Below are 115,343 nucleotides of genomic sequence, written 5' to 3'. Positions count from 1 at the left end.
AGGTTGCAACATGCCTTTCAGTGCAGAACTCTTCCTTCTTGCTCCTTTGGCTAACACAGTAATCTTTCCAACATTTTCGACAAACAGATCGGCTAATACACTGCTTTCACTATAAGAACGAGTATGTAGTATAAATGCTCTTTGCCAACTTTCCATCGAAAAGACCTGTTAATTATATCACTGTTTTTTAATTAATAATTATATCTGACCAAAATTTAAATAATTCCATGAAATTTTCACCTGAAATTTAACTAAAGATCCGATATAATCAATACAAACAATAGGATTATAGGATAAATAAAAGACGAACTATGGAACTTTTTTCAGTAATTTTACTTCTAGTGTTAATTGTATCACTTTCTGGTGTCGTTGTTAAAATGTTGCCAATTCAAATTCCGCTACCACTAATGCAAATATTATTAGGTTGCATTTTGGCTGCCTTTGGTGTTTATGTAAAATTTGACCCAGAATTATTTCTTGTTTTATTCATTCCACCATTACTATTTGCTGATGGCCGTAAAACATCAGTAAAAGATTTTGTATACAATGTTAGGGAAATTGTAGGGCTAGCACTAGTTTTGGTTGTAATTACTATCGTCGCTGTCGGTTATTTACTTTATTGGATGTTACCGCAAGGAATTGAGTTAGCTGCAACATTTGCATTAGCGGCAGTTTTATCACCAACTGATGCCGTAGCATTAAGTGGTATTGTCGGTAAAGGGCGCATTGAAAAAGAAAAAATGGAAATCATTGAAGGTGAAGCGTTAATGAATGATGCTTCGGGCTTGGTATCGTTAAAATTTGCTATTGCTATTGCTGTTGGTGATGCGGTATTTAGCATCTTTGATGTTAGCGTGAAATTTTTTACTGTTGCTATTGGTGGATTGGCTATTGGTGTTTTATTTACTTGGTTATACGCACGTATTTTACGTAAAATAAATAAGCTGACTCATAATGATCCTGCAATTCAAATTGTATTATTATTCTTACTGCCATTTGCCGCTTATATTATGGCAGAAGAATGCCATTGTTCTGGCATTTTAGCAGCAGTAAGTGCTGGCATGACAGTTAACCACTCTGGTATGATGCGAAATGCTCCTTTAACTGCACGTTTACAATCAGATAGCACATGGTCAATGTTAACCTTTGTATTTAATGGATTTGTATTTGTTTTATTAGGTATTCAGTTACCAAGCATTTTGAATAATACTTTTGCCGAAAATCAAATTGATAAATCAATTGAGGTATGGCAATTATGTTTAATTGTTTTATTTGTTTTTGCTGTATTGATGGGAACTCGATTTGCTTGGTTATGGGGTATGAAACATATGCCGACTATGCCATTTGGAAACAAACGCCCACTTGCATTTAGAGCATACTCAACGAGAGATCTTTTGATTTCGACATTTGCAGGCGTTCGAGGAGCCATTACCCTAGCAGGTGTATTATCTATTCCAATGACAATTAGTGGTCGTTATCAACTTGTTTTTATTGCAACAGGTATCATTTTAATTTCATTGATCGTAGCAGTAATAATATTACCTATCTTGTTACGAGGTAGTGTAATTTTAGACAATTCTGAACAACAAAATGAAATTTTAACAGTCAAAGGTCAAATGGCCGAAGAAGCAATTATCAGTCTTGAAAAAATGCAAAATAATTTATTGCAAGAAACATCTGAAGCTGGTTTAGATCAAGAAATTATTCATGAAATTGGTTCTCGTGTTATTGGTTCGTTAAGACGTCGAACAGGTCTTAAAGATTTAGAGCAAAAAGCGCTTGAGGCAGAAAACTTAGAGAGGCGTATGCGTCTCGTTGCAATTGGTGCAGAGCGCACAGCTTTGCTACAAATGAAAATTCGTAATGAGGTGAGTGAAGAAACATTTGAACATCTGAATACTGATTTAGATATTTATGAAAAAATGATTTCTGGAGATGCATAAATGATTGAAGCGAAAAGCCAAATTTTAAACAAAATTCACTCACAGTTTGTTAATAAAGCGCCCCATGTTTTGGGGCTTACCTTACGATGCATACCTTTTAATGTTAAAAAGCAAGCCATAGAACAATTATTACAACTACAATTTGAGCATGCTCTTGAAGATGGTGAGCTCGACTTTTTAGAAAATCGATGGCTTAAAATTCAAGTGACTGATCTAGAGCTTATTTGGTTTGTAAGTCTCATTGATAATAAACTTGTGGTAAGTCGAGAAGAAATTGCTGACGTGAGTTTTATTGGCAATGCTAATGATTTAATTATGATAGCCACCCGACGACAAGATCCCGATACTCTATTTTTTCAACGTCGTTTGATTGTTGAAGGTGATACTGAGTTAGGACTTTATGTTAAAAACCTAATGGACTCAATCGAATTAGATACTATGCCAAAGTTATTAAGACTAACACTTCAAAAATTAGCAGCTATTATCGAAAGTGCTCCTACCAATTAAGTTAAAAATAAACAAAATAATGCCTTGTCAAAATTTAACTTTCTAGCAAGGCCTTATAAGAACAGCACTTGTGACAAGTTAATTTTCATAACACTTTGTTACCCTCCTTTGAAAAATTAAAATGCAAACCTAATTTTGTGGTATTCTTATGTTTATTCAGCAATATTAATTGGTTTAAGCCTTCTAAGTAAAGCTTAACTGATACTGGTTTTAGTTTTATATAATCTAACGCCATTTTATTTTCTTACATTAAAAAACAATCAAATAATTGAATGTAACAAAAACAAATACGAGTAAAACTACGCAATGAAATACTGCTCTGAACAACTAACTTTTTACTTTCACGATTATGAAACTTTTGGAACTCATCCTGCATTAGATCGCCCAGCCCAATTTGCTGGAGTTCGAACTGATGAAGATTTTAATATCATTGAAGAGCCCTTAGTTATATATTGCTGTCAAGCTCAAGACTATCTGCCAAATCCAGAGGCTGTATTAATCACCGGAATTACACCTCAAGAAGCAAATCAAAAAGGGATTTGTGAAGCAGAATTTACTCGCCTAATTCATCAAGCATTTAGTGAGTCTAATACTTGTATTCTGGGCTATAATAATATTCGTTTTGATGATGAAGTAACTCGCAATATTTTATATCGTAATTTTTATGATCCTTATGCTTATTGTTGGCAAAACGGCAATTCAAGATGGGATCTGCTGGATGTAGTTCGAGCTTGTTATGCGCTAAGACCAGAAGGAATTAATTGGCCAATAAATGATGAAGGTCTACCAAGCTTTCGTTTACAACATTTGACAGAAGCGAACAACATTAAGCATGAACAAGCTCATGATGCGATGTCGGATGTTTATGCAACTATTGCAATGGCTAAATTAATAAAAGAAAAACAACCTAAACTGTTCAATTATTTTTTCTCATTACGTAAAAAGAATAAAGTAGCTGAGCTTATTGATGTGGTGAATATGACGCCACTGGTTCACGTATCAGGCATGTTAGGTAGCCATCGAGGTAATCTATCTTTAGTTGCGCCTATAATTTGGCATCCAGTACAAAATCATTCCGCTGTTATTTGTGATTTAACAGGAGATATTGATCTCTTAATCAATCTATCCGTTGAGGAAATAAAAGAAAAACTGTACACCAAAACTGAAGATCTACAATTGGGTGAGTCGCGAGTGCCTTTAAAATTGGTTCATACCAATAAATGTCCTATTCTTGCACCATTAAAAACCTTATTATCTGAAAATGCTAAAAGATTTAATATTGATATAGAACAATGCTTAATCAACCAGCAAAAGCTATTACAAAATCACAAATTATTACAAAATAAAATGCAGGCACTATTCAATATCGATGACAACAGTTCTGTTAATGCTATTCGTTCAGATGTTGACACTCAAATTTATGGAAAATTTTTTAATAACCAAGATAAATTACGCTGTGAAATAATTCGAACCACGCCAGTCCATTTATTAGATAGTTTATCATTAACGTTTGATGATCCTCGTTTAGCAACGTTATTTTTTAGATATAAAGCGCGAAATTACCCGCAAACTTTAACAGAACATGAGCTGATTATTTGGCAGGATTATTGTCGTGACAAGTTTAATACCCAAAAAATCGAAGATTATTTATTGACATTAGAACAACTTGCAGAAAATTATATTCACCAGCAAGAAAAACTCGCTATAATTAAACAACTTTATCATTATTGCTATTATTTAGTTGGTAATTAATTTTGTCGGGGGTATTATATAAACAAATAAAATTATGTCGCGTAACCACAGGCATAATGATCATAATTTAAAATTAAGACTAATAGCATTTATGTTATGAAACATTTTCTAGCTAAGCACGCCACTATCAAACATCGACTATATTCTTTGTATTATACACTATTTAGTTATAGTCGAGGATTAGTCATATTAACTCTCTGCCTATGGGTAGGAAAGATTATTTCTAAAATATTACCTATAATGATTCCCGGCAGTATTATTGGTTTGTTGATTCTATTTTTATTGCTTACATTTCAGCTAATTCCCACCTGTTGGATCAAAAATAGTTGCAATCTTTTCATGCGTTACATGACATTACTTTTCATTCCTGCTGCAATGGGAATTATGGATAATTATTCACTTTTAATGCAAAATTGGGTACCGATTATATTTGGCTGTGTAGGTAGCTCTCTTATCATATTAATTTTAAGTGCTTTTTTAACGGAATACTGTCATAAAGTAGCCCCAAATAATTCAATGATATCACCACAAGATGAGGAAAATCAGCCATGATATGGATGCTACCATTAACGATTTGTGTTTTTCTCATTATTCGAAGAATGTCATTTAAAATAAAAAATCCACTATTTAATCCTTTAGTGATTTCTGTCATAGTATTAATTCCACTTTTGCTAATAACCAATACAAGCTATATACAATACGTTAGTAACGTGCGCATCATTAATGATTTATTACCTTATTCAGTTGTAGCTCTAGCCTATCCTTTATATGAGCTTATTCCACAAATTAAAGCGCGGTGGAAATCAATAATGATTATTACTTTTACCGCATCACTTGCATCTATGATAACTGGAGTGTGCATTGTTTTTTGGTTAGGTGGAAATGCTGAAATTGCTGCTTCTGTATTACCTAAATCTGTTACTACTGCCATTGCCGTAACTGTTGCGAGTAATCAAGGTGGAATCCCATCTATAGCTGCATTATGCGTAATATTCGTTGGCATATTGGGTGGCATTTTTGGGCATCAGATATTGAATTTAATAAAAATAAAATCAGCACCAGCCAGAGGCTTATCAATCGGTGCAGTTTCACATGCGGTTGGCACAGCTCGTTGCATTGAAGTAGATTACAATGAAGGGGCATATAGCTCTTTATCTTTAGTATTATGTGGTATTATAACATCATTGACAGCGCCTTTTTTATTTCCAATAATGGTGTTTATTTTTAACTGGTTTTAGCATGAAATTAAAAAGGCTTCTTGCTTGTTTTTCTAGTTTTGTCCTATTATCAATGGTTGCAATTGTCAGTTTAGATTTTTGGATCAGCTATAAAACGGCCCCTTATATTTATCATGATGAAAATAAACTTCCCTATCGAGCCATTGGTGTTGTACTTGGCACATCCAAATATGTTCGAGGAGGTGGTTTAAATGATTTTTACCGTAATCGTATTGATGGAGCAATTGATCTTTATTGGCAAAACAAAATCGATTATCTATTATTAAGTGGTGATAACGCCCTTGTGAGTTATAACGAACCAATCACTATGAAGAAGGATTTGATAAAAGCTGGTATTCCTAGTGATTCCATTGTTTTAGATTATGCAGGCTTTAGAACATTTGATTCAGTGGTTCGTGCGAATAAAGTATTTATTGCAAATGATTTTACTATTATCACTCAAGAGTTTCATTGTGAGCGAGCTATTTTTATTGCTCTTGCACAAGATATACAAGCACAGTGTTTTGCTGTACCCTCTCCTAAAAGTATGAAATTAATCCGTATCCGTGAAATGTTTGCTCGTGTTAGTGCTTTTATTGATCTTTATGTTCTAAAAAAAGAGCCTAAATACCTTGGCCCTGTGATCCCTATTCTAACTAATGCCCAATAAGCATCCTTAATTATAAAAATCTTGTCAAAAAATTCCAGGTAACAAAGTGTTTAAGTATAAAAACATAGCAAAAAAAGCGATAGTCTAATAAATTAGATTGCATTTTTATGCAAAAAAAAGTAATATTTAATCAAATTTAGAGTCAAATAAAACGTATAACTAACAATGAATATTGAATTAAACCATATTAACTGTTTTTATGGTAAACATCAGGCCTTAAATGATATTTCACTCTGCTATCCGCTTGGAGAAACCATTGTATTACTTGGCCAAAGTGGAGCAGGTAAAAGCTCTTTATTAAAAGTATTTAATTTACTTGAAATACCAACGTCAGGGCAGATGACTATTGCTAACGCGCATTTTGATTTTTCTGAAAAAATCAGTGAGTCAACAATTCGACTTCTTCGCAAAAATGTAGGCATGGTTTTTCAAAATTATAACTTATGGCCACATTTAACTGTGTTAGAAAATTTGATCGAAGCACCTTGCCATGTATTAAAGCTATCTAAAAAAGAAGCTAGTGACAAAGCAATAGCTATTTTAAAAAGGCTGCAAATTGATGATATGGCCGAGCGTTACCCTCTTCACCTTTCAGGCGGACAACAGCAACGTGTGGCTATAGCAAGAGCATTAATGATGGAACCACAAATATTATTATTTGACGAACCAACGGCAGCATTAGATCCAGCTATCACATCACAAGTTGCTGAAATTATTAATGAGCTTTCTCAAACAGGTATTACACAAATTATCGTTACACATGAAGTCGATTTTGCACGCAAAGTTGCTTCACAAGTCATTTATATGGAACAAGGTAAAATTATTGAGCAAGGACAACTTGAATGCTTTGCTCATCCTAAATCCGAAGAGTTTAAAGCTTATTTATCACATTAATGAAAATAAAATTAGGTGGATATATGAAAAAAACGTTACTAGCCATTTGTCTTGCAGGAACAGCGTTTGCAGCTCAAGCAGCAGACACTTTAACAATCGGCACAGAAGCAACTTATGCGCCTTTTGAATTTACTAATGAAAAAAATGAAATCATTGGTTTTGATATTGATGTGATAAATAAAATTTGTGATGAAATAAAAGTCTCTTGCAAAATTGTCAATCAATCATTTGATGGCTTAATTCCTAGTTTAAAAACTCGTCGAATTGATGCCGCTATAGCTGGAATCGATATTACGCCCGAACGTAAAAAGCAAGTTGATTTTACTAAAATTTATTATGACGATAGTTCAATCCAATTTGTTACATTGAAAGATACATTAACTAGCCTTGATCAACTAAAAGGTAAACGTGTTGGTTACCAAAAAGGAACGACCTATCCTAAATATTTAAGCGATAAATATCCAGATATGAAAGCGATTAGTTATGATAGTTATCAGTACGCTATTTTAGATTTAAAAGCGAAAAGAATTGATGCGATAGTGTCAAGCTCAATTGTAGCTAGTGAATGGCTAGGAAAAGAGGCAGATATAGTTTCTTTAAGCGATAAAATCACTGATCACGACTATTTTGGTGAAGGTTTAGGCATTGCTATCCGCAAAGGTAATGAAAAATTACTTAACCAATTTGATCAAGCAATAGATAAACTAAAAGCAAGTGGAGAGTTAGATGCTATCTACAAAAAATGGTTTAATAAATAAACGTTATTTTTAGAGAAATCTTACAATGGTCACCTCGCCGCAGTATCTTGCGGCGAATTTATTTTTTAATTTAATTTTGGTTTTTCTATGCTTGATTTTTTTGTAAATGAAATGATATGGATTTCATCCTCAATGGATGGATATATTTTGCCGCTTATACAAGCGACAGGTATCACGTTATCATTAGCCTTTGTATCATTAATCATTGGAATTATTTTCGCTTTAATTTTCTCAATATTAGAATCTGTTCCATTCAAACCCGTTGCATGGACAATGTCCTTATTCAATTTAACAATTCGTGCACTGCCCGAATTATTAATTGTAGTAGCCATTTATAACGGATTACCATTATTATTAATATTATTAAATGATGGCTTTACTATTGATTTTCATTTTACCTCGTTGACGATACAATTAGACATTCAAAATTTTAATATTAGTCCTTTTTTATGTGGTGTTGCTGCACTTTCACTTCTATATGCTGTTTATGCCTCTCAAACTTTACGCGGTGCATTTAAAGCAATTTCTAATGGACAAAAACAAGCAGCTCAAGTACTTGGATTAAGTAAATTACGCACGTTCTTTCGCATTATCATGCCGCAAATGTGGCGTCATGCTTTACCAGGATTAAGTAATCAGTGGTTAATTTTGTTAAAAGACACTGCACTAGTTTCAGCAATCGCAATAGATGATTTAATGATGCAAACTAAAACCATTATTGCGCGAACCAACCAACCATTTGTATGGTATTTCGTTGCTATGATTATTTATCTAATCATCTCAATTTTTAGCCAAAAGGTTATATCGCGCATTGAAAAACGCTCAACCTATTTTGAACAACCTACATCAGCAAAAAGTTAGTAAGGTCGCATTATGTCTGATAATTTTATTCATTACCTTAAAATCATAGCCCAAGGTCTACCTGATACATTAAGCTTAGGCATTTTAGGTATTTTATCTGCTGGAGTTATTGCCGCTTGCCTATCATGTTTATTATCATTAAATCACTTTCTATTAAATAAAGTTATACGCACATATATTATTATATTTACTGGTACACCTTTACTGGTGCAACTACTACTAATTTATTATGGACCATCACAATTTAGAGATGTTTTAGTCAAAGTACCGACATTTTATAACATTATTTCTTCGCCTTGGTTTTGTGCTTACTTGGCATTAACACTTAACAGTGCAGCCTATACAACCCAAATTTTTTATGGTTCGTTAAAAGCCTTACCTAAAGGACAATGGCAAGCTTGCGAAGCACTTGGTATGAATAAAAGACAAACATTAAAAGTTGTTTTGCCTTATGCATTAAAACGAGCTCTTTCTACTTATTCAAATGAAGTTATATTTGTAGTTAAAGGCACTGCATTAGCTTCAATGATTCCTGTCATGGATGTGATGGGTTATAGCAATGAATTGAATGCAGATTATTATGATTTCACTATTTTTATAGCGGCTGGACTAGTATACCTCTTGATAAATGGTTTACTTAGCACCATTATGAGACATATAGAGAAAAAAGCCCTCACATTTGAAAACTAATATGAGCCAATTTGATTCAACATCCTTTTTAAAAACAGTCCCACATAAACCGGGAATTTATCAGATGTTTAACGATAAACAGACGATTATTTATGTGGGAAAGGCCAAAGATCTTAATAATCGCTTAAAAAGCTACTTCAATAATAGTAAAAAAACATTAAAGACAGATATGCTAGTTAGCCATATCCATCACGTTGAATTTACAATTACCAATACCGAAACCGAAGCTTTACTGCTTGAACAAACTTATATTAAAAAGCATCAACCTCGATACAATGTGCTTTTGAAAGATGACAAAAGTTATCCTTTCATAAAATTAAGCAAAGAACAACATCCACAGCTGTCTCTTTATCGTGGTGCCGTGAATCGAAAAAAAGATGAATTTTTTGGTCCTTATCCAAATGGTTATGCCGTTAAACAAATATTAGCCTTGTTACAAAAAACATTTCCAATAAGACAATGTTTAAATTCAACCTATCGCAATCGAACACGCCCCTGTCTACAATATCAAATTAAACGTTGCTTAGGACCTTGCGTACCAGGTTTAGTTAGTGATGAAGATTATCAACAGCAAGTTAATTATGTAAGGTTATTTTTATCAGGACAATCAGAACAGATATTACAAAAAATTACTGAAGACATGCAAAAGGCTAGTAATGAACTTAATTTCGAAAAAGCCGCCGTACTACGCGATCAGTTACAGGCAATAAAGCATATCAATGAGAAACAAGCAATATATAACAATAACGATAATCTTGATGTGATCGGTTTCCATTATGAATTAGGCCTAGCTTGTATATATGTCCTGTTTATTCGCAATGGGCAGACATTTGGGCATCGTTCTTATTTTCCTAAAGTACCATCAAATACCGAACTAGAAGAAGTTATTGAAACCTTTTTGGGACAGTTTTATTTGCAAGGCAATCAGAATAGAAATATTCCTAAAAAGATTCTACTTAACTTTTCATTGTCTGATAAACAACCAATGGAAGAAACACTGTCACTGATTGCTGAGCATCAAGTTAAGCTGGTTGATGAACCTAAAGGCGATAATCTTAAATTACTCAATATTGCAACCGTGAATGCCCAAACTGAGGTTAAGAACAAACTACTAGCAAACTCAACAATTAATCAACGTTATGAGGCATTAAAAGCCTTTCTAGGTATTGATAAAATTCATCGAATGGAATGTTTTGATATCAGCCATTTTATGGGTAAAAATACCATTGCATCTTGTGTTGTTTTTGATGATAAGGGACCCGTTAAATCTGAATTTCGACGCTACAATATTGCTGGTATTACACCCGGTGATGATTATGCAGCAATGGAACAAGTATTAACGCGCCGTTACAGTAAAAAAGATCTGCCTAACGAAAAAGTTCCTGATATCATTTTTATCGACGGTGGTAAAGGACAACTTAACCAAGCACTGAAAGTATTTGAACAATTAGATGTAAATTGGGATAAAAATCACCCAATTTTAATTGGGGTCGCAAAAGGTGCTGAACGCAAGGAAGGATTAGAAACACTATTTTTTGAAGCTCATGGCACCGGATATTATCTTGATGATCATTCCCCTGCTCTATTACTCATTCAGCAAATTAGAAATGCATCACACGATCATGCTATTGCTGGTCAACGTAAAAAAGGGACAAAACAGCTCACCGATAGCGCCTTAGAACATATTGAAGGCATTGGCACCAAAAGACGTCAAGCGCTACTTAAACATTTTGGTGGATTAAGAGGGGTAAAAAATGCCAGTATTGACGAAATAGCTCAAGTACAAGGTATATCAAAACCATTAGCTGAAAAAATTTATCTAAATTTACAGCAATAACCCATTGAAAAAATAACATATTTCAGGCAACATAACCATTAAGAAAGTACTGTTTTTTATTAATCACTAATGCATTGATTAATAAACCAAAAAAGAGCTTGTATCACATGAAAATTAATTTTCCAACATTCTTAACACTATTTCGAGTTATTTTAATCCCTTTTTTTGTGTTAGCGTTTTATTTATTCCCTATTGAATGGTCTGGTTTTTTTTCTGCATTGATTTTTTTAATTGCAGCCGTAACTGATGTATTAGATGGTTATCTTGCTCGTCGCTTAGGTCAAACAACTAAGTTTGGTGCATTTCTAGATCCAGTTGCCGACAAAATCATGGTAACAATTGCGCTAGTTTTAATCACTCAATATTACCAAACATGGTGGATCTCTGTCCCTGCAATTATTATCGTTTCGCGCGAAATTATAATATCGGCTTTACGTGAATGGATGGCAGAAATCGGTAAACGCAAAAATGTAGCCGTTTCATCAATTGGTAAGATCAAGACTATAGTGCAAATGACGGCGTTAACAGGGCTACTTTGGCGTCCTTGTGATCTTGTTATTTACGCAGGTCTGGCTGCGTTATTTATTGCAACAGTATTAACGCTATTATCAATGTTACAATATTTATGGATAGCACATAGCGATTTATTAGAAGAATAACTTTTAGTTAATGTTTATCTAAACATCTTTTATATGAGTAGTTTTGTTCAAAAGATTCGTATAAACAAAATTACTCATCTCCTTTCAAATTAAAAATAACTGCATTTAAAGTGATAATTAGTCAAACATTGAGCAATTAAACCAGTAATTAAAAATTTTTATTGACTGAAATGATAAGATCGGTAAAATGCACTGCATTCAAACGCAGTTACCTTTAGGTAATCAGTTTTGAGCCCGGGTGGTGAAATCGGTAGACACAAGGGATTTAAAATCCCTCGGCCTTTTTGGCCGTGCGAGTTCAAGTCTCGCCCCGGGCACCATTTAAAACCTCTTTCATGCGGGAATAGCTCAGTTGGTAGAGCACGACCTTGCCAAGGTCGGGGTCGCGAGTTCGAACCTCGTTTCCCGCTCCAATTTATATTTTAGTATATAAAAACCGCTATCAGTTTCCCCTCTACAATAAATTAACCTCATTGACTTCTCCCTAAAATCAATACCTTTCCTGACCTATTTCTTTATAAGAAATAAGGTAATATTTTATCCTAACGGTAGGATGTATTTGCTCTGTGATTGTCTTGGCAATTAAAGAAAGTCGCTTACAAGAAGCGTGTAATAAGTCATAAAATGCCCTCGATTAAGTCAAATAAAACGAGGGCATCAATACCTAGTTTTTATTTATTAAGCAATACCAGGAATGGTGAAATCCATAATAAGTAATAAAGTTGGTAAAATAAAGATAGATAGAACCGTTGATGCAAAGAAAATGCTTGATGCTTGTTCTTGCTCAACATTCCAATTATAAGCCAAAATAACTGCTGTTGATGCCGTTGGCATGGCTAATAGGAAGACCATCTCTTCAGCCTCCATACCTATAAGACCAAATAAATACACTTCAATAAGCGCAACAATTGGCGTAATGAAGCTTTTTAAAACCACATTAATCATTAATGGTTTAGATAATTTTAATTTAACCCCATGAATACCAACACCGACCGCAATAATCGAAATAAAGTTACTGGCACTTGACATAATATCAAAGGTGTTAAACACAAAATGAGGTAACCATTGGGTTCCATCGGTGACACTAACAATGAGTCCTAAAATCACGGCCAAAAACATCGGTTTCATGAGCGAGTTTTTTTACCGCATTAAAGATCATATCGCCGGTGACTTTACCGTCAGATAATTTAGTATCACAGAGTTCTAATAAAAAGATTGTCATTAGAATCTATGATAATGCAACAACAAAATTAGTAAGCGCGACTGAAATGGTAGAGGCTGCCCCAAGCATCAACGTTAAAAAAGGCCCCCCATCCCGTCCATAATTGAAAAACAGCAAAGCATTGCATTCATTGCTGTTGACTTTAACTCTTTATGCAAAATGTATTTATTGGTTAAAAAACAAATTATCCATAAAAATGACATAGTACAGAAAAAGGTAATCATCCAAATACCATTAAATATTTGTGATGGTTTGGCATGAGACGTATGCACAAAAAGCAATGCAGGAAAAACAAAGTTTGATACAAGTCCTGATAATAATTTTTTAGAATCTTTTGAAAAGCTCCCTTGTTGTACGCATAACCAACCAAGAAAAATTAATAAAAAAACCGGAAGACAAGAACTAACAACTTACCCAACTGCTGACCAGATTAAATTCATTTTTTAAAACTCCTAAAATAATATTACTTGGAATACAAATTCGGCAATGGGTCGGTAACTTTGGACTAGATTTTTATTTATGAAATCAGGCGTTATATTACTGGATTTAAAAGCTAAAAATAGTTATTCCCAACCTGACTTTTTCATTACTGAACTAGCACATTTATTGCAGCGTAAAAGTGACATGCTGGTAAAGAAAATTGATTCAATTAATCAAAAAATGGGAAAAAACACAATTCAGTTAGGTGGAATCCAAAAATCAGCACCATGGCAAGTAAAGCGAGAGTTACTAAGCCAGCGATATACCACTCGTTGGGATGAATTGCCATTGGGTAAATAGCTGATTTACTTTACCGATTATAAAAACTAAATCCAGTTCAACAAAATTATCAGCTTGAGCAACAAATATTGCATATATTTAATAGTACTAATTTTGCCATAAAATATGAGATATTATGATCCCATATTCACAATTGAGCTACGAAATCGCCTTAAAGCGATTAAAAAGAACACGGTACCAATTGCTAATAACCATGCAAACGAAGTCCAAACCACACTTAAGCCAGCACCTCGATACAATATTGCCTGCCCTAATTCAACAAAATGCGTAGTTGGAGCAAACATCATAATATTTTGCACAATTTCTGGCATACTTTCGCGCGGAGTACTCCCCCCAGATAGCATTTGTAGTGGTAATAAAATTAAAATAAGTAACATTGCGAATTGCGCAGTGGATTTGGCTACTGTTGCCATAAAGATACCAAGTGACGTTGTCACAAAAAGATGTAATGCTGCACCTATCAAAAATAAGGTTACCGAACCTACAATTGGTACATTTAGCCAACTATGAACAACAAGTAACAACGCTACCCAAGTTGATATTAATACCACAAGCCCCATTGACCATACTTTGGATATCATAATTTCAAAAGGAGTAACAGGCATGGCAAGAAGATGGTCAATCGTACCATGTTCGCGTTCTTTCATTAAAGCGGCACCCGTTAATATAATAGATAATGTTGTCACAATATTGATAATTTCCATGACCGAACCAAACCAAGATCGCGTTAAGTTAGGATTAAAGGCAGTATGCACTTGTATATTAACGGGCAAATTTGTTACCTTATTGTAACGGTTGACATATTCAGTCACTTCACCAGTAATAATTTGCGTTATATAACCATTTCCGACAAACGCTTGCCCCATTCGGGTTGCATCAATATTGAGTTGAATTTCTGGACTTTGATTATTTAGCACATCACGCTGAAAATTAGGCGGAATATTTAAAGCAAACGTATAATTATCCGTATCCATACCACGATCGACATCATCCATTGAATATAATTTAACAGGAGAATTAAACATTGGCGGATAAAAGGCTGTAATAATTTGTCTTGATAAGGGGGAGTTATCTTCGTCAACAACGGCAATAGAGGCATGATGTAACGAGTCAGAAGTAGCTGTTGCGGCAATGTAAATATCAAAGGTAAAGCAATAGGCAATTAATAGCAACATGATAGGATCACGCAATAACCCCCATAATTCTTTAATTCCTAAGCGATAAATATTAATTAAACTTTGCATAATATCTATCCTTCTTGTTTTTTAAGAAGAAAAATACTGGCACCCAACACAATAGGGATTGTGACCAATAAAGCAAATATTGAATTATGTAGATCGATAAAACCAAGCGCTTTATTAAACACACCACGAGCAATAATTAGCATATGCGTTGTTGGATATACTTCTCCAATATAGCGACCGCCACCTTCTAAAGATGCGACAGGGTTGAGCAATCCCGAAAATTGAATTGCTGGTAGCATTGTACCAACACAAGTTAAAAAGATAACGGCAATTTGGCTACGGGTGACCGTCGAAGCCAACAGACCGAAACCCGTTGAAATAATACAATAAGCAAATGCAGCTAAGCACAAAGTAAACAAGCTTCCTTTTACAGGCACACCAAAAATGGTGATTGCCATAAATAACAATAATAAAAAGCTAAACATAGAAATAATGATATAAGGTACTTGTTTGCCTAGCAAAAATTCAGCTTTAGATACTGGTGTTACATATAAATTGATAATCGATCCCATCTCTTTTTCACGCACGACCGACAAAGCCGCTAACATTGATGGAATCATTAATAATAAAATAGGTATTACCGCCGGCACCATGGAAGGTAAGCTTTTGATATCAGGATTATAGCGGTATCTTGTTTCTATATTTGCCAAGCTAGTTGAGGATTTTCCGGTTACTTCTTTTACTTTTTCACTTAACCAAGCAAGATGCATGCCTTGCACATAGCCTTTGATTGTTTCGGCACGTAGTGGCATTGCCCCATCAATCCAAATGGCAATATCAACGGGATCGCCTCGTTGTATGTCACGGCCAAAATTTGGTGGAATTTCAATCGCTAAAGCAATGTCATTACTGCGTAACCGCGCATCCATATCGTTATAATCAGTGATAGGTGTCCTTTCAATAAAATAACGTTTAGAGCCTGACAAATTTAGAGTATAATTTTGGCTGATCATACTTTGATCGCGATCAAGCACCGCAAAGCGGAGATCTTCAACATCCATCGTAATGCCATATCCCATAACCAACATTAAAATTGCTGAGCCTAATAACGCTAATAATGCTCGCAAAGGATCGCGAGATAATTCAAGAGTCTCACGCCATAGACAACCTATCATACGGGTAAGGCTAAATCCTTGACGGTGATGATTTGGTAATGTTTTTGTTGCTTGATTGCGTATTTCTTTTGGTGATTCAATAGAGTGTTCTTCTGTATTGCTATCATCGGCCCCTGCATCAACAAGATAGTTAATAAAGGCCTCTTCTAGTGTTTTAGCATTTTTGGAGCTGATAATGTTATCTGGTGTATCGCTTGCTAATACTTTACCCGCATGCATTAATGAAATTCTATCGCATCTTGCGGCCTCATTCATAAAGTGAGTTGTGATAAACACCGTTACTTTATCTTTTCTAGAAAGTTCGATAATTAAACGCCAAAAATCATCGCGAGCAATGGGGTCAACGCCTGATGTTGGCTCATCAAGGATAAGAATTTGCGGATTATGCACAACAGCAACTGACAATGAAAGCCGTTGCTTTACCCCTAAAGGTAAACTATCGGGCAGATTTTCTGCGTCTTGTTCTAAACCAAAACGTTTCAGTAATTCTTCAACACGAGCAGGTATTTTACTTTCTTCAATACCAAACAGACGCGCATGTAGAACTAAATTTTGTTTGACTGTTAACTCACTATATAAAGAAAATGCTTGAGACATATAGCCTAAATGACGTCTAACATTAATATCACTAGCATCAACTTGCTTACCAAATAACCATGCCTCACCTGACGAAATCGGTAATAAACCGGTTAACATTTTCATGGTGGTGGATTTACCACAGCCATTTGAGCCTAAAAAGCCAAATATTTCACCTTGTCTAATTGAAAAATTAACATGATCAACTGCAATAAAATTACCAAATTGTTTTGTTAAATCTTTTGCTTCTATCGCTATTTGCAAATCTTTATTAAGATCTAAGGGTGGAATTTCGACAGTTTGATAACCTTGTCTAGCGCTTTCTGGCATGAGCTGAATAAATGCATCATCTAAATTATCTTTTCCTGTCTTAGCTAGTAAGGATTTTGGTGTACCAGTTTCAAGAATTTTACCGCCATACATCGCAACCAACCAATCAAAGTTTTGGGCTTCATCCATATAGGCGGTTGCCACAATCACACTCATTTGCGGTCTTTGTTTACGAATTTTGTTAATTAACTGCCAAAATTGGGCTCTGGAAAGTGGATCGACTCCCGTTGTGGGCTCATCAAGAATTAACAAGTCCGGATCATGAATTAGCGCAGAACATAAGCTAACCTTTTGCTTCATACCACCAGATAACCGCCCTGCTGGTCTTGATAAAAATGGATACAATCCAGTACTACGCGTTAATTCATCAATACGGCGACGACGCTCAGCCGCATCATTACCAAACAAACGAGCAAAAAATTGCAAATTTTCTTCAACGGATAAAGTAGGATAAAGGTTTTTACCTAACCCTTGAGGCATATATGCAATGCGTGTACAAACATTTTTACGGTGCGACTTATCTTTCATATCACCATCTAAAACATACACTAAGCCTTCTTGAATAACATGCGCACCAGCAATCAGCGATAATAAGCTCGATTTACCCACGCCATCAGGCCCAATAAAACCCACCATGCATCGCGGTGGAATGGCTAAATTAATATTATTGAGCGCACAATTTTTTTTATAATGCAGTGTGACATTGCTTACTTTTACCACTGCATCATCAATGGATTTAGCTTCGTTTAATAAAACTAAATTCTTATTGTCTGAATCTGACATTTACTATCTCCAATTATTCGGTTGGACATTTTGCAATATCAGATAAGCCAGCTGGCCATGGCATGTTAGGATCAAGTTTAACCCAAGCCACACCTGGTAAACCTGTTTTAACTTGAGTAATATAACATTTTAATAATTCAGGGCTTAATTGTGCTTTAACTCTAAACATTAATTTTTGACGTTCATCTTTTGTTTCAACGGTTTTGGGCGTAAATTGGGCAACGCTTGAAACAAACGAAATTTTAGCTAAAATCGCTTTATCAGGTAGTGCGTCTAAAATGAGCCTGACTTCATCACCAATAGCCACCTTACCCGCGACAGTTTCAGGTAAAAAGAAAGTTAAATAAACATCATACAGATTAACTAGATTTAGTACTTTACCGCCCGACGGTAAAACTTCGCCTAACTGAGCAATGCGATATTGAATACGGCCATCAACAGGCGCAATTAAAGTACTATCATCAATATCAGCTTGAATTTGTCTTATATTAGCACTAGCAACATTAATAGCTGCTTTAGCGCTATCAACACCTGCCTGAGCCACGGCAATTGCAGAATCAGCCGCTGTAACTTGAGATTTTGCTGAATCTAACGCAGCTTTAGCGCTATTAAATTTAGCGGTATCATCATCGAATTGTTGAATAGATATTGCGCCTTTATGATAAAGAGCGGTAGTTCGTTGTAAATGTTTAGATGCAATATCTAAATCGCTTTCTCGTTGACTCACACCGGCTTGAGCAGCAACTTTATCGCTCATTTTTAATTCAACTTGAGCTTGAGCGCTGATCTCATTACTGATTGCTTGCCCATATTGCGCCTGTGCTTCGTTTAATTGTGCCTGTAAAGTGTCAGTTTGCATAATGACTAGCGACTGACCAGCTTTAACAAAATCGCCTTCATCAACGTTAATTTTTTCAATTCTGCCAGCTAATTTAGTCGAAATATTGATCTCGGTCGCTTCAATGCGCCCATTGCCACTAATAAAACCTTTACCATAGCCTTCTGTTTTTAATTGTTGCCATAAAATAAACATGACGGCAACAATAACAACTGCAATAACAACCGATTTCCTGCTTATATTTTTCATATAACACCTTATTGTTTTAAAAGATTCATAATAAATCTTAACGAAATAACAACTCGTTATAGGCTAATTGATTGTATTGATTAAATAGTATCAAATGTTTATGAAAAATAAAATCTGTTCATAAAATAAACGCAATAAAAGCTAAAAATTTTAATTTAAGCAGGATGTTTTTATATTTTATTTATAGATTTGAAATTAATCACATCACTATATTATGCAATAAAGCTGGCATGCCCATTGCAAATTGATAAGCTATTTATGATAACAGACTTATTATTTTGTATTTTCAAATAATTTCTTAACAATATAAGGATGCAAAATAGCAACGGGTAACATATATAATTTTCCCCAGATATTGTGATTTTTAACTGATGCAATTAGCTATACTGTATTTTTATTTATGTCATTGCCTTTATCTATAACCCGAATACAAACACATACATCTAAATGGCAATCTTTTACAACTAAGTTTTCGAATTCAATATTTTGCATGCAATAGTATTTATCTCGATAAACTCAACCCAACTATATTTATCTTTATAATTGAGCTGATATTGTTTATCTACACAACAAATATCTAGCCTTGTTTCATAAATGGTACATAATTTTGTTTGATGGTCATAATAACGACATACCCCATTACCACTATCCAGAAATTGTGTTTCTTGCGAGCGATTAACATTGCAACAACAAGCTCCACATTGATAACAAGGAAATGGAGGCAAATTGCTCATAGTGATTTTATCCATGAATACACTGATTCTAAATTGCCAGCTTCAAATGGTAATTTAATGCCGCGGCGTTTTACTTCTTCTTTTAACAGAAAGCTGCGTTCTAGTTCATTATTGGTTGTGGTAAGATGCAATGTAAACGACGCTAATTGTTGTGTATCCATATTGAACTCTAGCCTTGCCAATTCTTTTAAATAATTATCTAATTCAGCATTTACAGCTCTAAAAAAATCGAGTGTTCTTTCGTATTTATCCTTAAATTTATCTAAAAATGCCCAAATCTTTTGAGGAAGAGCCCCTCTATCTAGATAGTGGTTAAAATACCAGTAGCTAGTGCGCTACAAAATGCAGATAACTCAGTGCCAAATGGAAAAGCAAATAATTGTGAACAGATACTATAAATAGCAGTACCACAAACAACGGAAATTCCAGCACTAATAATTTTACTTACTTCTTTAACTAATTGACCTAAAGGCAATGAATTAGGGTTGAAAAAGATTAATTTTATAGCTACCGTTATATGCCCCCACATTTCCCCCGAATCATTTTTCCAAGCATTTTTTGCGTAGTGAAAAATATATTAGTAACAGTAGTGGTTACACTCGATAATGCACCATTAAGAGCGACATCTTTAGCAAACTTACTGCTAGTATAATAGGCTATATTGACAGTTCTCTCGTATTTAGCCCGTGCTTTTTTGTCTATTTCAAGCATTTTATTAAAGTTTGCTTTTTCTTTATTTTCTAACTTTTCTAATGATTTTTTTTCTTGATCTGTTAACGATTTTTTCTGTGACTGTTTTAGCAGAACAGTTTAGTATTTCAGCTAAATCTGATTGATAATGCGGTTTATTATCTGATAGCAAAATGTGATACATTTTCAACAGTTTTTGTCCGGCACTAACATTTGAATCTTTCTTCCTACCCATCATCTATTTCCCTATTATAACCCTTTCCCAAAATAGAAACATTGCGTTATTTTTAATCAGTTAATTCTTATAAAGTAATATAATTTTTCGTAAATATAGTATTAACTAAATTCACAAATAGAACTTTATGCTTTATCTGAACAAAAATCCGATGGCTTTTACACCCACGCGTTATATTTTAATTATGCGTTAAATTATCAAATTGTTTTTCCAATCTACGGAACAAGAAATAAAAAAGAATTATTATTTTTATTTAATTATTAATGAATAGAGGAACATTGTCATATCGATATTTTCGATCAATCAATGCTTATTGATCGTTTATTTAGATCAATGATTACGCTATCACGTTCAGTTTTGTGATCGATTTGGGTCAATTGGAATTGATTTTGGTAGAATCAGTTAACAGCTAAATATTGTAGAATCCTGCCTTGATGAGATTTTGGACATAAAAAAACCAGCTTTTAGCTGGTGCTTTTTTTGGGAATTGGTGCCAGTGGTCGGACTCGAACCGACACGCTTTTAAGGGCGGCGGATTTTGAATCCGCTGCGTCTACCAATTTCGCCACACTGGCATTACACGTGTAAATAAGTAAACGTTAAGCATTATACTTAGCTTTGTAATATCTGCAACAAGTATTATCGCAAAGTGCTTTATATGCCTAAAAAACAAGCTACCATCTAGATTTCCATGCGGGTAATTTTTTAAGGATGATATAAGCTGTTTGCTTAGCTATTGCCTTATCAATATTGTGATTTTTAGCATATTGTAATGTGACTTCATGCCATTTTTCGTCAAATGTTTTCATTGTGCCATCTTTATGAGCACAATGTTTACAATAGCTTTTAGACATATCAAGCAATGGATAATCAGCAATAACCGTCATTGGCATGCCGCAAGCAATACACATTTTCATATTCTAAATTCCAATAAAATTTAAAAAGGTGACTCAATAATTGCCATCTTTATATGTATAAAAAATCCTACTCTTAGTTAAACAAGATTACAATATACAATTAAAAATAGATAAGTAGATTTCAGAAATTAAGATCAAATTGTGAAGTGGTTGGATTTAATTGTGGTTGTTGTTGTGATAATAGATAACGGCGCCTTAACGCCCGCTGTTTGCATAAACGTAAAACTTCTCGCTTTTGGCTATCACTCAAGGTTAACCATTTAAATCTCTCTTCTCTTGAGCGATAACAGGTAATACAATAGCCTTTTTTATCAGTTTCGCAAACCCGTTTACAAGGGCTTGAGATATCAAAAAGTTCAATCTGCTCCAATTATTTCTCAACTTTTAGGTAAAGTTACACGTTGACTAATGTTCTTTTAAACCCAAACCTTTACTAAGCACTTTAAAACAGTCAGCACAATCATGTGTAGCTGCATGAAATAGTGTTTGAGTCGGTGCGTGGATTAATTTATTAGTTAAACGATGGGAAAACTCAGTAAAAACATCGTCAATATTAGCGCCTTGCTTAATAGCATTTAAGGCTTTTATTTCTAATTCACGCTTAATACTTTCCGCATTACGACGATACTGCTTAACATAAGCAACTGCATGTCTTGTCTTAAGCCAATCAATGAAAAGTTCAGCTTGCTCTTGAATAAGATATTGTGCTTCTTTAGCGGCAATAGCGCGTTGCTCTAAATTATTTTCAACCGTTTTGTGTAAATCATCAATAGTATAAAGATGCACATTCTCCAGCTGATTAACCTCTTCCTCGACATCGCGGGGAACAGCTAAATCAATAAATAGCATCTTGCAATAATTTCTAGCACGTAAGGTGCGTTCAACCATACCTTTACCTATGATAGGTAAAGGGCTCGCTGTTGAACTAATCACAATATCAACATCTTTAAGTCGATTAGCAATATCCGGCAATGAAATGATTTCTGCATCGATACCAGCCGCAAGTTTTAATGCCTTTTCACGGGTACGATTGGCAATAATCACTTGATTAAATCCATGCGGTTTTAAGTAGCGCGAGATAAGCTCTATCGTTTCCCCTGCTCCGACAAGCATAATGTTTAAACTAGAAGTATCAACAAAAAGATGACGAGCAACTAAACAAGCGGCATAAGCGACAGATGCCGTATTAGCACCTATATTGGTTTCACTGCGGACAACTTTTGCCACATGAAATACTGTTTGAAATAATTTTTTTAGTTGGACAGATAAACAGTTTTGTTTTTGCGCAAAACTATATGCCTGCTTAACTTGCCCAAGAATTTGTGGCTCACCAATAATCATAGAGTCCAAACCGCTAGCCACAGACATCAAATGTTCAACGGCTTGTTGACCGTCATACCAATAAAGTGAATTTCGGTATAACTCAATATCAATATGATGAAATTGCCCTAACCAATTTTCAACTGATTGTTTTAATCTTAGGTCATCGGTTTGATGTTCATAACTCAGATAAATTTCTGTTCGATTACAAGTAGACAAAATCACGCACCCTTCAACCAAAGGATGTTGGTATAAGCTATATAGCGCTTTATCAACAATCTCAGTAGGAAAAGCAAGCCTTTCCCTTAAAGCGACTGGCGCAGATTTATGATTAACACCAAAAATTATAATTGACATTGCAGTACTTCTTTTTTTAAAAGTTATATTAAATATATACTATTTTGTTAAACGTGCTTAAGCCTATATTATACATAAAAAACACTAAAGGTTCTTTTTCTTATTTAGACGATTATCAGTTATAATACTGCTATCATTGGCACATACACTATCAATTAAAGAGTTATTTCATGTCTAAAATTAAATATGCTTTTATTGTCATGCTATCTTTATTTATCACAGCTTGCCAAGCAACAAAATCTCAAAGTACCGCTTCAATTGAACAACAATGGCAAGTTCATCAACAAAATCTAAAACAAATAAACGCTTTTCAAGTGAAAGGTAGTATCGCTTATATAAGTGATAAATCGCGTAGTTATGGACGATTTTTAATAACTCAACAATCAACCGATAATTATCAAGTCAAATTGACCACCCCCGTCGGTACCAATATTCTAACCTTAAAAGCCGAGCCTAATTCTGCTCAATTGATTGATAGACATGGTGGAAGTTACCAAGATGCCAATGTTGAAAATCTCATGAAAAAAATATCTAACGTAAATATCCCACTGAATTCGTTACACAATTGGCTAAAAGGATTTTCAGACAATATCTATACTGACAAATTAGACAATTTTGGACGATTAGTTTCAACCGTATTTATGCAAAACAATAATAAATGGACATTAAAAATTCCAAGTTACGCAACTTATACCTATAAAAATCAAAAGATTGATTTGCCTGCTACAATCGAACTTATGCATGATGACAAAGTTGTTCGATTAAAAATTAGTGACTGGATTTTACGATAACGGAAAATAGTGATGAAACAGTGGTTATCACCTGCTAAATTAAATTTATTTTTATATATTACTGGTCGTCGTGCTGACAAGTATCATAATTTACAAACGTTGTTTCAATTTATTGATTATTGTGACACTGTAACGTTTAGCGTGCGTAAAGATAATAAAATTAACTTATTAACCGATTTTGCAAACATACCGACTAATAAAAACTTAATGGTTATTGCTGCTGAACAATTAAAAACTTATACCAATCGCAATAATTTAGGTGTGGATATCACAATTGATAAAAAGATCCCAATGGGGGGGGGATTGGGCGGCGCATCGTCCAATGCAGCAACAGTATTAGTGGCACTTAATCAGTTATGGCAACTTAACTTATCAACTGAAACATTAATGAACATAGGACGAAAAATTGGTGCCGATGTCCCTATTTTTATTTATGGACACGCTGCTTTTGCCGAAGGAATTGGTGATCAATTTCAGCCTGTAGATATACCAGAATATTGGTACCTAGTTACTTACCCTAATATTGAAATATCTACAGTTAAAATTTTTAATGATCCTGAACTAACTCGTGACACACCGGTCCAAAACATCACTGATTTGCTTTCATTGCCGTTTAACGAATTGAAAAACGATTGTGAAAGCGTTGTTCGAAAACGTTACCCTAAAGTAGACAGTATCATTGCTTATCTTTCACAATATGGTGTTACCCGGTTAACTGGGACCGGTGCATGTGTTTTTACACAATGTGAATCAAAACAGCAAGCATTAACCATTCAAGACAAACTTAAAACACTCTCAATCCATAGTGTTGTGGCTAAATCATTAAACTCTTCACCTTTATACGCAAATTAAAAAAAACCTAATCAAAAAATATTATTAATATGGTTAAGGTTTTTTATAAATAATGCCAATGTTTAAATATTCAATAAACTCCATTTGTGCCACGCGCTAATCTTGCGATCATCAATAATATTTAAGCCCAAATCAGACTAAACAACAAAATAAAAAATAGTTGTCTTTTTTTCGGTTGCAACGTTTCGTGTTTATTTAATATGCTAACCGGATTGCTGATCACTCAGTTATTAAATTAACTAAAATTGAGACCTTTAAAAATTATGCTTATTACCAATGTCGACAAAATAAAACAATACTATCAAGCTTTACTAGTAAAGGATCAGCACTATATTGGGGTATTCTACGCTGGCGTCAAAACAACATCGATATTTTGTATTGCAACTTGCCGAGCAAAAAAACCAAAATTTGAAAATGTAGAATTTTTTAGCACTTTTAAAGAAGCCCTTGATGCAGGATATCGCCCTTGTAAAATTTGTAAACCAACTGAAAACGCAAATGAAGCACCGCCAGAAGTCGTTAAAGCTATCGCATTAATTACACAAAATTCCAAAACAAAAATATCGGATACACGATTAAAAGAACATCAAATAAGTCCCGAAACAGTTAGACGTTGGTTCAAAAAACACTATGGTATCACTTTCCAATCCTACCAAAGAATGTATCGAATTAATCATGCCTTTCAAGAGCTTAAAGTCGGCAAAAATGTCATCAATACCGCTTATGATACAGGGTATGAATCTTTAAGTGGCTTTGGATATACCTATAAAAAAATCACCAAAAATGCCCCATTAATGAGCATTAACCAAGACATTATCCTAATTAATCGCTTAACAACACCATTAGGCCCTATGTTTATATGTTCCACTAATCAAGGGATCTGCTTATTAGAATTTGTCGACAGACGAATGTTAGAAACCGAATTCGAACAGTTGCAAAGACAGTTAAAATTGCAGATAATTTTTGGAGATAACAAACATATAAAACAAGCCAAAGAAGAACTTAGTGAGTACTTTCAAGGAAAAAGACAACATTTTAATGTCAATTTGCATACCCCTGGAACGGATTTTCAGCAAACCGTTTGGGACTGTTTAAAACAAATCCCCTATGGAAAACTAACTACTTATAAAGCACAAGCAGAAAACATCAATAATCCACATGCTATACGTGCAGTTGCAAACGCAAATGGGTGTAATCGAGTCGCAATTATCATACCTTGTCACCGGGTTATTGGATCAAATGGTGAATTAATGGGGTATGGCGGAGGATTAGAAAGAAAACGCTGGTTAATTGAACATGAAAAGAATCACTCAAATCAAAATAAAATGCTTTTGTAAAAAACTGTAAAAAACTGTAAAAAACATAAAGTGTTTAAAAAGTATTTTTTACGACATGGTATTATTTATAATATTAATTACTATAAAGGCTAATGACACTAACATATTAACTTACAAGAATTGCTGGTTTTCAGTATGATATTACGGTTTCTTTATTGCAACTAAAAAGTTTGCAGGTATATAATGAAAAATTAGCAACTCTTATAGAAAAGACTTAGAGAGCATTTAAATGAATCAGTTACAAGAAAAACTTGCATTAATTAAAGACAGCATTCTTACCATTCCCAATTACCCAAAAGAAGGGGTTTTGTTTCGTGATATCACCAGTTTACTTGCTGATCCTATTGCATTTAAAACTACTGTTGAATTATTAATTGAACATTATCGTAATAAAAAAATTGACAAAGTAGTAGGCACAGAAGCTCGAGGCTTTATTTTTGCAGCACCAATTGCGCTCGCATTGGGTGTAGGTTTTATTCCTGTTCGTAAACCTAATAAATTACCTCGTCACGTATTTAAAGAAGAATATCAACTTGAGTACGGTACAGACACATTAGAAATTCACACAGATGCCATTAAACCGGGTGAACGAGTATTAATTATTGATGATTTACTTGCTACTGGTGGAACGATCGCCGCAACAGCTAATTTAATTCGTAAAGCTGGTGGTATTGCCGAAAATGCCGCATTTGTGATCAACTTACCCGATTTAGGTGGCAAATCCAAGTTAACGGATATGGGGATTGATTGCTTTACTTTAGTTAATTTTGACGGCGAATAATGATTATTATTAAGGGCACGCTTGGTGCCCTTTTTTCATTTTAAGTACCTTTAATTTGTTTTCCTTTCTAAAATAAAACCAGTAAATTATTTTCATTGCATACAAAAAATAGATATGTACTCCTCACTTCATCTAAATTCAGATGTATTAATCAAAATAACAAATCAATAAAAACTCACTAAAACGAATAAAAACACATTTTCTAGCTTGATAAAGCCTCAAATGTGAATTATTATTCACCAATAAAGCATAATTATTTAAAAGGAAATAAAATGAAAAAATTTAACCATATTATTGCAAGAACCCCCGCTAAATCACTTATTAACGGTTTAACGTCAGCTAACTTGGGTAAACCTGATTATCAAAAAGCCTTAGATCAACATAACAATTATATTCGTGCATTACAGCAGTGCGATGTTGATATCACCATTTTACCCGCCGATGAACGTTTTCCTGATTCAGTCTTTGTTGAAGATGCCGTACTTTGCACGCCATATTGTGCCATTATTACAAGACCTGGAGCCGAAAGCCGCAGGGGAGAAACTGAAATTATCGCTGACACCATCGAAAGATTTTATCCAAATAAAGTGGAAAGAATTAACGCACCAGGTACAGTTGAAGCGGGCGATATAATGATGGTTGAAAACCACTACTACATTGGCTTATCGGCTCGAACCAATCAAGCTGGCGCAAACCAAATGATAGCTATTTTAGAAAAGTATGGATTAACCGGTTCAGTGGTTAAGCTCGAAAAAGTGTTACATCTAAAAACAGGTCTAGCTTATTTAGAGAATAACAACTTATTAGCAACAGGCGAATTTATTACTAAACCCGAATTTCAACACCTTAATATTATTGAAATCCCTGAGCAAGAAAGTTATGCAGCTAACTGTATATGGGTTAATGACCGCGTTATTATGCCAGCAGGCTATCCAATAACAAAAGGCAAAATCGCAGAGCTTGGTTACCAAATTATCGAAGTGGATACCTCTGAATATCAAAAAATAGATGGCGGCGTAAGTTGCATGTCGTTACGTTTTTAATCGATCGATATTAAATATTAATTATATTAAACCGCATAAATAAGACAACAAGATGAATACACCTGTTAGAAAAAAACTCGGCATTCTGCCGCTCACACTGTTGGTGGTTGGCAGTATTGTCGGAAGTGGAATTTTTAGTCTCCCACAAAACATGGCCGAAGGGTCAGGGACTGGGGGGATTTTAATTGCATGGACAATAACCCTTTTAGGGATGTTCATGCTAACACGGATATTTCAGTATTTATCGATCCGATTTTACAAAATCAATGATGGATTATACGGCTATGTACGAGAAGGTTTTGGCGATTATATCGGCTTTAATGCAGCATGGGGATACTGGATATCCGCATGGATGTCGTGTACTAGCTACTTAGTTATTTTATTTAGCGCATTAGGCTCTTTTGATTGCTTGAGATTCTTTGGTCATGGCACCACATTACCCGCGGTTATTGCGGCCATTTTATTGTTATGGATAGTACATTATTTTGTATTGAATGGAATATATCGCGCCTTTTTATTAAATTGTATAGTGACATTAGCTAAAATTGTGCCCATCGGTTTGTTTATTGTTTGTGTTAGCCTCGCCTTTAAAATCTCGACATTTAAGATCGACTTTTGGGGCACACCGCAATTAGGATCAATTATTGAGCAAGTTGAAAACACCATGCTTTATACCGTTTGGGTCTATTTAGGAATTGAAAGCGCAACGATTTATGCCACGAGAGCCAAAAATATCATCAGTATTAGCCGTGCTACCTTTTTTGGCTTTGCCATTACCAGCTTATTGCTTGTTTGCGTATCTGTGTTATCGCTTGGCATTGTACCGCAACAAGAACTGGCGCAAATGAAAAACCCATCAATGGCCTTAGTCATTGAACGTGTCATTGGTAACTGGGGTGCAACCTTGATCAACTTCGGCTTAATCGTGTCGGTCAGTGGCGGATTATTATCATGGCTAATGCTAGCCGCTGAAATGCTATTTTTAAGCGGTCAAGGCAAACAACACACGGTGCCGAGTTGCTTTGGTAAACTCAACAAAGCAGGCACGCCTTCCAACGCATTATGGTTAACAACAAGCTTAATAACGGTATTAATTATCCTTGCTCATTTCTATCAATCGGGCTACAACACCTTAATCCAGTTATCAACCTCAATGGTGCTGATCCCCTACTTGCTTTCGGCGCTTTTTGTTTTCAAATTAGCTATTCAACAAGGCAAAGTTTATTTAATTATGATTGGCGCTTTAGGATCGATTTATGGAGTATGGTTGATTTATGCTGGTGGTACAACTTATTTATTACTTTCCATGATACTCTATAGTGTGGGACTAGGTTTTTACCTCTATGCTAGAAAGGAACGATCTTTACCAGCATTTAGTTACTTACACGACAAAGTTTATGCTATTGCAATTATCCTATTAGCTATCATCGCTATTTTATACTTCTTGATCTGATCACATAGTTTAGTCGAGGCTTTTTAACAATCTCCAAAAGCCTCATATGAGCAAAAAATACGAATATATAAAAGGAATGCAAGCGGCTTAAATAATAAGTTATATTTGTATATAACATTACTTTTATGCTTTAACTTGTGTGAATGAAAATTTCTTTTTATCAAGATTTATTACTTACTATCAAATAACTTAGAGTCACTATGAAATTAAAAATAAATAAGAATCTAAACGTTATTTTCGAAACAGATAAAAATCAGCTAATAACGTTCTAAATGCTTGAGAGTAGCGCCCATCATTATCTCGCATACACAATTGCTGCTGATCAACCTTATTAGGTTGGATAAATGAAAAAACCATCAACGACAATGAAAAACCTTTTTCTGCACTATATCTAACATTCATCAATTGGTGTAAATATAACTGGTTAGATTCACATAATAACCTAAACTGATTGGATAAATGATAAGGTAAAACTAAACAAAATTGACCTACGGGGCTTAATAAACGCTTAACCGTGTCAATAAGCTGTTGAAAGTTTAAACTTTCGGTATAGCGTGCTAATTGCCTTTGAGGATTACGGCAATCAACGGCGGATTCAAAATAAGGGGGATTGGTCACAATCAAATCATAGCCCACGGCATGACTTGGCTCAAATTGATTAATGTCGATATTAATCGCGTTAACTGTAGTAAACCCAGCTTGCTGGCTATTTTGCTGACATTGTGTCACTGCCTGCACATCAATATCAATCGCATCAATTTGACAGCGATTATCTTCTAATCGCTGAGCTAACATCAACGCAATTACGCCACAACCACAGCCAATATCCAGTATTTTTTGCGGAACAGAACAAATTGGCGCCCATGCGCCTAGCAAACAACTATCGGTTGTTACCTTCATTGGACTTTTGTCATGCCCAACAAAAAAACGTTTAAAGGTAAAACCACCTTTTTTTAATGGTAATAGATTATTTTGCATGGATAAACTTCTTAAACAAAGGTTTATTTGATGCAATCGCATCAGCCCAGCGCGTTGGTTCAGGCAAGCGATAGCCACACAAGCATAAATTAACCCATTTTAAAGCGCTATCTTGGCTGACTCGGTGACCGGCCGAAATAAATAAAGGATTGCAATTATTTTTACTACATAGCACCCAACCAATCTGTTTTTGCTTATCTTGCAACGGCGTGACACTACCCGCTTGTTTTGGCAATGGTTCATACTGACCACACAACTTTTTTTTAGCTACACCAATCGTTGGCATATCTAGCAACAAACCTAAATGACTTGCAATACCTAAACGCCGAGGGTGAGCAACGCCTTGTCCATCAACGAACAATAAATCGGGTTTCTGTGTTACCTGCTGCCATGCCTCGATCAGTGCTGGATACTCACGAAAAGATAAATAACCAGGAATATAAGGAAACTGTGTTTTTATTCGAGCAATATGGTATTCAACAACCTTAAAATCAGGATAAGTAAGAACAACCATTGCAGCTCTCGTCACATGACCATCATCTTCAAAGCCTACATCGGTTCCACCAATAAATTTAATCGACTGACAAAACGTATCAGTTAATATCACTTTCTTAGCTAACATCTGTTGTGTTTGCTTTAATTGTTCTAAATTAATAGACATTTTGATTCTGTTCAGTATTATTATCCACAATAAATTGATTTTACCAGAATTAGCATGCCATATACATTAGCAAATCCCGTTGAACTAACAGAAGAAATAAAAAAAAGCCGCTTTATTGTCAATGCTGCGCCAGTTACATCAGCCGAACAAGCCACCGACTTTATTAACCAAATCAGTGATCCCAACGCTACTCACAACTGCTGGGCATGGAAGATTGGACAACAATATCGATTTAACGACGATGGCGAACCCACTAGCACTGCCGGTCGCCCTATTCTTTCAGCCATTGAAGGGCAAGATTGCGATCAAGTGGTTGTGGTGGTAACTCGCTACTTTGGCGGAATAAAACTGGGCACTGGCGGGTTAATGCGTGCTTATGGTGGTTCGGCTAGCCATTGCTTGCAACAAGCAGAGCGTATCGAACTTATTGCCCGCATGACACTACAATTTCACTGTTATTATAACGAATGGCCAATTATCGAAAATCGCCTAAAAGAACTTGATGCCATTATTGAAAATCAAGAGTTTGATGCTGAAGGTGTCAACGTCACGACAGGCATCACACAAGATAAATCCCAATTACTGCAAAAAAATATCAGCGACATCACCCGTGGACGCGTTATTATTGAGTTATAAAGAACCTGGGGAAATTGGTAAAAAATTCAATATGATATTTACCTTTGTGATATAAATCAAAATGATAAATCAAAATTTTGGGGGGTGAATAGTTTATTGCCAAGTTTATACAACAATTGGCCAATTATGGGTTAGTCAATATCACCTTTCTATCTCATTTGGGTGTAACGTTTCCCCCTAAAGCAACACAATTCCAAAATAAAAAATTGTCTATCATTAATTTAAATCCTATTTTTTTTGATTTTGCGCGATTTTTTGTGGTTGCTCTATGACGTAAAAAGAAGAAAAAATGCTTAAAAAGGCAGTCCAGTACTTTGCCAATCAGAGGTAACAAAGTGCGATTTCTCAAAAAACAAGATGATTTTAGAGATCTAAAACTTCAATCGATATTTGTTTTCGTTTTTCTGATGTTAATAGTGTGGATTTTCTCAGCATGGGAAACAACCTTTATTTACACACCGTACAAATCAAAGAACTCGCAAACAAGCGAGTTCTTTACCAACAATCTGAGGTAACCTAATTGTTTACCTTTTAATAGTATTAACTCACTAATATTACTTTTTATCTGGATGAGGATCTTTAACAGAATCACCTTGTCCCGACATAATATACCAACCATTTTTGCTATGGGGTTTTTTATTCTGATCAGGGCAAGGCGGTAACGATTTCTTACTTTGGTTTGAATACTGATATCCACAATCGGCACACTTATAAGTGCCAGCCGAAACATCACTACCATATGGAGCAAATTTTTGTACCATTATAAGTTCCTCCCAAGTTAAATTAATGATAAGCCCAATGCTTATCACTGTTATATATAAACGCTGATTTAGGAAAAAGCAAGTATAGTTTTTAAACTAATAATCGATAAAACAACTAATTTAGATGATATAAAAAATCGTCAGGTAGCGTATTGATTTTATTCATTTTTATTAATTAAAATAAATCAACTAGTTATATTTTATATGCGAGTCGGTTTTGTTTTTTAATGAAAGTCTGAAATTTTTGTCAAAAAGTTTCAGATAACTCTGTATTAGTGTATAAAAGTTAATTTTATTATTGGATTTGAGTTGTTAAGCTTTCCAACGATAATATAGAGTAACAATGGACTAAGCTGCTATAAAAAAATTGTACGTTTTTATAAAAATAACAAATATATCATTAATTTTATTTATAAAACGCAAAAATCACTCAATATTCGCATGCCGACACTTCATGACCTCTGGAGTCTGTTGTAAGCTATCCATCAAACTATAAATAAGACTGTCATAAGTCAGTAATGAGAGTTGCTCAAATGTGCTACCCATTGGTTGGTTTAACTTATCAACTTTTATGGGAATAATAACCATATTATCGGCTAATTTTGCTAAGGTCGAGGTGTTGTGTGTGGTGAATAATATGACTTTGACGTCCAAGTCTTTTGCCTGCTGTGCATAGGCAATTAAGCTTTTGGTTTCGCCTGAATTAGAGCCTAAAATCAGTAAATCGCCTTTATTGGCTTTGGGTTTACTAATTTCGGTAATTAAACTGACCTTTAAACCTAAATGCATTAACCGATTAGCAAAAGCGCTTATCATTAACCCTGAGCGTCCTACTCCCGCTAAAAATAGATGGTTTGCACCAATAATCGCATTTTTAAATTCGTGCAGTTGTTCTTCGTTGATTGTGTCTATTTGTGCCGCTATTTCAGTTAATATATTACTTAATATTGTTTTCATACTCATTGCACTTTCCTTAATTAATTGCTTCTTTTAATTTTTCAATATTGTTTGCGATATCATTATTTTTAAAGATAAATCCACCCGAAACAATATTATTAGCCCCTGCTTTTACGCATAGTGATAGAGTTTTATCAGTAATATTTCCGTCGACTTGAATGTCATAAGAATAATTATTTTTTTGCCGTTCTAAGCTCAGTTGTTCAATTTTTTGTAATGTGAAAGGCAAAAAAGTTTCATTTTTTTGTCCGGGATTAACGGTCATAACAAGGACTAGATCAACAAGCGGCAATAGCATTTTAATTTGTTCAATAGGTGTGCTTGGGTTGATTGCTAGACCGACTTTTATATTATTGTTTTTTATTTTATTGATGATAAACGAATGATGAACCGTTGCTTCATAATGAAAAGTGATAATATCGGGTTTAGCTTCAATAAAATCGAAAATTGATAATTCAGGTTTTTCAATCATTAGATGGCAATCTAAAATAAAATGGGCATGCGATTTCAAATTTGATACAAAGTCACTATTAAAACCTAAATTTGGTACATAGTGATTATCCATTACATCAATATGTAAATGCGTAATACCTAGTGAATCAAGCGTATCTAACGTTTCTTTGATCAAATAAAGATCTGAATTAAACAATGATGGAGACAAAATCATGGTTATCACCTTTATTAGCAGCCCATCAGCATAAAATTAACATTACGGATTCGTTCTCGTAATCTATCCCAGTCAACAAAATAAATTCGCCCTAGTTCGCCCATAAGTGGTTTGCCATCCTTGATGATTAATACTAATGAAAAACTACCAAATAGAGATGATTTAATATGAGCATCGGTATTGAGCATGACCCATTTTTCAGCAGGATAATTGGGATCATTTAAGCTTAAACCAAACTCAATATGCTTTGGCCCTGGACTGTTATATTGATTTTCGCTGGTCATTTTAGGGACTATTTTTTCTAAAATATTATTGATATCAACCTGCAATAACTCATCACCAAAAAAGTTAGTATCATGCATGCATTCATCAAAAAAAAGTGAACATGTCGTATGCGTTGTGGCGATGGTGAGTTGACCATTTTGGATATTTGATTGCTCAATAAAATGGCTTAACTCATCGGTGATATTATGATATGAGTGCCGTCCAGCAACAGTTTGGATTGTTATGGCGTGATGATAAATGTTCATATTGGTATTATCCTTATGTATGTGTCCCATTTACTTTTTTAATGTTTGACTAAATTGCGCAGCAAATGGGACGTTGTTTATACACCTGATTTAATGACGTAGTACTAGATCGCCAAACGTTTTTTTAGTTCAGCAAAAAACTCATTTAATCCAACGCCAGTTAACAAAGGTAACCCATTGATGACTTTATCTTTGATTGAATCTGGCACAATAGTGGTACTGACAACTACATCATATGAATCGATTTTACTTAATTCATCAGCTATTTTTGATTGATAAATTTTTACCTTTCCTGCCAATTTTTCATCATTTAGCCATTTAGTCACTTTACTAACAGCAATAGTTGATGTTGCATGCCCTGCACCACACATAATAAGTAATTTTTTCATCATAATGTTCCTTTTAGTACATTTCGATTTTTTTGATTTTATTGATATAAATTAGTGAGCATAAAATGACTAGCGCTAAACCTATCAATCCGATATAACCAAGATAGTTTAATAACAACACAAATAAGGTGACTGGCCATAAGCCACATAAAATAACTGTGACAATGCCCGCTGTGCCCACATCATAGTTAGCTAAATGGAATACCTCAGTAATAACCGGCGCTAGCCAAGTTGCCATATATAGGCAAATCACTAAATAAATTGTGCCACCAATAATTGAACGAACGATATTTCCATTGAAAAATGGCACCATCAAGCAGATACCAAAAGCATAGAAGGCTAAATCACCAAAAGGTAATACTTTATTACCCGGTAAAATTAAGGCTAATAATAATGAGACCGGAACCATAATTAATGCCGTTGCCATAACAGCGGGATGTCCAACTGTTAATGCGGCATCCATACCAATATTAACTTGTTTGCCATTGAGTTTTTTGCTGGTAAATTCACGAGCAGCTTCAGCAACTGGTAGCAAACCTTCCATAAACATGGCAACCATTTTGGGCATTATTTTCATAATTGCCGCGGTTGAAATTGCTAGCTTACCAATTTGCGGCACATCATAGCCGGCTAAAATCCCCACAACTAAACCAATAATTAAACCAATAACGACCGTATCACCAAAAATACCAAATCTTTTGGTTAGTGTTTCTGAATCGGTATTTAATTGATTAACCCCAGGAATGCGATCAAAGAGCCAATTTAAAGGAATGGCCACAACAGCGCCCGATAGGGCCATTAAGTGAGTAATTGAAATACCCGGATAGCCAAAAAATGAACTGATTGGTTTTTGTAGTAAATCAGCCAAGAACCATTGCAACATAACCGCAGTAATGCACCCAATAATGCCAACCCAGTATAATCCTGTAACTGAATATGCCACTAAGCCTAAAAATATCGCAAACCAGAAATTCCAAATATCAACATTTAAGGTGCGCGTCCAACCGAGTGAAATAAAGATAAAATTAATTATCAACGAGATAGGGATAAGCAGTAATCCCAATGTAGTTGAAAACGCCAATGGACCTCCCACACCACATCCAATATCCATGATACTTAATGATGTGCCATATTGTTCACCCATTCTTTGGATAGCAACACCTAACGTATCGGACAATAAAGCGATCACTAAACCTAAACCAACAATACCGGTACCAACAGTAATACCAGACATAATCGCTTTGGAAAATGGAACCTTAAAAACCAAGGCGATAATAAATATGATGATCGGTAAAAACACTACCCCACCTAAATTTATGAGCCATTGAAAGATGTTAATCACACTATCCATTTTAGAACTCCTTTAAAAAAGTTAATTTTTTATTTAATGCCTGCTTGATTTAAAATTGCGATAAATTCAGTCATTGAACTACACTGTTCTAATTGTTTTATTGCTTGTTCGTTTTGAAATAAATCGATCAAGTTTTGTAAATTTTCAACTTGTTCATGAGGTTGTTTCATGGCAAGCATAAAGATAAATTTGACCGGAATTTTTTCACTGTCATCAGTCATTCCGTTAAAAGTGACGGGTTGTTTTAATGATGCAAAACAAATTTGTGATTGATTAACTTTTGATGAATCCGTATGTGGCAAAGCAAACCCAACAGAATTAACCAATAGACCCGTTGGATATTGTTGTTCTCTTTGTAAAATGCCGTCTAAAAAATCTTGCGTAACTATTCCATTGCTAAATAACATTTGTGCCATTAGCGTCAGAATTTGTTCTTGATTTGATGCCTCGATATTCAAAAGGCATAACTGTTTATCAAAATACATTTTTGGTTCCTTTTTGATTATTTAAAAATGATTTTAGTTGTGTAAAACGAGTGATATTTTTTAACGCTGATATTGCGTGTTTGTTCGAAACAATTTCGTAAATTTCGGTAAATACTTCATTGATACTATTGATGTTATTTTCAGAAAGGCTAACCATAATAATTACGCTAACATCAATAACACCCCATTTGATGGGTTTGCGTAATGTCATAATGGATATACTGGATTTCGTCACAAACATGGGGGACCCATGCGGTAAGGCAATGCCGTTTTCGATAGCGGTGTCACCTATTTCTTCGCGATGTAAAACAGAATCACGGTAGTGATAAGTGACATAACCTTTATCTTCAAGCCGATGTATTAATTGATTAAGACATTCATTTTTATTATCAATATCGACATTTAATTGAATAAGATCAGCAACAACAAATTTTGCCGTGGCTGGATAACAATTTGTTTTATCATAAAAATCAGACTGCTTATTTAACACATAATTGGCATAAGCCTGAATAATATTTTGATAGTCATTGGTATTTAATAATGAGGAAATTTTAACAACTGGTTTATTCAGATTATTGATATCAAGTGTAGTAATAAATAAATCAACATTACTAAGATTGGTCGATGCCAATTTCGAAACTGAATAAACTTCAATATTATCTTTAGAAGGTAATATTTTTCGAACTTTATTAAGTGTTAAATTCGATGAAGAACAACCATATTGACAAATAATCACAATATTATTAGCATCAGCTGCTTTATCTAACGCAATTTGAAAATGAATCAATAAAAATGAGATTTCGTGATCGTTTAAGCGAATATCAAATTTACGTTCTAAATCGGAAAGTGCATACCACAATACGCTAAATAATTTTGAATATTCGTGTTTTATTTCTTTTAGTATAGGATTCATAATACGTATTTGTTTTTGCAAACGGGTAATCATGGGTGGAAAGTGAGATAACAATGAATGGAACAATTTGCTATCTTTCGATAAATCGACTCCTTCAATTTCGCCAATTTTTTTTATAATTTTGCAGATGATTTGTTCATAAAAACTATCATCAACTTTTACCGATTCATCAATGATTCGATGAGCAAAAAATAGCTTACTTAAATATTTAATATCATTAGTTGAAAAATTGATTTTAAAGGTAACTTCGAGTTGTTTAGCAAGATCTGATGCAATTAAATACGATTGCATATAACGGATATGGTTAAATAAAAAATCATCTTCTTCATCAATAGGATAACCGAGTATTAATCGTTTTAACTGTATTGCAATCGATATCAATAACGATGATAAATAATATTCTGACGATTGCTGAACGATTGATTCGTAGTGTGCAAATAATAATTGGCTAATTTGCGTAAAAGAATCATTGTCCATCAATGATTTCATTAATTGATTTAGATAATAACTATCTTGTTTATGAATATATAACAATAAAAAGTGCTTAATTGCGCGCTGAATTTGGTTTTCTTTACCCTCTACAACAATGGCTTTGTGCGTAATATTTAGTAAGACATTTTCAGAGAATAATGAACGGTTAATAAACTCAATATCTTTATGAAGTGATGTTTTACTAACAATATAATCATCAGAGAGCTGTTCTAACGAAACGCTTTCTTGATTTAGCAAACAACGTTTTACAATATCTAATCGGCGATATTGTGGCGTTAATCGACGTGAGTTTTTATTAAAATAGCCATGGCTATTGTTTTGCTCTAGATAACCAATTATCGAATCAATATCGTCTTTATTTCCCATCAGTATTAAACCTTTACGGGGAGATTTTTCGATATAAATATCGTTATTGGGGACGGTTAATAGCTGATCATTTAACTTTTCAATGTCAAAATAAATGGTTTTGGTCGAAATGGATAATTTTGAACTAAAATAGGCAGCAGGTTTAAATTCGGATTCATTAAAAAGTAGTTTCAGTAATTGTATCTGTCTTTCCATTACCAAACTCCTTTTGTCAGTTTTATCGTAATACATTCATAACTTTATGCTTTAAAGTATAATGAGTTCAACAAATTAAGACGATGACATTTTTTTCCAGATTAATCTGGAAAAAAATGTCATTAAGAAAAACTGAAAAAATCCCTGATTGATGATAAGACCTCATGAGGCATTAAATAACATGACACCGATTGAGTATAAAACACTAAAACAAGTAGCATAATTTTCTACGTTAGTTGTGTACTAAGTTAGGGGTATTTACATGGATTACACTAATGAGCTACTCTTGAATTTTTAACTATATAAATACATGTAATTAAAACGCCATAGCTTAACACTTGTTGGCATTATTAATAAAAAAGACCTTTTCCATCAGATAATTGATATTATTTCAATTTGGTGTTTAGATGACTGAATTTGCTTATCAGTTAATGGTTTTACTATCCTAGCCATATATCACCTCAGTTTTAGTAATACGCCGTTTATGACATATGATTTATATTACTAAAATTGGTAATAGCAGCCAAATTAACACGAGCAATAATGAATAATAAGCGTACTTTGTTTTATATAGTTTAATGATTTTATTTATTAAAATGAAAAGTGGTGAAAAGAGATAAAACATTTAATGGTGGCCCCTACTGGACTTGAACCAGTGACCAATCGATTATGAGTCGACTGCTCTGACCAACTGAGCTAAGGGGCCTTTTGTATGTGCTACTGAGTTAGTAGGATTATGATTATAATAGAGTTGAATCAAATTTGCTATAGTTAATTAATAAAATAGGTTGGTTTGATTATTTATTAAACTGCAATTTATTGGATTTTATTCAGATCGAATTACTGATATTTTTTGTTTAATTAAACTGATACAATAATTTGGTTTATTATTGTTCGTTATTTTATTGGTTGAGGGAATGTTATGTCTATTAAAAAATTATTATTTATTGGTGTTACGATGTTTGCAACCTTGTTTTTAGGTGCTTGTAGTGGCTCTAAATATCAACCGACTTCTGCTGGTAGTCAAGTTCAGTTTATGGATACTAAGCCTGCGGCTTCTTGTCAATTATTGGGTAAAGCAGAAGGACGTCGTAGTAGTTTCTTTTCTGGCCTTAAAACTCATAGCGAGCTAATTCGCGATGCAGCTTCTGAGCTGATGAATAAGGCTGCTGCAATGGGGGGGAATGTGATTTATAACGCACAAGATGCTTCTATGCAATATATTTCGGATATAGCGCCAACAGATGCTGTTATGGTTGGTGATGTTTATAGTTGTAAATAAAGCTAGTTAAATAAGAAAGGGAGCTTTGCCTCCCTTTCTTATTGGTATTAATGAATTATAATATCTTGAATTAATTTAACCATTTTGTTTTTCAAATTGCTGCATAAAGTCAATTAAATAATTCACTCCTTCTTGATCCATCGCATTATAAATGGATGCACGCATTCCACCTGCAATACGGTGACCTTTGATGCCAATAATGTTAGCTTGAGTTGCTTCGCTTACAAATTTTTTATCTAGTTCTTCATTTGGCGACAAGAAAGTGACATTCATAATTGATCGATTCGCTGTTGCGACAGCATTTCGATAAAAATCGGATTGATCGATAAATTGGTATAGTAATTGCGCTTTGGCTTGGTTTCGTTGCTGCATTGCTTTTAGTCCGCCAAGGCTTTTTATCCATTTAAACACTAAGCCCGACATATACCATGCAAATGTAGGAGGCGTGTTAAACATGGAATCGTTGTCTAATAAAATTTTGTAATCTAATACTGATGGTAGTATTTTTTGCGCATAACCAATAAGATCTTCACGCACAATAACAATGGTAATGCCTGATGGACCAATATTTTTTTGTGCACCGGCATAAATAATGCCATATCTGCATACATCAATAGGTTGCGATAATATGCATGATGATAAGTCAGCAACCACGGTTTTATTGCCAAAGTTGGGCTCTTCAAAGATTTGAACTCCATCGATTGTTTCGTTTGGGCAATAGTGTACATAGGCGGCATTATCATTTAATTGCCATTCTGACATAGGTTTGATAGCTGTTATTCCATATTCTTTGATAACAACATTTTGTTCATTAATTTGGCAATATTTGCTAGCTTCTTTAGCTGCGCATTGGCTCCAATAACCGCTGTTAATATAGTCTGCACTGGTTTTGTTACCTAAGATGTTTAATGGAACTGCGGCAAATTGTGCTCTGGCACCACCTTGGCAATAAAGGATTTTGTAATTATTAGGGATGTTTAAAATTTCACGCAGGTCGTTAGAGGCTTCAATAGCACATGCATCAAAATCTTTACCTCTATGGCTTAATTCCATAACCGATGCACCTGTATTACGCCAATTTAATAATTCAGTTTGCACTTGCTTTAATACATCAGCAGGCAATTTTGCAGGACCTGCACTAAAGTTATAACTTTTATTCATTGCGATTCACTTTAATCCATTCAAAAAAGTATTCTATTTTTACACTGTATGGACAGATATACAATCAGATTTTTTGTAAAAAAGTTTCAGAAAACCATGTGTTTTAGTATAAAAACACCGGCGAATGCCGGCATGGTTGTAATTAGATTGATGTAAGTGATTATGAAAGTTGTTGCTTAGCAACTTCAATCGCCGATTTTACCTGCTGTAATGCAACGCCGCCTTTCGCACAGCGTTTAGCTAAGCATGATTCTAATGATAATATTGAATAGACATCACTATTGATAACAGGGCTGAATTTTTGTAGTTCGGCAAGTGAGAGTTCTTCGAGTGCTTTTTGCTTTGCTATCGCATCAACAACGGCTTCGCCAACAATGTGGTGAGCTTCGCGGAATGGTATGCCTTTGGCAACTAAATAATCAGCAAGTTCAGTTGCATTAGAATAGCCTTGTTTGGCGGCTTCTTGGCAGTTTGTATAGTTAATTTTGATATCTTCTAACACTAGTGTGGCCATATCTAAACATTCTTGCCAAGTGTCGAGCGCATCAAATAGGTGTTCTTTGTCTTCTTGTAGATCTTTATTATAAGCAAGCGGTAAACCTTTGATAGTCATGAGTGTTCCCATTAGAGCCCCCGTAACCCGCCCTACTTTGCCACGAATCAGTTCTAATGCATCAGGATTCTTTTTTTGTGGCATGAGTGAAGATCCTGAAGTCACACGATCTGATAGTTCAACAAAATTGGCTTCGCCACTGTTGAAAATAATAAGATCTTCAGCAAAACGCGATAGGTGTATCATGCCTATTGAGGCGTTATTTAATAATTCAACAATATGATCACGATCAGACACCGAATCTAAACTATTATTCGTTGCTTGAGTAAACCCTAACCAATGCGCCAATTGCTCACGATCCATTGGATAGGCGGTTCCAGCTAATGCACCTGAGCCTAATGGGCTAACGTCTAAGCGTTTTAGTGTATCTTGTAAGCGATTGACATCACGACTTAGCATTTCAAAATAGGCTAAGCACCAGTGTGCAAAGGTGATTGGTTGAGCACGTTGCAAGTGGGTGTAACCGGGCATAATGGCATGTTGATGCTGTTCGGCAGCTATAACCAGAGATTGTTGCAAGTGATTAATCGCACTAATTAAGTAAGGGATTTGATCTTTACACCATAGTTTTAAATCGGTCGTTGATTGGTCGTTACGGCTTCGCCCTGTATGTAATTTTTTACCTAAGTCGCCAATTTTTTCGATCAGTTTTTGTTCGACCCAACTGTGTATATCTTCGGTATCACTTTGTAAAATCTGTTTGGGATCTTGTTTAACCGAAATTAGTAATTCATTTAAGGCTTTTTCTAATTTTTTTTGTTCATCATAAGATATAACGTTAACCGTCACCAATGCTTTTGACCAGGCAATTGAAGCCATGATATCTTGCTCTGCAAGACGATAGTCAAAGCGCAATGAATCATTAAAATGCTTAAATCGTTGATCTGCCGCTTGACTAAAACGTCCACCCCATAATGCCATAATTACCTCAATATTATCTTCAATAATTGCTTAAATAATTTAAATTTTATCAAGAATAAAAATAATATATACAGGATTTAACCTGTATATATTTATAATTATCACTATTTTATTTGCGCATTAGCTTTTACTTTCTCGCTTTTTTGCAGGTTGTTTTTGCTTTTCTTCATTTAATGCACGTATACGTGATGATAACGAGAATAGACGAATAAACCCACCAGCATGGCTATGATCATAAACTTCATCTTCACCAAATGTGGCAAACTCTTCGCTGTATAAGCTATTGGGTGATTGCTTTTGTACCGCAGTTGCATTACCTTTATAAAGTTTAACCACTACTTCGCCTGTCATATCTTGCGCTAAAACTTCGGCTGCGGCTTGAATTGATCGACGATATGGAGAAAACCAGCGCCCATCGTAAACAACGTAAGCCATTTCTAAACCAAGTTGGTCGCGCCATTTAAAGCTGTCACGATCTAAGATTAATTGTTCTAAACCGCGTAATGCTGTCATCATGATTGTGCCACCAGGCGTTTCATAACAACCACGTGATTTAATGCCAACTAGGCGGTTTTCAATAATATCAACTCGTCCAACACCATGTTTTGCACCAATTTTATTTAATGTTGCAACACAGTTGTAAGGCGATAATTTTTTACCATTGACTGAAACCACTTCACCTTTTTCGATGCCAATGGTCACCAATTCTGGTTTGTCTGGCGCTTCTTCTGGCGAAACAGTCCAAGCCCAGCAATCAGCGTTAGCTTGGTTCCATGTGCTTTCTAACACGCCGCCTTCGGTTGAGATATGCCATGCGTTTTCGTCACGGCTGTAAATTTTTTCAACAGTTGCGGTAGTTGGAATTTTACGTACTTTTAAATAATCAATTAATGCTTCACGCGAACGTAGATTCCATTCACGCCAAGGTGCAATCACTTTAAGTTGTGGCGCGAGTGCGGTATAAGTGGTTTCAAAACGTACTTGGTCATTACCTTTACCCGTCGCGCCATGACATAATGTATCAGCGCCAACCGCTAGCGCATATTCAACTTGTGCTTTGGCAATAATTGGACGAGCCATCGAGGTACCAAGATAATAAGTACCTTCGTATAAGGCCCCTGTTTTTAAGACAGGGTACACATAGTCTTTAACAAATTCTTCTCGTAAATCAACAACTTTACAAGCAACTGCACCCGACGCTTTAGCTTTTTTTTCTATATCTTTTAATTCTTTGGGATCTTGACCTACATTAGCAACGAATGCATAAACTTCACACCCTCCATAGTTTTCTTTTAGCCAAGGAATAATCGCCGATGTATCCAAACCACCCGAATAAGCCAATACCACTTTTTTTGTTCCACTTTTTTTCATACTACACCCTTTCTAAATTAACTTATGATAAAAAATGAGTTAAAGACCTCTACTTTTAATCGTTAAATATAGCTAACTAGCTTAATATACTAGCAGCTTAATATTTAAGCTATTATTCTTGTACCTGTAGTACCTGATTGTCCGTTAAATAATTCAATCAGTTGGTCAGACTCTTTCCAACTAGCAATTACAATCGGTCGTCCTAAAGCTTTGGCAGCTTCAAAAGCGGAACTGACTTTTACGATCATGCCTTCTGTAATAATACCTTTGGCAATCAGTTGATCGGCTTGCGATTGCGTTAGTGATTCAATGCGTTGTTTATTTTCGTCAAGTACACCAATCACATCAGACAATAATATTAAGTCAGCATTTAACGTTTTGGCTAGCGCCACCGCAGCATGATCAGCATTGACATTCATCATTTGCCCTGCGTCAGTAATACCAATCGAGCTGATAATGGGTAAGTAACCAGTATTAATAAGTAGATTTATTAACGTAGGATCGCCGGTTTTGGCTTCACCAACATAACCAAGATCTTCCGAAATTTGCTTGACTTCTACACTATTACCATCAGCTAAGCAGAGCCCCACACTGGCTATTTTCTGTTTTTTAGCTTCTGACAATAAGGTGGTATTGGCACTGCCAGCAAGACTACCGACAATAACGTCAATTTGGTCAGCAGGGGTAACTCGTAGTCCATTTCGACGTACCACGGGTAAAGAGAGTCTATCCATTAGTGAATCGACCACTGTACCGCCACCATGCACAATAATTAATGACCGTTGAAAATTCTTTTTATATTTACTAATAACAACAAACAATTTATTTAAGGCATCTTTGTTATCGAGTAATATACCACCAAGCTTTATAATTAATGGTTTCATTTTAGTTTCCTATTAATTTAACTTACTGCTAATTTATTCAATAATTTTTTACAGAATTTAAATATTTCATCCATTTTTATAATAATGATGTAGTTTCATCAAAACCATATCGAATATTCATACACTGCACTGCTTGTGCTGCTGCACCTTTTAATAAGTTGTCTTCAACAGAAATTAATATTAAATGGCGATCTTTTAATACAAAACCAATATCACAATAAGGCAAACCAATGACAGATTTTAATGCCGGCCAATCTTTTTGATAGACTCTGATTAAAGGTTTATTTTGATAATATTTATTTAAAGCCGTAAGAATATCTTGTGATGTTACGCCTTCTTTTACTCGGCAAGTTATAGTGGCATGAATACCTTGTTTAAAACTACCTAAATGAGGTGTAAAGATCACTTCTTGACCTAAATGTGTCGCAATTTCGGGTTGATGGCGATGAGTAAAAAGTCCATAGGCATGTAAGCTCACTTCGCAAAATATATTATTATGCGAAGGTTTTCGCCCTGCCCCACTCACCCCACTCACAGCATTAATAACAGGCCATTGTGAATTATCTAATAGACCCTCCTCGATCAATGGTTTTAGTGGTAATTGTGAAGCTGTAGGGTAACATCCTGGTACAGCAATAAGTTGAGCCTGTTTGATTTGTTCACTATTCCACTCGGCTAAACCATAAACTGCTTTATCTAACCATTTTGGGTATTGATGGTTGAAGCCATAATAATCAGAATAAAAAGTGGCGGAATTGACTCTAAACGCACCGGATAAATCAAAAACGGTACAGCCATGTTCTAAGAAATAAGGGGCTATATTATGACTAACAGCATGTTCAGTAGCTAAAAAAACGATATCGACATCATTAATATAAGCGGAATAATCCGCAGTAGCTATAAGCGGTAAATCAACAACGCCTTTTAACTGAGGGTATAAATCGTAATCAGAGATCAGTTTGCCATCATCTTGGCTGTTTTCTGATACTGTTAAAGCAATAAGTTCTATATTTGGATGCTTATGTAAATAATACACTAATTTTGCGCCAGCATAACCACTCGCTCCAACAATAATTGCCTTTAACATGCTTATCCTTATCTATTTTTTATACAATTATTTGTATATAGTAGGTTATTTATAAGGCTATTACAAGCGCAAAAATGAATTTTTATTCATTTTTTATGAATTTAATTTCATTTTTGGTTTTTGGTTTTTGGTTTTTGGGGAGGATTTTGTCCTAATCTTTTAAGTGAATCTACTTTATTATTTTATTTTCTTGAGTGAATATAAATAAAAGCAAACAACTTTAAATACCTACCGATAAAGATCGGCAGGTAATGCGGTAGGTTATTTTAAAAAACTTGCTGATTTTAATATCGCTATCAATAATTCCCAATAGCGGTAAACACTTTGTATGTTAACTTTTTCGTCTGGTGAATGTGGCGAAACAATCGTTGGTCCAATTGAAATCATATCCATATTTGGATAACTTTGTTTAAATAAACCACATTCAAGCCCTGCATGGATCACCATTATTTTTGCTTGCTGAGAAAAAATTTCGTGATATTTATCTTTGGCTAGTTTTAGTAGTGGTGAATCTAAATTAGGTTCCCACCCTGAATAACCGCCACTTATTTCATAATTGGCATTCACGAGTTGACTAAGAGATATCAATGTTGATACAACGGCATCTTTAGCACTATCAACTTGAGAGCGAATTAAAAAATGGGCATTAAGTTGGTTATCTTCAATATTAACAATACCGAAATTTAGTGATGTTTCAACCACACCATGAAGCCGATCACTCATTCTAACCACACCATTAGGTACTATATTTAACCAATTAATGATCTTATTTTGATGTTCAGTGGTTAATACACGTTTTACTTTATTGGATTCAACCTCCGATAAAGTTATTTCGATAGCAGGCTCTGCATGACCTAACTCACTGTGTAAAATAGTTTGATATTGTTTAACAATAGTTTCTAATTTAGGTAAATCTTGTTTATTTAGTGTGATTTCAGCAAAGGCTTCTCTTGGAATAGCATTGCGCAATGATCCGCCTTTTATATCGGCTAATCTAAACGAGATATCTTGTGAATATTGCGCGAAAAAACGAGCCATTAATTTAATTGCGTTACCACGACCAAGGTGAATATCACAACCTGAATGTCCACCTTTTAACCCTTTAAGCGAAATGCTCATATAACAATCATGTTTTTCAGGTATTACTGCATAAGTAACAGCAAACGTTGTGGTAAAGTCAACACCGCCAGCGCAACCAGTAAATATTTCGCCTTCGTCTTCAGAATCAGTGTTAATTAAATAGTGGCTTTTTAACCAATTAGGTTGTAAACCAAAGGCGCCGTGCATACCGGTTTCTTCTGATACCGTTATCAACACTTCAATCGGCCCATGTTCAACAGCAGGATCGATTAAAACAGCTAACGCAGATGCAAGCCCAACTCCGTTATCTGCCCCTAATGTTGTACCTTTGGCTTTTACCCATTCACCATCAACATAAGCTTGAATTGGGTCGGTTAAAAAATTGTGACTCGTGCCTTCGTTTTTTTGTGGCACCATATCCATGTGTGCTTGTAATACAATCGACGGGCACGCTTCCATGCCTTTGGTAGCGGATTTAGTGAGTAAAATATTACCCACTTGATCAAGTTTACAATCAATATTATGGGTATTAGCAAAATCGACAATATATTTGGTTATCATTTGTTCATGGTGAGATGGATGCGGAATTTTACAGATATCATCAAAAATCTGCCAAACCAATTTGGGTGTTAAGGTAGAAAGCATAATTTAACCTCAATATTAAGTAAGTAATAAATTAATGAGTGGTTTTTTTTTACTAATCACTCTATAATAAGGTGCAATTTTACATCTATTTTTAATCCATTAATATTTATTTATTCGTACATCCGATTAAAATTGCAGGTTACACATGTCAACAGAACAAACTTTATTAACAGAAGCAGAAATCCAAGCAAAAAAACAACACAAAGCAGAACTTATTGCTGAGAAGAAAAAATTCAATGTCACTTGGGAAATGTTACAATCCTATGGACGCCAACTTTCAGAACGCTTATTACCAGCTAATCAATGGAAGGGTATTATTGCCGTTAGTCGTGGCGGATTAGTGCCAGCGGCGATCTTAGCGCGTGAATTAAGTATTCGTTATGTCGATACGGTTTGTATTTCAAGTTACGATCATGATCATCAACGCGAAAAACTAATATTAAAACAGGCAAATGGAGATGGTGAAGGCTTTATTGTCGTTGACGATTTAGTCGATACTGGTAACACCGCTCATACTATCCGCGAAATGTATCCAAAAGCACACTTTGTTACTATTTTTGCAAAACCAGCAGGTAAACCACTTGTTGATGATTATGTTGTTGATATCGATCAAGATACTTGGATCGAACAACCTTGGGATACTGGTGTCATGTTCGTTAAGCCAATTTGTGATCATAAATAATCAATAAGGAAATTAAGGTTGTTATGGCAACTACCGAAAATCTAACGGCACAGATATTTAAACCACAATTTGATTATCCTGAAACATCAACACTCATAAATCGTATCGATAGTAGTGATGGTAGTAGTATTAGTGCGTTAGATGGGGAAATTGATTCAAGATGGTATCGCATTATTAATCCCATTTTGTGGCATTGGCGTGGATTACCTAAATTAGAAGCTGAAGCGGTTTTATCTAAAATTGCCGCTTCAACTAGACATCATACAAATGATAACTGGTTAGACACGGTTGTTGGTTATCAATCTGGTAACTGGGTTTATGAATTTTTAAACCAAGCAGCAATCTGGCAAGCGAAAGCAGAGTCGATTGTTAGAACAAATCTTACCTATGAAGATAAAAATAATTTACTCAATTATTACCTTATAGCCAGTGAATTTTCAAGTATTGCCAGTTATCCCCATTTTAAAAATGATGGTCTGGCAATGTATGCCCAAACTTGTGCTTATCAAGCTTATGCAAAAGCCCTTAATTTTTCACCATTTTTGATTAAGGAACTTGAATTTAAAGTTGATAATCGTCGCGTCAAAGCAATTTTGCATCTACCAAAAACTGGAAAGGCTTGCCCTGTTGTGCTAATTTGTAATGCGCTAGGCAATTTGCAGATCGATTATTATCGTTATTTTAGTGAGTTTTTAGCCCCTCAAGGATTTGCTATGTTAACCGTTGATTTACCGACGATTGGTTATAGCCGTAACTTTGCTTTAACCCAAAATAGTAGCAAAATTCATCAGGCTATATTAGAGCAATTGTCGTCTGTACCATGGATTGATGATCATCGTGTGTTTATTGCAGGTTTTCGGTTTGGTTCGAATATTGCTACACGCTTAGCCTATTTAATGCCAAACAAAATAAGAGGGTTATTTAACTTTACTCCGTTTGTTCATCAAATTTTTGTAGATAATGAGTTGCAAAAAAATCTACCCAATAGTTACAAAGATATGTTAGCGAGTTGCTTAGGACTACCTTCAATATCCAATCAGCAATTAGCGGCTGAATTGAAATATTTTTCACTAAAAAATCAAGGTCTTTTAACACATGCTTGCCATGTACCAGTAATGAATATCATCTTTGAGAATGATAAGCTAAGTAATCTTTGTGAAGCGAAATTGATTCATTCAATTAAGCAAAATAAAATAGTAACAGTGCAAAAAAACCAGTTACAAAAAAGTTTGCATCAAGCTTTAACTCAATCAGTAAAATGGATGGAGTCTAATTTATAATTCACAGCTAAAAATAAGTGCAATGTTATGATCAATAAAAAACAACAAATTGTTGTTGTTAAATTAGGTACCAGTGTGTTAACTGATGGCACAAAACAACTCGATCGGGCACGGATAGTTGAGCTGATAAGGCAGTGTGCGAATTTACATCAAGATGGACATAAAATTATTATTGTTACTTCTGGCGCAATTGCAGCAGGTCGCGAATACTTAAACTTCCCTACTCTACCTAATAATGTTGCATCAAAACAATTGCTCGCATCGGTTGGCCAAAGTAAATTAATACAGCTTTGGGAACAACTGTTTTCTATCTATAAAATCTATATTGGCCAAATGTTACTTACCCGTGCCGACCTTGAAGATCGTGAGCGATTTTTAAATGCGCAAGATGTGTTAAAAGCCATGTTGGATAATCATATCATTCCAGTTATTAATGAAAATGACGCTGTTGCAACCGCCGAAATAAAAGTTGGCGATAATGATAATTTATCAGCGCTAGCCGCTATTTTAGCCGAAGCCGATAAGCTAATTTTATTAACCGACATTGAAGGCCTCTATACAGCCGATCCAAGATCAGATAAAAGTGCCAAGTTAATTCATGAAGTCGATCATATTGATGATAAATTACTCAGCATTGCTGGTGATAGTGTTTCAGGGCTTGGCACTGGTGGTATGACAACAAAACTACAAGCAGCAAAAGTTGCTGGCAGTGCAGGTATTGAAGTTGTGATTGCGGCAGGAAACAGAGCCAATGTCATCATTGATATTATCAATAATCACCCTGTCGGTACGCGATTTATTCCTCAAAAGACGCCATTAGAACATCGAAAACACTGGCTTTTTGGTGCTCCTAAAGCTGGCATAGTACAATTAGATGATGGTGCGGTTAATGCAATATTAAATAATGGTAGTTCACTATTGCCTAAAGGGATTATCAATGTAGAACAAGATTTTTCTCGTGGTGAAGTTATTGATATTTGCGATAAATCCGGTAAACGCATTGCGCGCGGTGTCAGTCGTTATAACAGTGATGCTTTAAGACAAATTGCTGGGCATCATTCTCAAAAAATTAGTCAAATTATTGGTTATGAATATGGACACGTTGCTGTTCACCGTGACGATATGATAATTAAACAATAAACAACAAGGAAAGAAAATTATGGGATTAGCTATTGGTGGAATAATAGCCAATTGGTTGGCAGTATTAATATTTTATCTTAATACTTCATTAAACTATGATGAGGCATCTCGAACACTTTTACCATTTGCTATTATTTCGGTTTTGGTTGCTACTATAGGATTAATTATTGCAACAAACAATAAAAAAATTGGAGGTGTATTAATCATTATAGGTAGTATTTTTTTGTACCATTAGGATTGATTGGTGTTTTCGGTGGAAGAAAAATTATGAGTCAAGAAAATGCAAGATCTTTAGATGAAAGACGCAATTTTTAGAACATAAAAGGACATTGCAATATATAGAATAAAAAAATGGAATCAAAAAATCAAACCATTAAACAATTTTATGCACGATATTTGGCAATGTTCCGTATTTTCGTTTGTATTATTGCTATCATAGTAATGTTAGTCATAGTTCCAGAATTATGGTATAACACTACATTGTTACTATTGGTACTATTGGTACTATTGGTACTAGTCATATCAATTTGGCAATATTTTATGGTATATATTACCATTGGTGAAGATTTTATTACACTCAACCTGCACCAGTAAAAAGCGATATAAGCGTGCTTTTTGATGAAATCAAATCTGTTAGATATGAGCGTAAAAAAATATTTATAGAATACTGTGATAAAATAAGTAAACAGAAATCTACTTTAAAGATATCTTTAAGTGTTTTAAATAATGACACAAAAACAGAACTTTTAAATATTTTACGTACAGTTTTAAAAGATAAAGAGTCATAAATTGATGCTTATTAGAGCAAAGAAGCACTGTTCTTTGCTCTTATTTTCATTCATACAGCAATACTTAAATAGAAAAATATTATTGTTATATCCTACTTAGATTTTACTTCTTTTCAAGAAAAGTATATTTTTGATATCTATCGTCGGCATTAAAGATGAATAAAATGTAGGAAAACACCGAGTAAATAATGAAATAAAAATTTCTTGTCAAATTTCAATATAATATTAACGTTATGCAAAAAATTATTTTAGCGAAAATAACGCTTAACAAGTAGAATTTTAAAAATAAACTTTAGAGACAATAACAATGTTACAACAAATGGGTAAAGCAGCAAAACTTGCATCATACCAATTAGCACAATGCCCCACTTCAACCAAAAATCAAGTTTTAACCATAATTGCAGAGTTATTAGAACAGCATAGTGAAATTATCCTTGAAGCGAATAAACAAGATATCCAAGTTGCTAAAACGCAAAGGTTAAGCGCTGCTATTTTAGATCGTTTATTGTTAACACCTGAACGCTTAGCCTCTATCGCTAATGACCTAAAAAAAGTGGTTTCATTGACAGATCCAATTGGTCAGGTTATTGATGGTTCGACGTTAGACAATAAATTAAAGTTACAACGTCACAGAGTACCACTTGGAGTTATTGGAGTCATTTACGAAGCACGACCAAATGTAACGATTGATATTGCAGCACTTTGCTTAAAAACGGGTAATGCAGCAATATTACGAGGTGGTAAAGAAACAATACATACCAATGCCGCCGCAATCTCAATTATTCAACAGGCTTTATCTCAAGTCGGATTACCCGAAACAGCTATACAGTATATTGATAATCCTGATCGTAAATACATCACTGAATTACTTAAACTCGATAAATATGTCGATATGATCATTCCACGTGGTGGATTAGCTTTACATACATTGTGTCGCGAACATTCAACAATTCCAGTCATTACTGGTGGTATTGGCGTCTGCCATATTTATGTCGACGAAACGGCTGATTTTGATAAAGGTCTTTCTATTATTGTCAATGCTAAAACTCAGCGCCCAAGTACATGTAATGCACTTGAAACATTACTTATACATACAAAAATTGCCAATACATTTTTACCCAAACTTAGCCAAATTATGGCTGATAATGATGTTGTATTACACGCTGATGCAAATGCGTATAAAATCTTAAAATCCGGTATAGCAAATACTTTTGCAGTAAAAGATGATGAGTTACGCCAAGAATGGTTATCAAAAGACTTGAATGTAGTAATTGTCGACTCCCTTGAACACGCGGTGGAACATATTCGTGACTATGGTAGTGGACATTCCGAAGCAATTTTAACGCGTGATTTAGTTAATGCCCAGCAATTCGTCAATTTGGTTGATGCCGCTGCAGTTTATGTCAATGCTTCAACACGCTTTACCGACGGTGGGCAATTTGGTTTAGGTGCAGAAGTAGCTGTTAGTACTCAAAAATTACATGCCCGAGGCCCAATGGGTCTTGAAGCTTTAACTACATATAAGTGGATTGGTTATGGCGATGATTTAATTCGCCAATAACAAAGTAAGATTTAAAATAACTGTTCGGATAACCCGAACAGTTTTTATTGTTCAATTCACTAATCAAAATTACGCATTAATAATGCATAATTAAGATCTATATCTTCAGGTATTGGAATATAAACAATATGACCGTCGCCTAACCCTGCAGGAACGGGTTGTCCTTTTTTGTTTTCCATACGTTCAATGTTGAAGGTTTTATTACCTTTTGGTGTCATCATTTCGACACTATCCCCAACAGAAAATTTATTTTTTACGATAACTTCAGCTAACCCATTTAATCGCTCACCACTAAACTCACCAACAAATTGTTGTCTTTCTGAAACCGAATGGCTATATTCGTAGTTTTGCATTTCTTCATGTTTATGGCGGCGTAAAAATCCTTCGGTATAACCTCGATGAGCAAGTGCATTAAGTTCTTGTAATAAGCGAGGATCAAAAGGTTTACCCTCACTCGCTGCATCAATCGCTTGGCGATATACTTGCGCCGTTCTTGCACAATAATAAAAAGATTTGGTTCTTCCTTCAATTTTGAGCGAATGTACACCAATTTGAGTTAAGTCACCTACTAGCTCCACTGCCCTTAAATCCTTTGAATTCATAATATATGTGCCATGCTCATCTTCAAAAGCCTGCATATATTCGCCAGGGCGCCCTGACTCTTCAAGCATGAATACTTTATTAGTAGTTTGACCAATCCCTAATGCTGGCTCGATTTGTTGCACTGGAATGGGTTCACATTTATGAACAATTTGCCCTACTTCGTTTTCTTTACCTTCAGCAACTTTATATTCCCAACGGCAGGCATTAGTGCATGTACCTTGATTTGAATCACGCTTATTAATATAACCAGAAAGCAAACAGCGCCCAGAATATGCCATACATAGCGCGCCATGAATAAACACTTCTAATTCCATTTCGGGCACTTTTTCACGAATTTCAGCAATTTCATCAAGTGATAATTCACGAGATAACACAACACGAGTTAACCCCATTTGATGCCAAAATTTTACCGTTGCCCAGTTAACTGCGTTAGATTGTACCGATAAATGAATTTCCATATCAGGAAAGTGTTCGCGTACTAACATAATTAAACCTGGATCTGACATAATAAAGGCATCAGGTTTCATATTTACAATTGGTTCTAAATCGCGAATAAAGGTTTTTAACTTAGAGTTGTGTGGTGCTATATTAACCACCACATAAAACTTCTTGCCTTGGGCATGGGCTTCGTTAATGCCGATCGCTAAATTTTCATGATTAAATTCATTATTACGAACCCGTAAACTATATCGGGGTTGCCCTGCATAAACAGCATCTGCACCATATGCAAATGCATAGCGCATATTTTTTAAAGAACCAGCAGGAGAAAGTAATTCTGGTTTTGCATATAAATTTGTCATTAAAAATGCCTCTGATTTCAGGTCAGTATTACTTATTAGTAATAGATTAAGCAAAATAAGATGGGCATTTTACGCTTTAGCCTATCAGTTGGCAAATTTATTATATAGTCAGGCTATTTAACGCTAAAACTACACTCATTAAAAAGTGTTTTTATTAATCAATATGATTAGACTAGCCTCAAACAAATTTACGAATGTTTCTCACTCTTTTAATTTTCAATCATTCTTTTTAGGCAAAACCGCATGGCGCAATACCTATTACAATAATAAAATTAGTTTGAATATAACTTAGCAAAATAGAAATAAATTAAGGAAAAAATTCACAGATTAAATTAATGCTACACAAAGTATTATGGGGACAGTGATTTGAGCATTAGCCCTTGAAAAATAAATATTGCTTCAACATATCAGCCTAATGCTTTATTAAGAAAAGTCATTTATCTTAATAAGTTCTCCCCAGTAGTCAATAATGGTAAATATTCATTCCATCGATATTCTCTAATTGGCATAGGATTAGCCTCTTTAAAATATAAAACTAACGCAGGCTTGATACCATTCCAATTATCTACAAACTCATACCTGATAAGGCAACCATCTTTGATTAACTTCTTCGCTTTCGCATGATAATTAAAGTAGCTCATAGTTAATATTGAAAAGTTAGATTACAAAATTGAAAAAATGTGATTACAAAAAATAGCAAAAGATTGATCGATTGTTTTTAATGGAGGCGCGTCCCGGAGTCGAACCGAGGTAGACGGATTTGCAATCCGCAGCATGGCCACTCTGCCAACGCGCCTTAGAGGTCTATCTGAATAGGGTGCAAATATTAGCACTGGCTTGATTAGCCGTCAAGATTAAATAGATTATAATTACAGCAGTCACTTCATTTTTAATCTATTTATTTTTTGGTACTCAATACCGTTCAAATAGGTTGGTTTTGTAACTTTCCATTAAAAGGGATACTTACAAAATATGATAATTTCCATCAAAACTTAAATCGTATTTTTTCTGTTGTTAGAATTGGATTAAATTTAGGATGTTTTAAGCATTAATTTAATACAAACTCAAAAATTCTATCAAAAATTCTCAGGTGGGTGTATGTTTAAGTATAAAACTTTATTTTTGTTTTGATATATTGGTGCTTCCTCAACTTGGGTTGTTGATAAAGTTCATAAGCACATTCTTTTAGAATTTTATTCGCCATTTTGAGTTTAACATACGCTTTCAGATGAAACATAGAAGAAATTCGAAAACAAAAAAAGAATTGATTATAAAAAAATGGTAAAATGCAATTAGATAGCCAATACTAAAACAAAAGGCTAACATAATTGTTAACGAGTTTACCCTTTAATTATCATGTTTATGAATACTGCCTTATTTATTGCCGATAAGATTGATTTTAGCTATCAGGATTTAGCTGATGCAGTCAGTTATCTTAATGCTGAAGAATTATGTCGCTTTGAGAAAATAAAAATTGACAAAGATAAAATTATTTTTGCTTTATCACGAAAAATATTAAAGCTAGCGCTTGCTCACTATTATCCTCATATTGATAAAAAGGATTGGATTTTTGCACAAAATAGCTATGGCAAACCATATATTAATTCTCCAAAATTACCCGATCCATTGTATTTTAATTTGTCGCATTCTGTAGATGCAATCGCCGTTGCTATAAGTCGCGATAGTGAAGTTGGTGTTGATATTGAAAGAGTCCGTAGCCTTGATAGAGCACAAGTGAAATCGACAGCACATTTAAATATTAGTCAAAACTTCTTTACAGAAAATGAATACCGTAACATCATCAGTTTGACTTATGATGAAGGTTTTTTATTATTTTGGAGGCTCTGGACGATTAAAGAGGCTTATATAAAATATCGAGGAATGGGTCTATCTTTAGGATTAAATTGTATTGACATTGATTTATCTGCAAATTCGATTTTGCTAAATGCCTGTGATGATGAAATTAGTATACATCAGTGGATTAATAACAATTTAATTATCGCATTGTCAGCCGCAAAATCAGTGAATGATATCACCTTATTTCGATACGATATGCAATTAACGTTACATTCAATCGTAAATTATGAATATATTCATAATTGAGTGCTTAAAATAATGACTAATATATGGCTGGTTTGAAAAATGCTCTTTAATACAAAATCAAGCGAATGGTTTGGCACTGATTATACCATGAATATTTATCGTGGTTGTAACTTAGGATATATTTACTGTGATTCGAGAAGTGAGTGTTATCGAATTGATCGCTTCGATAAGGTACAAACGAAAATGTCAGGCATTGTGTGCCTTAAAAATGAGCTGACTCATAAAAAAGTAGCGTGATTGGTTTGGATCTATTTGCGATCCATATAATCATTTAGAAAAGCAGTTGTATATAACCCGATAAGTTTTAGCATTGATTGAACAATATAGATTTGGTACTGCATTGTGTACTAAAAGCCAATGGATATTACGGGATATAGAACTATTAATGCGAATCAATGCCCATTCTTCATTATTAGTCGGATTTTTAATCACGACTTGTGACAATAAATTGAGTAAACAGCTTGAACGGCATGCTTCTTCTACTTCTTAGCGCTTTGTCGCAATGAAGACATTGGCTGAGCAAAACATTTATACCGGAACATTATTAATGCCAGTGTTACCATTTATTACTAGTAATCGTGATGACATCATTAAGATAATTCATGAAACCCACGCAAATAGAGAACAGTTTATTTTTCCTTGCTTTGTTCTAACTTTATGCGATAAACAACGAGATTATTATTATCTTTGGTTAGTAAAACTGTTTCCAGAGCTAAAATCGCTTTATAACCAGACTGTTCAAAATAACTACGTGTGTTATCCAACCTATTACACTTTACACCCATCAACATTTGTAAAAGAGTGTAATAAACTAGGAATTAAATAACACATGGCAGATATTATTGCGGGTTATAAGCACAAACAATATTCTCCACAACTCAATCTATCTTAGCTATTTTGCTCTGTCATTACTGAGTTAGTGGTAAGCAGAGTTAACTTGATACCGCAAGAATGACATTAAGAATCAATAGATTTGAGTAATGTCGCTAAACGACCTGTAGCATTTTTATATGGAGATGCGGTATTTAGCTGAATCATTCGTCCACGCGTATATTTTTCGCACCAGCCTACTCCATATAAGTCGTCGTCGCTAAAACCTTCAATAAGTTTGATGATCTCATTTTTATTATTTTCTAACCGTTGTAATAACACCTTATAATCAGTAATATCTTGATAATCAAGATAAAATTTTTGCGCCAACTTCCCCATTTCATTCCATTTAAAGCCTACTTCTGGAAAAACGATCTCATTTCCATTCGCTTCTTTTACATGCCAAGATAAAACTAATTCTCCCCAGCCTATTAAGTAAGAAACTAATTGTGCAACACTCATAGTCGTGCCTTTGACATGCCCCTCCATTATGGGTTGAAAGACCCTTTGTGCAGGTACTGCTGCTAGCTTTTTGACTAACGAAGCATAGTTTTTATTAATCGCTTCAATTAACTCACTTTTAGATTCAGGTATTGCCATAATATCCTCCCAGCACATTAATGATAATTTATCTTAACTATATAAATAGACGGAGTATTATTCCATTTTTATCACTTCGGTTATGATTTGATTAACGATATGAACGACCTCTTTGTATTTTTTATCGACAAAAAAGTGATCCGCTTGAGGAAAAATAATCGTTTTTGTTTCTTGATCGGTGAATTTCTCCCATTGTGGCAGTTCTTCAAAAGTTACTAAACTGTCAGCATCACCATGCAATAATACTATAGGGCAACTTAATAGTTGCGGTTTAGTTTGATAATTATATTGCTCGTAGAGTCTATAATCATTCTTGATGATTGGGGTAAAGATGTCCATTAGTTCTTTGTTACGAAACACATCACCCGACATACCACCTAATTTAGCAATTTCACGCATAAACTCTGCATCTGCAAGGGTATGTAATATAGTTTCATCATGCATTCGATCGGGCGGACGAGAACCAGAAAAAAAGACAACTTTCGGCATAGGGTGCCCGTGTTGTAAAATATAATGGATCAGTTCAAACGCCATTAACCCTCCAAGGCTATGACCAAAAATTACATACGCACTACCATCATAATGGGTTATAAATTGTTGGTAAAGATCTTCGATAGCATCGTCCATAGTTTTAGAAAGGGGTTGACGAATCCTAGCACCTCTTCCAGCAGGTTCTAGCGGGACTAACGTGATGTTTTCTACCAGTTCCTTACGCCATTTAAAATAAATTGACGCTGAACCGCCTGAATATGGGATACAAAACAAACTAATATTAATCATTATTTAATTCCTCATTGAGAGAGATTTTCTTTTTAATGCGATGATTCAGGGTTAATAAAATCGTCAAAATCACGATATAAATTAACACAACTGATAACGTGGATGGCAACCATAATAAGGTGAAATGCCAATTAACAGCAAAAAAGAAGCCTGGTATTACATAGAATATACCGGCGATCACTAGTGGGGCTAATAGAACAATTAAGCAATCTCGATAGCTCAATGTTAGCATACCATTACGACGTCGATAACGATAGATCCTAATCCCCATACGCACCCCAACTACTATAATCATGATCAGTAAAATCGTTGACAAAATGCTAAAAATGAAGTCAATAAATAGGATGAGATCTTTAACGTCGTCGCGATATTGTTGATTATGCAAATAGCTATCAATATCAGAACATAATTGCAATATGATATTTGTGTTAATATTTGCTAAGGCAACAATACCGATCTGTTCATCGGGTCGTAAAGCTAGGCATGATGAGAAATTAGGGTTTTGCCCACCATGATTGATATATGTCCCCTGACGTTGCTCAATAAACCAACCACTAGCATATAAAATATGATTGTCACCATTTACAGGTATATCAAGATTCCCTTGCAAACTTTGATCAATGGCGCGACGTAATATCGGCGTGAGTTTATTTGCATAAAGTAAACGGTCCATCCACTTTTCCATATCGGTTAAGGTACTATGAATATAAGCTGATGGCACATGATTATGCGCAATTGGCGCATCAAGTTCTATCGGATAACCAAAACGAACTTTATAGCCTTTGGCTTTGTTAACGATCTGTTCTCCATCAGAAACCGCGACAGTATCTGACATCCCAAATGGTTGAGTGATAAGGGTTGCAATCGCATGACGGTAGCTTTGGCCGGTTACCTTTTCAATCACTGCACCTAATACATCATAATTGGCTGAAGCATAAAAATAGCGTGATTTGGGTTTGAATTTCAGATTAACGCCTTGTAATTGTTGTTCAACTGTGTGTGAGCTGGGGATTTCTAAGTAGGATAAGGTTGAAAACGGTAAACCTGAGGTATGATACAAAAAATCCTCGATATCCAATTTAACAGGTCGATCTTGATAAAGTAAGGTGAGATTCGGCAAATATTGGCGAATATCATCATTAAGGGATAGTTTACCTTGTTCAGCCAGTATTTGAATGGCCAATCCGGTAAAGGCCTTGCTCATGGAGCCAATTTCATAAACTGTATCAGCCGTATTTTCGTTTTGCTTTTGCAAATCAGAAAACCCATAGATAAATCGTTGAAATTTATCATTAAATTTAATGCTAACAGCTAATGCCGGTACTTTTCCCATTAACATTCTGCTTTGAATTAGCTCAGCTAATTCAGCATTTTGTATATGTTGCTCTGGGCTACTATTGGCTAGAGAATTGATACTAAATAAACACAAGAAGCAAACCAGTACAAAATAGCTATTCAAAAGGTTTATTTGTTTCATCATACACCTCCAAATTCAACTTATAAAATGTTGTCAACACATTGAGCGATATAAGCGGTATGATCTTTAATACAAGGCATAGCGTAAATATCATTTGCGGTTAAAGCCGTTTTATAGATAAAATTGCATCGATTAATAAAAGAAATAATATGCAAGGAAGTTGCGCCATATTCAAAGATGGTTTCTTTTTCACTATATTTGTCGATACATAATAAAGTACACCACATTTTCTTTACAAAATCCTCGACTGATGTATAACTTACTAATAACGTGCCGTGTTGATTTTCAACATCAGATTGAATTTCATAGCGAATACGATCAAATTGGTAGCCCGGTAAACCAATCGTGCTACCAGCATCGGGTGTAGGTAATCGACTAACAATACCAAATTGCCATAGTGTAGCTAATAATGAATAGATATCTTGTGACATTGTTTGATTAAATACTGTGCACAATATATCTTTCCCAATCCAGCCACTGTTTTGTTGATAAAGAGCACTAAATTCACTTGGTGTGCCGATTTCTATCATGATTACACCGGGAGATAAGGCTATTTCCTCTAGTTTTACACGCAATGCATCCTCGATTAAAGGCACGCTCTCTGGTGTTACAGGTAGTTTTTTTAACTGTAAAATTACTTCTTCAAGGGTAATGGTATGGGAAATATAATCAGCAGTAATTTTACCAGCCTGATTACCTAATACATCATCAGGGATGATACCTTGATCGATCAACCACTTTGCTAAACTGGCTTGATAAATAAAATGGCGTAATTGAATCGTCCATGTAGTTGTTGACCATAAAAGATCAATTTCCGCCACCAGCTGATCATGATGCTGTTTAAGCGCCGGCTGATAGCTCATTAGATGGATCATGTTATTTTCCAGCGCTTGATCGTAAGCAGAAAATAATAATATGACTTTTTTCTCAGCATTAAGCGTAATGGTACCGGCAATATTCTGCTTAAGCACTAATTGCTCACGCAGTTCATCCAGGCTATGCGCTACAATTGCACAGCGATATGTAAAATGGGCGCGCCGCTCGTTAAGTGTATAAGCAATTCGAGCAATATCTTCTTCACGATAATTACCTAGTTCTTCAATATATACCTTAAGTAAGCGGTTAAGCGATAACGCCGATTTAGCACTAAATGGAAAGATATATCTTTCTTGTGCAGGGGATTTCTCGGGGGGATTCGTAGGCCAATTTTGGATAATCAATTGAACATTAGTCCCTCCTAATCCAAATGAGCTCACAGCTACCAACTGTTTTTGTTCCGGTGGTAACAACGTAATGCAATTACTTATGTAAAATGGCGTATTTGGCTGCAATAACATTTTATGTTTGCGCTGAAGATTAATTTGCGCCGGTATCTTTTGTGTATATAAAGCTAATGAGGTTTTAATCAGACTGGCAATCCCTGATGCTACGCCAAGATGCCCTATGTTCGCTTTCACGGAACTAATTTGAATACTGTGTGGCGCACATTCTGCAGCAAAGACTTTATGTAGTGCATCCAGTTCAATTTCATCACCCAGTGGAGTACCTGTACCATGCGTTTCGATCATTGTGATATCAGTTGGACTAATTTCTGCGGCATTGAGTGCCATTTTAATGACTTCTGTTTGCCCTTCAACACTTGGCGCCACAAATCCGACACGCCGTGACCCATCATTATTGGCAGCGCCCCCCTTAATGACAGCATAAACTGTATCTTCATCACGCAAAGCATCTTCCAAACGTTTAAGTACCACAACACCGACACCACTGCTGTAAACAGTGCCGGTCGAATCAGCACTAAATGCAGCACAATGCCCTGTTTGTGACATTAGCTTATCACCAGTTGGGCTATAGCCACTTTCTTGTAGAAAACCGAGTGTTACGCCACCCGCTAGCGCCATATCAGCCTGAAATGTAATTAAGCCATCGCAGGCTAATTGGGTAGCCATTAATGAACTGGAACATGCCGTTTGTACACTCACCGCTGGGCCGTTAAGCCCCAATTTATAAGCGACAAATGAGCTTAAATAGTCCTTTTCATTACCGATTTGGGTTTGTAAATACCGTTTATCCTGACTGGCTTTAAGATAGGGATAGACCCTATCCATTAAATAGCTATTGGCATAAGTTGTACCATATACCCCTACCCGTTTGATCCGTCCGGGAACATAGCCTGAGTGCTCTAAGGCATTATAACAACACTCCAAAAATACTCGATGCTGAGGATCCATAAGTATGGCCTCACCTGGTGGAATATTAAAAAATGCTGCATCAAAATCATAGGGATCAGAAATCATATTTCGCAGACTAATCCACGGTTCTTTGTGTTGGTTTTTAACAATTTTTGGCTTGGTTAATTCCTCGCCTGCTAACAAGGACTTCCACCATTGAGTTACTGATTCTGCTCCAGCAAAACGACCACTCATACCAATAATAGCAATATCTAATGCATCGCAAGAAAATTCATTTTTAATCATTTTTCATATTCCCTTGTTAACCCAACATAACTATAAACTCCATAATGCTGTTGTATCCATATTCCCATCAGTTCCTTTGCCTTGGTGTTGTAACCATATATCTAAATTGATTAAACTGTTTTTATAGCGTGCTATCACTCGCTGTACTTCGTTTAACGTGATTAGTCTTGGATCAAAACGGCAATAAAAAGCAAGTTTGTCATTGGCTCTGAGCGAAAGATTTAGCTCTAAAGTACAACCTGGATGATTTTCAGGGTCGCTATAAATTGCACTGCGCTGATGATCAATTTTAAAATGCGTTAACGGTGGATTGAATTCCCTTCCAATGTAATTCAGTCGTATCCCTGATTGTAACGAACTAGTTAATTGTTGCTGCATATGAAGCACACCATAATCACCACCATTATTCGGACATTGTATTAATTGCTGCCTGATGTCAGGTAATAAAACAGCGAAATCATTAGTCAATGGGATCACACAAGGATAAAATGCGGTAAACCAACCAACTGTATCGGTAATGTCAGGCTCATCCGACCAACAACCACGCCCTACCCCTTCCATATCAATACGACAATGACTTTGCTTGCTATAGTGGGCTAAAACCGGTACCAAAGCGGTGAGTAAGCGCGCTTCTCCTTCGCGCATGGCATTATCTCGGTTATTAAGTAATAATCTACCAACACAGGTATGCCTGAATTCATCACGCCATATTCGAGTATAAGGTTTTGCTGGATTTGCATCAGTTACCGCCGGAAATAGTAATGGTTCTGTTTGATCTTGAGTTTGCCAATAGTATTGTATTTCCGAAGAAACGTGTTTAGTAACTAAATAGCGGCTCCATTTTTGTAATCCTTGATTATAAGGCTGCTCTACAACATTAAATGCCATATCTAAAGCACTGAGAATCAAGTACCAAGAATGAATATCTACCGCTAAATGATGCGCGCACAGAATTAGCTTATCATTTTGTTGATTATTAGTTGTCAAATATGTGGCAGCAAATAACTTACCTTTTTCCACATCAATTGTTTGATTAATTTGATGAATAACCTCATCTAAGGTTAACTGTGCTTCACTCATTTGCATTAATAAACCGTTAGGATAGCAAGTTTGGCAATCAAGAATTGTTAGCAAACCATCCTCATTAAACCGACTTCGTAAAACTGGTTGCTGGGCAATGATCGCCAGTAAACGTTGTTCAAGTTCGGTAACCGATAGAGGCAAACAAATATCCAATACAATCAAATGGTTATAAAAATTTCGATTACTCAACGCTAAACGATTAAACCAATGCACCGCAGGCAGATTTACCTCGTTAGATAGTTCAGTGTGTGTATTCGTTGATGGGTCATAGTGACTTATAATATACTCACCTATACGCTGCACCGTGCTACACTCCATAACTTGCACACCGGGAATTGACCAACCACGTTTACGTAGTTCAGCAGCTATTTGGATACTCTTGATTGAGTCTAATCCTAGTAAGTAGAGATTATCACTATCGGTAAAATGTTGCTGTTCTAAAACTTTTCCAACGATGTCACGTACATTATGCCATATAACTTTATCATGCGACTGTGGCTTATCTTGAAGTTCCATCAGCGATGAAATTTTCGCAGCATGTTGGGTTAATTGTTGAATATCGACTTTACCATTTATGGATAGCGGTAACACAGGTATTGCAATGCACTGTTGTGGTAGCATGTAAGTTGGCAATTTCTTTCTCAAATACTGCATAACCAATTGGGTATTGACGGTTTCTGGTGTGACCCAAGCCAATAAAGTACTTGGATTGCCTTTAGCATCATTCACTACAGCAACGGCTTGCGCTGTTACTTGTGGAGCTGAGAGTAAAGCCTGTTCAATTTCCGATTGTTCTATACGATAACCATTGATTTTAATCTGACCATCACTACGACCAAGATAAACTAGTGTATCAGCATTGAGTGCATACCCAATATCACCGCTACGATAACCGATAACATGGTTAGATTGATCGAACAGAAATGCGACAGCAGTTTGTTGAGGTGCGCCAATATAACCCTGAGTGACGGATGCTCCATAAATCACTATTTCACCAGATTCTCCTTCCGGAACTAAACATCCCCAAGGTGAACATAACACTATTTGACAACCATCAATCGCTCGACCAATGGGCACCGATACCAGATTTTCCTCACCTGTATAACGATAAATCATACAACCCACAGTTGCTTCGGTTGGACCGTATTCGTTATAAATTGTAGCATTTGGGAATAATTTAGCGGCTTTATGAGCAAGTTCAAGTTTAAAATCCTCCCCACCAACCACAACCGTTCGCATATGCTGGCTCTGTATACCTGCAACACACAATAAACGCAAATGTGCCGGTGTAAGTTTTATAAAAGTATTGGGTTGTTCAATTACCGCTCTGTGTAAAAGCGCTTCGCTCTCAGCCTGGCGGCAAATATTGATGCAAGCACCAACACTAAGTGGCGCAAATAGGCTCGTAATGGTTAAATCAAATGATAATGATGAATAGAGAGGGACTTGGTCGTTAGCGTTAAAATACTGTTTAATAGCAAAATCCAGATAATTCGCTAAATTAGCGTGTGTTACTTGTACCCCTTTCGGTTCCCCTGTTGAACCAGAGGTAAATAAAATATAGGCTAAATCGTCGCCGTTAACAACGATTGGCAAAAATGGCAATGCATTACCAATGCTGTCACCAAGGTCAGAAAGTAACGATGCTGGATGATCGAGCATAGACACCAATTCACAACTACCTTTATCATAAAGGATATGAGCAACCTGCGATTTTTGGCATAATAGGCGTAATCTGTCTATTGGTAATTCGGGATTAAGCGGTAAAAAAGCAGCCCCACACTGCACTATACCTAATATAGCAATGACAGTACTGGCACAGCGTTCTGCTAATATTCCAACAACACTACCACGCCCGATTCCTTGTAGAGAAAGTTTCTGCGCCATACAAGTCGCTTTATCAGATAATTGGCGATATGACAAGCTTACTGCATTATCATTTATCGCAGTACGTTCAGGTTGTTGGTTAACTTGAGCATTAAACAGATCATTAAACAATGGACGATCAATAGCATGATTAAGTTGTGTGCTCGGTTTAGGATAAACGCATAAATCAATCAAATTTGCTTCTGGTTGAGCATCTATGGCTATAATTAGATCCAATAATCCTGTTTGTAATGCTTGTAACTGGCGTAGTTCAAACTCGCTATCTAGCGCCTCAATAGCGAGTTTAAGGCTTTCTTTATGAGAGTTGACAGTTTGTAAAACTAGTTGCAATTTGTAGGATTGTTGATTGCTATAACACGCCTCAATATGTTGACTATTTCCCATGAAATCGCGTTCATAGGTAAAATTGTAGAAATTAACACAGTAGTCAAATGCACGCAGATGATTACCACCATACTTAGCCAGATCTTGATTAAACAGAATTGAGGGATATTTACTATGTTTAAATCCACTTTCCATTGCTGTTTTTATTCGCATCGTCAGTTCAGCGAAGGTAAGATTACTATTGAGTCGATAGGCCAATGGCATGTGATTTGTAAACATACCAAAACAGCGTTTAGCCTCACGTGAAAAACGATTAAATAGCGGTAACCCAATTACGCCTTTTTCCTCCCCCCATACCCGTGCACGATAAAGAGCAAAAAGTGCAACAAATAGTAGATTTAATGAACAACTATAACGATCACATAGTCGATAGATACGATCGATCATGTCATGCGCTAACCAAGTAGTACAAGCAATCCCATTAGTTTCGGTGATCGGTTTTTTTTCTGGAAAACAATCTATATATTCATTGATGTAATTCTTCCACCATTGGCGATCGGCAATAAAACGTGCGGAATTTTGATAGTCCTGTTGTTGCGCTAAAAATCGAGGATAGGATGGTGGGAGAGGATCAGTCCATTGCTGATTTGGATGTTCGTACGCCCATTTTAGATGATCAGTTAATAACGACATGGACCAACCATCGACTATGGCATGATGTGCTTTAACGAAATAACCTCCTTGTTGCTCACCACAACTAAATGAAATCAATTCAAAAAGATCATTTTCTCGTAAGATAAAAGGCTGAGCAAATAACTTTCTTTGAAAATTTGCAAACTCAGCTGGATAAGCTTGTTGCGCTATTATCGGCTCACTAAATGTGATGTGACGGAACGTTCGTGGTTCGAAAGGCAGTATTTGGCTAGAGATTTGACCGTCTGCTTGTACAAACTGCATCCGTAAAGCATCAAAATGCCGTATAGCCGATTGCATGGCATTATGTAAACGTGCAATATCAATTTTACCGTTGATAATACAGATACCACCGATAATATTAACGCTACTTTCTGGATAAAGCTGTTCAATAATCCAACATTGTTGTTGTGACCACATTAAGGGATAGAAGAATTTCATCATGAAACCTCCTTGCTTAATTGTTGTGCATTCAAACACTGCTCATTCCAAGCCACTAAACGCGGTGACATTCTTAATAACCAAAAAGCTAATAAAGCAGAAATAAAGGTACCACTCATAGCACCAAAGTAGACACCAATAATGCCCATATCCAAGCTAAAGGTTAATAAATATACGGCTGGCACTGAGATAAACACATGTCGTATTAAGGTAATGAAAACCGAATACCAAGATTTACCAATCGCTTGGTAGTATTCGCTCGCTAATAGACTAATAGCAATAAACGGCAGTGCCAATTCCATAATTCGAATTTGTAAAATTGCATAATGACAGGTCTCTTCTGATTGGGTGAAAAGAGGATAAACATATGGAGCTAAAATAATATGGATAATCGACAATGCCAACACTACGGAGAAGGCTAAAATCATGCTGACACGATAGGCTTTAAGGGTTCGTTCAATTTTACCACGTCCCCAATTTTGTCCGACGATCGTCAGTAATGCTGCGGCAATAGCTAACATCGGAGTCATGATAAAATAGTCGATACGTCCAGTAAGAGTAAAAGCAGCCATAGCGTTAACATCTAATCTGACAATGAAAAAGTTATAAATAATAATCCCGACTGAAATGATAATTTGCATGAGCATTTGCGCTAAACCGACCGATAGAATCTGCTTATAGGTTAACCAAGACAAATGACGAAAACAGAATTTATATTTAAAACCAGCTTGTAAAGAGGGTAAAGATAATACGAAGTAGCTCACAACGATAATTTGTGCTATGAATGACGCTAATGCCACCCCTTTGACTCCAAAATCAAAAATAAAAATCATGATCGGATCAAGGATAATATTAATTATTGCTCCCAATAACGAAGCTTTCATAATAATCAGTGTTTTACCAGCACCTTGGAATAACCCCATCATTGCTCCTCCGAACAAAATGCTAAACACCGTTGGTAAGGAGTAATAATAGAAATCTGCTGCATAAAGAAAAATCATATCATTAGCGCCCAAACCGCGTAAGAGAGGTTCGGCAAAAAGATAAGCAAAAACACCAAGGACTACCGTAAAGAAGATAACAATTGTCATACCGACTGACAATATCTGTTGTGCTCTTTCAAAATGACGCATACCTGTCGCGCGTGAAAGTAAGGAACCTATACCGATCTGAATACCGTTGGCAATGGCATACAGAACCATACCAATCGGGAAAATTAGCCCTACCCCTGCAATAATGGCACCACTACCTGTATCAATATGACTGAGCCAAAAAATGTCAGCGACGGTGTAAGTTACTTGGGTTAACATGCCGATAAACATCGGTAAGGCTAACCGAATAATTAGAGTATAGAGTGATCCGTCATACATCCCAGGTATACTGTAGTTGCTTGTTGCGGAATGGTTCTCATCTGTTTCAACTTTATCTGAAAACATATTTATTCCTTAATTTGTTATACATTAATTCCATTAATTTAAATTGTGCATATTGCGTTATTAATATCCATTTGGTTTTGCAAACCCCCCTGTAATACCTTCACAAAATTCGGCAAAATCTATGGTGATGTCATCATTAAAATGACCAGAAACGATCTGAATAGCGCACGGCAGCTCGCCATCTTGTTTTGCCAGTGGATAGATAGTTGCAGGCAGTCCAAATACGGTCGGTAACATATTCCAAAACAAATGTTCGTTATAACCATGGGCAACACCATTAATTTTTAGTTTGCGTTTATTTACCGGTTGTTGCATATGGTGAAAAGCCACTACTGGGCTAACTGGCATCAGCAGAATGTCATAATGTGAAAACAGTTCTTTTAATAGATTACTATATTGCTCTCGCAATCGATCCGTTGTGTCTTGTTCATTAATATCATTAGTCATACCTTTATAATAGCTAGCCATTCCTTCTGGAACATCTTGAACATGACTTAATAACCGATAACCAAGTGAAGCCAATCCTGCAGTCAAACGTTGGCGCGCATTTAACGCTGTTCCCACTAGGCGACCACTAAGTTTGACCGATACATCAAATAATTGCTCTGGATCAATGCCTGCAGGCATCGCTTCATCAATTTCAATCCCGAATTGTGCTTTAAGTATTTCAATAAAATTCCGAAAACGCTCAGCCACTTGGTCATCAAGTGGATGGTTTACTGCATTAAACCAAGTACAAATGCGATACTTTTTATGGGCATGATAGCGACTAAAATCCGGAATGCGCGGTGGTTTAACCCAAAATGAATTTAGTGCCTGCATCATTAAACGTAAATCAGCAGCACAACGTGCCATTGGTCCAGAGGTGGACAAATCTGGCTCTGTAGTATCGTGTGGACCACCGCCCGGTATATGACCACGCACAGACATCAATCCGAGACTACAGCGATGGGCATAGACACCAGTATAGTGCGCTGGCACTCGCATCGAACCAAATAGATCACTGCCAAACTCTACCGGTGTAAAATCAGCGGCTAATGCGACCGCTGCCCCACCGGATGAGCCTCCTGGAGAACGTTGCAGATCCCATGGGCTATTGGTCGTACCATAAAGATCGTTATAAGTTTGCCAGTCCGCAGTCATTGTCGGAACGTTAGTTTTACCTATAAAAATTGCACCAGCAGCACGTAAGCGAGCAATGGATGGCGCATCTTGCACTGCACGGTTATTTTTTAAGTGATTGGCGCCAGAGGTAGTTAGCCAACCTCTCACATCAAAGGAGTCTTTGATAGTACAAGGCAATCCATGCAATATCCCAACGGCTTTGCCTGCTTGACGATCTTTGTCGGCTTGCTCTGCATCCTTGAGAGCAGATGCTTTGTTATGTTGTACAACTGCATTTAATGCCTCATTAAATTTAGCTATACGATCAAAGTAATATTCAACTAATGCCACCGAGGTCGTTTCACCATTTGCCAATTGAGCAAGTAATTCCGTGGCAGTACGATACTGAGAATGATCACTCATTGGTCACTTCCTTCGGTTTGGCGTTTACGACGCAAGGCAAGATTGCCACGTGCACTGCTAATATTAGGTGATTGTCCATTGTTCTCTTCGGGCTCCGATGAGTCATTTTGTAGCGATTCGATGTAGTGGGATACTTCAATGATATTTGGCAAACGGAACAGATCCACAATTGGAATTTCCTGTGCCGTCATCTGTTCAAGAGCTTGTTGAATACGCACTAATTCAATAGAGCTTCCCCCCATAGAGAAGAAGTCATCCTCTACCGTTAACTGATTAACCCCAAGGACGTCTTGCCATAATGCTAACAACTGTTTTTGCAATTCAGTCACTTCATGATTTTGCACTCTAGCCGCCGTTTGATGCGCAAGCTGTTCTGCTTGTTTTATCAAGGTGTTACGGTCCAATTTACCGTTGGCATTTAATGGGAAATCTGCCGCAAGGACTATATTAGTTGGCAACATGTAATCTGGTAATTGCTGTTTAAGTCCATTCATGATGACATCTTTAAATGCCTGAGTATCAATCGGAGCATTTGCTTTACTATCTGTTGATTTTTCGTAAGTCGAAAAGTCCTTTAATAAGGCTGTTTGTGTAAAGGCATCTTCTCCAACAAGTCCACCCACGGTACAATGGATATAACGATGAGTTGGCGATAGTTGGAAATGTTCGGCGACTTTAGTAAAAGTCGCCATACCCAATTGACATAAGCCTAATCCATATTCTGGTGCACCATCCTCCAGCAATTGGCATAAAGTGCCCGCTTCCATGATAGAAAAATGCCAGCCAGCTTCTTCACCATAAAGTGGTTGAATTGCCGCCATATCGGCAATCATGAAGATTGAAAAGGCTGCCCGCTCAGCGATTGAGCGATTTGGTCCGACATGGAAGTCTTGATTTAATGTTACATTTGGTGCTATTGGCATTAAACTACCTTCACGAGGATTAAGGTAATAAATGCCAAACACTCCCTCTTCAATCTTATCTGGATGGAGATAGATATAGGTTTGCACTGGATATAATCCCCCTGCAGAGGCATAATTATATTTCGCAAACGGCAAGCCTGGAATTCTGACCTGAACTAACTTATTCAACAATAAACCTAATTGGTTTAAAGAGATCTTTTGCTCAATGAAGTTACGATAACTGCGACGCCTAATGTAGGCTGCTGTGTCGGTTGGAGCCGGTAAAGTCAACGCTTTACCATTGACTTTGCGAATGTGCAGCTCTTTCAATTTAAAGGCCAAACGTTCAGCCGGATTAGTAATAATTCCTTGGACAGCAGCTTGTTCTTGTGCTTCTTTTTCGTGCAGTGCATGAGCTTTGTCACGATCATACAATTTTGCAAATGCGATCAAGCGTTTATTTTCGCGACTGCCGACAGCCACAACAACCGACTGTTCAATATCTTGATGATTTTCAATGCAGCGCTCAATTTCGCTTAACTCAACTCTAAATCCGTTAACTTTAACCTGATTATCTTTGCGACCTAAAAACTCCACTTGACCATCGCTAAAATAGCGACCTAAGTCACCAGTACGGTAAATGCGCTCTACATTATCATTACACCATACAAAACTGGCGGCAGTTTTATCTGGATCATTGAGATAACCTTGTGCTAGACCCATACCACCAATGCAAATTTCACCTTCAACTCCAATAGGACACTCTTCTAACTTGTCATTTAGGACATAAATTGGTTGATTCTGTAGACCTCGCCCGTACGGTATACTCTTCCATTCTACTTCGACTTTATCCACCGGATAGAAAATCGACCAAATGGCGCACTCGGTAGCTCCACCTAAGCTAATAATCGTCATATCTTGATTTAGTCGTGATCGCATTTGCGCGGGTAACGTTAATGGAATCCAATCACCACTGAGCAATGCTAGGCGTAATTCTGGGCAGCGACCGGCACTATTACTGAGGTATTCACATAACATCTGCATCAGTGCTGGTACTGAGTTCCATACTGTGACATCTCCCAGATCAAGCATATCCAGCCAATGCCTTGGATCTTTTTCATGCCCTGCATCCGGTAACACTAATGATGCTCCTACCATAAATGGAGCAAAAGCATCGTACACAGACAAATCAAAGCTCAAAGATGATAAACCAAATACCCGATCATTAGCTTCTACATTGAAGCGACTATTGATATCTTCCAAGGTATTCATCGCAGCACGATGATCGATCATTACTCCTTTTGGTGTACCAGTTGAGCCAGAAGTAAAGATGATATATGCCACATCGGTAACATCAGCAGTTTCGGTGACCAATGGTGTTAATGGCGCGGCAAGCATTTGTTCAGTCACCACAACTACCGGTAAATTAGACGGATTGACTAATTCAATGTCTAGTTGCGTAACGAATGCTCCAGCATCACTTTCATTTAGAATCAAGGATTGCCGTTGTACTGGCAGAGATGGATCAATTGGCACATAGGCTGCACCTAATCGTAAAATGCCATGTACTGCGGCGATTTGTTGCCAACCTTTTTTCATTACTACCACAACCCGATCACCTCGTTTTATACCTTGTGCTTGTAGAGCGTGCGCAACTTCATTAGCGGCGTTGGAAAGTTGACGGTAAGTTAGCGTCTGTTGGGCCGTAATCAAAGCTGTTATATCTGGTGTTATTTCGGCCTGATTTAATAATCCATGATGCATCAACGCTGTCGGTGCCGGGGTTTGTTCTACTGGTGCACTAACGCTAGGTAAACCAAGAATATCTTGCGTCAAATTCCAACTCTGTGGACGGGTCGCTAGTGTTTTTAATAAAGCGCAATAACATTGGAACATTTGATCAATTAACTGCTGATCAAATAATGCTTCAACCACATCCCAGTTAAAATGTAATTCTCCTTGGCGTTCCATAACTTGATGATCGATCCAAACTTGTGGTGTTTGTGAGACGCTATATTGATCATCTTGCGACTGGTTAAATAAGGTATCCCCTTCTTCCCAACGAGCTTCATCTTGGTTTAATAAGCTCGTAAACACAATTGGGACAACCGATTTTGCCGGATCTCGGTGAGCCTGCACTAATAAGCGCGAAACTTGTATACCACCAAACAGACGATGATCTAAGTCGTTCCATAGTCGATTATGGATCGCCTTAGCACGTTCTTGTAGGGTTTCACCTTCACTGAGATTGACCTCTAACAATGTTAATGAGGTAAAATCACCCACTAAGTAATTGATATCTTCATGTAACGGTAGTCGATTAAATAGCGTTAAATTCAAGGTAAAATGTTGTGATGCACTAAACCGCGCTAATACTTGGGCAAAACAACTCAGTAATAAGGTGGTTGGGGTAATATTCATCTGCCCAGCCTGCATTTTTAACCGTTGCCATAAAGCACGAGATAAACTATGGCTACGACGAGCAAATGCTGGGTTATCCAATTCTGATGGATCGATCAACAATGGTAATCGAGGTCCTGGTGGCATAGTTTGCACCCGTTCACACCAATAATTGCGCGCTCGTTCATACTGTGGTGTTTGCTCGTAGGATTTTAACGTTAGAACATAATCTCGGAAGCTATAGGTTATTTTCGGCAAGGTCTCTTGTGGATGATGATAGAACCAAGCTAATTCACGCATGAATAACTCAAGGCTCCAAGCATCTGCAACTAATAAATCAATGGAAACATGCAATCTAGTCTTGTTTTCATGATCAACTACGCCTTCGATCTCGAACAGTGGCCAATGACTACAATCTATCATCTGATGCGACATTGTTTCACGCAAGCTCATACTTAATTGCTGAAATTCGTTGGCATTTTGCGTGACATGAAATTGAGCATGATATGATGGCACTTCTGGTAAAATCTGTTGTAAGCCATCGTCGGTCACTATTGCCCTTAACATGCCATGACGAGCAATCACTTTATTTAGCGCTTGGTTGAATTTATCTTGTTCCAAACCGCGCAATTCATATTCCACATAAATATGAGTCGAAATGTTGCCTAAACCCATAGATTTACGGCGACCTACCCAGTATGCCTGTTGCACATCAGTTAACGGAAATGGTAGATGCTGTTGATCTGGTTGAAATACCGCTTTAGGTAAATCAGGTTCATCACCACGGGTTTGCCATTGTCCAAGCAAATATTGACTTAAACCATCGATTGTTGGATCGGCAAAGAAGGCGCTCAGTGGACAGGTGATATTAAAATGCTGTTTGATATCGTATAAGATGGTGGTTGCTAAAAGTGAATGCCCGCCCATTTCAAAGAAACTGGCTTGAGTACTATCTATCGGGCAACCAAGGGTACGTTGCCAAATGTCAATTAGCGTAGCTTTAACTTCGGCTAATGATACCTCAGGCACTGCTTCAATAGTTGATGCGTTATTGATAACTAATGTGCGCTCCACTTCCACCCAATAGCGCTGACGAGCAAAAACAGTTCCCGGTAATGCAATACGGTAACTGGTTTGTGCATGCTCTACTGCATCAATTATATGCCAATCAACATTAACGCCAAGTTTCCATAGCTGACCTAAAATCTGTAATGCGACCATATTACCTTGCGCTTGATTAGCATCTAATTGGAATGTACACGCATCACGTTGGTTGGCAAACTCTGTGCTGTTGGTACTAGTAATTGGCTGTCCGACATTGAGTTGTTGCCATGCTTGCATTAATGAACAATGTCCATTAATAGCTTCGGCTGCATATTTACCGTCATCTTTACCAATCACAGATCGATTAATAGGCTGCCAACGATCAACTAAACTAATTAATAAATATTGGCTGATAAAAGTACGTTGTGCTTGATTGAGCTGATTTAAACTCGCTAACGTTACTTCCATTCCTAATAGCTCTGTAATTGTTGTCGATAATTCCTGAGACGTTTGTAACCACGCTAATAACGTATCACTATCTAAACAGAAACGATGCTCTAATTGCCAATTAATGGCTGTCAATGAAGTCACCATGTGAACAGGCACACTACTAAGTTTTTGAACTAACTGCTTAAGGTTCTCAACGACAATATGTTTTCGTAATGGCAATGACGCCCGTCCATAGCGTAAAGTATAAGCAACGTCTTGTAATCGATAATCTTGGTGCATAGTTAGCTCTGCAAGTAGATTATTCTCCATATAGCTTAAACTTTCTGGCGTTTTGGCTGACAATGTAATTAAATAAGGTCCTTTGGCTGACTGTTTTGCTTCATGCGATGTAGCATCGGGTAATGGCTCTTGCACTATCAGATGCGCATTGGTACCGCCAAGCCCAAAAGCGCTTACTCCAGCGGTACGTAAACCACCGCTATTCAACCAAGGTTGTAACGTTGTATTGACTTCAAACGGAGTATTTTCCATACCTAATTGAGGGTTGGCTTGTCTAAAATTTAAGGTCGGGTAAAAAACCTTATTTTGTAGACTCAATACCGTTTTGATGAGGCCACTTACCCCTGAGGCCATTTCAACGTGGCCGATATTTGGTTTAACGGCTCCAAGTTTCCATTGATGATCACCTGCATTGACTACTTCAAAAGTGCGTTTGATTGCTTCAAACTCGATTGCATCACCTAATGGGGTACCACTACCATGTAGTTCGATATATTGGATGTCTTGTGGGTCAACACCGGCTAAGCTTTGCGCTTCAATCATTACCTCGACTTGCCCATCAACTCCGGGCACGGTATAACCACTGCGAGATCCACCATCGTTATTAATAGCACTACCTTTAATCACTGCAAAAATATGATCACCCTGTGCTTGGGCATCTACCGCCCGTTTTAACAGCACCATACCTAAACCACTGCTGTATACAGTACCAGTGGCATCAGCATCAAAAGTATGGATTAAACCATCTTCGGACTGTAAACCGTCACCTCGCGAATCATAATCACGTTGATCTTCCATACGGAAAGTGACTCCACCGGCTAACGCCATATCGCATTGACCACTTAATAAGCTCTCACAAGCTAGATGTACTGCCACTAATGAAGTTGCACAACTAGCTTGCACAGTTACACAGGGTCCTTTCGTGTTAAGACGATAAGCTAATTGGGAGGTCAAATGGTCTTTATCGTTACCAACCATAATTTGTAGCCCACCGAGCTGTGACATTTTATCTGGGTTTCCCATTAAATGGGTTAATAAATAAAAACTCGTACTAACGCCAGCATACAACCCAATACGTTCATCATGAACTTGTGGGTTATAACCACTTTGCTCAAATATTTCCCAAGCACATTCTAAGAAAATACGGTGCTGAGGATCCATAATTTCAGCTTCGGCTCGACTGTAACCAAAAAACGGAGCATCGAAATAAGCCATACGGTCGTATACATTATTGAGAGTAATTTTGTTATATCCCTCAGCGTGAATCACTTTAGGATCCAGGATATTACGTCCCGAACGTAGTACTTTTTCAAACTCCTGTACGCTATGTACTCCGGGATAACGGCAATTCATATTGATAATCGCGATATCACTTTCATTGTAAACCATCATTTTTTCCTTAACGTTGACGTTTATGGCGGCGCTGAAGCCGTTGTTGAGCTCGAAGTTGAGAAGCATCACGATGCTGCACATGACTAACATCGGGAACATTGTCTAACTTCGCTTGTAGATAATCGGCAATCTTCTTCACGGTAGTTAGTCGAAACAATTCTGCAATCGGGATAGTGACATTAAACTTCTCTTCAATACGTCGATGCATTAGTACAATTTGAATTGATCCTCCTCCTGCTTCAAAAAAGTTATCTTCTAGTCCGACTTGCGGTTTTTGTAATAACTCACACCAAATACACGAAACTTGTTGCTCATAAGATGATGTGGCCGCTGTAGTTACTGTAGACTCTGATGCCGATGTACTCATATGATTAATAACTTCCCGAATCAGTGCTGCCCTATCAATTTTGCCATTAGAGGTCATTGGCAGCGCGTTAATAATGTAGAGACCTTGTGGAATCATATAAACTGGCAGTGACTGTTGAAGTTGCACCAATGCCCCGTCTATAATCTCGTCGTTATTAACGATATCCGTGGTCAATGTAGTTGTGATAAAAGCATAGATATGCCCTTGATGAAATACCACGGCTGCATGGTTAACCGATGACAAACGTTCTAAATGACATTGAATTTCTCCTAATTCAATACGGAACCCATTGACTTTAACTTGCGTATCTTTACGTCCCAGAAACTCAATTTGACCATCGGCAAAATAACGACCTAAATCACCTGTACGATAAATACGTTCAGCACTGGCTTTACGCCAGACAAAACTGGCGGCAGTTTTATCTGGGTCATTGAGGTAACCTTGTGCCAATCCCATGCCTCCAATGTAAATTTCACCTTCAACCCCTACAGGGCACTCTTCTAACTGTTCATTTAATACATATATTGGCTGATTGCGTAAACCTCGACCATAAGGAATACTTGTCCAGTGTGGATCAAGATCCATAATCGGGTAGAAAACAGACCAAATAGCGCATTCGGTAGCACCACCTAAACTAATAATAGATAACGTTTGATTAAGTCGGGAACGCATCTGACCTGGTAACGTTAATGGAATCCAATCACCACTAAGCAATGCTAAGCGTAATTGCGGACAACTTGCGCTACATCCATTTTGATATTCACATAGCATTTGCATTAAAGCAGGTACCGAGTTCCACACGGTAACTTGTGCACGGTTTAGCATATCTAGCCAGTGCTGTGGATCTTTTTCAAAACCAGCATCTGGTAACACTAATGCTGCACCGACCATAAATGGCGCAAAAGCATCAAACACAGATAGATCAAAGCTTAGTGACGATAAACCAAAAACCCTATCCCTTGCCTGTAAGCTAAAACGCTGATTGATATCCTCCAACGTGTTCATGGCTGCACGATGATCGATCATTACTCCTTTTGGTACACCGGTAGAACCTGAGGTAAAGATGATATAAGCAATATCAGTTATATCAGCTTCTACTACATTTAATGGTTTTGTTGCCTCTTTGAGCATTGCCGGCATCACGACAACAACCGGTAAGTGAATTGGATCTGCTAGCTCAATTTGAGGTTGCGTCACCATAGCGCAAACTTCACCTTCAGCCAATAACAACGACTGTCGTTGCACTGGCTGTACAGGATCGATGGGTAAGTAAATTGCGCCCAAACGCAAAATCGCATGTACCGCAACAATTTGTTCCCAACCTTTTTTCATCATTACCGCAACCCGATCACCACGTTTAACCCCTAAAGCTTGTAGCTGTTTAGCGATGTTATTGGCAGCGCCAGATAGTTGGCGATAAGTAAGGCGTTGGTTAGAAGTTATCAGTGCTATTGCTTCCGGTGTTAACTCGGCATAATGCAATAATCCATAATGCATCAACCTTGTTGGTACTGGTTTTTGTTCGACAGGCGCACTTAGGCGCGGTAAGGATAATGAGCTCTCTGGCATTTGCCAGCGTTGTGGCTGGTCCGCAAGCTCAATGAGGGTCTGACAATAGGTCGTGAACATAGCATCTATCATAGTTGGATCAAAAAGTGCATTCACTACATCCCAATTAAAATGCAGTTCTCCACCTGATTCTAGGACCTGATGATCAAGCCAAACCTGCGGCGTTTGGGTGATATTAGCGTCTTCAAGTAGGGTAAAACCTTCAACTACTTGTGCTGATAATTCACCATCGGCATTGTCCAAAACACTAGTAAATACTACCGGCATAGGTGACTGGAATCGTCCACTACGAATAAGTGCCTCGTTAACCCGAATACCACTATAACGACGATGATCCAAATCGTCCCATAATTGGCCCTGAATAATTTGTGCGTTTTCGGCATAACTACGTTGACTATCATAATGAATATTAAGTAGACTCACTGCTGTAAAATCACCAATTACAGCTTCCGCACCAAGGTAGCCCATTGGACGATTAAATAAAGTCAAATTGAGCGTAAAAGCTGGTTGACTACACCATCGCGCTAATACTTGACTAAATACGGTCAATAATAAGCCAGTTTTAGTCACATGAGCAGCTTGAGCTATTTGCGTTAAAGATCGCCATTTTTCCACCGATAAGCGACAACTACGTCTTACAAATTTAATATCAGGTAACAATAGGAGATCACCCTTAATCGGTAATCTTGGTGGACCATATAACTGATTGATTGATTGTTCCCAATAGGCTTTATCACGCTGATAGGTCGTGCCAGCTTGCTCAACCTGTAATGCCTGTACATAATCACGGAAGGAGAATGGCAAAACTGGTAATGGAGTAGCCGGTTGCTGATAAAGAGTAATTAACTCTCGTTGTAGGGTACGCATACTCACTGCATCAGCAATGAGAAGATCAAGGCTAAAGTGCAATCGCCCATCTTGTTCAGAACATTGTGTATAACTAAAGTCAAACAATGGCCAATGATCGACAACATGAACTTTATGGGACAATTCCGCCCGAATTGTTTGCAGAGCATTTTGGCTATCATGTGGTGTTAGTCCACGTAAATCATGATAAGCAATCTGATATTCAGGCACCTGCGCTAATATTTGTTGAGTGCCATCTGGTAGCACAATTGCCCGTAACATATCATGACGAGCAATGAGTTGACTAAGAGCTTGGCTAAAACGTATAAGATCAAATTGGTTAACTGCAAATTCATGATACACATGAGTAGCGACTGCGCTATTGCCAGTTTGTCGACCAATCCAATAAGCTCGTTGTACATCGGTCAACGGAAACGGTTGATAACGAGCATTTTGATTGTTGGTAATAACAAGCGTTTGCGCAACCATTGGAATATTTTGTGCTTGTAGCTGAGTAATCCTTGCTGTGAGTGCACGCACATTAGCATAGTGGAAAATGTCCTTTAAGGTCAGTGCACACGCAAACTCACGATTAATCTCTGCTAACAATGTTACTGCCAGTAGAGAATGGCCGCCTAGACTAAAAAAATCACTATTTGGATCAGGATTTTTAATCGGTAAAAAACGCATCCACAGTGTCATTAAGGCTTGTTCTTGCTCATTGAGCTCGAAAGTTTGCGGTTGACTAGCTTCCCTATCAAGCACGAAACTATCAGCTAACTGCTTCCGATCAATTTTGCCGTTGGCTGTCAGCGGATAGTGTTCAACTTTTTGCCACAAAGTCGGGATCATATAATCTGGTAATTGCTGTTGAAGTTCATGCTTTAGAGCATTAAAGTCAACATCTTGCATAGTGATCACTGCAACTGCTAACAGTTTATCGACTTGTGCATTATCAATACACACTACCACCGCACTTTCGACGTGTATATGCTGAGCGATTACCCGCTCAATTTCACCCAATTCGATACGATAACCGCGTAGTTTGATTTGGGTATCTTTACGACCAATAAAGCGCAAATTTCCATGCGGATCGCAACTCACCAAATCACCAGTTCGAAACATTTTCGCCCCAGCAAAGTGACTAGGTTCGGCAAGAAAATGCTTATCGGTTAACTCTGTCTGCCCATCATAGCCCATTGCTACACCTGCACCTGCAATATAAAGCTCACCAACAACGCCTGACGGTACGGGGTTACCCTTCTCATCTAAGATATAAATTCGAGTATTGGCAATCGGCGATCCAATGGTGATGTGATTAAAGTCAATCACCTTTGCTTTTAATGACCAAATTGTAGTCTCGGTCGGTCCGTATAGGTTCCACAGTGTTTGACAGCGATTTAATAACCCTTCAGCTGTGTGCACTGGCAATGCTTCTCCCCCTGCTAACACACAGAGATTATCATTACCCTGCCATCCTGCAGTGAGTAAAGCCTGCCAAAATGACGGCGTGGCTTGCATAAGGGTTGGTTGATATTCATTAATCAATTTGATCATGGCGAAACTGTCAGCAGCGATTTCCGCTTCTGCTATATATAGACTAGCGCCAGATATTAACGGTAACAAATATTCCAAGAAAGAAATATCAAAGGCTGGGGTCGTGACCGATAATAAGCGACTACCTTTATCCACAGCAAACGTCTGTTGCATATCTAATAGCAAGTTAAGCAAACTACCGTGCTTAATGGTTACCCCTTTCGGTTCACCCGTACTACCCGATGTGAATAGAATATAGGCTGGTGCATCGAGTAAAATCGGCATACGAAGATTATCGGAAGGCAACTCTGGTATAGTATATAATTGATCAAGTTCCAATAACAATAATGGTACAATGTCTTGATATTCACAGTACTCTCTGACCACTAAACAGGTTAAACCAGCACGTTGCATAAGACGTCGTACACGAGCCGATGGTTGATTGATATCAAACGGCAAATACACTGCGCCCACATACCAAATCGCTAACATTGTAGCAATTAAGTCGCCGTGTCTTGGTATTAGTACTCCTACACGATCACCCAATTGGATACCATGTGCTTTTAATCTTGTGGCAATCGTCTGTACCTTAAGCCATAGCATTTGCCAACTCATCTGGTAATCAGCACCTTGGATCACTATCTGATCTGACTGTTGTAAACTAATTTGTTGAATTAACGTCAATAAATCATGTGGCGCTGGCCAAGTAACATCGGTAGCATTGAACGCCTGAAGTGCATATTGCCCATTAGACTGATTAAATGAACTAATTTGATTGATTGGTATTTGGAGATTGACAGTCAATGCAATACAATATTGGCGAAATGCCTCGGCAATATTCTGTACATATGCTTCATTATACAAACCACTATTATATTCAAGCGTGACATCAATAGTATCTCCATTGTCGAAGACTTCCACAGTCATATCATATTTAACCGAGTTATTGTGATAGTTTAATTGTTTCCACTGAGCATCAGCTAAGCTGAAATTACGCTCGTTCACTTGATAATGATAGATATATAAAATCTGAAATAACGGTGAATGGGATGGTTGACGTGGAATATTCAGACTATTGAGCAGCATTTCAAATGGCAATTTCTGCCTTCCAAAAGTCTCTTTTACATTCTTTTTTACCTGTCGAAGCGCATCATGCGCTGTAATCAAAGTACTAAAATCGCTATAGATCAAGACAACACTAGCATAAAAACCAATGCTGTTAAGCAATTCTGGTCGAATACGTCCAGAAACAGGAGTTCCGATAATCAACTGTTGCTGATTGGTATAGCGTAACAACAACAATTTGAAAGCTGTAAGTAATAAAACAAATGGCGTCGTTTTTTGTTCACTGGCAAGGCGTTTGATGGCACCATTCAACAATGCATCAAAGGTAATGGAGATCTTTGCACCTGCTTGACTTGGCACTGCTGGACGTGAATATAACGTTGGAAAGGTGGATAGCCTTGGTGCATCATGTAACCGTTCTCGCCAATAATTAAGATCTTGGGCTAACAATGGTTCTTTAAACCACTCACGTTGCCAACACGCATAATCAGCATATTGCCATTCTGGTTCAACAGGTGCCGGTAATGTATTATTTTTTAGATAATTATATTGTTGTTGCAATTCGTTAAAGAGCATTCCTAACGAAATCCCATCCATAATAATATGATGCACACAAAACACAATGTAATCACTTTGCCCTGATTGAACAAGATGTTTTATAACTAATAAGGGGCCTTTTGCCAGATCAAACTGCGTATTGATTACGCTTTGAATCACGGTATCTCGTTGCGCCTCTGAACTCTGATGATCAAGCGTTATTCGCTCTATTGATACCTTTACTTCATCATCAATCACTTGGCAAAGTTGCTTATCCTGTAAGACAAACCGCGTACGCAAGATAGCATGCCGCTCCTGTATCAAGGCAAACGCTTGATTTAAAAACTGACTGTCAATATTGCCTTGTATTTTATAAACAACATATATATTGTAATTAGTTACATGGCTATCGTATTGTTGCAAAAACCATAGTTGTTCTTGATTATAAGCTAGAGGAAGAGCCTCTTTCTCATTGACTTTAACAATCGGAATACTCAGAGGCGAGACACCTGCATGTGCCAATTGTTGTAACAATTTTTGCTTTTTGTCTTCGGGTAATTTACGCATGTTTGCAATATGCTGCGTTATCATTAACGTTTATTTCCTTTTTATCACAGTTAACCTACTGTTATTGTTACCATTAACAACTCTTTTAGTTTTTCACAATCTCTTCTAGCAACGATGCCAAAATCGCATCTGGTTTTGCTGTAAGTTGGTGTTCGATCTGCTCAGCTAACACGCGAACATTGGCTTCTTCCATCAATGTTACAAATGAGACCGTTACTGAGAAAACCTCTTGAATTTGCGCTAATAGGATTCCCAGCATCAAGGAGTGAGCACCTGCTTCAAAGAAATCATCATTGATACCTAAACCGTCAATACCGAGTATAGATTCGCAGATAGCTAACAATTCACGCTGAGTATCGGTTTGAGCCGGTTCATATGGGGTAGAGAAATGAGGTCGTGGCTGTCGGTTGGAGTTGCTTTTTGCAAATGTAACAGTATTGTTAACAACATCATTAACTGGTGTTTGAATCCCTTGTTCTTCTGGGCTTGATACCCAATAACGAGTTTTATCAAATTGGTAAGTGGGCAAAGATACACGACGCGGACTATCACCAACAAGTGATACCCAATTTAGATTATGTCCTCTTGCCCATAAACTGGCGGCGGTTTCTAACAGGTGTTTATTTTCATCCATTTCGCTGTTAGCCGTTGGCAAGGAACTTTTAGCCTCACTATGCGCCAATTGATGACTATTAACCAAATGAACTAAAGTCGATCCCGGACCAATTTCAAGGAAATCGCAATTATATCGTTGATGTGCTACCTGTACCGCTGCCGAGAACCGAACTGGCATTAACATTTGGTTAATCCAATAATCCACAGTGGTTAGAGTGTTAGCCTCTACTGCGTTACCCGTGGCAGTTGATATAAAGCTATAAGTTGGTGGATTTAGATGTACATCAGCAAATTCAAGGCGTAATGCCTGAGCCACATCTTTCATCATATATGAATGAAATGCATGCGAAGTGTGCAACAGTTTATTGATGACATTTTTATGTGTTAGCTGCTCACTGATCGCAGCGATATCTTTTTTGGGTCCTGATAGCACTGAATAATTCGGTGAGTTAATCGCAGCAAGAGCTACGCAATCATTAGTATAGGCATTGGCCTCATTTTCAGCAAGAGCTACCATTAACATTGCACCTCTTTCAGCACTGCTCATTAATTTAGCTCGTTTAGCAATCAAACGTAACGCATCATCAAGCAAGAACACGTCTGCAACTGTCGCGGCAACCCATTCGCCAAGTGAATGACCAATCATTAATGTTGGTTCAACACCCCAACTGATCCATAATTGAGCCAGTGCATACTCAACGCTGAATAGTAACGGTTGCGTTAACCATGTTTGTGATAAACGTTCAGCTTGTTCATTGGAAATTGGCGCACTAAAAAGTTCAGCACGAATATCAATCGCAGCATCACGCGCCAAAATATCAGCACAGTGATCAAATGCGGCGGTATAAGCTGGCCATTGGCGATATAACTGTTGTCCCATACGTTGATATTGACTGCCTTGACCAGAGAATAACCAACCTAGATTAGGTTGTGCTTTAGCAATGTCTTGGATGATTGATTGATTATTTTTATCAGTCAGTAAGTTAGCTGCATTTGTCACCGCATCGCAAACGATAGCGGCACGGTATTCAAACATTGTTCTACCAGTTGCTAACGTCCAAGCAACATCACGTTTATCGAGCTGTTCATATTGCAAGAAATCAGCAAAGCATTGCAAACTGTTTTGTAATGAGCTCTTAGTTTTGGCGGAGAATGGCAAAATACAGTATGATGGAGCATCAGCACGCGGCTTATTGTAAGCAGGCGCTTGTTCAACTACTACATGCGCATTGGTTCCCCCCATACCTAATGAAGTGACGCCAGCTCTACGGATACCACTTTGTGGTTGCCAATCCTGACATTGTGTATTGATATAAAATGGACTATTGGCTAAATCAATTTGTGCATTTGGGCGTTTAAAATGCAGTGTCGCCGGAATTTTACCATGATAAACCGCCAACGCTGTCTTGATTAATCCTGTTACACCAGCGGCAGTATCTAGATGACCTATATTGGTTTTAACCGATCCCAATGCACAGTATTGCTTTTCGTTAGCAGTAGCAAAGGCTTGGTTTAAAGCTGAAAATTCTATCGGATCACCTAATTTGGTGCCAGTACCATGCGCTTCAACGTAGCTAATATCCTGGGGTTGCAATCCGGCTAATTTCTGCGCCTGTACAATCACCCTCGCTTGAGCATCGACACTGGGCGCGGTATAGCTGATCTTTTCTGAACCATCATTATTAACGGCGAATCCTTTGATGACAGCATAAATGTGATCACCGTCACGGATGGCATCATCGACTCGTTTTAACACCACTAATCCGGCGCCGGTACCTGGTACAAATCCACTACTGTTATCGTCAAACGCTCGACAATGACCATCAGTCGAAGTAATGCCACCTTCTTGTGATAAATAACCGGTTTTTATTGGTGGGCCTAAGGTGACACCACCTGCTATTGCCATATCACATTGCCAAGTAAGTAGACTTTGACATGCCACGCAAACCGCCACTAATGACGTGGAAGAAGAAGATTGGATAGTAATGGCCGGACCACGCAAATTGAGATGATATGCAATTGAGGTGGTAATACTATCTTTATCGTTACCAATTGCTGCTTGTAAACTACCGGAAGAGAATACCCGTTTAAATTGTGGTAACAAATTTAACATTAAATATGAATCCATACTCTTACCGGCAAATATACCAACATCTCCCGGATAATCACTCGGTACATAACCAGCATCTTCAAAGGCAGCCCAGGCTGTTTCTAATAATACTCGGTGTTGGGGATCAGTTAATTCAGCTTCACGTGGAGCAATACCGAAGAATGCAGCATCAAATTTATCAATATCCACAACCTCTCCTTTGGCTTTAACATAGTCAGGATGACTAATGAAATCTGGGCTAATTCCCATTGCTAATAATTCTTCATCAGTATAAAAAGAAATACACTCTTTATTAGCTATTAGATTAGCCCAAAATTCTTGTATAGTATTAGCTTGTGGAAAGCGACCTGCCATGCCCACGATAGCAACGCCAAAATTATTTTCTGCCATTATAGCTCTCCTTAACTTTTATAAAATTTACCTATTCCATTTATTTACTGTGCAGTGATTTAGCATTTACGTCCCCAATGAGTGGAACCAAATGCTGACCGTTGATTGTCTGCACGTTGCTGTTGTAAGGCGCAATCTTTTAATTCTTCTTGTATATTGCTTGGCGTCTTTAGATAACTTGCTAAGCGTTTAATAGTAGTAAAGCGCATTAAATCGACTAATGACACTTGTTGCCTACATATTTCACTGATCATTTGTTGCATTTGTACCAGAAGTAATGAGTGTCCTCCTAAATCAAAAAAATTGGTCGTACAGCTAACTTGTTCAACACCAAGTAATTGTTGCCAAATCATCACTAATTGACGTTCTAATTTGTTAGTTGGTGCTACGTATTCCCCTTGCCCTTCAAGCTGACCTAAATCTACCTCAGGTAATTGTCGAGGATCGACTTTGCCATTTATCCCAATCGGCAATGTCGGTAGAGGGATATAAAACAGTGGTAGCATATGCAATGGTAGCCGGATACTGAGCCAAATACGGATTTGTTGACTATCAAGTACCACACCATTTTTACTGACATAAAAAGCAACTAAGATCGGGGTTGCTAAAGCATTACGACGCACATCAACACAAGCATCAGCAATATCGGGATGCAGTTTAAGTTGACTTTCAATTTCGCCTAATTCTACTCGATGCCCACGTATTTGTACTTGTCGATCTTCACGTCCCAAATAGAACAGATTACCATCCAACGCCCAACGAGCCCTATCGCCAGTTTTTAGTACACGCACATCTGGCAGTTCTGGTAACTGAATAAAGCGGTGTGAATTTTGCTGTTCGTTCAAGTAACCTGGAGACAAACCTAGCCCAGAAAAACACAATTCACCTACCGCGCCGGGCGGTACCAATTTATGATTAACATCAACCACATAGACTTGGGTATTTTGTATTGGTCGTCCGATTGATAACGGTTCTTGTTGCCGGTCAGTGCGTGGTTCAATGATGTGATACGTTGAGCAAATACCGCTCTCGGTCAGACCATAGCCGTTTACGACCTGCATATGAGGTAATAATGGTGCTATCTGATCATAATTCATAGCTTCACCACCACAGATAAACAATCGCAACGCACCAAGATCTTGGCTTAATGATGAAAGACTCGCAGAGAGTGAAGGAGTAGTACTTACAATCGTAACGTGTTGGGTCTTCAGTAATGCCACAAAGGCATTAGCATCTAAACTCTGTGTTTTTTCAGCTAACACTAAGCTCCCACCAGCAGCTAAAATTGGTAGAATTTCTCCCACAAAACTAGCTGAGGCAATAGAAGTAATTGGTAATAACACATCTTGACGGCTTACTTGATAACTTTGGATAAATGAGCAAATTAAATTAACGAGATTTAATTGCGATAACCTAACGCCTTTCGGCACACCCGTAGTACCTGAAGTGAAAATAATAACAGCATCTTGATTCAATACGTTCGCAACTAATGAGGTTGCTAAGTCAGCATCATTAACTGACGGTAATGCCTGCCAATTTGGCAATGCTATAGACCGTACCGCAGATAATTGTTGTTCAGCCAAATCGGTGGTGGTGATCAATAACCTTGCATTAATCTGACTAAAAATCAGTTGGTTACGCTCTAGGGGTGCATCATTATCAATAGGAACGTAAGCAGCACCGATAGCTATAACCGCTAATTGGATTATGATTAAGTCGCAAGACAGCGGTAACATTATTACCACATAATCACCAGATTTAACCCCTTGCCTTATTAACCACCGCTCCATACGTGCAATTGCCTGTTGCAATTGTGCATAGCTCAAAGCATCATTACCATGCCGCAACGCTATCTGGTCAGCTGCTTGCTGGTAATGCGGTGTCAACAATTGCAGCAAATTGGTGACAGGTGGCAGAGCCATTTTGGTATCATTTAGCTGTTGCAACCAAGAATATTCACGTCGATTAAATTTGATTAATTCGTTAACCGTGGTAGATGGTTGTCGGCTAGTAGCTTCCAACAAGTCAAAAAATTGGGTAATGAAGTTATTAATTCGTTCAGCACTATAGAGCTCGGTATTATATTCAAAGGTACCTGTCATTCTTCCATCGATATATTGCATGCTTAACGAGATATCAACTTGTGAAGCGCCGGTATTCAGTAATAATGGAGTCACTGTAAGGCCATTTAGGGTAGGACGAGCGATTGGCATATTGTCTATCTGGAACATACATTGATATACTGGGAATTGTCCAGCACTTCGCTCAATGTTTAATGTTCTCACAATTTCCTCAAAACCAAGTCGTTGATGTTTAAAAGCGGAAAAAAGTTGTCTTCTGACCACTTGCACCAAGGCTGAAAATGATATCTCTTCATCCACCGTTAAACGTAATGGCAACACATTGATTAATGGTGCAATGAGATGTTCGCTCTGTTCAGTTAAACGCCCCGCTACAGGCATACCAACAATATAATCTTGTTGACGAGCATTACGTTGTAAAAATACAATAAAGACAGCTAACAAATAGTTATACAAGGAAACCCGTTGAGCTCGAGCACTTGCTATCACCGCTTCGCTTAGCGCAACTGGCAATTCGAAAGCCACGAACGCACCTTGATGCCGATTGGCATATTGGCGCTGTCTATCACCGACGATATCCAATACTGGTAAATTACCGTTTAATGTTTCTCTCCAATATGCTAAATCCTCTTGATACTGATGACTTTGTCGCCATTGTTCTTGCTCTTTTATATAATCGATATACTCCATGGGTTGTTCATCACTAAGAGCTTCACCGTTATAAACTGCCTGCAATTCACGCAATAGTACACCTTTTGACCAACCATCACTGATAATATGATGTAAATGAATTACCAACACATGGTGCATATCATTGAGTATGATGAGTTCAAAACAGCAAAGTGGTGATTTTGCTCTCAATGGCATCGGTTGCGATACCTTAAGATTGATTTGATTGGTTAAATTAGCCGTGACCGATAATCGGCTAGTTTTGTATAAAGGCTGTGATAGGCTAGCGGGAATGGCTAGTATCGGTTTACCATCTTGCAGTTCAACCGTTGCTCTCAATAACGAATGGCGTAACATTAAACTTTTAATTGCTTCATTCAATCGTACTAAATTCAGTTTACCTTCAAGCTGTAACGCTGCTGGATTATTATAAAGTGCAACATCTGGTACCAGTTGTTGCATAAACCACATGGATTCTTGTATTGGCGACAATGGGCAGTATTGCATGTAGGTTGATTCTCGCAGATCAACACATAACGCTGATTGTTGCCGAGCGATAGCAATAAGCTGTTTTCGATCACATTTACCATTGGCGGAAAGTGGTAAGGCTGAAAGTACGATTAAGCGATTTGGCAACATATAATTTGGTAATGAAGTAGACAATGAAAGCCGTAAATCATTAAGATCGACCATTTCAACACTGACAATAAATGCATAAATGAGTTGATGGTCAACATTTTCCTGATCTGCAATCACCGCAACCTGTTGGATATTAGGATGACGCATAATATGTGCTTCAATTTCTCCTAGTTCAACACGGAGTCCTCTTATTTTTATCTGAAAATCATTACGGCCTATGTAATAAAACTCGCCGCTTTGGCGATCATAACGTACAAGATCACCCGTTTTATAGACTCGTTCAGGTTGACCATTATGACAAAGCGCTGGATGTATAAAAAAGCTACGTTCGGTTAACTTTGGATTATTTAGGTAACCACGGGCTAATCCTATCCCCGCAATATACAGTTCTCCTTCTTCACCATCGGCAACCACCTTGAGAGCTTCATCCAAAACATATAGTCGACATTGATCAATTGCACGTCCAATCGGCACATCATGATAATTCTGGTTACGCAAACAGGTATGATAACTGACATCAATAGCTGCTTCGGTTGGTCCATAAAGGTTAACAAGTGTGCCATCGGTGACTTGGCGATAGAAATTGGTTACACTATAAGCACTGAGTTTTTCACCACTGACAAACACCCATTTTAAGGAGGCACTAAGTGCAGGATCATTTTTGATCTCAAGGTATTCAACAAACAGATTCAACATTGACGGTACGAAATGTATTACTGAGATTTGATGGCGTTGGATGAGTCTTAGCATGGTACGTGGATCACTTTCTAATCCAGATGGTAATAATACCACGCAAGCACCATACATCGCCCACCAAAACATTTCCCATACAGATACATCAAAGGTATAAACGGTTTTTTGAAACAGGACATCTTGATCATTAATCGGATAGGCTTTTTGCATCCACACAATTCGATTAAGTAATGCTCCATGTTCGTTAGCCACACCTTTCGGCGCCCCAGTAGATCCTGAAGTATAAATCACATAGGCTAACTGTTTTGGTAATGGACGATAATCTAAATTACTACTCGCCATGTTTAGTATGGCCATATCATCTATATGACACATTGGTACAGACCAGATTTTATTATCGTGCTGATGGTAAATAACATATTGGGCATTACTGGAAGCAAGTATATTGTTAATCCTGCTACTAGGTGCATCTGGCGCTAAAGGCAAATAAGCACCGCCTGCTTTTACTATACCAAAAATCGCAATCAACATTTCTATACTTCGCGGAAACAGTATAGCAACGACACTATCTTCGCCAATCCCTTGTGTCCGTAGATAACGGGCTAATTGATTTGAACGCTCATTCAATTCTCGATAGGTGATAGCCTTATCACCCATAAAAACAGCCGATTTATCAGCATAGCTATCGGCAATACGATATAGATAGTCAACAATTGTTTCCTCGTTCTTCACCTGTTGATCCACTTTTTCATGCTGGCGCATATACCATTCCTTAAAATCTATAACCCATATGGGTTTATTCATGGTTTATATTTGTCATTTATTTAATTAGCATCCCACGACAATTCGCTATATCTTGTTGGGAACTTCCTTTTAACACTAACACTTGTTCAAACAACTCATTTAGCAATTCAATATCTTGAGCACTAATCGTTTCATGTTGCTCAATAACTTGCACATAATTGAAGAATTGACCTAATATCATTTTTAATTGCGCATTGATAAAAGCATTATTGGCATTATGATTACGCGTCGCTGTGATAGCATTTATTAATTGGTTAAGATACCAACGTTGATGTGAATCTGCATCATTACTAGTAGCATTATGACTAATTAGGGCAAGTTTGAGTTTCTCGCGGTCTTGACGATCATCAAAAGCATAGACATCTGCGGGATAATTGTTTTCAATCAGCAGATTTTTCAAAACACTTTGTGGACCGATTTCAATGGCGATTGGCGCTTGCTCTGATTTTAAAAAGTCTAAACCACGTTGCCACTGTACGGGATACGATAATTGCTGTTCTAACAAATCAATCATCATTCCTGCATTAGTATAGGGTTGACCACTGACATTAGCGATAACTTGGCAATTAGGCTGCTGCCATTGACACTTTTCCAAAACTTCACGCAACTGAATACCATAAGGACGTAATAATGGATGGTGATACGGTACGCCACCCATTAACGGCACCACCTGTACTTGTGGATCGTTATCCAGCAAATACTGTTCGGCAACGATGATCGCCGTATTATAACCAGATAACATAAATTGTTGATCTGAGTTATAGCAGGCAATATCAACCTGTTGCTTCGTCTCATTGCGGGCGAATTCACACGCGGCAGTAACTAAGTCTAGATTACCCTGTTTGATTATAGATGTACCAGCATCTACTTGATTGGCAATGTCACTCGCTAACTGACTGCGCAAGGCAACCAATTCCAACGCTTGAACAAACGATAACGCACCACTACATGTTAAAGCAGCATACTCACCAAGACTATGCCCCATCATATATCCGATAACGGCAGAATTACTGTTTTCAGATAGATATTGTTTAAAAGCCAAATAATGTGCCACACTCGTGGTGTAGATACATAATGCCATAATGGTAGGTTCCGACAACTTAATGATCGATCCTGACATGCATAATGTGGTGATATCCTGACCGGTCACTTGGTTTGCCTGAGCAAACAATTGGCGAACTTGAGGATAGTTCTCATACAACCGTTTTACCATACCGACATACTGTGAACCGGAGCCAGGAAAAACTAATGCTAGTTTACGCATTATTCATCACTCCTTTTGCCATTCATCATATAATTCATCGCAATTTGAATTTCATGAATTTGAGTAGTTCCTTCTATAATCTCCATGATTTTGGCATCACGATAGTAACGTTCTACGTTCATATCTGCTTGGCAACCATTAGCACCAAGTAATTGAACAGCATTACTCGTTACTTCAACGGCGGCGGTAGAGGAAACATATTTAGCCATGAGTGTTTCATTAATCATATCGGGATGGAGATTCTCACGGTAATTAGCAGCGCTAAAACACAACAGGCGAGCTGAACGAGTTTGCGTTAACATTTTAGTAAACAGATGTTGCACAATCCCATGTGAAAATAGACGATGTTTAAACTGTTTACGACGGCGAATATACTGTTCAGTGATATCTACCGCTCCTTGGCAGAGTCCTAAACTACCACAAGCGGTAGTAAATCGACCTTCGTTTAGGGCAAAATTAACCGACAGTGGTACCCCTGATGAAATCTGCCCTAATAAAGCTTCATTTTCTAAGCGACAATTATCAAAATTCAATTCCGCTAACATATTGCCACGTAAGCCAAGCATGTCGCGAATCGGAGTAATGGTAAATCCTTTGGTATTACGATCAATTATTACCGTAGCCATTTGGTTACCACAGCGAGTAAGCACAATAAAGAAATCAGCAATTTGAGATAACGTAATCCATTTTTTTTTACCGTTTAAACGCCAGCCATCACCATCTCGAGTTAATTGCGTTTCCACATTAGCTAAATCACTACCGATATTGGGCTCGGTGAGTGCAATTGCACCGATTAATTCTCCGGAAGCAAGTTTAGGTAAGTAGTACTCTTTCTGTATTTTGTTACCGGCACGTTGAATCGGAATACTAACCATGCCTGTTACGGTAATCAGATTTTCTAACGAACCATGCACACCTGCAATCACTTCATGTAACGCACATAGCTGATAAGAATCCATCTGACTACCACCATACTTTTTACTAATCGAAGCGCCTAAATAGCCTTCTTTAGCTAATTGCGATATAGTTTGCGAGTCGATAAACTGTTCACGCTCAATTTGTGCGGCAACGCTGTTAAGTTTGCTTTTCACAAATTGGTTAACATTTCGCAGAATGATATTATATTCTTTTAACATAATGCATCGCTTCTTATTTAGTTTCTTGCTGAACAAGCCCAACGATTTTATTTACTGAAGCGATCTGTTCGATTTTTAATTCACTCACTTCTAATTCAACATGAAAGGTTTTTTCAATGAACAGGATAATTTGCACAGTAAACAGTGAGTGAACCAATCCTAGTGAAAAAATATCATCATCATCATCCAACGTGTGCCCGCGTAAAGAACGTGCTAGGAATTGACGAACAGCTGCCTTCATTTCTTGTGTATCCATAATTTCATTCCTTATCATTATATGTTGTTTAATTAAAGCAAATATGACTGTTGATAACTATAAAATCCTTGCCCTGACTTAGTCCCTAAATATCCGGCATCAACCATTTTTTTCAATAAGAAACAAGGGCGGTATTTGTCATCATTAAAGCTTTCATACAATACTTCTAGCGATTTTAAGATAGTGTCCAAACCAATTAGATCAGCCGTTTGTAGTGGCCCCATTTTGTGACCAAAACAGGTTTTAAATAACGTATCGATATCTTCCGCTTTAGCGATATTTTCCTGAACCATGAAAATCGCTTCATTGACAAATATCATCATCGCACGATTAGTAACAAAACCAGGAGAATCGTTAACCACAATTCCCGTTTTGTTGACTAATGCGAATAACTGATGGAATTTACTCAATGCTTGTTCACAAGAGTGAACACCTCGAATCATTTCTACTGTATGCATAAGCGGTACTGGATTCATAAAATGTATACCTACTACATTTTCCGGATTTTGTATTAATCTAGAAATGGCTGTAATCGAAATTGCTGAAGTATTGACACCAAATACTGTATCTTTGTCGCAAATTTGGTTCATTTCACGATACAGCTTGGTTTTTAATTCAACATCTTCGGTAATATTCTCAATTACTAAATCACATTGACTAATATCTGTTAGTGAAGTGGTAAAATGTATATTCTTCATGATATCTTTCACACTGGCCGTGTCTTTTTTATGGTGCGGATGGAAATGATATAAGCGTAAATTTGCTTTAATTGCTTTTTGACAATGATCTAATTGCGTTGAACAATTATCTACTACTATAGTTGATATACCATACTGAGCCAAATTGTGGGCAACACCAGTTCCCATAACCCCTGCACCTATTACCGCTACTTTCATTATTTCACTCCTTTATTGTGGCATGCTAATTCCAAGTTTTCTTCTCCGCCCAATTGTTGTGCTAGATGGGCATAAATATTGCGTGGATTGGGAGTTTCCATCAAGGCTACCAGATCGATACTGACACCAAATTCACGCTCTAAACGTGAGGTGAGTTGAGTTACTAGCAACGAATGTCCGCCTAGTTCAAAAAAGTCATCATCTATCCCTATCGGTTCAATTTCCAACGTATCTGACATCATATCTGTAATGAACTTCATAGCTGCAGTTTGTGGCGAAATATACGGATTGCCTAGTTTTGGTCGTGGTTGATAAGGTGATTGATAAGAATGGTGTACCGTTGCTTGCTGTTCAGTAACGCTGCTGACTGGATCATAAATTTCTTTAATGTTCGGTAGTGGGTAATGGCTACGATGAAAAGGATAATGCGAAGCATCACCACGTGATAAGATGTGATCGCCATACCACATTTGCCAATTAACACTTATCCCCTCACACCATAACTGTGCTACTATCGTTAAAGCTGAAAAATCAGTTTGATCATCTGATGTTAAGTTCAACCAGTTAACTCTGTCAGGCAATTGTTGCGTTGCTAAGGTATGATTTAATAACACTTCACTCCAAAAGCCAATATCCTGATATTGTTCTATACTTAAGCTCTGCTTCTGCAATGCTAAAGTATAGTCGGCAATAGGTGCCTGTATGTTAGGGATGTTGAGTTGAGCAGAATTTTGGTCTAAGGCCAATAACATCTGCAACATATCTTCTAGCGTAATAATGCCAATCACCACTGCCGCAGGTAACAATCCTAACCCCTCCCCAGAAAAGACTTTGAGCGACGGTAACAGTTTTTGCCAACATTTGAGCGCAACTATCGCCAAGCATCCTCTGGCCAATAAACTACCTGCTCGAGCCTGTGACCACAAATCAGTTTCATGTTGATATTTTTGGAGAACTGCTGATTTTCTTAGCGTATTAAGTAAGTGAGACACTTCCTGTAAATAACCAGATGATTGGCGAAATAAATGAGCTTGACTACCATCGACATGATCACGTAAATCATCACAGTTAATACCCAATGCAGAAATTGGTATGAAATTATTCAACTTAGTTAAAACGGTTTGACATCCATTGCTATCAACTTTAAGAACACGACGACAGGCAAATTCTGGGCGTGCAATTTGCTGGGTATAGGCAACAACATTTCGATTAGTATCATTAACTAATTTTGTCAATTGTTGTTCAATTTGATCAAGTTGGCTGAACGAAGGTGCTGAAAAAGGAATAATACTCGACTGCATAATGTCAACATCATCAGTAACTGGACTGACTGCTTCTAAAATAACATGTACATTGGTACCACCAATACCAAATGAGCTGACTCCAGCACGCGGTGGCGTAGTAGATGTAGGCCAAGCTAACGGTTGGGTAGGAATGTAAAACGGTGATTGAACTAAATCGATTTTTGGATTTGGTGTTTGATAATTAGCTAGTGGAGGAATAGTACGATTATGTAGTACTAACGCAGCTTTAATTAAACCAGCTACACCAGCAGCAGCATAGGTATGACCAATATTAGCTTTTACTGCGCCTAGGGCACAGTATTGCTGTTGCGTTGTAGCAAAGGCCTCAGTTAAAGCTGAAAACTCAATCGGATCACCGATATGAGTGCCAGTGCCATGTGTTTCCAAATATCCGATAGTTTCTGGTTCAATTTCAGCTAATCGATGCGCTTCTTGTATGACTTTCTTTTGGCCTGTTTGACTTGGTGCTGCAAACCCCATCTTTTGGTTACCGTCATTATTAACGGCACTGGCTCGAATAACTGCATAAATTCGATCGCCATTAGCAATAGCATCCTCTAAGCGTCTTAGTACCACTACACCAGCACCATCACCAAACAAGGTTCCAGTGGCATTGCTATCAAATGGTCGGCAGTGACCATCAGTAGAATGGATCATCCCTTGTTGGCAGAAATATCCAGATTTCTGAGGTAAATCAATAGTGATCCCACCAGCCAGAGCTAAATCACATTCGCCAAATAATAGACTTCGGCATGCCATATGCGTGGCACTTAATGAAGTTGAACAGCTGCTGTATACGCTATATACTGGCCCAGTAAAATTCATACTGTGAGCGATAAAAAATGCACTTAGATCTTTATGACCATAGATTCCAGAAGAAAAACGAGTTAATGCATCACCATCAATCTTAGTTATAGAACGGCGTAGCCATTCAATATCTTCGGAAACGCCAAGAAATGTCCCGACGATTAAGGTATCGGTCTGTTTGGCATAGCCTGCATCTTCTAAAGCGTGATAAACAACTTCATGTAATACTCGCGTTTTTGGGTCAAAGGCTGCGGCATCTTTATGACTATAGCCGAAAAATGCTGCATCAAAGTCGCAAACATTTTCGATAAATGGCTTAGCCCGAATATATGACGGATTGTTTAACGTTGCTTGATCTATCCCTTCTGCTCGCAACTCTTCAGGACTAAAAAAAGTCACGCATTCTTTCGCTTGAATAATATTTGACCAAAACTCTTGTAAAGTTGCAGATTGAGGAAAACGCACTGCCATACCGATAATTGCAACTTCCATACCGGTCATTTTACTTTTGTATACCATAATTATCCTTGCCTTTTTATTGAGCTATAGCGCCCAATTAATGAATCCTTAATGTTTTTTTATATTATTTTTTGCAATCTTTAGCGCTCGATTAGCAACAGCATTCGGCCTATGCCTTGCTTTTGTAGAGACCTTTGTTGAGGTCTTCATCTTTACTTCACTTTCCTTGTCCAAAGGTATACAAAATTTAGCCAACTGTCGTATGGTGGTATGGTTATACAACGTGACAACACTGACTGCTGGATAGTGGCGAGCGATCAATCCACTCAATTGCACCATATCTAACGAACTGATACCTAATGCTTCATAATGATCATCAATCCCCACGTTACTAATACCCAGATAATCTTCTAAAATACGACACAACTCTTGTTCAATATCACGTTCTGGCGCTTGATAAATAGTACCTATGTTCGGTCGCGGGCGTTTTCGTTGAGTACTTTGCTCGCTGTTTGCATCATCAACTTCACTTATACTGCTACGATAGACACGATTCCCCAATGTCATATCATTAACCCTACGCGGTGAAATCACTAATTGCGCCCAAGGACTACGCATTTTTAATAATGGTCTTAATTGACACATCGCTTCAGTATTACTTAAACTAAAGGAATAGGCGCCAAGTCGCCTCTCCGCAAGCATAGTGTTGATGCGTTCCATGCTATTACTGTTGCGGTGAATAAGTGCTACTTTTCCAACATGTTGCGGCATAGTCAATACAGCAAATGCATCACGTACCTCGGGTAGTGGTACTGTTGTACATGGCAGTAATGGCAATTGTTTGTCATCGATCCAGGTCACAATCTGTTGTAGATAGCGATGAATATCCCCATAAGCAGCATGAAAATTAATTGGAATAAAAGTGCCTCCATGGGCAAAAAAACGCATCGGTAAGGATCGATTTTCTACGATATCTTTACTACCTAACTCAAGAAAACGACCTAATGGCGCTAAAATCTCTAAACTGGCATCAATCAATTCCCCAGTTAATGAATTAAGTATGATATCCATCCCGTGACCTTGTGAATGGTTCATAATTGTTGTCACAAAACTATCACTGTGCGAATCGGCAACACATTCCACACCTAACGAAGCAAGATATTCTCGTTTAACTTCACTACCAGCGGTAGTGTAGATTTGCGCGCCATACAGTTTAGCAATATAGATTGCTGCTAATCCCACGCCACCAGAAGCACTATGAATTAGTACTCGTTCACCCCGCTTGAGGTTACCTCTAATCACTAACGCATAATAAGCGGTTAAATAAGCTACGGGTAATACAGCTGCTTGTTCAATACGGCAGTGTTTCGGTTTGTGTACCACACAGTGGCTGTTAACAGACACGTAGCCACAGAACCCTCCCTGCACAATTGCCATAACATCATCGCCGGGAGCAAAAGTTTTAACATTTTTACCAATCCGAGCAATTCGTCCAGCACATTCTAGACCTATTTGCAATGGTGCCTCATTAGGGTGTTGCTTGAGTAAGCCAGTCGCAAACAGGACATCTTTGAAGTTAATTCCAGAACCAAGTACTTCAATTTCAACTTCATCATCGGCTGGTGCTTGGCGTCTAGTCGGCTGTAATAGCAATTCACTTTCACCCGAGGATTTTCGATAAAGTTGTAATTGATAGTTTTCCGCACACGGAATTGGTAATCCTTGTTCCTTGCGCACATTTAACGTTTGGATCTGAACTTTGCGCTTCATTAAGCTGGCACAATGTAAAACAACTTCGCCACTATCGGAATAAATAGTGAAGGTGTAGTGATCTTCACCAGATTGATGTTGATTCACGATCATTTCCACATACAAAGTACGAGTCATCGCTGCATAGATACTACATTGCTGATATAAGAAAGGTACCGTTTCAGAATTAAAACCTTGTATTTGTTCAATAAAACCACTGGCAATATCTAACAAAGCCGGATGTAAGGTCATGTCATCTTGCTTACCTACAGCTGGTAAAATTAATGTTGCTAAGGCATGGGTCATCTCATTATTGCAATAAACTTGTTGCAGACTCTGCCAACGTTCGCCATAGTAAAAATGATCACCAGTAAAAGCATGAATTGTAGCGCTGACATCATGCATGTTTTGTAATTTTGCTTCTCGATCTAGTTTATTTATAGTTGGTGTGATAAGTAGAGATGCGGTGCCTTTAGCATGAGTTGTCAAGGTTAAGTTAAACACATCGCTAATCGATTTTACCTCAATGCTAAAACCATTTTCTAGTGGATTAATATTGATAAAGAGATCTACACAATAACCATCTTTAACTTGCAGTGGTGCTAAAAAGACCAACTCATTAATCGTCAGTGTCGATTGCGCTAAATAATTGCGCATCGCTTCATAAACCATTGCTAAATAACCCGTTGCTGGTAATGTAGCGACACCATCAATACGATGTTCATTCAACAACCAATGTCGTTCAGGTGATAGACGTGTATAATAACTCGCGCCTCTACCTTGGTATTTGTAAGCCTGTAATAACACACCATTGGTAAGCGGACGTAAATCACGAAAATAAGGATTGTCACTACCATTGATAGCATCCAACAACATACCTTGCTCTTTTAAGCCATCCCATTCAATACTCAGGGCATTAACGCCATAATTTATACGTAATTGCTCAGCCAAGGCATCTAAATACGCACTAACAGAAGCATAACCCAATTGTCCGACTTCGGCGTTAACCGCCGCCAGAGAATTACAAAATAGTAACATGAGACGTTCATCAAGTAAGCCTTGTTGTTCCAATGCTTGGATTAGGTTAGAAGTCCCCTGACCTTTGACCATCAATGAATCAATTAACATTGGTTCAGTCAATTGGTGCAAAGTTAAGGCCGTAGTGGATTCGGCTGCAAAGATCACTCCATCCAGACGATGATAACACGCCAGTATTTTCGTCAAACAGGCATTAACTGTGTCGGCAGAAGTTATGTCACAGTGCATGATTTTACTACCTACCGCTAATGGTGCTTGATGTTGATGAGCATGACGACTACTCAAAATTACGTTAATCCCATCACGCGTTGCTAACATTTCGCCAATTACTCGTCCAATTCCTTTTTCACCACCGATAATCCATATCACACTACCCGATTGAATACCTGATGGTATGGCGTTAGGGGGTAATTGGCTTGAAATAATTTGTCGTGAATAAGTCACACCATCACGCACTGCCATAATAGCTTGCCCGTTAGCCGCATCAGTCTGGCGATTTAATATGTTCATATCCTTTGGAGTTATTTCGCTGGCAAAATCAAGCAAGCGTACTGAAGTAGGTTTTAATTCTTGCAGCAATACATTGACAGCACCTGATAACGCAGCTTGAGCTGGCTCAGGAATATCATCTTGTAAAATGCGAAATGCGCCTTGAGTGAGAAACGTCATTGAAGTCATGGATATTGAATTATGGGCATACCATGCTGCAACTCGATACAAACCAGATAATGACTGAAACAATGACAAATGCATAGGGGTAAGATAAATGCAATGTAATTGTTGATACTGCCGTTGCTGTAGTATTTCAACTAGCGGTTGAAAATACAGATTAATATCGTTATGTGTCCACAGCTCATCAGCTTGCGTAATCGGTGCGGCAATGATAATGCTTTCAATACCTTCTAGCGCTAAAGTTTGTTTCACCCAGTCGCCATTATCTCCAATAATTATAACCAAAGAGCTTGGTTGGTAAAATGCTGCAGTAGTCAAGGAGCTATCTTTTTGCCAAACCACCCGTTGTAACCACTCATTTTTTGGTCGTCGTACTGGGTGTGGCATTTGTCGATACTTTGATAAAGCCACACCATAATGATAATAGTAACTTTGCTCAAACGGGTAACCTGGTAACGCTATACGTCGACCTAAAAATCCTTGGTTGAATGCTTTCCAATCAATATTGGCACCATTCACCCATAGCGTCGCTAGTGCGTGCTGTAAGAACTGCTCATCTTCCATCTGCACTTTCGCTTGACGCATAGTCTGGATTGTTTTTTGATTTTGATACTGCTTATTGCCTTGAACAAAGGTCGACAATACTTTACCTGGGCCTATTTCAACAAATAATGTAGTATTAGTTAATAGCTGAGTAGCACCATCATTAAATAAAACTGGGCAACGCACTTGCTGTACCCAATAGTCGACTGAGGTAGTTTGCTGCTCGGTGATCCAATCACCAGACACATTCGAGATAAAGGGAATTTGCGGAGCATGTAACGAAATTTTATATAACAATTGTGCAAATTCCTGTAGCATAGGCTTCATCATAGCCGAATGGAAGGCGTGTGACGTTTTGAGCCGAGTATGCTGAATATTTGCCGTAACTAAAGCCTGAGCAAAGGCATTAATTGCCTCATCTCGTCCAGCTACTACACAGAAACATTCACTATTATTGGCGGCTAATTCAATTTCATTGTATTGGCTTAACCAAGGAGCAAGATCAGCCTGACTGAGATACACGGCAAGCATGCTACCCGGTTGCATTGACTGCATTAAACGACCTCGCGCCTCAATAATTCGAATTGCATCGTTAAGCGAGAAAACTCCAGCAAGACATGCTGCGACGTATTCGCCTAAACTATGCCCTATCATACTCGTTGGTTTAATTCCTAACTCTATGAAAGTTTTAGCTAAACTATACTCAACACTAAATAACAATGGTTGCGTAAAAATGGTCTGATTAATATCCTGGGATTGCTCATCATTAAATAAGATTTTTTTAAGATCGATTGCACAAATCGCATGATATGCGCTAAAGCACTTATCCATCTGCTCACGGAAGACTGGTTGACTTTCATACAGACCTTTGGCCATTCCGCAATATTGGCTACCCTGTCCTGGGAACATAAAACAGATACCACTTGATTCGCTTGAACCATTAAATTGTGGCGCATTTAATATGGTGATTGATGCTACATCAATTTTTGAACCACGACTAACCAAATAAGCACGTCGATATTTAAAAGCACTACGCCCAGTTTGTAAGGTATACGCTACATCAGGTAAACGAATATTAGGCGAATGCTTGACGTGTGTTAACACCGAGATCACTCTTGAATCAAGAGCCGTAGCCGTTTTGGCCGAAAATGGTAATAAGTAATAGTCTCGAATCTGATCGCAGTCATCCTCCGTTAAGCGATAATTTTCCAATGCGATACTAGCATTGGTTCCACCAATTCCAAACGAACTCACCATTGCCCGATGAGGTTGCGGTTGAACCCACGGTTGCAATTGACTATTGATATACAATGCGGAATTTGTCAAATCAATCGCCGGATTAAGTTGCCGAAAATGAGCTATTGGTGGTAATTCTTGATAGTGCAATGCTAGTGCCGTTTTAATCACACCAGCTACACCAGCGGCAGCGTTCAAATGACCAATATTACTCTTAATGGCTGAAACAGCACAATATGGTGTAGCCGACTTACCAAACACCTCATTAAGTGCGCGTATTTCAATTGGATCGCCCAACGCAGTTGCAGTACCATGCGCTTCAACCAGACCAATGCTATCTGGGCTAAATTGTGCCCGTTTCATCGCTAAACAAATAACATCGCGTTGTCCATTAACACTTGGGGCGGTATAACCGACCTTATCATGACCATCATTATTAACAGCTGATCCTTTGATCACAGCATAAATACTATCTCTATCCTTAATGGCATCATCTAAACGCTTAAGCATCACCATTGCTACGCCATCGCCGGTAATAGTTCCTGATGCCATGCTATCAAAAGGTCGACAGGTGGCATCCTTGGCATGAATCATGCCTTCATGATATTCGTAACCACGATAAGCTGGCATTTCAATTGAAGCTCCACCAGCTAGCGCGGCATCACAATCACCGTTACGCAGTGCATTACAAGCTTCATGAATCGCGACTGCTGAAGTCGAACAAGCAGTATCTAGGGTTATAGTTGGTCCGGTTAGATTTAATGCATGAGCAATTAATGCCGTAGCCGCGCTGACATTTAGCATACTTGCCTTATATAGCGAGGTGGCATCATGGTTCTCTTCTAGTACAGCTTGTAACCAATACGGTGAGCTTAAAAGTCCAGCAAATATCCCAATTGATCCAGGATAGCTGTTTGGATCACAACCAGCATGTTCCAAAACCTGCCAACAACATTGGTGTAGCAAGCGAATTTGCGGATCCATTAATTCCGCTTCATTTGGAGTATAACCAAAAAAATCAGCATCAAACCACTCTAAGTCGTCTAATACTCCTTTGGCTTTTATATAATTACTGTTATTAAGTTGAGTCGGAGAAATGCCATAGTCTTGCAGTTCTTGATAACTAAATAGGGTAATACCAGATTCCCGTCCAGAAACCAATTGCCAAAGTGACTCAATATTCATAGCACCAGGAAAACGTCCTGCCATACCGACAATTGCAATAGGTGTATCACCATAATTGGCGATTATTTCTGGTTTATTCACGGTTACTGCTGACTTGGTATTGAGATAAGCGGTTAATGAGTCTAATGTCGGATATTTAAAGAGATCTGTAATATCAACATCGACACCGAGTTGTTTTTGAATCTCTCCCTTTATTCTAATAATATCTAATGACGTTCCACCTAATGCAAAGAAAGATTTACTGCCATCAATTTGTTTTAAATCTAAGACTTGCTGCCATATTAATTTTAACGCTAATGCCAAATTAGACTGAGATTGAATGATGTTTGTTGCTTGCGTTTTATTCTGTTGTTTAATCAGTAGTAAACTACGTAATTGCTCAAGATCCGACTTGCCATTATGATTCTTCGGAATCGCATCCACCACCATAATTGGTTGTGGCAATGCAAATGACGGTAGCGTCGCTGTTAAATAGACTTGGGTGCCTGCTTCGTCATAGTGATCATCAACACAAATTACTGCGCCAATATGACGATTATTTCGCAAAGTATACGTTAATACCACCGCTTCAACAATGCCTTGACAGTTAAGTAATCGTTGAGTGATCTCTTCTATTTCAATACGCTGACCATTTATTTTAACTTGACCATCTTTGCGACCAAATAATTCAACACAACCATCATCCAACAAGCGTGCGTAATCACCTGTTTTATGCATCAAACCGCCTGAAATAAAAGGATCTGGTGTAAACACTGTTTCGGTCAATTGTGGTCTATTTAAATAACCCAACGCGACACCGTCACCACCACTTACTAGCTCACCTATCGCACCTATCGGTAACAGGTGACCATAAAGATCAACCACATAGATCGAAGACCCTGGTGCTGCATAACCGATTGGCACCCGATCAGGAACTAGGTGCTCTATTAAATAGGTTGTGGTGAACACGGTATTTTCTGTTGGTCCATAACCATTAACAACCTGCAAATGGGGATACTGTGTAATCAACTGATTAATATGACGAGCTGATAGCGGTTCACCGCCAGAAATAATATGTTTTAAATAGGTAAAAAAAACGGCGCCTTCTGCAATATAGGTATTTAATAATGCCGTTGTTATCAATGCGTGGCTAACGTTGTGTTCTATGATAGTGCTAGTCATATTATCAATATCAAATAATGACTGGCGACTAAGCAGAACTAACTTACCACGATTAATTAATGTCGCCCAAACTTCATAAACGGATGCATCAAACTCAAACGGTGACACTAATAAAGTATTGGTATAGGTTGGTAGTTTAATCGGACTTTCCACTTGAATAATGCGCAATAAACCACGATGTGAAACCAATATCCCCTTTGGTTTACCGGTAGAGCCTGACGAGTAAATCATGTAGGCGTGGTCATCACGTGTTATCTTAGGAAAATCAGCTACCGGTGCATCTGGTAAAGTCAATAGATCATATTGTTTTACTGAAACATCAAATTTTTTTTGTTGTACCAATAATATTGATAATTGGCTATCGTCGATAATTTCCTGAATGCGCCCAAGGGGGTATTCAGAGCTGATTGGAATATAAGCCGCTCCAGCACGCATTACGCCAACAATTGCGGCAACAGTATCAATAGTACGTTCGCTAATAATACCAATAAAATCACCAACTTTAATACCCTGCTGAATGAGGAATCGAGCAATGAGATCGGCTTTATCAGCTAATTGCCGATAAGTTAATGATTGCTGTTCATCAACCACTGCGACTCGCTCATTTTCGCTTTCTACAACATGATAAAACTGCTCGATAATATTTGATTGTCGATCCCACTGTTGTCCCGCCATTGAATCAATTTGTGATTGTATATAGCGTTGCTGTTGTTCAGGCGAAATATTACGTAATGAAGCTAGCGTACATTGGGGATTATCGACTATTTGCTCAAGTAAATACTGCAAATGATCAAACATGGTTTGTGCCATTCTGTCAGTAAAATACTGCCGAGAATAACCAATCTTAATTAAAAAACCAGTCTGATTGATAACACTCACCGATAATGGATAGTGAGTTTGCTCCTGAACACGCATACTTTGGATACCAATTTGTCCATCTTGAAATAATTGAGATGAGTCAATTGGGTAGTTCTCAATCACTACTAACGAATCAAATAAATCACCTTGATAATCAGCTTGTAATGTGACTTGCTTAATTTTCGCTAATGAATCATATTCATGCTCATAATGACCCATTAACCTATCATGCATCTGTTGAAAATATTCAATCAATGAACTTGAACCATCATCTTTCAACCTTAACGGTAAAGTATTAATGAATAATCCCAAAGCGCTATCAATACCTTCAATGGCAGCATTTCTACCCGAAAAGGTAGCACCAAATACAACATCATCACTATAAAGCCAACGTTGCAACAAAACTCCCCAAGCTACATAGAACAGTGAAGCTGAAGTTATTCGGTATTGACCACATAATTGTTGAATCTTTTGATTTATCGTCTGCGGTAATGTAGTTTCTAACCAACCAACTGAACTTGCTGATAAATCATCACTTGAATGGGTTAGTAACGACAATGGCTCAAAATGGCTTGGTACCAAATTTTGTAGATAAGTAGCCCAATAGTCACGTTGAAAAGTTTGTTGACATTTAGCAATTTGTTGCATGAATGGTTTGAGTGGTAATGCCGTTATTACATCAGTATCTTGGATACCAGTTTTTTGTCCAACGTTATAAATTGTTAAAAGTTGCTGTACAAAAATTGCTAAGCTCCAACCATCCATCACAATATGGTGATACGCCAGCACAAACACACTTTCTTTTGGTAATTGGATTAGGTAAGCTCTAACTGGAATTGCACTTAAGTCAAACACATATTGTAAATCAATGCGGAGAAATTGATTTATAAATTCCTCTATATCATCATTTTGAGGGTAATCTAATTTAATTTTGTAGTTTAGTGGAAAATTTTGTTTATCATTATTTGAATCGATATTAACCACATAAAATGCTGGCAAAATATCATGATTAACAATTTGACAGGGCAGCTCACCCTTATGCCAGAGGAAGTGAGTTCGGAAACAATCATGTTTACTAAATAAAGTCTCTATAACCCATCGGAAAAGTTCAACATCGACACGTCGTGAAAACCGGCAAATAAATTGTTCGTGGTAATTACTATTTCCTTCATCTGCCAATGCATGAAATAAAAAACCATGCTGGCCTGGTGTTAAGGGCATTACAAAGTCATTATTAGCCTTTAAATCTCCGTATTTATTATCCATAATCTAACACTCCAGTTAGTTTTGTTATAATTATTTATATAACGCTAAGGCTGATTTAACGACTCATTGCACTCAATGTTCAAAACAGAAATTGACGAAGCAGACCTAACAATGGTTAAGATATTGCGATTATGGCTGGTTCCATCCAAAACATTCATTAGTGAGATTGTTATTCCATTTCCCCTAAAATGCACACATTCTATTTTTAAATATGTTATTTATTCATCGTTATATGGTTATTGTTTCAGCATAAACAGCGGTATTTAGATCAAATAATAATCTACTTTAAAGCAAATTTCAACCGCTTTTTTGTTAATGCTTTTGTTTTATATGAACAATTGGTTTTATCTGGTAACTATCCCTTAAAATAGTACAACTAAAAAGTAGAAAATTTTCTATAATAAAAGTAACAGAGGATTTAAATATGAGAAAATGACAAAGTACCAAATCGTATCCATATTAAGAAACTGAAGCCAGCATTTCGATTACAGAGTGTTACCATAAATTTGGTATAGGCAAGACAACTTTTTATAAATGGCAAGATAAATACGGCTGTATGGAAACTTAGGATATTAAATGTTTAAAGAAGTTAGAGGCGGAAAACCATAAGCTTTGTAAACACCCCCATAGCTAGTACAATACTAATGTAGAAAATTACGCTACTTATTTTCATGTTTTAGATACAATAGGCGTCACGTTATTTAATGCCTCATCCTTCTAGATTAAACTTATTGATTACATTGAATGTTCTAACACGTCGTTAATTGCGACTACTGTCACTTATAAAATTCATTGACCAACATTCACTTTATTTTGGGCGCCAATATTTTATCCAGACTTCGGGGTAAAATACGTTGTTTACGTTTTACCCCAAGATTAAGTTTTAATTCCCAATACACCCGATAAATACGTTTATGATCCCATGTATAGCCGAGCTTGCGGATACGATAAAAATACTTAGCTCCCCCCAATGAAATTACCTTTCAGACATATCAATCAATATCGGAATAATCATTGAATCATCCGATAACTTAGAGATTATAGTCAGCACAGCGACTTAATCACACTGAATGTTATTGTATATAATACGTAACAATGCTAAAACAACATCGCTTTTCGTTTATTTTCCCCTTATCATAAAAACATTCACGATTTTGTATTTATTCTTCAATGATCTACTTGTGTGAAGTTATGTGCAGTAACAACAAATGCAATCACTAACCTAGGTCTATCTACTATGATAAATAACGAACAAACTTATCAAGAAAATCAGTTCCCTCCATTCAATTCGTATTAGTGTACTTGCTGTTGTTTTGAATTCAACAGATATTGATAATTGGATTACTGAACGATTTGCTACCAAAAGAAGCATAGGTAATACCACTTTAATGGTGTAGTGGCAAACTTGGTTGTTTTATGTCCGATTATGCACTGAAAGTTTTATTAATCGACTTAGATATGCGACCTAAAATATCGAGTTACTATGGCATGATTAATAATATTTCTAGTTAAGATATTTATTAATTGACTTCATTCAATAAAAACCGATTAGAAAATTTAGTTTCTCATACTACAATTACTAATCGTTATCTCATCTATTTCCATGGTGATAGTTAAAGGATAGTTTAATACATTATTATTTTGCGCCCAATTAACGTTTTCGACTTAAAAATTTGATGTCTATTTTTAGGCCTCATTATGATATATAGCAATTATTTACACTTAGGGAGCTTGTAGTATTTTGCTTGAAACAGAGATTGTTGCTTCGCCTATTTACTATCACCTATAACTACCAAAAATTTTGGCTAAGCATGAATTTAAACGTGGAACACTACAATTAATGTCGGACATTCAACTTATGTTACCTTAATGATATATTCAGTAAGTACCTCGTCATAATAAACACCATATATTTTTAATAAACGTAATGATGGTTAGTCAATATTATAGATTAATTGTTCAAAAAATATATTATTGCAATAGCTTATTTTTGACAAGTTCAAAGACAACTCAATGGAGTTTGAACTAAATTTTCTTGGATAACTCCGAATTATTTTGTTCTATACTGGACTGGAAAGTAGAATAGTATAATTTCTTTTGAAAACAACGCATTATGTAATTCTAGAAACGATATTGAATAGTAAATTTGGAGCGGGAAACGAGGTTCGAACTCGCGACCCCGACCTTGGCAAGGTCGTGCTCTACCAACTGAGCTATTCCCGCATAGGTAAGAAGTGGTGCCCGGGGCGAGACTTGAACTCGCACGGCCAAAAAGGCCGAGGGATTTTAAATCCCTTGTGTCTACCGATTTCACCACCCGGGCTCAAAACTGATTACTAAGAAGCAATTCGCTTTGAATGCTGTGCATTTTACCCATCTAAAATTTATCGTCAACTAAAAAATCAAAATTATTGTTTAACTGCTCAATGTTTGTCACATTTTATCGGTTTATTAATCTGTTTTTAAAAAGCTAAAATACCACTTAAACACTAAAAGATGAACCACAACCACACGTTGTTGTTGCATTAGGATTGTCGACTACAAAGCGAGAGCCTTGTAAACCTTCTACATAATCGATTGTACCACCGACAAGATATTGTAAGCTCATAGGATCAATAATAAGCGATACGCCATTTTTTTCGATAGCTAGATCGTCTTCGTTCACTTTCTCATCGAAAGTAAAACCATACTGAAATCCACTACAACCACCGCCTGTTATATACACCCTTAATTTTAGATTTGGGTTTTCTTCTTCGGTAACTAGTGATTTAACTTTATTTGCTGCTGCGTCAGTAAAGTGAATCGGTAAAGCGTTGTCGCTCATATTCTTCTCCTAATATGTTTACCTATGTATTATATACTCTTGCTAGATGAAAATACAAAATAGAAAACCTCTATTAAATAAATTTTTCATAGCTAGCTTGAATTTATTTTGATTTTATGAATAAATACAACAAAATTTTTTAGAGAGATTATCTCGATTATGCTAAACAATTTCAAATCAGAAAAGCTTTATCAACAAGCGTTATCTGTCATGCCTGGCGGTGTTAATTCACCTGTTCGCGCTTTTAATGGTGTGGGTGGATCGCCTTTATTTATTGAACGAGCCGACGGTGCATATATTTATGATGTAGACGATAAAGCTTATATCGATTATGTCGGTTCTTGGGGACCTATGATTCTTGGGCATAACGATCCTGATGTTGCCAATGCAGTAATTAATGCTGTGCGCAATGGGTTAAGTTATGGAGCTCCAACCGAAATTGAAACCAAAGTTGCCGATTTAGTCACACAATTAATACCTTCAATTGAAATGGTGCGAATGGTAAATTCGGGAACTGAAGCAACCATGAGTGCCATTCGTGTTGCTCGTGGTTTTACTGGTCGAGATAAGATTATTAAGTTTGAAGGTTGTTATCACGGTCATGCCGATTATTTGTTAGTTAAGGCGGGTTCGGGCGCCCTTACTTTTGGCCACCCGACTTCACCTGGTGTGCCTGATGATTTTGTTAAGCATACATTAGTTTGTGATTATAACAACTTAGAATCGGTCAAAAAGCAATTTGAGCAATACCCCGATGAAATCGCCGCCATTATTATTGAGCCAGTCGCAGGCAATATGAATTGCGTGCCAGCCAAAAAAGAGTTTCTACACGGATTACGTGCACTTTGCGATAAGTATGGTGCGCTATTAATCATTGACGAAGTGATGACTGGCTTTAGAGTCGCCCTTGGCGGTGCTCAAGATTATTATGATGTTGTGCCGGATCTGACGTGTTTAGGCAAGATTATTGGTGGAGGTATGCCTGTTGGAGCATTTGGAGGTCGTGCGGATATTATGATGCAATTAGCGCCAACCGGTCCAATATATCAAGCAGGTACCCTTTCAGGCAATCCTATTGCAATGACAGCAGGTTATACAACTTTAACCAAGTTAATGGACGTTGGGATCTATCAAGCGTTAGCAGATAAAACTGCATCGCTTGCCAACGGATTATTATCGGTCGCTAAAAAGCATAATGTGCCATTCGTGGTGAATTATGCTGGTGGGATGTTTGGATTATTTTTTACAACTGCTTCTGAAGTAACCAGTTATCAAGATGTTATGCAGTGTGATGTTGAATTATTCAAAAAATTCTATCATTATATGCTAACTGAAGGTGTTTACTTTGCACCGTCAGCTTTCGAAGCTGGTTTCATGTCACTTAAGCACACAGAAAAAGAGATCAATCACACAATTGATGCAGCAAGTCGTTTTTTTAGTAACTTAATTTAAAAGTATAATACTGTTTTATATACCCAAAAGAAAAAATTAAACTATTAAAATAGGTAATAATTATATGGTTAATCCACTTAAAGAAGGTGAAAAAGCACCTCAGTTTTCGTTGCCAGACCAAGATGGAGAGCAAATAAGCTTGAAAGACTTTGAAGGTCAACGTATTTTAATTTATTTTTACCCAAAAGCGATGACTCCTGGTTGTACAGTGCAAGCATGTAATTTGCGTGATTGTCAGGACGAGTTTAAAAAATACAATGTGGTGATCCTTGGTATTAGTACCGATAAACCAGAAAAGTTATCTCGATTTTTTGATAAAGAATTATTAAATTTTACATTGCTTTCAGATGAAAATCACGAGGTTGCCCAAGCATTTGGTACTTGGGGAGAAAAGGAATTTATGGGTAAAACCTATGACGGAATTCACCGTATAAGCTTTTTAATTGGCAAAGACGGTAAAATAGAAAAAGTGTTTGATGATTTTAAAACTTCTAACCATCACGAAGTAGTTTTAGATTATCTTCAAAACCACAGTAAATAGTTTTGCTTAAAAGCAGATTAAATTATAATCTGCTTTTACTTCGTACTAGTATTATTTAATTCGTCTAAATTTGGCCAAGCATTTATAATTGCTTTAACTAATGTAGCTAAAGGTATTGCAAAAAATATTCCCCAAAATCCCCATAAACCACCAAACACAATCACCGCTAAAATAATCACAAGTGGATGTAAATTGAGCTTTTCCGAAAATAAGCAAGGTACTAATAAATTTCCATCTAATGCTTGAATCAAAACATAGCAAAATAGCAAATAACCAAATTGTGCAGTTAATCCCCATTGAAATAGTGCAATTAATACAACGGGAATACTTGAAATAATAATACCAACATACGGTACTAATACAGATAACCCAACAAGCACGGCTAATAAAAGTCCATAATCTAAGCTAAAATACCAAAAAGGAATATAGACACAAACCGATAAAATAATAATGTGCAGAACGTTACCCACAATATAATTGGATATTTGCATATCCATTTCAGTGGCAACTTTGTTTAAAATTGTGCGGTTTTTTGGTAAAATTTTTGAACAGTATCCCAAAATTTTTGCTTTGTCTTTTAATAAAAAGAACATCATTATTGGCACTAATACCGCATTAATTGCAATAGATACCAATCCTAATAAAGAAACAATTGAAAATTGTAATAATGAATTACCCGTTTGTACAACTTTATTAGTAATGCCTTGGATGACCGAGTCAAATAACCCAACATCAATTAATTCTGGATAATGTTCTGGCAAGGTGGTTAGGAAGTTGTTAGCAAAATTTAGCATGTTTGGAATATTGGTGATTAAACTTATACTTTGTTGCCAAATTAATGGTAATAAAATCATAAACCCGACTAATACAACCATTAAAAAAAGCAGTAATACCATCACAACAGCCAGCGTTCTTGGGATATTTTTTTTATGTAGAAAGTTAACTGGGCTATCTAACAAATAAGAAAGCACAATAGCAATTAATACAGGCAAAAGAATTTTATTGAAAAAATAGATGATAATAAACAGGCCAAGAATAACAGCCATTAACGAAACAACATGTGGATCGCTAAAACGCTTTTTATACCATTCCATAAACATTTTTAACATTAAAATACTCCTATTTTGCTCACTTTGCGGATAATAATCTCAGTTTGATTATTTTTTAAAGCCACCAAATATGCCTCGAGTGATCTGCTTACAAATTTGATTGACAACTTGCCTAGTCGCACTTTTAGCTATTTTTTGAGTGATACCATCACGTTGTCCACCTCTTGGCCCTTTTGTCCCAAAAAGAAGCGAACTTAAACAATTAAGCAATCCACCATTACTTTGTTTATTATTTTTATCACCGTCTGTTTTTGTATTGCCATTATTTGTATTTGTGTTTTGATTAGACAAGCTATCTAACAAAAATCCATTTTTCAATATTTCATAAGCGGATTGTCGATCTAAGGTTTGCACATATTTATTGTAAAAATGGGATTGATGAATAATAAATGATTGATTGTCTGGTGACATTGGTCCCATTTTTGAACCTGGCGCAATAATATAACCACGCTCAACCATGTTTGGGCGACCTTTTTCGTCTAAAAACGAGATAAGCGCTTCGCCAACGCCTAATTCCATTATCGCTTTTTCAGTATCAAAACATGGATTCGCGCGCATGGTTTGGGCGGCTGTTTTTACCGCTTTTTGATCTTTAGGAGTAAATGCGCGCAAGGCATGCTGCACACGATTGCCTAATTGCCCTAAAATTGTATCGGGAATATCGCTCGGGTTTTGCGAGGCAAAATAAACCCCTACCCCTTTCGAGCGGATTAGTCGCACAACTTGTTCTATTTTTTTTAATAATGCAGGCGAAATGTCATTAAAAAGTAAGTGTGCTTCATCAAAAAAGAAAACAAGTTTAGGTTTATCAAGATCACCGACTTCTGGCAAATGCTCAAAAAGTTCTGACAATAGCCATAATAAAAAAAACGAATATAATTTAGGTGAGTTATATAATTTTTCGGCCGATAAAATGTTAACTATGCCGCGACCTTCAGAATCAACTTGTATTAAGTCTTGAATATCGAGCATTGGTTCGCCAAGAAATAATTCTGCGCCTTGTTGTTCTAGTGTTAATAAACCACGTTGGATTGCGCCAATTGACGATACCGAAATGTTTCCGTATTGTGTGGTGAATTTTTTAGCATTATCACCCACAAATTGAATTAAAGCTCGAAGATCTTTTAAATCAATTAATAATAGACTGTTATCATCCGCAATTTTAAATATCAGCTGTAACACGCCTACTTGTACACTGTTTAAATCGAGCAAACGACCAAGTAAAATTGGTCCTATATCTGACACGGTACAGCGAACGGGGATCCCTTTTTCGGCAAAAACGTCCCATAATTCAATGGGTGATAATTCTGGTTGCCAACTATCGGCTTCAATGCTAACTAAACGAGCCTGTAGTTTATCAGTTAATATACCTTTTTCGCCAATTCCTGTTAGGTCGCCTTTAACATCAGCAAGAAAGACTGGCACACCTATTTTTGAAAAGCTTTCAGCCATTTTTTGTAGAGTAACTGTTTTACCGGTACCCGTTGCACCCGTAATTAAACCATGACGATTAGCTAATGCAGCTATAATAGATAAATCTTTACCATGGCTTTTGGCAATTACAATCGATTCACTCATGGATTAACCCCTTTTTTTATTTTTGCTTTGTACTTAATACTATTTTGTTATAAAAATAATTTCTCTATTAAAACAATTTTTCTATTAAAGCTACAAATAATATTGTATTCTGAATTAGCAATAGCTGCTATTGTTATTATATTATCTAACCCATATCCCATATAAGGAGGCACTATGTTTCCAGAATATCGAGAAATAATTTCTAAATTAAAAAATACCGATTTACGTTTTCAAAAATTGTTCGATCAACATAATGAGCTTGATCAAAAGATTAAAAACATTGAATCAGGAATTATTGTCAATACCACTGAAACGATAGAGGTATTGAAAAAACAAAAGCTTAAAATTAAAGACGAAATTCATAGAATTTTAAGAAAAGCGTCTGAAACACATCTAAACCTATAATCAGCTACAACTTGTAATTATTTTAATCAATAGCTTTTTTAATATTAAAAAGCGCTCAAATAAAAACCCCAATTATTGGGGTTTTTATTATGTGTTAACTGAAAAGCTTTGCATTAATTATTTTGTATTTAATGATTTAATTTTTCCTGAGCCTTCTTTTGTTTTCGGCTTTTAATTAGCATAATTAAATTTTTATGTGGTGTTTTCATAGATTATTTCCTTTTAGTTATAATTATA

The 115,343-nt window shown here is 36.9% G+C and carries 80 protein-coding genes, 7 tRNA genes and 2 pseudogenes (1 of these 89 running past the window's edge); 35 read left to right on the top strand and 54 right to left on the bottom strand.

What is annotated here, in order from left to right:
• Positions 1–156 carry the beginning of a DNA repair protein RecO gene (gene recO, locus A9G22_RS09695; RefSeq protein WP_075508789.1) on the bottom strand. It extends 537 nt beyond the left edge of the window, so only the first 156 of its 693 coding nucleotides appear in the window; the start codon lies at positions 154–156; its stop codon lies off the left edge, out of view.
• A gap of 155 nt (positions 157–311) precedes the next feature.
• On the opposite strand from recO, the gene A9G22_RS09690 reads away from it, so the two are divergent.
• The 14 genes and pseudogenes from A9G22_RS09690 to A9G22_RS09625 all read left to right on the top strand — a co-directional run bounded on the left by A9G22_RS09690 (position 312) and on the right by A9G22_RS09625 (position 12,201).
• Positions 312–1,943, top strand: coding sequence for a Na+/H+ antiporter (locus A9G22_RS09690; protein ID WP_065587346.1), 1,632 nt, complete (start codon positions 312–314; stop codon positions 1,941–1,943).
• Between the two features lie 21 nt (positions 1,944–1,964).
• A complete protein-coding gene (ubiT, locus tag A9G22_RS09685; RefSeq protein ID WP_141670044.1) occupies positions 1,965–2,450 on the top strand; it encodes a ubiquinone anaerobic biosynthesis accessory factor UbiT in 486 nt (161 codons plus the stop codon).
• A gap of 306 nt (positions 2,451–2,756) precedes the next feature.
• A complete protein-coding gene (gene sbcB, locus A9G22_RS09680; RefSeq protein WP_065587344.1) occupies positions 2,757–4,202 on the top strand; it encodes an exodeoxyribonuclease I in 1,446 nt (481 codons plus the stop codon).
• Between the two features lie 96 nt (positions 4,203–4,298).
• Positions 4,299–4,754, top strand: coding sequence for a CidA/LrgA family protein (locus A9G22_RS09675; protein ID WP_081297021.1), 456 nt, complete (start codon positions 4,299–4,301; stop codon positions 4,752–4,754).
• Complete coding sequence (locus tag A9G22_RS09670; RefSeq protein ID WP_075508788.1) at positions 4,751–5,440, top strand: CidB/LrgB family autolysis modulator; 690 nt, start codon at positions 4,751–4,753, stop codon at positions 5,438–5,440. The genes A9G22_RS09675 and A9G22_RS09670 overlap by 4 nt, the downstream gene beginning before the upstream one ends.
• 1 nt (position 5,441) lies before the next feature.
• A pseudogene (locus A9G22_RS09665) lies at positions 5,442–6,071 on the top strand (ElyC/SanA/YdcF family protein); the annotation flags it as partial.
• 183 nt (positions 6,072–6,254) lie between these two features.
• Positions 6,255–6,983: an arginine ABC transporter ATP-binding protein ArtP gene (gene artP / locus A9G22_RS09660; protein ID WP_075508786.1), complete on the top strand. Its 729-nt coding sequence runs from the start codon at positions 6,255–6,257 to the stop codon at positions 6,981–6,983.
• A 23-nt stretch (positions 6,984–7,006) separates the two neighbouring features.
• The gene (locus A9G22_RS09655) at positions 7,007–7,741 is read left to right on the top strand and encodes a transporter substrate-binding domain-containing protein (protein WP_065587341.1); all 735 of its coding nucleotides are present in this window, start codon (positions 7,007–7,009) and stop codon (positions 7,739–7,741) included.
• Positions 7,742–7,873: 132 nt separating this feature from the next.
• Positions 7,874–8,602: an arginine ABC transporter permease ArtQ gene (gene artQ, locus A9G22_RS09650; protein WP_065587340.1), complete on the top strand. Its 729-nt coding sequence runs from the start codon at positions 7,874–7,876 to the stop codon at positions 8,600–8,602.
• Positions 8,603–8,614: 12 nt separating this feature from the next.
• Positions 8,615–9,292, top strand: a complete 678-nt coding sequence (artM, locus tag A9G22_RS09645; protein WP_065587339.1) for an arginine ABC transporter permease ArtM — start codon at positions 8,615–8,617, stop codon at positions 9,290–9,292.
• Position 9,293: 1 nt separating this feature from the next.
• A complete protein-coding gene (gene uvrC, locus A9G22_RS09640; protein ID WP_065587338.1) occupies positions 9,294–11,129 on the top strand; it encodes an excinuclease ABC subunit UvrC in 1,836 nt (611 codons plus the stop codon).
• A gap of 107 nt (positions 11,130–11,236) precedes the next feature.
• Positions 11,237–11,788 (top strand): CDP-diacylglycerol--glycerol-3-phosphate 3-phosphatidyltransferase, encoded by a 552-nt coding sequence (gene pgsA / locus A9G22_RS09635; protein WP_075508785.1) that lies wholly within the window; start codon positions 11,237–11,239, stop codon positions 11,786–11,788.
• 232 nt (positions 11,789–12,020) lie between these two features.
• A tRNA-Leu gene (locus A9G22_RS09630) sits at positions 12,021–12,108 on the top strand.
• Between the two features lie 17 nt (positions 12,109–12,125).
• Positions 12,126–12,201, top strand: a tRNA-Gly gene (locus A9G22_RS09625).
• A gap of 265 nt (positions 12,202–12,466) precedes the next feature.
• Here the strand turns inward: A9G22_RS09625 and A9G22_RS09620 are convergent.
• The 3 genes and pseudogenes from A9G22_RS09620 to A9G22_RS11870 all read right to left on the bottom strand — a co-directional run.
• A complete protein-coding gene (locus A9G22_RS09620; RefSeq protein ID WP_065587336.1) occupies positions 12,467–12,916 on the bottom strand; it encodes an AEC family transporter in 450 nt (149 codons plus the stop codon).
• Positions 12,873–13,010, bottom strand: coding sequence for a hypothetical protein (locus A9G22_RS11430; RefSeq protein WP_176700263.1), 138 nt, complete (start codon positions 13,008–13,010; stop codon positions 12,873–12,875). Before A9G22_RS11430 ends, A9G22_RS09620 begins: the two co-directional genes overlap by 44 nt.
• A 74-nt stretch (positions 13,011–13,084) precedes the next feature.
• Positions 13,085–13,405 (bottom strand): annotated as a pseudogene (locus A9G22_RS11870) (AEC family transporter); the annotation flags it as partial.
• A gap of 124 nt (positions 13,406–13,529) precedes the next feature.
• Here A9G22_RS11870 and A9G22_RS09615 point away from each other — a divergent pair.
• Positions 13,530–13,790 carry a DUF4113 domain-containing protein gene (locus A9G22_RS09615; protein WP_075508783.1) on the top strand — a complete coding sequence of 87 codons (261 nt, stop codon included), beginning with the start codon at positions 13,530–13,532 and terminating at the stop codon, positions 13,788–13,790.
• Between the two features lie 113 nt (positions 13,791–13,903).
• On the opposite strand, the gene A9G22_RS09610 is transcribed toward A9G22_RS09615, so the two are convergent.
• From A9G22_RS09610 to hemA, 9 genes are all read right to left on the bottom strand, one after another.
• Positions 13,904–15,034, bottom strand: a complete 1,131-nt coding sequence (locus A9G22_RS09610) for an ABC transporter permease (protein WP_065587333.1) — start codon at positions 15,032–15,034, stop codon at positions 13,904–13,906.
• 5 nt (positions 15,035–15,039) lie between these two features.
• Complete coding sequence (gene rbbA / locus A9G22_RS09605) at positions 15,040–17,838, bottom strand: ribosome-associated ATPase/putative transporter RbbA (RefSeq protein WP_065587332.1); 2,799 nt, start codon at positions 17,836–17,838, stop codon at positions 15,040–15,042.
• A 13-nt stretch (positions 17,839–17,851) separates the two neighbouring features.
• On the bottom strand, positions 17,852–18,925 hold the full coding sequence (locus tag A9G22_RS09600) for an HlyD family secretion protein (RefSeq protein ID WP_065587331.1): 1,074 nt from the start codon (positions 18,923–18,925) through the stop codon (positions 17,852–17,854).
• 730 nt (positions 18,926–19,655) lie between these two features.
• Positions 19,656–19,820 (bottom strand): hypothetical protein, encoded by a 165-nt coding sequence (locus A9G22_RS11425; RefSeq protein ID WP_176700262.1) that lies wholly within the window; start codon positions 19,818–19,820, stop codon positions 19,656–19,658.
• A gap of 140 nt (positions 19,821–19,960) precedes the next feature.
• Positions 19,961–20,188: a hypothetical protein gene (locus A9G22_RS09590; protein ID WP_065587329.1), complete on the bottom strand. Its 228-nt coding sequence runs from the start codon at positions 20,186–20,188 to the stop codon at positions 19,961–19,963.
• A gap of 884 nt (positions 20,189–21,072) precedes the next feature.
• Positions 21,073–21,159, bottom strand: a tRNA-Leu gene (locus tag A9G22_RS09575).
• A gap of 99 nt (positions 21,160–21,258) precedes the next feature.
• On the bottom strand, positions 21,259–21,501 hold the full coding sequence (locus A9G22_RS09570; protein WP_065587326.1) for a zinc ribbon domain-containing protein: 243 nt from the start codon (positions 21,499–21,501) through the stop codon (positions 21,259–21,261).
• A gap of 121 nt (positions 21,502–21,622) precedes the next feature.
• Positions 21,623–21,871, bottom strand: a complete 249-nt coding sequence (locus A9G22_RS09565) for a DUF1289 domain-containing protein (RefSeq protein WP_065587325.1) — start codon at positions 21,869–21,871, stop codon at positions 21,623–21,625.
• Positions 21,872–21,906: 35 nt separating this feature from the next.
• Positions 21,907–23,178: a glutamyl-tRNA reductase gene (hemA, locus tag A9G22_RS09560; protein WP_065587324.1), complete on the bottom strand. Its 1,272-nt coding sequence runs from the start codon at positions 23,176–23,178 to the stop codon at positions 21,907–21,909.
• A gap of 170 nt (positions 23,179–23,348) precedes the next feature.
• Between hemA and lolB the strand changes: the two genes are divergently transcribed.
• The 6 genes from lolB to A9G22_RS09530 all read left to right on the top strand — a co-directional run bounded on the left by lolB (position 23,349) and on the right by A9G22_RS09530 (position 29,435).
• On the top strand, positions 23,349–23,969 hold the full coding sequence (lolB, locus tag A9G22_RS09555; RefSeq protein ID WP_065587323.1) for a lipoprotein insertase outer membrane protein LolB: 621 nt from the start codon (positions 23,349–23,351) through the stop codon (positions 23,967–23,969).
• Positions 23,970–23,978: 9 nt separating this feature from the next.
• Complete coding sequence (gene ispE, locus A9G22_RS09550; RefSeq protein ID WP_065587322.1) at positions 23,979–24,821, top strand: 4-(cytidine 5'-diphospho)-2-C-methyl-D-erythritol kinase; 843 nt, start codon at positions 23,979–23,981, stop codon at positions 24,819–24,821.
• Between the two features lie 263 nt (positions 24,822–25,084).
• Complete coding sequence (locus tag A9G22_RS09545; protein ID WP_065587321.1) at positions 25,085–26,158, top strand: bifunctional transcriptional activator/DNA repair enzyme AdaA; 1,074 nt, start codon at positions 25,085–25,087, stop codon at positions 26,156–26,158.
• Positions 26,159–26,387: 229 nt separating this feature from the next.
• Positions 26,388–26,939, top strand: a complete 552-nt coding sequence (gene apt, locus A9G22_RS09540) for an adenine phosphoribosyltransferase (protein WP_065587320.1) — start codon at positions 26,388–26,390, stop codon at positions 26,937–26,939.
• 272 nt (positions 26,940–27,211) lie between these two features.
• Complete coding sequence (gene ddaH, locus A9G22_RS09535; RefSeq protein WP_075508781.1) at positions 27,212–27,982, top strand: dimethylargininase; 771 nt, start codon at positions 27,212–27,214, stop codon at positions 27,980–27,982.
• A gap of 52 nt (positions 27,983–28,034) precedes the next feature.
• Entirely contained in the window at positions 28,035–29,435 is a 1,401-nt protein-coding gene (locus tag A9G22_RS09530) for a basic amino acid/polyamine antiporter (protein ID WP_075508780.1), read from the top strand.
• 231 nt (positions 29,436–29,666) lie between these two features.
• On the opposite strand, the gene A9G22_RS09525 is transcribed toward A9G22_RS09530, so the two are convergent.
• Together A9G22_RS09525 and nfi are read right to left on the bottom strand one after the other, a co-directional pair.
• Complete coding sequence (locus A9G22_RS09525) at positions 29,667–30,413, bottom strand: tRNA1(Val) (adenine(37)-N6)-methyltransferase (protein WP_075508779.1); 747 nt, start codon at positions 30,411–30,413, stop codon at positions 29,667–29,669.
• Positions 30,403–31,074 (bottom strand): deoxyribonuclease V, encoded by a 672-nt coding sequence (gene nfi, locus A9G22_RS09520; protein ID WP_141670041.1) that lies wholly within the window; start codon positions 31,072–31,074, stop codon positions 30,403–30,405. Before nfi ends, A9G22_RS09525 begins: the two co-directional genes overlap by 11 nt.
• A gap of 54 nt (positions 31,075–31,128) precedes the next feature.
• Here nfi and A9G22_RS09515 point away from each other — a divergent pair, with 54 nt between their 5' ends.
• Positions 31,129–31,710, top strand: a complete 582-nt coding sequence (locus tag A9G22_RS09515) for an IMPACT family protein (RefSeq protein WP_075508778.1) — start codon at positions 31,129–31,131, stop codon at positions 31,708–31,710.
• 554 nt (positions 31,711–32,264) lie between these two features.
• Here A9G22_RS09515 and A9G22_RS09510 read toward each other — a convergent pair.
• The 9 genes from A9G22_RS09510 to A9G22_RS09470 form a co-directional block, all read right to left on the bottom strand.
• Positions 32,265–32,471: a hypothetical protein gene (locus A9G22_RS09510; RefSeq protein WP_065587315.1), complete on the bottom strand. Its 207-nt coding sequence runs from the start codon at positions 32,469–32,471 to the stop codon at positions 32,265–32,267.
• A 426-nt stretch (positions 32,472–32,897) separates the two neighbouring features.
• The gene (gene hxlB, locus A9G22_RS09505) at positions 32,898–33,434 is read right to left on the bottom strand and encodes a 6-phospho-3-hexuloisomerase (protein WP_082264532.1); all 537 of its coding nucleotides are present in this window, start codon (positions 33,432–33,434) and stop codon (positions 32,898–32,900) included.
• Between the two features lie 10 nt (positions 33,435–33,444).
• A complete protein-coding gene (locus A9G22_RS09500; protein WP_075508777.1) occupies positions 33,445–34,095 on the bottom strand; it encodes a ribulose-phosphate 3-epimerase in 651 nt (216 codons plus the stop codon).
• A gap of 14 nt (positions 34,096–34,109) precedes the next feature.
• Entirely contained in the window at positions 34,110–34,625 is a 516-nt protein-coding gene (locus A9G22_RS09495) for a YjbQ family protein (protein ID WP_065587313.1), read from the bottom strand.
• A gap of 104 nt (positions 34,626–34,729) precedes the next feature.
• Positions 34,730–35,014 (bottom strand): PTS sugar transporter subunit IIB, encoded by a 285-nt coding sequence (locus A9G22_RS09490; RefSeq protein ID WP_075508776.1) that lies wholly within the window; start codon positions 35,012–35,014, stop codon positions 34,730–34,732.
• 13 nt (positions 35,015–35,027) lie between these two features.
• A complete protein-coding gene (locus A9G22_RS09485) occupies positions 35,028–36,365 on the bottom strand; it encodes a PTS galactitol transporter subunit IIC (protein ID WP_075508775.1) in 1,338 nt (445 codons plus the stop codon).
• A 29-nt stretch (positions 36,366–36,394) separates the two neighbouring features.
• A complete protein-coding gene (locus A9G22_RS09480) occupies positions 36,395–36,850 on the bottom strand; it encodes a PTS sugar transporter subunit IIA (RefSeq protein WP_065587310.1) in 456 nt (151 codons plus the stop codon).
• Positions 36,840–38,816 (bottom strand): BglG family transcription antiterminator, encoded by a 1,977-nt coding sequence (locus tag A9G22_RS09475; protein WP_075508774.1) that lies wholly within the window; start codon positions 38,814–38,816, stop codon positions 36,840–36,842. Before A9G22_RS09475 ends, A9G22_RS09480 begins: the two co-directional genes overlap by 11 nt.
• 629 nt (positions 38,817–39,445) lie before the next feature.
• Positions 39,446–39,522 (bottom strand) — tRNA-Ile (locus A9G22_RS09470).
• A gap of 216 nt (positions 39,523–39,738) precedes the next feature.
• Here A9G22_RS09470 and A9G22_RS09465 point away from each other — a divergent pair.
• Entirely contained in the window at positions 39,739–40,098 is a 360-nt protein-coding gene (locus A9G22_RS09465) for a DUF4156 domain-containing protein (protein WP_065587301.1), read from the top strand.
• A 75-nt stretch (positions 40,099–40,173) separates the two neighbouring features.
• Here the strand turns inward: A9G22_RS09465 and serC are convergent, their stop codons facing one another.
• The 6 genes from serC to A9G22_RS09435 all read right to left on the bottom strand — a co-directional run bounded on the left by serC (position 40,174) and on the right by A9G22_RS09435 (position 47,860).
• The gene (gene serC / locus A9G22_RS09460; protein ID WP_075508773.1) at positions 40,174–41,259 is read right to left on the bottom strand and encodes a 3-phosphoserine/phosphohydroxythreonine transaminase; all 1,086 of its coding nucleotides are present in this window, start codon (positions 41,257–41,259) and stop codon (positions 40,174–40,176) included.
• 160 nt (positions 41,260–41,419) lie between these two features.
• Positions 41,420–42,793 (bottom strand): argininosuccinate lyase, encoded by a 1,374-nt coding sequence (gene argH / locus A9G22_RS09455; protein WP_075508772.1) that lies wholly within the window; start codon positions 42,791–42,793, stop codon positions 41,420–41,422.
• Positions 42,794–42,913: 120 nt separating this feature from the next.
• Entirely contained in the window at positions 42,914–44,164 is a 1,251-nt protein-coding gene (locus A9G22_RS09450) for an argininosuccinate synthase (RefSeq protein ID WP_075508771.1), read from the bottom strand.
• A gap of 104 nt (positions 44,165–44,268) precedes the next feature.
• Positions 44,269–45,048 (bottom strand): acetylglutamate kinase, encoded by a 780-nt coding sequence (argB, locus tag A9G22_RS09445; protein WP_075508770.1) that lies wholly within the window; start codon positions 45,046–45,048, stop codon positions 44,269–44,271.
• Between the two features lie 76 nt (positions 45,049–45,124).
• Complete coding sequence (argC, locus tag A9G22_RS09440; protein ID WP_075508769.1) at positions 45,125–46,135, bottom strand: N-acetyl-gamma-glutamyl-phosphate reductase; 1,011 nt, start codon at positions 46,133–46,135, stop codon at positions 45,125–45,127.
• Between the two features lie 261 nt (positions 46,136–46,396).
• A complete protein-coding gene (locus A9G22_RS09435) occupies positions 46,397–47,860 on the bottom strand; it encodes an aminoacyl-histidine dipeptidase (RefSeq protein WP_075508768.1) in 1,464 nt (487 codons plus the stop codon).
• A 145-nt stretch (positions 47,861–48,005) separates the two neighbouring features.
• Here A9G22_RS09435 and gpt point away from each other — a divergent pair, with 145 nt between their 5' ends.
• The 6 genes from gpt (at position 48,006) to proA (ending at position 53,311) form a co-directional block, all read left to right on the top strand.
• A complete protein-coding gene (gpt, locus tag A9G22_RS09430) occupies positions 48,006–48,542 on the top strand; it encodes a xanthine phosphoribosyltransferase (RefSeq protein WP_081296926.1) in 537 nt (178 codons plus the stop codon).
• Between the two features lie 23 nt (positions 48,543–48,565).
• Positions 48,566–49,822 carry an alpha/beta hydrolase gene (locus A9G22_RS09425; RefSeq protein WP_065586281.1) on the top strand — a complete coding sequence of 419 codons (1,257 nt, stop codon included), beginning with the start codon at positions 48,566–48,568 and terminating at the stop codon, positions 49,820–49,822.
• Between the two features lie 27 nt (positions 49,823–49,849).
• A complete protein-coding gene (gene proB / locus A9G22_RS09420; protein ID WP_141670040.1) occupies positions 49,850–50,962 on the top strand; it encodes a glutamate 5-kinase in 1,113 nt (370 codons plus the stop codon).
• A 19-nt stretch (positions 50,963–50,981) separates the two neighbouring features.
• A complete protein-coding gene (locus A9G22_RS09415; protein ID WP_075508767.1) occupies positions 50,982–51,197 on the top strand; it encodes a hypothetical protein in 216 nt (71 codons plus the stop codon).
• A 116-nt stretch (positions 51,198–51,313) separates the two neighbouring features.
• Entirely contained in the window at positions 51,314–51,556 is a 243-nt protein-coding gene (locus A9G22_RS09410) for a hypothetical protein (RefSeq protein ID WP_075508766.1), read from the top strand.
• 501 nt (positions 51,557–52,057) lie between these two features.
• A complete protein-coding gene (proA, locus tag A9G22_RS09405; RefSeq protein ID WP_065586278.1) occupies positions 52,058–53,311 on the top strand; it encodes a glutamate-5-semialdehyde dehydrogenase in 1,254 nt (417 codons plus the stop codon).
• Between the two features lie 59 nt (positions 53,312–53,370).
• Here the strand turns inward: proA and trhP are convergent, their stop codons facing one another.
• Positions 53,371–54,714 (bottom strand): prephenate-dependent tRNA uridine(34) hydroxylase TrhP, encoded by a 1,344-nt coding sequence (gene trhP / locus A9G22_RS09400; RefSeq protein WP_065586277.1) that lies wholly within the window; start codon positions 54,712–54,714, stop codon positions 53,371–53,373.
• 722 nt (positions 54,715–55,436) lie between these two features.
• A tRNA-Cys gene (locus A9G22_RS09395) sits at positions 55,437–55,510 on the bottom strand.
• Between the two features lie 566 nt (positions 55,511–56,076).
• Between A9G22_RS09395 and A9G22_RS09390 the strand changes: the two genes are divergently transcribed.
• From A9G22_RS09390 to A9G22_RS11155, 3 genes are all read left to right on the top strand, one after another.
• Complete coding sequence (locus A9G22_RS09390; protein ID WP_075508765.1) at positions 56,077–56,817, top strand: 4'-phosphopantetheinyl transferase family protein; 741 nt, start codon at positions 56,077–56,079, stop codon at positions 56,815–56,817.
• 310 nt (positions 56,818–57,127) lie between these two features.
• Entirely contained in the window at positions 57,128–57,307 is a 180-nt protein-coding gene (locus A9G22_RS11255; RefSeq protein ID WP_141670038.1) for a hypothetical protein, read from the top strand.
• A gap of 12 nt (positions 57,308–57,319) precedes the next feature.
• The gene (locus A9G22_RS11155) at positions 57,320–57,643 is read left to right on the top strand and encodes a hypothetical protein (protein ID WP_082264529.1); all 324 of its coding nucleotides are present in this window, start codon (positions 57,320–57,322) and stop codon (positions 57,641–57,643) included.
• Between the two features lie 131 nt (positions 57,644–57,774).
• Here the strand turns inward: A9G22_RS11155 and clbS are convergent, their stop codons facing one another.
• The 20 genes from clbS to erpA all read right to left on the bottom strand — a co-directional run bounded on the left by clbS (position 57,775) and on the right by erpA (position 110,021).
• Positions 57,775–58,287, bottom strand: coding sequence for a colibactin self-protection protein ClbS (clbS, locus tag A9G22_RS09380; RefSeq protein ID WP_075508764.1), 513 nt, complete (start codon positions 58,285–58,287; stop codon positions 57,775–57,777).
• 57 nt (positions 58,288–58,344) lie between these two features.
• A complete protein-coding gene (gene clbQ, locus A9G22_RS09375) occupies positions 58,345–59,067 on the bottom strand; it encodes a colibactin biosynthesis thioesterase ClbQ (RefSeq protein ID WP_081296922.1) in 723 nt (240 codons plus the stop codon).
• Positions 59,060–60,544, bottom strand: coding sequence for a serine hydrolase domain-containing protein (locus A9G22_RS09370; RefSeq protein WP_075508763.1), 1,485 nt, complete (start codon positions 60,542–60,544; stop codon positions 59,060–59,062). Before A9G22_RS09370 ends, clbQ begins: the two co-directional genes overlap by 8 nt.
• A 20-nt stretch (positions 60,545–60,564) precedes the next feature.
• Positions 60,565–63,021, bottom strand: coding sequence for a colibactin polyketide synthase ClbO (gene clbO / locus A9G22_RS09365; RefSeq protein ID WP_075508762.1), 2,457 nt, complete (start codon positions 63,019–63,021; stop codon positions 60,565–60,567).
• 30 nt (positions 63,022–63,051) lie between these two features.
• On the bottom strand, positions 63,052–67,449 hold the full coding sequence (locus A9G22_RS09360; RefSeq protein WP_075508794.1) for a non-ribosomal peptide synthetase: 4,398 nt from the start codon (positions 67,447–67,449) through the stop codon (positions 63,052–63,054).
• Positions 67,449–68,885 carry a precolibactin export MATE transporter ClbM gene (gene clbM, locus A9G22_RS09355; protein ID WP_075508761.1) on the bottom strand — a complete coding sequence of 479 codons (1,437 nt, stop codon included), beginning with the start codon at positions 68,883–68,885 and terminating at the stop codon, positions 67,449–67,451. The genes A9G22_RS09360 and clbM overlap by 1 nt, the downstream gene beginning before the upstream one ends.
• A gap of 60 nt (positions 68,886–68,945) precedes the next feature.
• Positions 68,946–70,412, bottom strand: coding sequence for a colibactin biosynthesis amidase ClbL (gene clbL, locus A9G22_RS09350; protein WP_075508760.1), 1,467 nt, complete (start codon positions 70,410–70,412; stop codon positions 68,946–68,948).
• Positions 70,409–76,876, bottom strand: a complete 6,468-nt coding sequence (clbK, locus tag A9G22_RS09345) for a colibactin hybrid non-ribosomal peptide synthetase/type I polyketide synthase ClbK (RefSeq protein ID WP_075508759.1) — start codon at positions 76,874–76,876, stop codon at positions 70,409–70,411. Before clbK ends, clbL begins: the two co-directional genes overlap by 4 nt.
• 10 nt (positions 76,877–76,886) lie before the next feature.
• The gene (locus A9G22_RS09340) at positions 76,887–83,390 is read right to left on the bottom strand and encodes a non-ribosomal peptide synthetase (protein WP_075508758.1); all 6,504 of its coding nucleotides are present in this window, start codon (positions 83,388–83,390) and stop codon (positions 76,887–76,889) included.
• 61 nt (positions 83,391–83,451) lie between these two features.
• Positions 83,452–86,481 (bottom strand): colibactin polyketide synthase ClbI, encoded by a 3,030-nt coding sequence (gene clbI / locus A9G22_RS09335; RefSeq protein ID WP_075508757.1) that lies wholly within the window; start codon positions 86,479–86,481, stop codon positions 83,452–83,454.
• 59 nt (positions 86,482–86,540) lie between these two features.
• Positions 86,541–91,325, bottom strand: a complete 4,785-nt coding sequence (clbH, locus tag A9G22_RS09330; protein ID WP_075508756.1) for a colibactin non-ribosomal peptide synthetase ClbH — start codon at positions 91,323–91,325, stop codon at positions 86,541–86,543.
• Between the two features lie 58 nt (positions 91,326–91,383).
• Positions 91,384–92,631 (bottom strand): colibactin biosynthesis acyltransferase ClbG, encoded by a 1,248-nt coding sequence (clbG, locus tag A9G22_RS09325; protein ID WP_141670037.1) that lies wholly within the window; start codon positions 92,629–92,631, stop codon positions 91,384–91,386.
• Complete coding sequence (gene clbF, locus A9G22_RS09320; protein ID WP_065586264.1) at positions 92,631–93,767, bottom strand: colibactin biosynthesis dehydrogenase ClbF; 1,137 nt, start codon at positions 93,765–93,767, stop codon at positions 92,631–92,633. Before clbF ends, clbG begins: the two co-directional genes overlap by 1 nt.
• A 13-nt stretch (positions 93,768–93,780) precedes the next feature.
• Positions 93,781–94,023 (bottom strand): colibactin biosynthesis aminomalonyl-acyl carrier protein ClbE, encoded by a 243-nt coding sequence (gene clbE / locus A9G22_RS09315; protein WP_065586263.1) that lies wholly within the window; start codon positions 94,021–94,023, stop codon positions 93,781–93,783.
• A gap of 32 nt (positions 94,024–94,055) precedes the next feature.
• Positions 94,056–94,919 carry a colibactin biosynthesis dehydrogenase ClbD gene (gene clbD, locus A9G22_RS09310; RefSeq protein WP_065586262.1) on the bottom strand — a complete coding sequence of 288 codons (864 nt, stop codon included), beginning with the start codon at positions 94,917–94,919 and terminating at the stop codon, positions 94,056–94,058.
• Positions 94,919–97,549, bottom strand: coding sequence for a type I polyketide synthase (locus A9G22_RS09305; protein ID WP_075508754.1), 2,631 nt, complete (start codon positions 97,547–97,549; stop codon positions 94,919–94,921). The genes clbD and A9G22_RS09305 overlap by 1 nt, the downstream gene beginning before the upstream one ends.
• A 48-nt stretch (positions 97,550–97,597) precedes the next feature.
• Positions 97,598–107,197, bottom strand: a complete 9,600-nt coding sequence (gene clbB / locus A9G22_RS09300) for a colibactin hybrid non-ribosomal peptide synthetase/type I polyketide synthase ClbB (RefSeq protein ID WP_075508753.1) — start codon at positions 107,195–107,197, stop codon at positions 97,598–97,600.
• Positions 107,198–109,344: 2,147 nt separating this feature from the next.
• Positions 109,345–109,420: transfer RNA gene (locus tag A9G22_RS09295), tRNA-Gly, on the bottom strand.
• A 12-nt stretch (positions 109,421–109,432) separates the two neighbouring features.
• Positions 109,433–109,520, bottom strand: a tRNA-Leu gene (locus A9G22_RS09290).
• Between the two features lie 159 nt (positions 109,521–109,679).
• The gene (erpA, locus tag A9G22_RS09285; RefSeq protein ID WP_065586246.1) at positions 109,680–110,021 is read right to left on the bottom strand and encodes an iron-sulfur cluster insertion protein ErpA; all 342 of its coding nucleotides are present in this window, start codon (positions 110,019–110,021) and stop codon (positions 109,680–109,682) included.
• A gap of 159 nt (positions 110,022–110,180) precedes the next feature.
• Between erpA and hemL the strand changes: the two genes are divergently transcribed.
• Together hemL and bcp are read left to right on the top strand one after the other, a co-directional pair.
• Complete coding sequence (gene hemL, locus A9G22_RS09280; protein WP_075508752.1) at positions 110,181–111,473, top strand: glutamate-1-semialdehyde 2,1-aminomutase; 1,293 nt, start codon at positions 110,181–110,183, stop codon at positions 111,471–111,473.
• A 64-nt stretch (positions 111,474–111,537) separates the two neighbouring features.
• Positions 111,538–112,014, top strand: a complete 477-nt coding sequence (gene bcp / locus A9G22_RS09275) for a thioredoxin-dependent thiol peroxidase (protein ID WP_075508751.1) — start codon at positions 111,538–111,540, stop codon at positions 112,012–112,014.
• 35 nt (positions 112,015–112,049) lie between these two features.
• Here the strand turns inward: bcp and A9G22_RS09270 are convergent, their stop codons facing one another.
• Together A9G22_RS09270 and A9G22_RS09265 are read right to left on the bottom strand one after the other, a co-directional pair.
• Positions 112,050–113,123: an AI-2E family transporter gene (locus tag A9G22_RS09270; RefSeq protein WP_075508750.1), complete on the bottom strand. Its 1,074-nt coding sequence runs from the start codon at positions 113,121–113,123 to the stop codon at positions 112,050–112,052.
• A gap of 48 nt (positions 113,124–113,171) precedes the next feature.
• On the bottom strand, positions 113,172–114,701 hold the full coding sequence (locus A9G22_RS09265; RefSeq protein ID WP_065586242.1) for a helicase HerA-like domain-containing protein: 1,530 nt from the start codon (positions 114,699–114,701) through the stop codon (positions 113,172–113,174).
• A gap of 174 nt (positions 114,702–114,875) precedes the next feature.
• Between A9G22_RS09265 and A9G22_RS09260 the strand changes: the two genes are divergently transcribed.
• Complete coding sequence (locus A9G22_RS09260) at positions 114,876–115,106, top strand: YdcH family protein (protein ID WP_065586241.1); 231 nt, start codon at positions 114,876–114,878, stop codon at positions 115,104–115,106.
• The last annotated feature ends 237 nt before the right edge of the window (positions 115,107–115,343 follow it).

Origin of the sequence: Gilliamella sp. App2-1, from assembly GCF_001690255.1 — a bacterium.
Lineage (GTDB): Bacteria > Pseudomonadota > Gammaproteobacteria > Enterobacterales > Orbaceae > Gilliamella > Gilliamella apicola_G.
Note: the sequence above shows the minus strand (reverse complement) of the source record. Positions and strands in the feature narration are given on the sequence as shown.

Excerpts from the sequence above, each read along its gene's own strand:
- clbG (WP_141670037.1), bottom strand. The coding sequence starts at position 92,631 with ATGCGTAAACTAGCATTAGTTTTTCCTGGCTCCGGTTCACAGTATGTC.
- A9G22_RS09490 (WP_075508776.1), bottom strand. The coding sequence starts at position 35,014 with ATGAAAAAATTACTTATTATGTGTGGTGCAGGGCATGCAACATCAACT.
- trhP (WP_065586277.1), bottom strand. The coding sequence starts at position 54,714 with ATGACAAATTTATATGCAAAACCAGAATTACTTTCTCCTGCTGGTTCT.
- A9G22_RS09500 (WP_075508777.1), bottom strand. The coding sequence starts at position 34,095 with ATGATTTTGTCTCCATCATTGTTTAATTCAGATCTTTATTTGATCAAA.
- A9G22_RS09360 (WP_075508794.1), bottom strand. The coding sequence starts at position 67,449 with ATGAAATTCTTCTATCCCTTAATGTGGTCACAACAACAATGTTGGATT.
- A9G22_RS09415 (WP_075508767.1), top strand. The coding sequence starts at position 50,982 with ATGGGATTAGCTATTGGTGGAATAATAGCCAATTGGTTGGCAGTATTA.
- A9G22_RS09600 (WP_065587331.1), bottom strand. The coding sequence starts at position 18,925 with ATGAAAAATATAAGCAGGAAATCGGTTGTTATTGCAGTTGTTATTGTT.
- A9G22_RS09590 (WP_065587329.1), bottom strand. The coding sequence starts at position 20,188 with ATGTGGGGGCATATAACGGTAGCTATAAAATTAATCTTTTTCAACCCT.
- clbK (WP_075508759.1), bottom strand. The coding sequence starts at position 76,876 with ATGGTTTACAATGAAAGTGATATCGCGATTATCAATATGAATTGCCGT.
- A9G22_RS11430 (WP_176700263.1), bottom strand. The coding sequence starts at position 13,010 with ATGACAATCTTTTTATTAGAACTCTGTGATACTAAATTATCTGACGGT.
- A9G22_RS09655 (WP_065587341.1), top strand. The coding sequence starts at position 7,007 with ATGAAAAAAACGTTACTAGCCATTTGTCTTGCAGGAACAGCGTTTGCA.
- clbE (WP_065586263.1), bottom strand. The coding sequence starts at position 94,023 with ATGGATACACAAGAAATGAAGGCAGCTGTTCGTCAATTCCTAGCACGT.
- clbS (WP_075508764.1), bottom strand. The coding sequence starts at position 58,287 with ATGGCAATACCTGAATCTAAAAGTGAGTTAATTGAAGCGATTAATAAA.
- argC (WP_075508769.1), bottom strand. The coding sequence starts at position 46,135 with ATGTTAAAGGCAATTATTGTTGGAGCGAGTGGTTATGCTGGCGCAAAA.
- A9G22_RS09480 (WP_065587310.1), bottom strand. The coding sequence starts at position 36,850 with ATGTATTTTGATAAACAGTTATGCCTTTTGAATATCGAGGCATCAAAT.
- clbM (WP_075508761.1), bottom strand. The coding sequence starts at position 68,885 with ATGTTTTCAGATAAAGTTGAAACAGATGAGAACCATTCCGCAACAAGC.
- A9G22_RS09510 (WP_065587315.1), bottom strand. The coding sequence starts at position 32,471 with ATGGTACAAAAATTTGCTCCATATGGTAGTGATGTTTCGGCTGGCACT.
- gpt (WP_081296926.1), top strand. The coding sequence starts at position 48,006 with ATGTCAACAGAACAAACTTTATTAACAGAAGCAGAAATCCAAGCAAAA.
- pgsA (WP_075508785.1), top strand. The coding sequence starts at position 11,237 with ATGAAAATTAATTTTCCAACATTCTTAACACTATTTCGAGTTATTTTA.
- A9G22_RS09610 (WP_065587333.1), bottom strand. The coding sequence starts at position 15,034 with ATGCAAAGTTTAATTAATATTTATCGCTTAGGAATTAAAGAATTATGG.
- clbQ (WP_081296922.1), bottom strand. The coding sequence starts at position 59,067 with ATGATTAATATTAGTTTGTTTTGTATCCCATATTCAGGCGGTTCAGCG.
- bcp (WP_075508751.1), top strand. The coding sequence starts at position 111,538 with ATGGTTAATCCACTTAAAGAAGGTGAAAAAGCACCTCAGTTTTCGTTG.
- A9G22_RS09620 (WP_065587336.1), bottom strand. The coding sequence starts at position 12,916 with ATGAAACCGATGTTTTTGGCCGTGATTTTAGGACTCATTGTTAGTGTC.
- serC (WP_075508773.1), bottom strand. The coding sequence starts at position 41,259 with ATGAATAAAAGTTATAACTTTAGTGCAGGTCCTGCAAAATTGCCTGCT.
- uvrC (WP_065587338.1), top strand. The coding sequence starts at position 9,294 with ATGAGCCAATTTGATTCAACATCCTTTTTAAAAACAGTCCCACATAAA.
- clbF (WP_065586264.1), bottom strand. The coding sequence starts at position 93,767 with ATGTTAAAAGAATATAATATCATTCTGCGAAATGTTAACCAATTTGTG.
- argH (WP_075508772.1), bottom strand. The coding sequence starts at position 42,793 with ATGGCATTATGGGGTGGACGTTTTAGTCAAGCGGCAGATCAACGATTT.
- A9G22_RS09270 (WP_075508750.1), bottom strand. The coding sequence starts at position 113,123 with ATGTTAAAAATGTTTATGGAATGGTATAAAAAGCGTTTTAGCGATCCA.
- argB (WP_075508770.1), bottom strand. The coding sequence starts at position 45,048 with ATGAAACCATTAATTATAAAGCTTGGTGGTATATTACTCGATAACAAA.
- A9G22_RS09495 (WP_065587313.1), bottom strand. The coding sequence starts at position 34,625 with ATGAACATTTATCATCACGCCATAACAATCCAAACTGTTGCTGGACGG.
- A9G22_RS11155 (WP_082264529.1), top strand. The coding sequence starts at position 57,320 with ATGAAGACATTGGCTGAGCAAAACATTTATACCGGAACATTATTAATG.
- A9G22_RS09545 (WP_065587321.1), top strand. The coding sequence starts at position 25,085 with ATGCTTATTACCAATGTCGACAAAATAAAACAATACTATCAAGCTTTA.
- rbbA (WP_065587332.1), bottom strand. The coding sequence starts at position 17,838 with ATGTCAGATTCAGACAATAAGAATTTAGTTTTATTAAACGAAGCTAAA.
- A9G22_RS09465 (WP_065587301.1), top strand. The coding sequence starts at position 39,739 with ATGTCTATTAAAAAATTATTATTTATTGGTGTTACGATGTTTGCAACC.
- A9G22_RS09515 (WP_075508778.1), top strand. The coding sequence starts at position 31,129 with ATGCCATATACATTAGCAAATCCCGTTGAACTAACAGAAGAAATAAAA.
- clbB (WP_075508753.1), bottom strand. The coding sequence starts at position 107,197 with ATGGATAATAAATACGGAGATTTAAAGGCTAATAATGACTTTGTAATG.
- A9G22_RS09525 (WP_075508779.1), bottom strand. The coding sequence starts at position 30,413 with ATGCAAAATAATCTATTACCATTAAAAAAAGGTGGTTTTACCTTTAAA.
- clbL (WP_075508760.1), bottom strand. The coding sequence starts at position 70,412 with ATGAGTGATCATTCTCAGTATCGTACTGCCACGGAATTACTTGCTCAA.
- nfi (WP_141670041.1), bottom strand. The coding sequence starts at position 31,074 with ATGTCTATTAATTTAGAACAATTAAAGCAAACACAACAGATGTTAGCT.
- sbcB (WP_065587344.1), top strand. The coding sequence starts at position 2,757 with ATGAAATACTGCTCTGAACAACTAACTTTTTACTTTCACGATTATGAA.
- A9G22_RS09450 (WP_075508771.1), bottom strand. The coding sequence starts at position 44,164 with ATGAAAAAAAGTGGAACAAAAAAAGTGGTATTGGCTTATTCGGGTGGT.
- A9G22_RS09340 (WP_075508758.1), bottom strand. The coding sequence starts at position 83,390 with ATGATAACGCAGCATATTGCAAACATGCGTAAATTACCCGAAGACAAA.
- A9G22_RS09670 (WP_075508788.1), top strand. The coding sequence starts at position 4,751 with ATGATATGGATGCTACCATTAACGATTTGTGTTTTTCTCATTATTCGA.
- artM (WP_065587339.1), top strand. The coding sequence starts at position 8,615 with ATGTCTGATAATTTTATTCATTACCTTAAAATCATAGCCCAAGGTCTA.
- proB (WP_141670040.1), top strand. The coding sequence starts at position 49,850 with ATGATCAATAAAAAACAACAAATTGTTGTTGTTAAATTAGGTACCAGT.
- A9G22_RS09570 (WP_065587326.1), bottom strand. The coding sequence starts at position 21,501 with ATGAAAATGTGTATTGCTTGCGGCATGCCAATGACGGTTATTGCTGAT.
- hemA (WP_065587324.1), bottom strand. The coding sequence starts at position 23,178 with ATGTCAATTATAATTTTTGGTGTTAATCATAAATCTGCGCCAGTCGCT.
- proA (WP_065586278.1), top strand. The coding sequence starts at position 52,058 with ATGTTACAACAAATGGGTAAAGCAGCAAAACTTGCATCATACCAATTA.
- A9G22_RS09615 (WP_075508783.1), top strand. The coding sequence starts at position 13,530 with ATGAAATCAGGCGTTATATTACTGGATTTAAAAGCTAAAAATAGTTAT.
- A9G22_RS11425 (WP_176700262.1), bottom strand. The coding sequence starts at position 19,820 with ATGGATACACAACAATTAGCGTCGTTTACATTGCATCTTACCACAACC.
- artQ (WP_065587340.1), top strand. The coding sequence starts at position 7,874 with ATGGATGGATATATTTTGCCGCTTATACAAGCGACAGGTATCACGTTA.
- A9G22_RS09265 (WP_065586242.1), bottom strand. The coding sequence starts at position 114,701 with ATGAGTGAATCGATTGTAATTGCCAAAAGCCATGGTAAAGATTTATCT.
- A9G22_RS09475 (WP_075508774.1), bottom strand. The coding sequence starts at position 38,816 with ATGGAAAGACAGATACAATTACTGAAACTACTTTTTAATGAATCCGAA.
- A9G22_RS09485 (WP_075508775.1), bottom strand. The coding sequence starts at position 36,365 with ATGGATAGTGTGATTAACATCTTTCAATGGCTCATAAATTTAGGTGGG.
- A9G22_RS09435 (WP_075508768.1), bottom strand. The coding sequence starts at position 47,860 with ATGCTTTCTACCTTAACACCCAAATTGGTTTGGCAGATTTTTGATGAT.
- ddaH (WP_075508781.1), top strand. The coding sequence starts at position 27,212 with ATGAAAAAATTTAACCATATTATTGCAAGAACCCCCGCTAAATCACTT.
- clbO (WP_075508762.1), bottom strand. The coding sequence starts at position 63,021 with ATGATTAAAAATGAATTTTCTTGCGATGCATTAGATATTGCTATTATT.
- A9G22_RS09675 (WP_081297021.1), top strand. The coding sequence starts at position 4,299 with ATGAAACATTTTCTAGCTAAGCACGCCACTATCAAACATCGACTATAT.
- hxlB (WP_082264532.1), bottom strand. The coding sequence starts at position 33,434 with ATGAGTATGAAAACAATATTAAGTAATATATTAACTGAAATAGCGGCA.
- A9G22_RS09305 (WP_075508754.1), bottom strand. The coding sequence starts at position 97,549 with ATGGTATACAAAAGTAAAATGACCGGTATGGAAGTTGCAATTATCGGT.
- hemL (WP_075508752.1), top strand. The coding sequence starts at position 110,181 with ATGCTAAACAATTTCAAATCAGAAAAGCTTTATCAACAAGCGTTATCT.
- A9G22_RS09390 (WP_075508765.1), top strand. The coding sequence starts at position 56,077 with ATGAATACTGCCTTATTTATTGCCGATAAGATTGATTTTAGCTATCAG.
- A9G22_RS09370 (WP_075508763.1), bottom strand. The coding sequence starts at position 60,544 with ATGAAACAAATAAACCTTTTGAATAGCTATTTTGTACTGGTTTGCTTC.
- clbD (WP_065586262.1), bottom strand. The coding sequence starts at position 94,919 with ATGAAAGTAGCGGTAATAGGTGCAGGGGTTATGGGAACTGGTGTTGCC.
- lolB (WP_065587323.1), top strand. The coding sequence starts at position 23,349 with ATGTCTAAAATTAAATATGCTTTTATTGTCATGCTATCTTTATTTATC.
- A9G22_RS09690 (WP_065587346.1), top strand. The coding sequence starts at position 312 with ATGGAACTTTTTTCAGTAATTTTACTTCTAGTGTTAATTGTATCACTT.
- erpA (WP_065586246.1), bottom strand. The coding sequence starts at position 110,021 with ATGAGCGACAACGCTTTACCGATTCACTTTACTGACGCAGCAGCAAAT.
- A9G22_RS09530 (WP_075508780.1), top strand. The coding sequence starts at position 28,035 with ATGAATACACCTGTTAGAAAAAAACTCGGCATTCTGCCGCTCACACTG.
- clbI (WP_075508757.1), bottom strand. The coding sequence starts at position 86,481 with ATGGCAGAAAATAATTTTGGCGTTGCTATCGTGGGCATGGCAGGTCGC.
- A9G22_RS09425 (WP_065586281.1), top strand. The coding sequence starts at position 48,566 with ATGGCAACTACCGAAAATCTAACGGCACAGATATTTAAACCACAATTT.
- A9G22_RS09410 (WP_075508766.1), top strand. The coding sequence starts at position 51,314 with ATGGAATCAAAAAATCAAACCATTAAACAATTTTATGCACGATATTTG.
- clbH (WP_075508756.1), bottom strand. The coding sequence starts at position 91,325 with ATGCGCCAGCATGAAAAAGTGGATCAACAGGTGAAGAACGAGGAAACA.
- artP (WP_075508786.1), top strand. The coding sequence starts at position 6,255 with ATGAATATTGAATTAAACCATATTAACTGTTTTTATGGTAAACATCAG.
- A9G22_RS09260 (WP_065586241.1), top strand. The coding sequence starts at position 114,876 with ATGTTTCCAGAATATCGAGAAATAATTTCTAAATTAAAAAATACCGAT.
- apt (WP_065587320.1), top strand. The coding sequence starts at position 26,388 with ATGAATCAGTTACAAGAAAAACTTGCATTAATTAAAGACAGCATTCTT.